113 protein-coding genes, 4 tRNA genes, 1 pseudogene and 1 riboswitch (2 of these 119 cut by a window edge) are annotated in these 111931 nt (G+C 74.2%); of the genes and pseudogenes, 56 read left to right on the top strand and 62 right to left on the bottom strand.

From position 1 onward, the window contains the following. Nucleotides 1-59 carry the 5' end (the start) of a class I SAM-dependent DNA methyltransferase gene (locus BMY04_RS10660; protein WP_232506254.1) on the bottom strand. 700 nt of this gene lie to the left of the window's left edge, so the window shows 59 of its 759 coding nt (coding positions 1-59); it begins with the start codon at nucleotides 57-59; its stop codon lies beyond the left edge, outside the window. Nucleotides 60-78: 19 nt separating this feature from the next. After that, the gene (locus BMY04_RS10655; RefSeq protein ID WP_170854077.1) at nucleotides 79-867 is read right to left on the bottom strand and encodes a dihydrofolate reductase family protein; all 789 of its coding nucleotides are present in this window, start codon (nucleotides 865-867) and stop codon (nucleotides 79-81) included. A 107-nt stretch (nucleotides 868-974) separates the two neighbouring features. Between BMY04_RS10655 and BMY04_RS10650 the strand changes: the two genes are divergently transcribed. The 3 genes from BMY04_RS10650 to BMY04_RS10640 all read left to right on the top strand — a co-directional run bounded on the left by BMY04_RS10650 (nucleotide 975) and on the right by BMY04_RS10640 (nucleotide 2708). Next, nucleotides 975-1811, top strand: coding sequence for a polyphosphate kinase 2 family protein (locus BMY04_RS10650; RefSeq protein ID WP_091179748.1), 837 nt, complete (start codon nucleotides 975-977; stop codon nucleotides 1809-1811). Between the two features lie 86 nt (nucleotides 1812-1897). After that, nucleotides 1898-2482, top strand: coding sequence for a hypothetical protein (locus tag BMY04_RS10645; RefSeq protein WP_091179533.1), 585 nt, complete (start codon nucleotides 1898-1900; stop codon nucleotides 2480-2482). A gap of 1 nt (nucleotide 2483) precedes the next feature. Continuing rightward, nucleotides 2484-2708, top strand: coding sequence for a hypothetical protein (locus tag BMY04_RS10640; protein WP_091179531.1), 225 nt, complete (start codon nucleotides 2484-2486; stop codon nucleotides 2706-2708). An 88-nt stretch (nucleotides 2709-2796) separates the two neighbouring features. Here BMY04_RS10640 and BMY04_RS10635 read toward each other — a convergent pair whose 3' ends face one another. The 12 genes from BMY04_RS10635 to BMY04_RS10590 form a co-directional block, all read right to left on the bottom strand. Then, a complete protein-coding gene (locus BMY04_RS10635) occupies nucleotides 2797-3678 on the bottom strand; it encodes a sirohydrochlorin chelatase (RefSeq protein WP_091179530.1) in 882 nt (293 codons plus the stop codon). Next, nucleotides 3675-5042 (bottom strand): sulfate adenylyltransferase subunit 1, encoded by a 1368-nt coding sequence (locus BMY04_RS10630; RefSeq protein WP_091179528.1) that lies wholly within the window; start codon nucleotides 5040-5042, stop codon nucleotides 3675-3677. The genes BMY04_RS10635 and BMY04_RS10630 overlap by 4 nt, the downstream gene beginning before the upstream one ends. Continuing rightward, nucleotides 5042-5962, bottom strand: a complete 921-nt coding sequence (gene cysD / locus BMY04_RS10625) for a sulfate adenylyltransferase subunit CysD (RefSeq protein WP_091179526.1) — start codon at nucleotides 5960-5962, stop codon at nucleotides 5042-5044. The genes BMY04_RS10630 and cysD overlap by 1 nt, the downstream gene beginning before the upstream one ends. Further along, nucleotides 5959-6510, bottom strand: coding sequence for an adenylyl-sulfate kinase (gene cysC, locus BMY04_RS10620; RefSeq protein ID WP_170854076.1), 552 nt, complete (start codon nucleotides 6508-6510; stop codon nucleotides 5959-5961). The genes cysD and cysC overlap by 4 nt, the downstream gene beginning before the upstream one ends. Further along, entirely contained in the window at nucleotides 6510-7199 is a 690-nt protein-coding gene (locus BMY04_RS10615) for a phosphoadenylyl-sulfate reductase (RefSeq protein WP_091179522.1), read from the bottom strand. The genes cysC and BMY04_RS10615 overlap by 1 nt, the downstream gene beginning before the upstream one ends. After that, the gene (locus tag BMY04_RS22355) at nucleotides 7196-7384 is read right to left on the bottom strand and encodes a hypothetical protein (RefSeq protein ID WP_139209822.1); all 189 of its coding nucleotides are present in this window, start codon (nucleotides 7382-7384) and stop codon (nucleotides 7196-7198) included. Before BMY04_RS22355 ends, BMY04_RS10615 begins: the two co-directional genes overlap by 4 nt. Then, nucleotides 7381-9072: a nitrite/sulfite reductase gene (locus tag BMY04_RS10610; RefSeq protein WP_091179746.1), complete on the bottom strand. Its 1692-nt coding sequence runs from the start codon at nucleotides 9070-9072 to the stop codon at nucleotides 7381-7383. Before BMY04_RS10610 ends, BMY04_RS22355 begins: the two co-directional genes overlap by 4 nt. Nucleotides 9073-9314: 242 nt before the next feature. Then, complete coding sequence (locus BMY04_RS10605) at nucleotides 9315-10268, bottom strand: YihY/virulence factor BrkB family protein (protein ID WP_232506252.1); 954 nt, start codon at nucleotides 10266-10268, stop codon at nucleotides 9315-9317. A gap of 10 nt (nucleotides 10269-10278) precedes the next feature. Beyond that, nucleotides 10279-10707: a hypothetical protein gene (locus BMY04_RS10600; RefSeq protein WP_091179519.1), complete on the bottom strand. Its 429-nt coding sequence runs from the start codon at nucleotides 10705-10707 to the stop codon at nucleotides 10279-10281. Beyond that, on the bottom strand, nucleotides 10704-11312 hold the full coding sequence (locus BMY04_RS23315; protein WP_232506250.1) for a molybdopterin-dependent oxidoreductase: 609 nt from the start codon (nucleotides 11310-11312) through the stop codon (nucleotides 10704-10706). The genes BMY04_RS10600 and BMY04_RS23315 overlap by 4 nt, the downstream gene beginning before the upstream one ends. Then, complete coding sequence (locus BMY04_RS23310) at nucleotides 11309-11884, bottom strand: hypothetical protein (protein ID WP_232506249.1); 576 nt, start codon at nucleotides 11882-11884, stop codon at nucleotides 11309-11311. The genes BMY04_RS23315 and BMY04_RS23310 overlap by 4 nt, the downstream gene beginning before the upstream one ends. 12 nt (nucleotides 11885-11896) lie before the next feature. Next, nucleotides 11897-13285: a hypothetical protein gene (locus tag BMY04_RS10590; protein WP_091179517.1), complete on the bottom strand. Its 1389-nt coding sequence runs from the start codon at nucleotides 13283-13285 to the stop codon at nucleotides 11897-11899. Between the two features lie 112 nt (nucleotides 13286-13397). Here BMY04_RS10590 and BMY04_RS10585 point away from each other — a divergent pair, with 112 nt between their 5' ends. The 4 genes from BMY04_RS10585 to BMY04_RS10570 are packed head-to-tail and all read left to right on the top strand — an operon-like array spanning nucleotide 13398 to nucleotide 16535. Then, on the top strand, nucleotides 13398-14141 hold the full coding sequence (locus BMY04_RS10585) for a glycosyltransferase family 2 protein (protein ID WP_091179515.1): 744 nt from the start codon (nucleotides 13398-13400) through the stop codon (nucleotides 14139-14141). Next, nucleotides 14138-14881 (top strand): TIGR04282 family arsenosugar biosynthesis glycosyltransferase, encoded by a 744-nt coding sequence (locus tag BMY04_RS10580; protein ID WP_232506241.1) that lies wholly within the window; start codon nucleotides 14138-14140, stop codon nucleotides 14879-14881. Before BMY04_RS10585 ends, BMY04_RS10580 begins: the two co-directional genes overlap by 4 nt. Next, the gene (locus BMY04_RS10575) at nucleotides 14878-15546 is read left to right on the top strand and encodes a class I SAM-dependent methyltransferase (protein WP_198410056.1); all 669 of its coding nucleotides are present in this window, start codon (nucleotides 14878-14880) and stop codon (nucleotides 15544-15546) included. Before BMY04_RS10580 ends, BMY04_RS10575 begins: the two co-directional genes overlap by 4 nt. Next, on the top strand, nucleotides 15543-16535 hold the full coding sequence (locus BMY04_RS10570) for an NAD-dependent epimerase/dehydratase family protein (protein ID WP_091179513.1): 993 nt from the start codon (nucleotides 15543-15545) through the stop codon (nucleotides 16533-16535). Before BMY04_RS10575 ends, BMY04_RS10570 begins: the two co-directional genes overlap by 4 nt. 5 nt (nucleotides 16536-16540) lie before the next feature. Here BMY04_RS10570 and BMY04_RS10565 read toward each other — a convergent pair whose 3' ends face one another. Then, nucleotides 16541-16798, bottom strand: a complete 258-nt coding sequence (locus BMY04_RS10565; RefSeq protein ID WP_091179511.1) for a hypothetical protein — start codon at nucleotides 16796-16798, stop codon at nucleotides 16541-16543. A gap of 32 nt (nucleotides 16799-16830) precedes the next feature. Then, nucleotides 16831-17334 carry a VanZ family protein gene (locus tag BMY04_RS10560; RefSeq protein ID WP_091179509.1) on the bottom strand — a complete coding sequence of 168 codons (504 nt, stop codon included), beginning with the start codon at nucleotides 17332-17334 and terminating at the stop codon, nucleotides 16831-16833. A 46-nt stretch (nucleotides 17335-17380) separates the two neighbouring features. Here BMY04_RS10560 and BMY04_RS10555 point away from each other — a divergent pair, with 46 nt between their 5' ends. The 3 genes from BMY04_RS10555 to BMY04_RS10545 all read left to right on the top strand — a co-directional run bounded on the left by BMY04_RS10555 (nucleotide 17381) and on the right by BMY04_RS10545 (nucleotide 21352). Next, nucleotides 17381-18394: a YdcF family protein gene (locus BMY04_RS10555; protein WP_091179507.1), complete on the top strand. Its 1014-nt coding sequence runs from the start codon at nucleotides 17381-17383 to the stop codon at nucleotides 18392-18394. Between the two features lie 86 nt (nucleotides 18395-18480). After that, the gene (locus BMY04_RS10550) at nucleotides 18481-19770 is read left to right on the top strand and encodes an MFS transporter (protein WP_232506239.1); all 1290 of its coding nucleotides are present in this window, start codon (nucleotides 18481-18483) and stop codon (nucleotides 19768-19770) included. A 127-nt stretch (nucleotides 19771-19897) separates the two neighbouring features. After that, complete coding sequence (locus BMY04_RS10545; RefSeq protein WP_139209821.1) at nucleotides 19898-21352, top strand: HNH endonuclease; 1455 nt, start codon at nucleotides 19898-19900, stop codon at nucleotides 21350-21352. A 3-nt stretch (nucleotides 21353-21355) separates the two neighbouring features. Here BMY04_RS10545 and BMY04_RS10540 read toward each other — a convergent pair whose 3' ends face one another. Beyond that, a complete protein-coding gene (locus BMY04_RS10540; protein WP_198410055.1) occupies nucleotides 21356-22552 on the bottom strand; it encodes a glycosyltransferase family 9 protein in 1197 nt (398 codons plus the stop codon). Between the two features lie 178 nt (nucleotides 22553-22730). Here BMY04_RS10540 and BMY04_RS10535 point away from each other — a divergent pair, with 178 nt between their 5' ends. Continuing rightward, a complete protein-coding gene (locus BMY04_RS10535; RefSeq protein WP_170854075.1) occupies nucleotides 22731-23861 on the top strand; it encodes a S1C family serine protease in 1131 nt (376 codons plus the stop codon). On the opposite strand, the gene BMY04_RS10530 is transcribed toward BMY04_RS10535, so the two are convergent. Then, a complete protein-coding gene (locus BMY04_RS10530; RefSeq protein WP_198410054.1) occupies nucleotides 23802-24746 on the bottom strand; it encodes a DMT family transporter in 945 nt (314 codons plus the stop codon). The genes BMY04_RS10535 and BMY04_RS10530 overlap by 60 nt on opposite strands. Before the next feature lie 61 nt (nucleotides 24747-24807). Here BMY04_RS10530 and BMY04_RS10525 point away from each other — a divergent pair, with 61 nt between their 5' ends. Next, nucleotides 24808-25407 carry an HhH-GPD-type base excision DNA repair protein gene (locus BMY04_RS10525; RefSeq protein WP_091179503.1) on the top strand — a complete coding sequence of 200 codons (600 nt, stop codon included), beginning with the start codon at nucleotides 24808-24810 and terminating at the stop codon, nucleotides 25405-25407. Here the strand turns inward: BMY04_RS10525 and BMY04_RS10520 are convergent. From BMY04_RS10520 to BMY04_RS10495, 6 genes are all read right to left on the bottom strand, one after another. After that, complete coding sequence (locus BMY04_RS10520) at nucleotides 25404-26666, bottom strand: MFS transporter (protein WP_198410053.1); 1263 nt, start codon at nucleotides 26664-26666, stop codon at nucleotides 25404-25406. The genes BMY04_RS10525 and BMY04_RS10520 overlap by 4 nt on opposite strands. 81 nt (nucleotides 26667-26747) lie before the next feature. After that, nucleotides 26748-27365 (bottom strand): hypothetical protein, encoded by a 618-nt coding sequence (locus tag BMY04_RS10515; RefSeq protein ID WP_091179501.1) that lies wholly within the window; start codon nucleotides 27363-27365, stop codon nucleotides 26748-26750. A gap of 26 nt (nucleotides 27366-27391) precedes the next feature. Beyond that, nucleotides 27392-28183 carry a PIG-L deacetylase family protein gene (locus BMY04_RS10510; protein ID WP_091179731.1) on the bottom strand — a complete coding sequence of 264 codons (792 nt, stop codon included), beginning with the start codon at nucleotides 28181-28183 and terminating at the stop codon, nucleotides 27392-27394. A 51-nt stretch (nucleotides 28184-28234) separates the two neighbouring features. Beyond that, nucleotides 28235-28966: an SDR family oxidoreductase gene (locus tag BMY04_RS10505; protein ID WP_091179499.1), complete on the bottom strand. Its 732-nt coding sequence runs from the start codon at nucleotides 28964-28966 to the stop codon at nucleotides 28235-28237. Then, nucleotides 28963-29754, bottom strand: a complete 792-nt coding sequence (locus BMY04_RS10500) for an SDR family NAD(P)-dependent oxidoreductase (RefSeq protein ID WP_091179497.1) — start codon at nucleotides 29752-29754, stop codon at nucleotides 28963-28965. The genes BMY04_RS10505 and BMY04_RS10500 overlap by 4 nt, the downstream gene beginning before the upstream one ends. A gap of 35 nt (nucleotides 29755-29789) precedes the next feature. After that, the gene (locus BMY04_RS10495) at nucleotides 29790-30953 is read right to left on the bottom strand and encodes a lycopene cyclase family protein (RefSeq protein WP_091179495.1); all 1164 of its coding nucleotides are present in this window, start codon (nucleotides 30951-30953) and stop codon (nucleotides 29790-29792) included. A 119-nt stretch (nucleotides 30954-31072) separates the two neighbouring features. On the opposite strand from BMY04_RS10495, the gene BMY04_RS10490 reads away from it, so the two are divergent. Together BMY04_RS10490 and BMY04_RS10485 are read left to right on the top strand one after the other, a co-directional pair. Continuing rightward, complete coding sequence (locus BMY04_RS10490) at nucleotides 31073-32200, top strand: CDP-glycerol glycerophosphotransferase family protein (RefSeq protein ID WP_091179494.1); 1128 nt, start codon at nucleotides 31073-31075, stop codon at nucleotides 32198-32200. A gap of 45 nt (nucleotides 32201-32245) precedes the next feature. After that, nucleotides 32246-35737, top strand: coding sequence for a DEAD/DEAH box helicase (locus BMY04_RS10485; RefSeq protein WP_091179492.1), 3492 nt, complete (start codon nucleotides 32246-32248; stop codon nucleotides 35735-35737). 15 nt (nucleotides 35738-35752) lie between these two features. Here BMY04_RS10485 and BMY04_RS10480 read toward each other — a convergent pair whose 3' ends face one another. Then, on the bottom strand, nucleotides 35753-36610 hold the full coding sequence (locus BMY04_RS10480) for an NAD-dependent epimerase/dehydratase family protein (RefSeq protein WP_091179490.1): 858 nt from the start codon (nucleotides 36608-36610) through the stop codon (nucleotides 35753-35755). Nucleotides 36611-36773: 163 nt separating this feature from the next. On the opposite strand from BMY04_RS10480, the gene BMY04_RS10475 reads away from it, so the two are divergent. Then, nucleotides 36774-37919: an alpha/beta hydrolase gene (locus tag BMY04_RS10475; protein ID WP_091179488.1), complete on the top strand. Its 1146-nt coding sequence runs from the start codon at nucleotides 36774-36776 to the stop codon at nucleotides 37917-37919. 115 nt (nucleotides 37920-38034) lie between these two features. Here BMY04_RS10475 and BMY04_RS10470 read toward each other — a convergent pair. The 3 genes from BMY04_RS10470 to BMY04_RS10460 form a co-directional block, all read right to left on the bottom strand. Further along, nucleotides 38035-38109, bottom strand: a tRNA-Val gene (locus BMY04_RS10470). Between the two features lies 1 nt (nucleotide 38110). Further along, nucleotides 38111-38181, bottom strand: a tRNA-Cys gene (locus BMY04_RS10465). Nucleotides 38182-38226: 45 nt separating this feature from the next. Continuing rightward, nucleotides 38227-38299, bottom strand: a tRNA-Gly gene (locus BMY04_RS10460). A 165-nt stretch (nucleotides 38300-38464) separates the two neighbouring features. Here BMY04_RS10460 and BMY04_RS10455 point away from each other — a divergent pair. The 5 genes from BMY04_RS10455 to BMY04_RS10435 all read left to right on the top strand — a co-directional run bounded on the left by BMY04_RS10455 (nucleotide 38465) and on the right by BMY04_RS10435 (nucleotide 42334). Beyond that, the gene (locus BMY04_RS10455) at nucleotides 38465-39331 is read left to right on the top strand and encodes an aminotransferase class IV (RefSeq protein ID WP_091179486.1); all 867 of its coding nucleotides are present in this window, start codon (nucleotides 38465-38467) and stop codon (nucleotides 39329-39331) included. Nucleotides 39332-39394: 63 nt separating this feature from the next. Next, a tRNA-Val gene (locus BMY04_RS10450) sits at nucleotides 39395-39466 on the top strand. Nucleotides 39467-39657: 191 nt separating this feature from the next. Then, nucleotides 39658-40977: a sensor histidine kinase gene (locus BMY04_RS10445; protein ID WP_139209820.1), complete on the top strand. Its 1320-nt coding sequence runs from the start codon at nucleotides 39658-39660 to the stop codon at nucleotides 40975-40977. Nucleotides 40978-41032: 55 nt separating this feature from the next. Further along, the gene (locus tag BMY04_RS10440; protein ID WP_091179483.1) at nucleotides 41033-41668 is read left to right on the top strand and encodes a response regulator transcription factor; all 636 of its coding nucleotides are present in this window, start codon (nucleotides 41033-41035) and stop codon (nucleotides 41666-41668) included. A gap of 3 nt (nucleotides 41669-41671) precedes the next feature. Continuing rightward, the gene (locus BMY04_RS10435; protein ID WP_091179481.1) at nucleotides 41672-42334 is read left to right on the top strand and encodes a response regulator transcription factor; all 663 of its coding nucleotides are present in this window, start codon (nucleotides 41672-41674) and stop codon (nucleotides 42332-42334) included. A 14-nt stretch (nucleotides 42335-42348) separates the two neighbouring features. Here the strand turns inward: BMY04_RS10435 and BMY04_RS10430 are convergent, their stop codons facing one another. Genes BMY04_RS10430 through BMY04_RS10420 form a run of 3 tightly spaced genes read right to left on the bottom strand, consistent with a single transcriptional unit; the run spans nucleotide 42349 to nucleotide 47737 of the window. Continuing rightward, nucleotides 42349-43491 (bottom strand): hypothetical protein, encoded by a 1143-nt coding sequence (locus tag BMY04_RS10430; RefSeq protein ID WP_091179480.1) that lies wholly within the window; start codon nucleotides 43489-43491, stop codon nucleotides 42349-42351. Further along, nucleotides 43488-45746 (bottom strand): multicopper oxidase family protein, encoded by a 2259-nt coding sequence (locus BMY04_RS10425; protein WP_091179478.1) that lies wholly within the window; start codon nucleotides 45744-45746, stop codon nucleotides 43488-43490. Before BMY04_RS10425 ends, BMY04_RS10430 begins: the two co-directional genes overlap by 4 nt. A gap of 26 nt (nucleotides 45747-45772) precedes the next feature. Next, nucleotides 45773-47737: a fibronectin type III domain-containing protein gene (locus tag BMY04_RS10420; protein WP_170854074.1), complete on the bottom strand. Its 1965-nt coding sequence runs from the start codon at nucleotides 47735-47737 to the stop codon at nucleotides 45773-45775. A gap of 297 nt (nucleotides 47738-48034) precedes the next feature. On the opposite strand from BMY04_RS10420, the gene BMY04_RS10415 reads away from it, so the two are divergent. Continuing rightward, nucleotides 48035-48253, top strand: coding sequence for a phosphatase PAP2 family protein (locus tag BMY04_RS10415; RefSeq protein ID WP_091179475.1), 219 nt, complete (start codon nucleotides 48035-48037; stop codon nucleotides 48251-48253). A 19-nt stretch (nucleotides 48254-48272) separates the two neighbouring features. On the opposite strand, the gene BMY04_RS10410 is transcribed toward BMY04_RS10415, so the two are convergent. Continuing rightward, entirely contained in the window at nucleotides 48273-48698 is a 426-nt protein-coding gene (locus BMY04_RS10410; RefSeq protein WP_091179473.1) for a CBS domain-containing protein, read from the bottom strand. A gap of 89 nt (nucleotides 48699-48787) precedes the next feature. Then, nucleotides 48788-49183 carry an MmcQ/YjbR family DNA-binding protein gene (locus BMY04_RS10405; protein ID WP_091179471.1) on the bottom strand — a complete coding sequence of 132 codons (396 nt, stop codon included), beginning with the start codon at nucleotides 49181-49183 and terminating at the stop codon, nucleotides 48788-48790. A gap of 119 nt (nucleotides 49184-49302) precedes the next feature. Between BMY04_RS10405 and thrS the strand changes: the two genes are divergently transcribed. From thrS to gcvP, 14 genes are all read left to right on the top strand, one after another. Next, nucleotides 49303-51306, top strand: a complete 2004-nt coding sequence (gene thrS, locus BMY04_RS10400) for a threonine--tRNA ligase (RefSeq protein ID WP_091179469.1) — start codon at nucleotides 49303-49305, stop codon at nucleotides 51304-51306. A gap of 76 nt (nucleotides 51307-51382) precedes the next feature. Further along, nucleotides 51383-51967 carry an HIT family protein gene (locus tag BMY04_RS10395; protein ID WP_232506287.1) on the top strand — a complete coding sequence of 195 codons (585 nt, stop codon included), beginning with the start codon at nucleotides 51383-51385 and terminating at the stop codon, nucleotides 51965-51967. Further along, nucleotides 51967-52608, top strand: coding sequence for a phosphatidylinositol phosphate synthase (gene pgsA / locus BMY04_RS10390; RefSeq protein ID WP_091179466.1), 642 nt, complete (start codon nucleotides 51967-51969; stop codon nucleotides 52606-52608). Before BMY04_RS10395 ends, pgsA begins: the two co-directional genes overlap by 1 nt. Further along, on the top strand, nucleotides 52592-53530 hold the full coding sequence (locus tag BMY04_RS10385; protein WP_091179465.1) for a phosphatidylinositol mannoside acyltransferase: 939 nt from the start codon (nucleotides 52592-52594) through the stop codon (nucleotides 53528-53530). Before pgsA ends, BMY04_RS10385 begins: the two co-directional genes overlap by 17 nt. Then, a complete protein-coding gene (locus BMY04_RS10380; protein ID WP_232506238.1) occupies nucleotides 53527-54696 on the top strand; it encodes a glycosyltransferase family 4 protein in 1170 nt (389 codons plus the stop codon). Before BMY04_RS10385 ends, BMY04_RS10380 begins: the two co-directional genes overlap by 4 nt. Further along, complete coding sequence (locus BMY04_RS10375; RefSeq protein WP_091179463.1) at nucleotides 54693-55553, top strand: DUF881 domain-containing protein; 861 nt, start codon at nucleotides 54693-54695, stop codon at nucleotides 55551-55553. Before BMY04_RS10380 ends, BMY04_RS10375 begins: the two co-directional genes overlap by 4 nt. Before the next feature lie 37 nt (nucleotides 55554-55590). After that, the gene (locus tag BMY04_RS10370; protein ID WP_091179462.1) at nucleotides 55591-55923 is read left to right on the top strand and encodes a small basic family protein; all 333 of its coding nucleotides are present in this window, start codon (nucleotides 55591-55593) and stop codon (nucleotides 55921-55923) included. A gap of 5 nt (nucleotides 55924-55928) precedes the next feature. After that, nucleotides 55929-56795, top strand: a complete 867-nt coding sequence (locus BMY04_RS10365; protein WP_091179460.1) for a DUF881 domain-containing protein — start codon at nucleotides 55929-55931, stop codon at nucleotides 56793-56795. Nucleotides 56796-56857: 62 nt separating this feature from the next. Further along, a complete protein-coding gene (gene gcvH, locus BMY04_RS10360) occupies nucleotides 56858-57265 on the top strand; it encodes a glycine cleavage system protein GcvH (RefSeq protein ID WP_091179458.1) in 408 nt (135 codons plus the stop codon). A 59-nt stretch (nucleotides 57266-57324) separates the two neighbouring features. Continuing rightward, nucleotides 57325-57852, top strand: coding sequence for a zinc-ribbon and FHA domain-containing protein (locus BMY04_RS10355; protein ID WP_091179456.1), 528 nt, complete (start codon nucleotides 57325-57327; stop codon nucleotides 57850-57852). A gap of 13 nt (nucleotides 57853-57865) precedes the next feature. Beyond that, nucleotides 57866-58603 (top strand): transcriptional regulator FtsR, encoded by a 738-nt coding sequence (gene ftsR, locus BMY04_RS10350; RefSeq protein ID WP_091179453.1) that lies wholly within the window; start codon nucleotides 57866-57868, stop codon nucleotides 58601-58603. A 21-nt stretch (nucleotides 58604-58624) separates the two neighbouring features. Further along, nucleotides 58625-59104, top strand: a complete 480-nt coding sequence (locus BMY04_RS10345) for a bifunctional nuclease family protein (protein WP_091179451.1) — start codon at nucleotides 58625-58627, stop codon at nucleotides 59102-59104. Nucleotides 59105-59379: 275 nt separating this feature from the next. Then, nucleotides 59380-59961 carry a MerR family transcriptional regulator gene (locus tag BMY04_RS10340; RefSeq protein WP_269766215.1) on the top strand — a complete coding sequence of 194 codons (582 nt, stop codon included), beginning with the start codon at nucleotides 59380-59382 and terminating at the stop codon, nucleotides 59959-59961. A 76-nt stretch (nucleotides 59962-60037) separates the two neighbouring features. Beyond that, a riboswitch (glycine riboswitch) is annotated at nucleotides 60038-60136 on the top strand. A gap of 89 nt (nucleotides 60137-60225) precedes the next feature. Continuing rightward, a complete protein-coding gene (gene gcvP / locus BMY04_RS10335) occupies nucleotides 60226-63135 on the top strand; it encodes an aminomethyl-transferring glycine dehydrogenase (protein WP_091179448.1) in 2910 nt (969 codons plus the stop codon). 1 nt (nucleotide 63136) lies between these two features. Here the strand turns inward: gcvP and BMY04_RS10330 are convergent, their stop codons facing one another. Then, nucleotides 63137-63892 (bottom strand): alpha/beta hydrolase family protein, encoded by a 756-nt coding sequence (locus BMY04_RS10330; protein WP_091179446.1) that lies wholly within the window; start codon nucleotides 63890-63892, stop codon nucleotides 63137-63139. Between the two features lie 77 nt (nucleotides 63893-63969). Here BMY04_RS10330 and BMY04_RS10325 point away from each other — a divergent pair. Next, nucleotides 63970-65868, top strand: a pseudogene (locus tag BMY04_RS10325) (transglycosylase domain-containing protein); the annotation flags it as partial. A gap of 157 nt (nucleotides 65869-66025) precedes the next feature. On the opposite strand, the gene BMY04_RS23305 reads toward BMY04_RS10325, so the two are convergent. The 9 genes from BMY04_RS23305 to BMY04_RS10280 all read right to left on the bottom strand — a co-directional run bounded on the left by BMY04_RS23305 (nucleotide 66026) and on the right by BMY04_RS10280 (nucleotide 74266). Then, nucleotides 66026-67225, bottom strand: coding sequence for an MSMEG_0565 family glycosyltransferase (locus BMY04_RS23305; RefSeq protein ID WP_091179444.1), 1200 nt, complete (start codon nucleotides 67223-67225; stop codon nucleotides 66026-66028). Then, nucleotides 67222-68172, bottom strand: a complete 951-nt coding sequence (locus BMY04_RS10315) for a carbon-nitrogen hydrolase family protein (protein ID WP_091179441.1) — start codon at nucleotides 68170-68172, stop codon at nucleotides 67222-67224. The genes BMY04_RS23305 and BMY04_RS10315 overlap by 4 nt, the downstream gene beginning before the upstream one ends. A 25-nt stretch (nucleotides 68173-68197) precedes the next feature. Next, complete coding sequence (locus BMY04_RS10310; RefSeq protein WP_232506237.1) at nucleotides 68198-69463, bottom strand: MSMEG_0569 family flavin-dependent oxidoreductase; 1266 nt, start codon at nucleotides 69461-69463, stop codon at nucleotides 68198-68200. A 23-nt stretch (nucleotides 69464-69486) separates the two neighbouring features. Further along, nucleotides 69487-69780, bottom strand: a complete 294-nt coding sequence (locus tag BMY04_RS10305; RefSeq protein ID WP_091179437.1) for an MSMEG_0570 family nitrogen starvation response protein — start codon at nucleotides 69778-69780, stop codon at nucleotides 69487-69489. Next, the gene (locus tag BMY04_RS10300) at nucleotides 69773-70711 is read right to left on the bottom strand and encodes a carbon-nitrogen hydrolase family protein (RefSeq protein WP_091179435.1); all 939 of its coding nucleotides are present in this window, start codon (nucleotides 70709-70711) and stop codon (nucleotides 69773-69775) included. The genes BMY04_RS10305 and BMY04_RS10300 overlap by 8 nt, the downstream gene beginning before the upstream one ends. Then, complete coding sequence (locus BMY04_RS10295) at nucleotides 70708-72117, bottom strand: MSMEG_0567/sll0787 family protein (protein WP_091179433.1); 1410 nt, start codon at nucleotides 72115-72117, stop codon at nucleotides 70708-70710. Before BMY04_RS10295 ends, BMY04_RS10300 begins: the two co-directional genes overlap by 4 nt. Beyond that, nucleotides 72117-73172: an MSMEG_0568 family radical SAM protein gene (locus tag BMY04_RS10290; protein ID WP_091179431.1), complete on the bottom strand. Its 1056-nt coding sequence runs from the start codon at nucleotides 73170-73172 to the stop codon at nucleotides 72117-72119. Before BMY04_RS10290 ends, BMY04_RS10295 begins: the two co-directional genes overlap by 1 nt. A 13-nt stretch (nucleotides 73173-73185) precedes the next feature. Beyond that, nucleotides 73186-73710 (bottom strand): MSMEG_0572/Sll0783 family nitrogen starvation response protein, encoded by a 525-nt coding sequence (locus tag BMY04_RS10285; RefSeq protein ID WP_091179430.1) that lies wholly within the window; start codon nucleotides 73708-73710, stop codon nucleotides 73186-73188. 265 nt (nucleotides 73711-73975) lie between these two features. After that, complete coding sequence (locus BMY04_RS10280) at nucleotides 73976-74266, bottom strand: 4a-hydroxytetrahydrobiopterin dehydratase (protein ID WP_091179427.1); 291 nt, start codon at nucleotides 74264-74266, stop codon at nucleotides 73976-73978. Between the two features lie 35 nt (nucleotides 74267-74301). Here BMY04_RS10280 and BMY04_RS10275 point away from each other — a divergent pair, with 35 nt between their 5' ends. Then, nucleotides 74302-75381, top strand: coding sequence for an ArsB/NhaD family transporter (locus tag BMY04_RS10275; protein WP_091179425.1), 1080 nt, complete (start codon nucleotides 74302-74304; stop codon nucleotides 75379-75381). Nucleotides 75382-75391: 10 nt separating this feature from the next. Here BMY04_RS10275 and BMY04_RS10270 read toward each other — a convergent pair whose 3' ends face one another. From BMY04_RS10270 to BMY04_RS10260, 3 genes are read right to left on the bottom strand one after another with little or no spacing between them, the layout of a single operon-like run. Beyond that, nucleotides 75392-75949 (bottom strand): GNAT family N-acetyltransferase, encoded by a 558-nt coding sequence (locus BMY04_RS10270; RefSeq protein ID WP_198410052.1) that lies wholly within the window; start codon nucleotides 75947-75949, stop codon nucleotides 75392-75394. 13 nt (nucleotides 75950-75962) lie between these two features. Beyond that, nucleotides 75963-77183 carry a pyrophosphate--fructose-6-phosphate 1-phosphotransferase gene (locus BMY04_RS10265; protein ID WP_091179424.1) on the bottom strand — a complete coding sequence of 407 codons (1221 nt, stop codon included), beginning with the start codon at nucleotides 77181-77183 and terminating at the stop codon, nucleotides 75963-75965. 29 nt (nucleotides 77184-77212) lie between these two features. After that, entirely contained in the window at nucleotides 77213-77410 is a 198-nt protein-coding gene (locus BMY04_RS10260; protein ID WP_091179422.1) for a hypervirulence associated TUDOR domain-containing protein, read from the bottom strand. 163 nt (nucleotides 77411-77573) lie between these two features. Here BMY04_RS10260 and BMY04_RS10255 point away from each other — a divergent pair, with 163 nt between their 5' ends. After that, nucleotides 77574-78191 carry a UdgX family uracil-DNA binding protein gene (locus BMY04_RS10255; protein ID WP_091179421.1) on the top strand — a complete coding sequence of 206 codons (618 nt, stop codon included), beginning with the start codon at nucleotides 77574-77576 and terminating at the stop codon, nucleotides 78189-78191. A 24-nt stretch (nucleotides 78192-78215) separates the two neighbouring features. Here the strand turns inward: BMY04_RS10255 and BMY04_RS10250 are convergent, their stop codons facing one another. Next, a complete protein-coding gene (locus BMY04_RS10250) occupies nucleotides 78216-78518 on the bottom strand; it encodes a hypothetical protein (RefSeq protein WP_198410051.1) in 303 nt (100 codons plus the stop codon). 241 nt (nucleotides 78519-78759) lie between these two features. Between BMY04_RS10250 and BMY04_RS10245 the strand changes: the two genes are divergently transcribed. Continuing rightward, nucleotides 78760-78942 carry a hypothetical protein gene (locus BMY04_RS10245; protein ID WP_091179419.1) on the top strand — a complete coding sequence of 61 codons (183 nt, stop codon included), beginning with the start codon at nucleotides 78760-78762 and terminating at the stop codon, nucleotides 78940-78942. A gap of 14 nt (nucleotides 78943-78956) precedes the next feature. Here BMY04_RS10245 and BMY04_RS10240 read toward each other — a convergent pair whose 3' ends face one another. Beyond that, complete coding sequence (locus BMY04_RS10240) at nucleotides 78957-79928, bottom strand: NAD-dependent epimerase/dehydratase family protein (protein WP_091179720.1); 972 nt, start codon at nucleotides 79926-79928, stop codon at nucleotides 78957-78959. 157 nt (nucleotides 79929-80085) lie between these two features. On the opposite strand from BMY04_RS10240, the gene BMY04_RS10235 reads away from it, so the two are divergent. Further along, complete coding sequence (locus tag BMY04_RS10235) at nucleotides 80086-80955, top strand: aldo/keto reductase (RefSeq protein WP_091179417.1); 870 nt, start codon at nucleotides 80086-80088, stop codon at nucleotides 80953-80955. Between the two features lie 46 nt (nucleotides 80956-81001). Here BMY04_RS10235 and BMY04_RS10230 read toward each other — a convergent pair whose 3' ends face one another. The 4 genes from BMY04_RS10230 to BMY04_RS10215 form a co-directional block, all read right to left on the bottom strand. Next, a complete protein-coding gene (locus tag BMY04_RS10230) occupies nucleotides 81002-82117 on the bottom strand; it encodes a mandelate racemase/muconate lactonizing enzyme family protein (RefSeq protein ID WP_091179415.1) in 1116 nt (371 codons plus the stop codon). A 1-nt stretch (nucleotide 82118) separates the two neighbouring features. Then, a complete protein-coding gene (locus BMY04_RS10225; protein WP_091179413.1) occupies nucleotides 82119-83720 on the bottom strand; it encodes a glycosyltransferase family 39 protein in 1602 nt (533 codons plus the stop codon). 121 nt (nucleotides 83721-83841) lie between these two features. Next, nucleotides 83842-85116 (bottom strand): hypothetical protein, encoded by a 1275-nt coding sequence (locus tag BMY04_RS10220; protein ID WP_139209819.1) that lies wholly within the window; start codon nucleotides 85114-85116, stop codon nucleotides 83842-83844. Next, a complete protein-coding gene (locus BMY04_RS10215; protein WP_091179409.1) occupies nucleotides 85109-87490 on the bottom strand; it encodes an ATP-binding cassette domain-containing protein in 2382 nt (793 codons plus the stop codon). The genes BMY04_RS10220 and BMY04_RS10215 overlap by 8 nt, the downstream gene beginning before the upstream one ends. Before the next feature lie 219 nt (nucleotides 87491-87709). Here BMY04_RS10215 and BMY04_RS23060 point away from each other — a divergent pair, with 219 nt between their 5' ends. After that, nucleotides 87710-88108, top strand: a complete 399-nt coding sequence (locus tag BMY04_RS23060) for an ANTAR domain-containing protein (RefSeq protein ID WP_198410050.1) — start codon at nucleotides 87710-87712, stop codon at nucleotides 88106-88108. A 29-nt stretch (nucleotides 88109-88137) separates the two neighbouring features. Here BMY04_RS23060 and BMY04_RS10205 read toward each other — a convergent pair whose 3' ends face one another. Together BMY04_RS10205 and nicT are read right to left on the bottom strand one after the other, a co-directional pair. Next, entirely contained in the window at nucleotides 88138-88881 is a 744-nt protein-coding gene (locus BMY04_RS10205) for a GAF and ANTAR domain-containing protein (RefSeq protein WP_091179407.1), read from the bottom strand. A gap of 118 nt (nucleotides 88882-88999) precedes the next feature. Next, nucleotides 89000-90157 carry a Nickel transporter NicT gene (gene nicT / locus BMY04_RS10200; RefSeq protein WP_091179405.1) on the bottom strand — a complete coding sequence of 386 codons (1158 nt, stop codon included), beginning with the start codon at nucleotides 90155-90157 and terminating at the stop codon, nucleotides 89000-89002. A gap of 221 nt (nucleotides 90158-90378) precedes the next feature. On the opposite strand from nicT, the gene BMY04_RS10195 reads away from it, so the two are divergent. The 9 genes from BMY04_RS10195 (at nucleotide 90379) to BMY04_RS10155 (ending at nucleotide 99014) form a co-directional block, all read left to right on the top strand. Continuing rightward, the gene (locus BMY04_RS10195) at nucleotides 90379-90915 is read left to right on the top strand and encodes a MarR family winged helix-turn-helix transcriptional regulator (protein WP_091179403.1); all 537 of its coding nucleotides are present in this window, start codon (nucleotides 90379-90381) and stop codon (nucleotides 90913-90915) included. Between the two features lie 98 nt (nucleotides 90916-91013). Then, nucleotides 91014-91616 (top strand): dihydrofolate reductase family protein, encoded by a 603-nt coding sequence (locus BMY04_RS10190; RefSeq protein ID WP_091179401.1) that lies wholly within the window; start codon nucleotides 91014-91016, stop codon nucleotides 91614-91616. 36 nt (nucleotides 91617-91652) lie between these two features. Next, the gene (locus tag BMY04_RS10185; protein WP_091179399.1) at nucleotides 91653-93362 is read left to right on the top strand and encodes a glycoside hydrolase family 13 protein; all 1710 of its coding nucleotides are present in this window, start codon (nucleotides 91653-91655) and stop codon (nucleotides 93360-93362) included. After that, complete coding sequence (locus BMY04_RS10180) at nucleotides 93359-94435, top strand: threonine aldolase family protein (RefSeq protein ID WP_091179396.1); 1077 nt, start codon at nucleotides 93359-93361, stop codon at nucleotides 94433-94435. The genes BMY04_RS10185 and BMY04_RS10180 overlap by 4 nt, the downstream gene beginning before the upstream one ends. A gap of 248 nt (nucleotides 94436-94683) precedes the next feature. Beyond that, nucleotides 94684-96027, top strand: a complete 1344-nt coding sequence (locus BMY04_RS10175; RefSeq protein WP_091179394.1) for an APC family permease — start codon at nucleotides 94684-94686, stop codon at nucleotides 96025-96027. Then, nucleotides 96024-97154: a type III polyketide synthase gene (locus tag BMY04_RS10170; protein ID WP_091179392.1), complete on the top strand. Its 1131-nt coding sequence runs from the start codon at nucleotides 96024-96026 to the stop codon at nucleotides 97152-97154. Before BMY04_RS10175 ends, BMY04_RS10170 begins: the two co-directional genes overlap by 4 nt. Before the next feature lie 30 nt (nucleotides 97155-97184). Next, the gene (locus tag BMY04_RS10165; protein ID WP_091179390.1) at nucleotides 97185-97886 is read left to right on the top strand and encodes a class I SAM-dependent methyltransferase; all 702 of its coding nucleotides are present in this window, start codon (nucleotides 97185-97187) and stop codon (nucleotides 97884-97886) included. Next, nucleotides 97883-98230 (top strand): hypothetical protein, encoded by a 348-nt coding sequence (locus tag BMY04_RS10160; RefSeq protein WP_198410049.1) that lies wholly within the window; start codon nucleotides 97883-97885, stop codon nucleotides 98228-98230. Before BMY04_RS10165 ends, BMY04_RS10160 begins: the two co-directional genes overlap by 4 nt. After that, nucleotides 98217-99014 carry a nitroreductase family protein gene (locus BMY04_RS10155; protein WP_091179388.1) on the top strand — a complete coding sequence of 266 codons (798 nt, stop codon included), beginning with the start codon at nucleotides 98217-98219 and terminating at the stop codon, nucleotides 99012-99014. The genes BMY04_RS10160 and BMY04_RS10155 overlap by 14 nt, the downstream gene beginning before the upstream one ends. Nucleotides 99015-99051: 37 nt before the next feature. Here BMY04_RS10155 and BMY04_RS10150 read toward each other — a convergent pair whose 3' ends face one another. Further along, nucleotides 99052-99903, bottom strand: coding sequence for a hypothetical protein (locus BMY04_RS10150; protein WP_091179386.1), 852 nt, complete (start codon nucleotides 99901-99903; stop codon nucleotides 99052-99054). Nucleotides 99904-100005: 102 nt separating this feature from the next. Then, nucleotides 100006-100497, bottom strand: coding sequence for a DUF6328 family protein (locus BMY04_RS10145; protein ID WP_091179385.1), 492 nt, complete (start codon nucleotides 100495-100497; stop codon nucleotides 100006-100008). Between the two features lie 111 nt (nucleotides 100498-100608). On the opposite strand from BMY04_RS10145, the gene BMY04_RS10140 reads away from it, so the two are divergent. Beyond that, the gene (locus BMY04_RS10140; RefSeq protein WP_198410048.1) at nucleotides 100609-101103 is read left to right on the top strand and encodes a hypothetical protein; all 495 of its coding nucleotides are present in this window, start codon (nucleotides 100609-100611) and stop codon (nucleotides 101101-101103) included. Between the two features lie 508 nt (nucleotides 101104-101611). Here BMY04_RS10140 and BMY04_RS10135 read toward each other — a convergent pair. Further along, complete coding sequence (locus BMY04_RS10135; protein ID WP_232506236.1) at nucleotides 101612-102019, bottom strand: OsmC family protein; 408 nt, start codon at nucleotides 102017-102019, stop codon at nucleotides 101612-101614. A gap of 131 nt (nucleotides 102020-102150) precedes the next feature. Here BMY04_RS10135 and BMY04_RS10130 point away from each other — a divergent pair, with 131 nt between their 5' ends. From BMY04_RS10130 to BMY04_RS10120, 3 genes are all read left to right on the top strand, one after another. Continuing rightward, nucleotides 102151-104091, top strand: coding sequence for a hypothetical protein (locus BMY04_RS10130; RefSeq protein WP_198410047.1), 1941 nt, complete (start codon nucleotides 102151-102153; stop codon nucleotides 104089-104091). A gap of 90 nt (nucleotides 104092-104181) precedes the next feature. Further along, nucleotides 104182-105192 carry an aldo/keto reductase family protein gene (locus tag BMY04_RS10125; protein WP_091179380.1) on the top strand — a complete coding sequence of 337 codons (1011 nt, stop codon included), beginning with the start codon at nucleotides 104182-104184 and terminating at the stop codon, nucleotides 105190-105192. Then, nucleotides 105189-105914, top strand: a complete 726-nt coding sequence (locus tag BMY04_RS10120) for a DUF1028 domain-containing protein (RefSeq protein WP_091179378.1) — start codon at nucleotides 105189-105191, stop codon at nucleotides 105912-105914. The genes BMY04_RS10125 and BMY04_RS10120 overlap by 4 nt, the downstream gene beginning before the upstream one ends. Nucleotides 105915-105926: 12 nt before the next feature. On the opposite strand, the gene BMY04_RS10115 is transcribed toward BMY04_RS10120, so the two are convergent. The 4 genes from BMY04_RS10115 to BMY04_RS10100 all read right to left on the bottom strand — a co-directional run bounded on the left by BMY04_RS10115 (nucleotide 105927) and on the right by BMY04_RS10100 (nucleotide 109820). Next, on the bottom strand, nucleotides 105927-106628 hold the full coding sequence (locus tag BMY04_RS10115; RefSeq protein WP_091179376.1) for a histidine phosphatase family protein: 702 nt from the start codon (nucleotides 106626-106628) through the stop codon (nucleotides 105927-105929). Between the two features lie 58 nt (nucleotides 106629-106686). Then, nucleotides 106687-107745 carry a sugar-binding transcriptional regulator gene (locus tag BMY04_RS10110; protein ID WP_091179374.1) on the bottom strand — a complete coding sequence of 353 codons (1059 nt, stop codon included), beginning with the start codon at nucleotides 107743-107745 and terminating at the stop codon, nucleotides 106687-106689. Further along, the gene (locus BMY04_RS10105; protein ID WP_091179373.1) at nucleotides 107735-108784 is read right to left on the bottom strand and encodes an NAD(P)-dependent alcohol dehydrogenase; all 1050 of its coding nucleotides are present in this window, start codon (nucleotides 108782-108784) and stop codon (nucleotides 107735-107737) included. Before BMY04_RS10105 ends, BMY04_RS10110 begins: the two co-directional genes overlap by 11 nt. Nucleotides 108785-108938: 154 nt before the next feature. Next, nucleotides 108939-109820, bottom strand: coding sequence for an SDR family oxidoreductase (locus tag BMY04_RS10100; RefSeq protein WP_091179371.1), 882 nt, complete (start codon nucleotides 109818-109820; stop codon nucleotides 108939-108941). A gap of 96 nt (nucleotides 109821-109916) precedes the next feature. Here BMY04_RS10100 and BMY04_RS10095 point away from each other — a divergent pair, with 96 nt between their 5' ends. Next, on the top strand, nucleotides 109917-110495 hold the full coding sequence (locus BMY04_RS10095) for a TetR/AcrR family transcriptional regulator (protein ID WP_091179369.1): 579 nt from the start codon (nucleotides 109917-109919) through the stop codon (nucleotides 110493-110495). Nucleotides 110496-110519: 24 nt separating this feature from the next. Here the strand turns inward: BMY04_RS10095 and BMY04_RS10090 are convergent, their stop codons facing one another. After that, a complete protein-coding gene (locus tag BMY04_RS10090; protein ID WP_198410046.1) occupies nucleotides 110520-111644 on the bottom strand; it encodes a YeiH family protein in 1125 nt (374 codons plus the stop codon). Nucleotides 111645-111738: 94 nt separating this feature from the next. Between BMY04_RS10090 and BMY04_RS10085 the strand changes: the two genes are divergently transcribed. After that, a protein-coding gene (locus BMY04_RS10085; protein ID WP_091179367.1) for a LysR substrate-binding domain-containing protein crosses the window boundary here: on the top strand, nucleotides 111739-111931 show its start. The gene runs 698 nt beyond the window's last position; the window shows 193 of its 891 coding nt (coding positions 1-193); it begins with the start codon at nucleotides 111739-111741; its stop codon lies beyond the right edge, outside the window.

Raw genomic sequence — 111931 nt, 5'->3', positions numbered from 1 at the left:
TCGTACGCCTCGGCCGTCCGCGCGTCCCACACGTCCGAGCTGGTGCTGGGGCTGGTCACAGGACCGACCCTGCCACCCCTACTCCAGGCGGCCGACCGGTTTTTCGGGCAGCGTGCGATAGCTGGTGAAGACCGCGTCGTCCTCGCCGCGCAGGACGTAGGCGAGCGAGAGCGCGAGGGGGTCGGGCAGGCCGTCGCCCCGGGTCGTCCGCGGCCCCGGCCCGGCGACCACGGTCGGCGCCAGCGTCAGCAGCACCTCGTCGACGAGCCCGAGCGCGAGCAGCTCGCGGTGCAGGCCGGGGCCGCCCTCGCAGAGCAGCCGCGGGAGCCCCCGGCCGGCGAGGTCGTCGAGCACGGCGGCCAGGTCGACGGAGTCGGTCCCGCGCTGGAGCACCTCGACGCCGGCGTCGCGCAGGGCGTCGAGGCGTCCGGGCGGTGCCGTGGTCGTCGTGGCCACGACCACCGGGCCGCCCTCGCCGGTGGCCGGGGTGGCGATCTGCGGGTCAAGGTCGGCGCTGGCGCTGACGACGACGAGGGTGGGGAAGGGCGCCAGCCCCTCGCGGGCCCGCACGTCGCGCTGCCAGTCGGCGAGGTCGACGGCCCGGTAGCCCTCGGCCCGCGCGGTGCCTGCGGCCACGACGACCGCGTCGCACAGCGCGCGGTGCAGCGCGAAGTGGTGGGCGTCGCTGTCCGGGCTGATGCTGCCCGAGCTGCCGTCGGCGCCGGTGATCGAGCCGTCGACCGTCGAGACGAAGTTCGTCCGCAGCCAGGCGTGCGAGGGCGGGACGGGGAAGCGCAGGAGCTCGACCAGCTCGGCGGGGCCGAGCTCGCCGGCCGGGGTGCCGCGGCGGTCGTGGAGGAGGTGCACGCGGGCATCCTGGCACGGTGCATGATCAGCACGTGTCGAAGCACCGCGGCTCGAACGCCACCAAGTACGACAAGCAGACCGACGCACCCACCGAGGAGCAGCGCCCGCTGAGCGAGCTGCTCCGGCTGCCGGCGGGCGCGGTCGACCTGTCCAGCATCCCGACCGGCTCGACCCTCGGGTTCCCCGGCCGCGGCAAGGCCGATGCCGGGTCGGTCACCGCCGACCTGCGCCCCGAGCTCGACGAGCTGCAGGAACGGTTGTTCGCCACCGGGCGCTCGACGCCGGAGACGGCGCCCAAGGTCCTGCTCGTGCTGCAGGGCATGGACACCTCGGGCAAGGGCGGTGTCGTCCGGCACGCGATCGGGATGGTCGACCCGCAGGGCGTCGACATCACCTCGTTCAAGGCGCCGACGAAGACCGAGCTCGCCCACCCCTTCCTGTGGCGCATCGAGCGGGCGCTGCCGGGGCCCGGGACGATCGGCGTCTTCGACCGCTCGCACTACGAGGACGTGCTCATCGTCCGCGTGCGCAACCTCGTGCCCGAGGCCGAGTGGTCGGCGCGCTACGACGAGATCAACGACTGGGAGGCCCGGCTCGTCGACTCCGGGACGACCGTCGTCAAGTGCTTCCTGCACGTCTCGCACGAGGAGCAGAAGGAGCGCCTGCTGGCGCGGCTGGACGACCCCACCAAGCACTGGAAGTACAACCCGGGCGACGTCGACGAGCGCCAGCTGTGGCCGGCGTACACCGAGGCGTACGAGGCGGCGCTGGAACGCTGCAGCACGCAGCACGCGCCGTGGTTCGTCGTGCCGGCCGACCGCAAGTGGTACCGCAACTGGGCCGTCGCGCAGCTGCTCGTCGAGCACCTGCGCGCGCTCGACCTGCGCTGGCCGGCCGCCGACTACGACGTGAGCACGGAGCAGGCCCGGGTCACTTCCTCCTGAGCGGTTCGGGCTGGGCGGTTTGGGGCCCCGGGTGCACGGGGTAGGGGTACGGGGACGTACGCAGTCCTCGACCGACAAGGAACCCCATGGCAGAGCGCGACACCCTCATCCGTTCCATGCACGACCTCGGCGCAGCCGCCTGGTTCGGCGGCTCGCTCATGGGCGCCGTCGGCGTCAACGGCGCGGCGGACGCGGCGAAGGACCCGACCGAGCGGCTCCGGCTGTCGAGCATCGGCTGGGCGAAGTGGACCCCGTGGCAGGTCGCGGCGGTCGGCGTGCACGCCGTCGGCGGCATCGGCCTCCTCATCACCAACCGTCGCCGCTCGCGCCAGCAGCCGGGCGCGACGGCCAACAACGTGGTCAAGATCATCGTGACCGCGGCCGCCGCCGGCGTCACCGCCTACTCCGGCACCCTCGGCGCCAAGGTCCTCAAGCACGCCGACGAGGGCGCGGAGGGTTCCGTGACGCCGGGGAGCACCAGCAGCGCCGAGCTGGCCAGCGCGCAGCGCCAGCTCAAGGTCTGCCAGTACCTCATCCCGGCCCTCAGCGGCACGCTCATCGTCCTCGGGGCGATCCACGGCGAGCAGCAGCGCGGCGTCGCCGGTCTGCTGGACCTGAGCGGCGACGAGGTGCAGCACGGTCTGCGCCAGGCGGTGCGTAAGGTCCTCTGACGTGGACATCTTCGAACGCATCACCTACGCCCGCGACCAGGCTCTCGAGGCCGAGCGGACCGAGCGCAAGCGCCTCGCCGACGCCGACACGGCTGAGCTCCAGCAGGCCGCGTCGGTCCGCCTGGCCACCCGCCAGGCGGTCCGGGAGGCGTTGGACGACGTGCTCGACGAGAAGTCGGACCCGGAGGCGGAGCTGAGCGGCCCGGCCGCCGGCGCCCAGGGCTGAGCGCGCAGCACCCGGGCACGGCAGTGCCCCGGACCCCCTCAGGGGGCCGGGGCACTCGTGTCTGTGCCGCGCCTGCCGAGCGCTGCGCTCAGGCGCTGACGACCGAGAGGTGCCGGGCCGGGAGCTCCTCGAGCTCGTCGACGGCCTCGTCGTCGAAGGTGTCGTCGTACGGCGCGGGCTCGTAGGAGCCCTCGTCGAAGGCCGCGGCCTCGTAGGGGACCGGCGTGTCGACGTCCACGAGCTCCATGGCCGCCACGACGTAGCGCGTCAGCGCCACCTCGATGATCTCCGGCTCGCCGCCCATCGGCGCGGACACGGCGGTGGCGCCCGCCTCGAGCGCGGCCTCGGCCTCGGCGGTCCAGACCAGGCCGGGCGAGAGGTACCAGCTGCCGACGGCGACGTGGCGCCGCCCCTGCGCGCGCAGCGTGCGCACGGCCTCGGCCGTGCTCGGGCCCGACCCGGTCGCGTACGCGGTGACGCAGGGCAGTCGGTGGTGCGTGGCCCACTGACGCGCGCGGCGCGCGATGATCGCGTTGCTGCGGACGTCGACGCTGCCGGCGGCGGCGAAGACCAGGCCGTCGAGCTCGGCGACGTGGCGGGCGCGCAGCGCGTCGCGCAGCCGCCGGTCGACGACGGACAGCAGCTGGGCCTCGGGACCGATCGGTCGGGAGGCGCCGACGCGCACGCCCTCGTGGGCGGCGTTGAGCTCCGCGACGAGGCCGGGCACCTCCTCCTCGGTGCCGAAGGCGTCCGAGAGCAGCAGCGGGACGAGCACGACCTCCTCGACGCCGTCGGCGGCGAGCCGGCCCACGACGTCGTGCGCGGTCGGGCCGGTCACGTCCAGGTAGGCGGCGTGCACGTCGAGGTTGGGGCGCAGCGCGCGCAGCCCCTTGCTGATCTGCCGGCTGATCTCCGGCGTGCGGGGGTCGTGGCTGCCCGGTCCGAGCAGGACGAGCGTGGGAGCGGTCATGGGGTCACCAATCCTTCGGTACGCAGGCTCGTGGGGCCGGCCATGCCGGCGGCGAGGGTCCAGCCGTCCGTCTCGTCGACGAGGACGAACGAGCCGGTCCCGCGGTGCTCCTTGTAGGGGTCGACGGGCAGCGGCGCGGCCAGCGAGAGCCGGACGCGGCCGATGTCGTTGAGACCGAGCGACTCCGCCGGCACCCAGGTCGGGACCGACCCGGACTCGAAGTCGAGGTCGAGGACGCCCTCGACCCGCTTGACGATCGCCTTGGTGAGCGAGGTGCCGTGCTGCACGAGCACCCGGCTGCCGGGGGCGAGGGTCCGCTCCGCGAGCCAGCAGACGGTGCCGGCCAGGTCGCGGGTGGGAGCGGGCGGCGCCTCGACCGAGGCGAGCACGGCGCCCCGCGAGACGTCGAGGTCGCGGTCGAGCCGGAGGACGACCGATTGCCCGGCGACGGCGAGGTCGAGCGGCCCGTCGGGGGTGTCCACCGCCTCGACCTTCGCGTGACCGCCGCCCGGCAGCACGACGACCTCCTCACCGACCGTGATGCGCCCGGAGGCGACCTTGCCGGCGTAGCCGCGGTAGTCGCCGTCGACCGTGGGCGCCGAGGCGGCCCAGGGCGCGAGGCCGGCCGACTGCGGGCGGACGACGTTCTGGACGGGGAAGCGGAAGTCCTCGCCGACCTCGAGCGAGGTGTCGTCGACGCCCTCGAGGTAGCCGAGCACGGTCGGCCCGTCGTACCAGGCCATCCGCGACGAGCGGGTCACGATGTTGTCGCCCTCGAGCGCCGACACCGGGATGGCGTGGCTGTCGGCCACGCCGAGGCTGCGGGCCAGCAGGGCGAAGTCGGTCGCGATGGACGTGAAGACGTCCTCGGAGTAGTCGACGAGGTCGATCTTGTTGACCGCGAGGACGACGTGCGGGACGCGCAGCAGGGCGGCCACGGCCAGGTGGCGCCGGGTCTGCTCGACGACGCCCTTGCGCGCGTCGACGAGCAGCACGATCACGTGCGCCGTGGAGGCGCCGGTCACGGTGTTGCGCGTGTACTGCACGTGCCCCGGGCAGTCGGCCAGGACGAACTTGCGCCCCGCCGTCGCGAAGTAGCGGTAGGCGACGTCGATCGTGATGCCCTGCTCGCGCTCGGCGCGCAGGCCGTCGGTCAGCAGCGCCAGGTCGGCGTGGTCGAGCCCCTTGCGGCGGCTGGCCGTCTCGATCGAGTCGAGGGTGTCGGTGAGCACCGAGTTCGTGTCGAAGAGCAGCCGCCCGACCAGGGTCGACTTGCCGTCGTCCACCGAGCCCGCCGTGGCGAGCCGGAGCAGCGTACGGCGGCCCTGCAGCGCGGCCTCGCGCTCGGCCTGAAGAGTCGGCATCAGAAGTAGCCCTCCCGCTTGCGGTCTTCCATGGCGGCCTCGCTCAGCCGGTCGTCGGCGCGGGTGGCGCCGCGCTCGGTGAGCGAGCTCAGCCCGACCTCGGTGATCACGTCGGCGACGGTCGTCGCGTCGGACAGCACGGCGGCGGTGCACGACATGTCCCCGACGGTGCGGTAGCGCACCGAGCGGACGCTGGTCTCCTCGCCCTCCTTGACCGGCGTGACCGGCGTGATCGCCACCCACATCCCGTCGCGCAGGGCGACCTCGCGCTCGTGGGCGTAGTAGATCGACGGCAGCGCGATCTTCTCCGCCTCGATGTAGTCCCAGACGTCGAGCTCGGTCCAGTTCGACAGCGGGAAGACGCGGACGTGCTCGCCGGGCAGGTGCCGGCCGTTGTAGAGCGACCAGAGCTCGGGGCGCTGGTTGCGCGGGTCCCACTGGCCGAACTCGTCGCGCAGGCTGAAGATGCGCTCCTTGGCCCGGGCGCGCTCCTCGTCGCGGCGGCCGCCGCCGAAGACCGCGTCGTGCCGGCCCGCGGTGATGGCGTCGAGCAGCGGGACGGTCTGCAGCGGGTTGCGCTGGCCGTCGGGACGCTCGCGCAGGCGGCCGTCGTCGATGTAGTCCTGCACCGACGCGACCTTGACGTCGGCGCCGTAGAAGGCGCTCGCCTGGTCGCGGTAGGTCAGGACCTCGGGGAAGTTGTGGCCCGTGTCGACGTGCAGCAGCTCGAACGGCACCGGCGCCGGCCAGAAGGCCTTCGCCGCCAGGTGCAGCATGACGACCGAGTCCTTGCCGCCGGAGAAGAGCATCACCGGGCGGCGGAAGGTCGCCGCCACCTCGCGGAAGATGTGGATCGACTCCGACTCCAGGGCCTGGAGCTCGCTCAGCGGGCGCAGGGCCCGACCGGTGGTGGGGGTCACGCGGAGGTCCTCTCGAGGGGACGGGCGAGGATCTGGTGGAGCAGCGCGTACGCCCGGTCCACCGAGGTGCCGAGGTCGAGCGCGGCGGTGTCGAGCTCGAGCTCCGCCGTGGCGGGCTGCTCGTACGGGTCGTCGACGCCGGTCATGCCGCTGATCTCGCCGCGGCGGGCCCGGGCGTAGAGCCCCTTGACGTCGCGCTGCTCGGCGACCTCGAGCGAGGTCGACACGAACACCTCGCCGAAGGCCACGCCGTGCGCGGCGTGGTCGTCACGGACGGCCTGGCGGGCCTCGGCGTACGGCGCGATGACGGGCACGAGCACGACGGTGCCGTGGGAGGCGAGCAGGCGGGCGACCCAGCCGATGCGGCGCACGTTCACGTCGCGGTCGGCGCGGGTGAACCCGAGCCCGGCGGACAGGTGCGGGCGCACCTCGTCGCCGTCGAGCACCTCCACGTCGACGCCCTCGGCCCGCAGCCGCTCGGCGAGCGCGTGGGAGACGGTGGACTTGCCGGCGCTGGGGAGACCGGTGAACCACACAGTGCCACCCATCACAGGTGGATCCCGCACTCGGTCTTGCCCAGCCCGGCCCAGCGCCCGGCGCGTGCGTCGGAACCGGTGGCGCGCACGGTGCACGGCTCGCAGCCGATGGACGGGTAGCCGTCCTCGAGCAGCGGGTTGAGCATCAGCGAGTTCTCCTCGACGTAGGCCGTCACGTCCTCGTCCGTCCAGCGGGCGATGGGGGAGACCTTGACCAGGTGGCGGCGCGCGTCCCAGGCCACGACGGGGGTGTTCGCGCGGGCGGGGGAGTCGGCGCGGCGCACGCCCGAGGCCCAGGCCGCGTACGGTTCCAGCGCCCGGCCGAGCGGCGCGACCTTGCGCATGCCGCAGCACGCGTCCGGGTTGGTCCGGAACAGGTCCTTGCCGTACGCCGCGTCCTGCTCGGCGACGCTGAGCTCCGGGGTGACGCTGATGAGGTTGACGTCGTGGACGAGCTTGACGGCGTCACGCGTGCCGATCGTCTCGACGAAGTGGTAGCCGGTGTCGAGGAAGACCACGTCGATGCCGGGCGCCACGCGCTCGGCGAGGCTGATCATCACGGTGTCCGCCAGCGACGACGTGACGACGAGCTCGCGGCCGAACTGCTCGTGGGCCCACGCCATGATCTCGAGCGCCGTGGCGTCCTCGAGCTCGCGGCTGGCCTCCGCGGCCAGGTCGGACAGGTCGAGCATCGTGCTCATGCAACACCTCCGTGACCAGGGGCGACGAGCCCCTTGAACGTCACGGCGAACGCCCGGCGGCACGAGCGGCATTCCCAGCCGCCGCCCTCGAGCGGGAAGAGCGTCTCCTCCGAGCAGTACGGGCAGTAGTTGATCGACTGCCGCTCGGCGCGGGGGGCGTGCGGTACCGGGGTGGAGTCGCTCACACCAGCACCGACTCGTCCGCGCGCGCGACCCACTGCGCGAACCGCTCGCCCTCGTGGCGCTCGGCGGTGAAGGACTTCGCGAGGCGCTCGACGTAGTCGGGCAGCTCGGCCGCGGTGACCTTGTGGCCGCGCAGCTTGCGGCCGAACCCGGCGTCCATGCCGAGGCCGCCGCCCAGGTGGACCTGGAAGCCCTCGACCTGGTCGCCGGCGGGCCCGGGGACCAGCTGGCCCTTGAGCCCGATGTCGGCGGTCTGGATGCGGGCGCAGGAGTTGGGGCAGCCGTTCAGGTGCACGGTGATGGGCGACTCCATCGCCCCGAGGCGGCTGTCGAGCTCGTCGACGAGGCGCGCGGCCTGAGCCTTGGTCTCGACGATCGCCAGCTTGCAGAACTCGATGCCCGTGCACGCCATGACCGAGCGCCGCCAGGCGTCGGGGCGGGCGGACAGGTCCAGCGCCTCGGCGCCGGCGACGAGGGAGTCGACCTGGTCGGCCGCGACGTCGAGCACGAGGATCTTCTGCATCGGCGTCGTCCGCAGCCGCGACGAGCCGTGCGCCTCGGCGAGGTCGGCCAGGGCCACCAGGCGGGCGCCGTCGACCCGGCCGGCCTTCGCGGCCAGCCCGACGAAGAACGTGCCGTCCTTCTGCTCGTTGACGCCGACGTGGTCCCCGGGCCGCTCGGGCGTGGCGGGCGCCGGGCCGTCGAGCATGGGGCGGTGCAGGTACTCGTTCTCGAGCACCTCGCGGAACTTCTCCGGACCCCAGTCGGCGACGAGGAACTTGATGCGGGCGCGCGTGCGCAGGCGGCGGTAGCCGTAGTCGCGGAACACGCCGCACACGCCGGCCCACACCTCGGCGACCTCCTCGCGGGGAACCCAGGCGCCGAGGCGCTGCGCCAGCATCGGGTTCGTCGACAGGCCCCCGCCGACCCAGACGTCGAAGCCCGGCCCGTGCTCGGGGTGCTCGACGCCGACGAAGGCGATGTCGTTGATCTCCGGCACCACGTCCTGCAGCGGGTGGCCGGTGATCGCGGTCTTGAACTTGCGCGGCAGGTTCGCGTACTGCGGGTCGCCGATGAAGCGGTCGCGGATCTCGCGGATCGCGGGCGTCGGGTCGATGATCTCGTCGGCGGCGATGCCGGCCACCGGCGAGCCGAGGACGACGCGCGGGCAGTCGCCGCAGGCCTCGGTCGTGTCGAGGCCGACCGCCTCGAGGCGACGCCAGATCTCGGGGACGTCCTCGATGCGGATCCAGTGCAGCTGGACGTTCTGGCGGTCGGTGATGTCGGCGGTCCCGCGGGCGAAGTCCACCGAGATCTGGCCGATGACGCGCAGCTGCTCACTGGTCAGTGCGCCGCCGTCGATGCGGACGCGGAGCATGAAGTACTCGTCGTCGAGCTCGTGCGGCTCGAGCGTGGCGGTCTTGCCGCCGTCGATGCCGGGCTTGCGCTGGGTGTAGAGGCCGTACCAGCGGAACCGTCCGCGCAGGTCGCCCGGGTCGATCGAGGCGAAGCCGCCGTGGGCGTAGATGTTCTCGATGCGCGCCCGGACGTTGAGCGGGTTGTCGTCCTTCTTGGACTGCTCGTTCGGGTTCAGCGGCTCCCGGTAGCCGAGCGCCCACTGGCCCTCGCCGCGGGGCTTGCGCGGGCGGGGTGTACGCGTGACGGTCGGGGTGGGGTTCTCGCCGGTCATCGGTTCCTTCTTCACTGCAGCCCGCGGCGTCGCGCCGGACGTCGGGGAAGGGGGGTCGGGTGGTCGAGCGGGGCGTCAGTGCCCGGGCGTCATCCACGGCCGACACATCATCGAACCGGTGCGGCCGAGGTCCACGACCCGACGCCGGGTCAAGCCGGCAGGGACCAGCGGCTGGCTGGTCCCTCGGTCGGCACGCACCCTCACACGATCCGGCGCGCGCTGCCGTCGATCAAATCTGAATCTCAGATCTCGGGACGCGTGTCCGCACTCTGGACATCACGGTCCTCCTCGCGGTGGTCGATCCCGGTCAGCCGCGGCCAGACGTCGTCGGCGGCGGCGTTGAACGCGGCACCCACGAGCACGGCGAGGGACATCACGTACAGCCAGATCAGGACGGCGATCGGGGCGGAGAGCGGGCCGTAGATGGTGGTCGAGCCGGAGGAGGCGCCGAGCACGACGCGCAGCAGCACGCTGCCCAGCACCCAGATGAGCAGCGACAGCGCGGCGCCCGGCAGGCCGCTGCGCCACCGGCTGCGCAGCGGGATCGACCGGTTGTAGACGCCTGCCAGGAAGAGCCCGCCGACCAGCAGGACGACCGGCCAGTAGAGCGCGCCCAGGAACTCCAGGCGTGCGGGCAGCACGCGGTTGACTAGGGACGGTCCAGCGAGCACGAGCGGCACGAGGACCACGCTGATGACCATGAGGACGAGGTAGAAGACGAAGGACAGCAGCCGCTGTTGCACGAAGCCGCGCCGGCCGGCGAGCCCGTACATGATCGTGATGGTGTCGACGAAGACGTTGACCGCGCGGGAGCCCGACCACAGCGCGACCAGGAAGCCGATCGACACCACCGCCGCGCTGCCCTGGCTCAGCACGGTCTGCAGCGTCGGGGCGAGGATCCCGTCGACGACGTCGGTGGTGAGCACGCGGCCGGCGACGAGGAGCACCTGCTTCTGGAAGCTCGCCACCTCGCCGACGTCGAAGGCGCTCGCGACGAAGCCGATGAGGCCGGCGAGGCCGAAGATCAGCGGCGGCAGCGACAGGACGGTGAAGAAGGCGGCCTCCGCGGCGAGCCCCGTCACGCGGTAGCGGAAGCAGGCGACCAGCGTCTCCTTGGCCGCCTGCCACCCGCGGGTGCCGGTCAGGCGGGCGCGCCACGGGCGGGCGCGGGCCGTCGACCTCGGGCTCGCGCTCACGGGGTGAAGGCTAGTGCCGCCGACGTCGCGCGCCGCGCACCACGACGACGGCCGGCAGCGCGCCGACCAGGGCGAGGACGAGGACCGAGACCACCAGCCGCAGGCCGTACGCCCCCGGCAGCACGGTCGGGTTGGCGGGGCCGAGGTGCTGGGCCCAGAGCATCGGCGCGACGACGAGCACGAGCAGCCCGCACAGCAGGCCGGCGCCGAGCAGGACGGCCAGCGCCGCCGGGGGAAGCGCCCCGAGGACGCGGTGCGCGACCCACCGCAGGCCGACCAGGACCGGCGCGACCACCAGGTCGTGGAGCACGACCGCACCGAGCAGCCACACGACGAGCCACGCGTACGAGGCGGGCAGCACCGCGTCGGCCAGTGTCCACACCCCGTACAGCAGCACCGCCACGCCGACGCCGCCGAGGACCAGCCGCGCCCGCCTCATACCGCCTCGACCGACGTCAGCCACTTGGTCTGCCGCACCCCGGGCCGGGCGGGGGCGATCAGGCGGGCCGGGAAGCCGTGGTCCAGGTCGAGGTCCTCGCCGTTCAGCCGCAGCGCGACCAGCGTGCGGTCGTCCTGCGCGAACTCCCGCCCCATGTCGCTGGTGCGGTAGACGCCCTGCGGCTCGAGGCTGGTGCACCGCACCGGGGCCCCGCGGTCGCCGTCGACGAGGGCGAGCAGGTCCCGGACCCGGACGCCGGCCCAGTCGGCCGACGTGCTCCAGCCCTCGACGCACGCGATCGGCAGGGTGACGGACGTCTGCGGCAGCGCGAGCAGCTCGTCGCGACCCAGGCGTACGGTCCGCGCCCCGGTGACGGTGAGCCGCCAGCCGGGGTCGGTCGCCAGCGCCTCGACGCCGGCCGCCGCCGCCGTCCGGTTGACCGCGAGCGACTGCGGACCCTGGCGCGGCTCGCGCGGCGCGAAGAGGTTGGTCCCCGACAGCCAGGCGACGCTCTGGCCGGCGGTGACGACGGTGAGCCCGGCCGTGGCGGCGCCGACCGTCACGAAGAAGCCGCGGCGGCTGGTGCGGTCGGGGTCGGTGCTCACAGGCCCTCGTCGGGGGCTCCGCGGCGCCAGTGCCGCGCGATGGTCGGCAGCTGGACGGCGACGTGCAGCGCGACGGACCCGATGGCGACCCACGCCAGCGCGTGGTGCACGTCGCGGAACGCGAACCACGGCGCCCACGGGTACCACTGGTAGGTGTTCAGCAGGCCCATCCCGACCTGCAGCAGGGCGGACGCCACGAGGACGGCCACCGAGAGCCGCTCGAGCAGCTGCCGCACCGAGGAGAAGGGCGGGAAGGCGAAGAGCTTGGGGTAGACGGTCCAGAGCTTGGCCAGCAGCAGCGGGATGCAGGCGATCCCGGTGACGACGTGCAGCCCCTGCGTGAACCGGTAGAGCCCCGCCGGCCGGGTCGGGAACCTCATCCAGGGGTACGGGTCCTGCAGGAAGTGGCTGTACATCCCCGTGGCGAAGCACACGACGAAACCGACGCCGAGCAGCCGGCCGAGCACCACCGCCGTCCGTGCCGAGCGCGCCGGCGTCGCGAGCGACTCCTGGAGCCGTTCCGCCTGCTCCTCCAGCACCTGCGTGTCGAGCCTGCCGAGCCTCGTCGCCATCCGCTCCCGCCCCTACCAGCCGGTGTCCAGCAACGAGTTCACCATGGCCGCCCAGCCCGCGGTCAGCACCAGCGCCAGCGCCGACGTCCAGCGGCGCCGCACCAGGGCGAGGCCGGCGTACGCGACGGCCCCGAACGGCAGCCAGATCCGCTCGGTCTCGGCCTTGGACATCCCCGAGACGTCGGCCGCCAGGGCCGCCGCCGTCCCGGCCGTCGCGAGAAGTGCGACGACGGTGCCCTGCGTCCAGCCGTCGCGTCGGGTGCGGAGCAGGACGCCGACGCCGCGCACCACCCCGTACGCGAGCAGGGGGGACCAGGCGACGAGCCAGGCGGCCAGGTTGGCCCACACGAAGTAGGAGTACGGCCGGTCCGACGCCGTCTGCTGGTAGTAGCGCACCCGCAGCCGGGCCAGCCCGACGAACCAGTCGAAGCCCAGCGCGACGTGCGCGGCCGCGACCAGCGCGACGCCGGCCGCGCTCACCAGCCAGGAGCGGAGCACCGCCCGTAGGCCGACGCGGTGCGCGCCGACCGCGACCGCGGCCAGCACCACGAGCCCGAAGAGCACGAGGCCGTAGTTCAGGAAGACCGCCGCGCCGAGCAGGACCCCGCCGGCCAGGCTCGAGCCGAGGCGCCCACGTCCGGCGTCGGGGCTCGCGCCGCGGCAGGCGAGGGCGAGCCCGGCCACCGCGACGCCGGTGAACAGGCCGTCGGCGGAGACGGCCATCCAGACCGCGCCGGGCATCAGCGCGGCGAAGGGCACCACCCGGCGGGCGGCGTCGGGCGCGCCCAGCTCGCGCAGCGCGACCGGGAGCCCGACGGCCGCGGCCGAGGAGACGAGGACGCAGAGCAGCCCGGCCCAGAAGCCGCCGGGCAGGCCGACCGCGGCCAGCGCCCAGAAGACCAGCGTGGCCAGCGGCGGGTGGGCGGCCACGTGCGTGGTCCAGGCGTTGTCGCCGGTCACGTCGCCGCCGAAGGCGATGAAGTGCGTGAACGTGCGCAGGAACTCCGCCGGCGAGGTGATGCGGGGGAGGTCGTGCAGGTACTCGTTGGGGTTGGTCAGCACGCTCGTCCAACCCTTGACGAACCCGTCGATCATCACGAGCGAACCCATCCAGGCCAGGGCGAGCAGCCAGCCGGCGGCGAGCAGGCGGCGCCAGGGGAGCAGGGCGGCGTGGCGCTGCAGGAGCAGCCCCAGGGCGAGGCAGAGCACCGTGAGCGGAGTACCGACGCCGACGTGCGGGTGCCAGAAGGCGAGCAGCGGCGGGTAGGGCAGCACGATCGGCAGCCCTCGGGCGTTGAGGTCCTGCCCGACGAGCATCGACACGCGGACCAGCACCAGCGCGGCGACGACGGTGACGACCGCCGGGAGGGCTCGCCGGACCACCGACCCCGTCCGCGCCACGCCGTCAGCCTATATTCGGTCGCGGGCGACCGATCTCGGTCGTCCGCGCGGACCAGACCCCCGGAGGCCCGACATCCTTGGCGACCCCGCACCTGCGGCCGGCGCGGCGAACGTGACCGTGGTCCTCCCGTGCCTCGACGAGGCCCTCGCCCTGCCGGGCGTGCTGGCGCGCGTCCCCGAGGGCTGGCAGGCCCTGGTCGTGGACAACGGCTCCACCGACGGCAGCGCCGCGCTGGCCGCACGCCTCGGCGCCCGGGTGGTGCACGAGGGGCGCCGCGGGTACGGCGCGCCGGTGCACACCGGCATCGAGGCGGCCACCACCGAGGTGGTCGCCGTGATCGACTGCGACGGTTCCCTGGACCCGGCCGAGCTCGTCGGGCCGGCGGCGACGATCGCGCGCGGCGAGGCCGACCTCGTCGTCGGGCGCCGCCGGGTCGTCGAGCCGCGGTCGTGGCCGTGGCACGCACGCGCCGGGAACGCGGTGCTCGCCGCCCTGATCCGCTCCTCGACCGGGGTCGCGGTGCACGACATCGCGCCCGTACGGGTGGCCCAGCGCCAGGCGCTGCTCGACCTCGGGGTCGAGGACCGACGGTTCGGCTACCCGCTGGAGACCGTGCTCGCCGCCGCGCAGGCCGGCTGGCGGGTGGTCGAGGTCGACGTCACCTACCGGCGCCGCACCCTCGGCGGGCGTTCGAAGGTCAGCGGCTCGGTGCGCGGGACCCTGCGGGTCCTGCAGGACTTCACCCGCGTCCTGCTGCGCCGCCGCGGCCGGCGGACGGCTCCGCCCCACCACTCGCGCGCTCATCCGAACGGTGCTCATCCAGACCGTGCGACGACTCCGAACCCCCTCACGTGACGCCCCCGCCCGAAGCCCTGCCCACGGTGACCTTCGTCGTCCTGGCCAAGGCCCCCGTGCCCGGCCGGGTGAAGACCCGGTTGACGAGCGGCTACTCCGCGCACGAGGCCGCCGCGCTCGCCGGGGCCGCCCTGCTCGACACGCTCGACGGGGTCCGCGCGGCCGGGGTCCGCCTGGACGCGGGAGGCGCCGCGGGGGAGACCGGGACGCCCGGGCTCGTCTGCGCCCTGACCGGCGACCTCGCCCTCGCCGCGGCGCCGGCGGCGCTGGCCGACGGGCTGTCGACGTTCCGGGTGGTGGCCCAGCGCGGCGAGGGCCTCGGCGAGCGGATCGCGCACGCCCACCTCGACGCCGCCGGGCCCGCCGGCGCCACGGTGCAGGTCGGCATGGACACCCCGCAGGCCGACCCGGCGGTGCTGGCCGCCGCCGCCGCGCGGGTCGTGGCACCCGACGGGCCGGACGCGGTGATCGGGCCGGCCGCCGACGGCGGCTGGTGGCTGCTGGCCCTGCGCCGTGCCGTCGACGCCCGCCTGGTGGCCGCCGTCCCGATGTCGACGCCGCAGACCGGACGCCTGACGCGCGCCGCCCTCGAGGCGGCCGGCCTGCTCGTGGAGACCGCACCCGTGCTCTCCGACGTCGACGTGCCGGCCGACGTCGACCGCGTCGCGGCCGCCTGCCCGGGCAGCCGCTTCGCCGCGCTCGCCGACGTGCTCGGCGTGCGGCCGGCGGTGGCCTCGTGACCCAGCCGGAGGCGTTCTTCGAGCCGGGCTTCGCCGAGGGCCGCGCCCAGCTGCACACCGCCGAGGGCGACGTGTGGGAGCTCCCGCTCCCGCGGTGGGCCGCCGACGCGGGTCCCGGCGACCAGCGGCTGCTCTCCCGCTGCCGGGGGACCACGCTCGACGTCGGCTGCGGCCCGGGCCGGATGACCGCGGCGCTGTCGGGCCGCGGCGTCCGCGCCCTCGGCGTCGACGTGTCCCCGTCCGCGGTCGCCATGGCCCGCTCGCGCGGGGCCGTCGCGCTCAACCGCGACGTCTTCTCCCTCGACCGCGGGGCCCAGCGCTGGCGCCACGTCCTGCTCGTCGACGGCAACGTGGGGATCGGCGGCGACCCCGTACGGCTGCTGTGGCTGTGCCGCCGGCTGCTCGTCCCGGGCGGGACGGTCCTGGTCGACCTGGCCCCGCCCGGCCACGGCCTGCGCGTGACGACCGCGCGCCTTGTCGGCGCGGGCGCGCCCGGGGCCTGGTTCGCCTGGGCGGTGCTCGGCCTCGACGCCCTGGCCGTGGTCGCCGCGGCTGCCGGGCTACGCGTCGCGGAGACCTGGCTGGTCGAGGACGAGAACCGCTGGCAGGCCGAGCTGGTGCACGCCGACTCCTGGCCGGCGCCGGTCGCGGGGGCAGCGGCATGAGGGTGCTGGTCACCGGCGGCGCCGGGTTCATCGGGCGCCGGGTGGTGCTGCGCCTGCAGGAGCTCGGCCACGAGCCGGTCGTCCTCGACCGTGCGCTCGACGCGGCCGACGACGTCACCGACCTCCCGCGCGTCCGGGAGGTCATGGACGGCTGCGACGCCGTCGCTCATCTGGCGGCCAAGGTCGGGCTCGGCCTCGACATCGACGACATCGACGACTACGTCCGCACCAACGACGTCGGCACCGCCGTCGTGCTCCGGGCGGCGGCGAACCTCGGCGTCGGCCCGGTCGCGTACGCGTCGTCGATGGTCGTCTACGGCGAGGGCGCGTACGCCTGCCCGGTGCACGGCCCCACCAGCCCGCCGCCGCGCGCGGTCGCCGACCTCGAGGCCGGACGGTTCGACCCGCTCTGCCCGCGCTGCGGCGCCGACCTCGTTCCCGGGCTCGTTCCCGAGGACGCGGCCATGGACCCCCGGAACGTCTACGCCGCGACCAAGGCGCAGGGCGAGTACCTCGCTGCCGCGTGGGCCCGCGAGACCGGCGGCTCGGTCGCGGCGCTGCGGTTCCACAACGTCTACGGGCCCGGCATGCCGCGCAACACCCCGTACGCCGGCGTCGCCTCGCTGTTCGCGAGCGCGATCGCGCGCGGGGAGGCGCCGCGGGTGTTCGAGGACGGTGGCCAGCGACGCAACTTCGTCCACGTCGACGACGTGGCCGCCGCGGTGGTCACCGCGCTGGAGGCGGCGTCGGCGGGCGGGCTCGCGCCGGGTGTCACCCCGCTCAACATCGGCTCGCCCGACGTCACCACCGTCGGCCGCATGGCGGAGGTCCTCAGCGAGGAGCTGCACGGGCCGGCCCCGGTCGTCACGGGCCAGTTCCGCCTCGGCGACGTCCGCCACATCACCGCCGACTGCTCGGCGGCGGAGCGCGTCCTGGGCTGGCGGGCCGTCCGCCCGCTGTCGAGCATCGCGGAGCTGGCCACGGGCTGAACCGCTCAGGCCTCGCCCCGGGCGTCGGCGAGCCCGGCACCGGCGAGCACGAACGACAGTCCCCGGGACCCCCGGGTGAGCAGCACCGCCAGCGGTGACAGCAGGCCCGGGACGGTGAGGACCAGGGCGAGGACCTGGGACGGACCTTCGGGGTCGACCACCTCGACCAGCGCGATCGCGGCGGCCCACGCCGGGCCGACCCAGCCGAGCAGGAGCCGGCGCCCCGGCCCGGGCTCGACGGACCAGGTCGGCCGCAGCCACACGAGCCGCTGGCCGACGGAGGCCCCCGAGCCCGTCAGCCGTCAGCGACGCGGTAGGCGCAGTCGTAGAGCCCCCACAGCGCGGTGCCCTTGGTGGACTCGATCGCCAGCGAGGCGAGCAGCCCGAGCGCGGTCGTCATGACCAGCGAGCGGCCGCCGAACCGGCGCACCAGCAGGCCGAACGGCACGAACAGCGCCACGTTGAACACGACCTGGAGGGTGACGGTGCTGGTGAGCGTCCCCACGACGCCGAGACCGGCCGTCTCGCGGGCGATGTCGCGCAGGAACTGGAACGGCACCAGCTGGATCCGGGCACCGCCCGACGGCCCGCAGTTGGCCTGGCCGCCGGGCAACGGCAGGAACGTGTACGCCACCAGCGCGACCGCGTACACGCAGACGGCGGACACCGCCAGCACGCGGCGCGGGCTCAGCCGTCCGTAGCGGCGGTACTGGACGACGAGCACCGGCACGAGGAGGACGGCGAAGAGGGCGAGGCCCCCGACCAGCGCCACACGCAGGGGCAGGTCGAACTGGCTCACGCGCTCATGATGGGGGACCTGGTGCGCCGGACGTTACGGTGGCGCCGTGGCGAGCCTGGTGATCGGAGCGGTCTTCGGCGTGCTCTACGTCGTCAGCCGCAACCGCGACCGGCGCCTGCTGCGCAACGGGGTCTTCCTCGTCGCCGCCGCGTGGTTCGTGCTGGTCGGCGCCGTCTCCCTGCTCGCCGAGGTGGTCCCCGGGTTCGCCGTGCTGGTCGTCGTCCTCGTGGCGCTCGCCCCCGCCGCCGTCCTGGTGCTGGCCGTCTTCGCGATCGTCAACGGGGTCACGGTGATCCGGGCGGAGGGGCTCTCACCCGGGACGTCGCTGTCGCTCGCGGCCGGCGTCGCCCTCCTCCTCCTGCCGGTGGCCGGGGTCGCGCTCTTCCTCACGCGCAACCCGCTCGGCATCGGGGCCGCGGCCCTGCTGTTCCTGCTGAGCGGCTACGCCGGGGTGGTCTTCGTCGTGTTCCTCGTCTACTCGGTCGTCTACGGCCGCGTGCAGCAGCATGGCGTACGGCCGGCCGCCCTGGTGGTGCTCGGCTCGCGGATCATCGACGGCCGGGTGCCGCCCCTGCTGGCCAGCCGGCTCGACCGGGCGCTGGCCATCTACCGCCGCGAGGCGGCCAGCGGCACGGCGCCGCTGCTCATCCCCTCCGGCGGCAAGGGCGACGACGAGACCCGTGCGGAGGGCGCGGCCATGGCCGACTACCTGCTCGCGCGCGGCGTGCCGCCCGAGGACGTCCGTCCCGAGACCGAGTCGCGCACGACCCGCGAGAACCTCGTGCTGTCCGCCCGCGTCCAGCAGGCCGCGGGCCGCGACGGGCCGGCCCTCGCGGTGACGAACAACTACCACGTCCTGCGGGCCGCGATCCTGGCCCGGCAGATCGGGACCGACACCCAGGTGGTCGGGGCGCCGACGGCGCGCTACTACGTGCCGAGCGCCTTCCTGCGCGAGTTCGTGGCCGTCGTCGTCGAGCACAAGCGGCTCCACCTGCTCCTCGTCGTGCCGTTCGTCGCCCTCACGGTGCTGGGCATGCTGGCCCTCTACTTCCTGCCCTGAGGCCCCGGCGGCGCCCACCCGCATAGGCGGCGTAAGTTCCTGCTCGGACCCGGGAGCGGTACCGGGTCCGAGGAAGGAGCGACCCCGTGAGCGCGTCCACCACCAGCCGGCCCGGCCGCGTACCCCTGACCGGTGACCAGCGCAGCGCGTTCCTCGCCGCCTTCCTCGGCTGGACGATGGACGCCTTCGACTACTTCATCGTGGTCCTCGTCTACGCCGACATCGCGAAGGAGTTCGGCGTCTCGCTGACGCGGATGGCGTTCCTGACCACGGTCACGCTGCTGATGCGCCCGGTCGGTGCCCTGGTCTTCGGCCTGTGGGCCGACCGCGTGGGCCGGCGCATCCCGCTGATCGTCGACGTCTGCTTCTACAGCGCGGTCGGCTTCGCGTGCGCCTTCGCCCCGAACTTCACCGTCCTGCTCGTGCTGCGCCTGCTGTACGGCATCGGCATGGGCGGCGAGTGGGGGCTGGGGGCGGCGCTGGCGATGGAGAAGATCCCCGCGCAGCGCCGCGGCTTCTTCTCCGGGCTGCTGCAGGAGGGCTACTCGACCGGCTACCTGCTCGCGGCGGCGGTCTACCTGGTGCTGCACCAGGCGTTCGGGCTGGGCTGGCGCTACCTGTTCGCCTTCTCGGTCCTGCCCGCGCTGATCAGCCTCATCGTGCGCAGCCGCGTCAAGGAGTCCGAGGTCTGGGAGGCCGCCAAGGAGCGCAAGACCTCCACGCAGGTGTCCGCCGTGAAGGTGTTCACCAACCCGACGGTCGTGCGGCGGTTCGTCTTCCTGATCCTGCTGATGACCGCCTTCAACTGGATGAGCCACGGCACCCAGGACGTCTACCCGACGTTCCTCAAGGCCACCGACAACGGCGGCGCCGGGCTCTCCGCCGACACCGCGCTGATCATCGCGATCGTCTACAACATCGGCGCGATCGTCGGCGGGCTCGTCTTCGGCGGCCTCTCCGAACGCTTCGGCCGCCGCCGGATCATCGTCTTCTGCGCGGTCCTCGGCCTGCCCGTGATCCCGATCTTCGCCTACTCGCACACCGCGGGCATGCTCGCGCTCGGCTCGTTCGTCATGCAGCTCTTCGTGCAGGGCGCCTGGGGCGTCATCCCCGCGCACCTCACCGAGCTGTCGCCCGACGAGATCCGCGGCTTCTACCCCGGCGTCACCTACCAGCTCGGCAACTGCCTCGCCGCCTTCAACCTGCCGATCCAGGAGGCCGTCGCCTCCACCCACGGCTACCCCTTCGCCCTGGCGGTCACGATCGTCCCGGTGCTGGTCGCCGTCGCCGTCCTCACCGCCCTCGGCCCCGAGAACCGCGGCGTACGGTTCGGCTCGCAGGAGAGCTCCGGGGTGCTGCAGCCCAGCTCCCGCTGAGGCGCTCGAGGCGTTCCCGCGGGAACGCCTTTTCAACGGTCGCGGGCTCCGCGACCTCGTCGGAACTGTCAGACCCCGTCCGTAGCGTCCTGCCCAGGTGCAGGACCGACGAGTGGGGGGCTCGACGATGGACGAGGTCAGGGGCACGGGTCACGAGGGGCTGACGCCGCAGCAGGTCGAGCGGGCGGCCGAACGGGCCGAGGCCGACGCGCTCGCCGGCCGCATCTGCGCCGCCGCCGCGCTGGCGGCGCAGAGCGAGGCGCAGCTGCTCGACCTGGTGGGGGAGTTCGACGCGAGCGGGGCCGTCCGGTACTGGACCGACGTGAAGTCGGTCGCGCACTGGCTGGGCTGGGCGTGCTCGATGACGCCGGGCGTCGCACGGGAGCACGTGCGGGTCGCCCGGGCCCTGCGCCGGATGCCGACCGTGCGCGCCGCCTTCGCCGAGGGTCGCCTCTCCTACTCCAAGGTGCGCGAGCTGACGCGCGTGGTCGACCAGGTCGACGACGCCCAGCTCTGCGTGCTCGCCCTGACCGCGACCGCGTCGCAGCTGGCGAGGACCGTGGCCGGGTTCCGCGCGGCGCAGAGCCTGCGCATGCGGCAGGAGGACAAGCGGGCGGTGTCCTGGCGCACACGCGAGGACGGCATGGTCGAGCTGCGCGGCCTGCTGCCCGCGGAAGAGGGCGCACTGCTCGTCGCCGCCCTCGAGGCAGCGCGGGAGCGACTCCGTGCGCCTGAGCCTGCGCGTGAGACCGCGCCTGAGACCACGGCTGCGAGTGCGGCCGAGGGCTCAACCGAGCGGAGCCAGGCGGACACCACGCCCAGGCCGCGCAACGCGGACGCGCTCCTCGACGTGGCCCGGCTGTACCTCGACGCCGCACCGGAGGACCGTTCGGGTGAGGATCGCACCCTGGTCGTGGTCCACGTCGCCGCCGAGCAGCTCGCCGAGGACGTTCCCGCGGGAACGTCCGTGGACCCGACCTGCCACGTCGAGGGCGTCGGACGGGTGGAGCCCGAGACCGCCCGGCGACTCGCCTGCCACTCGACCTTGCTCGGCGCGGTCGTCGACCGTCACGGGCAGGTGCTGGCCCTCGGTCGTACGCGCCGGCTCGTCTCGAAGGCGCAGCGCCGCGCGCTGATGATCCGTGACCAGGGGATGTGCCAGTTCCCGGGCTGCCACCAGACGCGTCACCTCGACGCCCACCACCGGGTCGCGTGGGCGGCTGGCGGCCGGACGGACCTCGACAACCTCGTCCTGCTCTGCGGGCGCCACCACACCTGCGTGCACGAGGGCGGCCTGCGGCTGCGTCCCCACCTCGGTGCCCGGGGCTTCGACGTGGTGACGCCGGAGGGCACCCGCCTGCCGACGTGGTGGGACGCCGACCAGCTCGCCTACCAGCTGCGCGAGGAGGTGGCGCAGTCGCGGGCCGCCCACGCCGCGACGCTCGCCGCCGTCGACGGGTTCGCGCACCCGGCCGCCCGCCGGGTACGGCCGGGCTGGACGGGGGAGCGCTTCGACCTCCACGAGTGCGTCGACGCGCTGTTCCGGATGGGGCCCGCTCAGGCGGCCGTCCTGGCCGCCTGAGCCTCAGGCGACGCCGCGTTGACTGCCCTTGGCGCGCCGGTCGCGGCCCGTCCGCCCAGCGGCGACGACCTGCGCCCAGAGCTCGCGGGTCTGCGCGAGCAGCTCGGCCTCGGGCACGTCGTGCGTCGCGCTCGCCCCGTGGCCGCACCAGCCGTCGAGGACGCGCATGCCGCAGACCTGGCAGCCGCCGTGCCAGGACACGAGCACCCGGTGCCAGCTGCGCGTGAGCGGGGCGACGTCGGCGAGGTTGGCGTACGTGAAGACCGCGACGGTCGGCGTGCCCACCGCGGCCGCCATGTGGCGTGGGCCCGAGTCGTTGCCGATCATCAGCGAGGCGCGGGCGAGCAGGCCCACGAGGCCGGCCAGGTCGAGCCCGCCGACGACGGTCTCCACGTCGCCGCCGTGGCCCTCGGCCACCAGCGCCACCCGGTCGGCCTCGCCGGGCCCGCCGACCACGACGACCCGGGCGCCCTCGTCGGAGAGCGCGCGGGCGACGCGGCCGAGCCGCTCCTCGGGGTAGCAGCGCCGTGCGTCGGTCGCCCCCGGGTGCACGACGACGAGCGGCCGGTCGTCGGGGGCCACGACCGACTCCGAGGAGGCGAGGTCGGCCGAGGTGACGGCCAGCCGGGGTTCCAGGCGCGTCCCCCACGCCCCGGCAGCCGCGACGACCTCGAGCCAGCGGACGGTGTCGTGCTGAAAGCTCGTGTACGGGACCCAGCGGTCCGGTTTCGGCGCCTCCGGCGTCGCCGCGCCGACGCTGACGCGCGCACCCAGGCGCAGCAGCAACGGGTTGGAGTTGCCCCCGCCGCCGTGCAACTGGACCGACAGGTCGTAGCCGTACGCGCGCTGCTCGGCGCACCAGGCCTCGACCTCCTCGGGGCCGGCGTCGGGCACGTCCGACTTGACCCGCACCCCGTTCACGAGGGGGATCGGCACCACCCGGTCGACCGGCCCGGGTCGCCCGTCCAGGAGGGCGGCGTGGTGGGCCGCGCCGAGCAGGGTGATCTCCGCCTGCGGATAGGCCCGGTGCAGGGCGTCGAGGGCGGGTTCGGAGACGACGTAGTCGCCCAGGCCGTTCGCCCGCAGCACCGCGATCCGACGGACGTCCGGGACGAGCCCGGCCGGTTCGGCGGGCAGGTCGAGGGCGGGACCGGCGGTGGTCGGTCCGGCGACGTCGGAGGCGGGCGTGGAGGACGGCACGAGGAGTTGCTTACCCCGGCCGCGCGGCCCGCACCGCGTCGGACCACGCGCCGGACCACCCACCGCAGGCGTACGGGCGGGCTCCTGCCGTAACGAGGGCCGCGACCGTACCGATGGGCCTCGTGTGCCACGCCCATCGACTCGTCCGCGCGCACTGCTCCTCGCCACCGCCGGCGCCGTGGTGGTGCCGCTCCTCCTCCTGACGGGATGCAGCCCCGCCCAGGTCGAGGAGCCGGCGCCGCCCGCGCCCGCCGGTGGTTCGACGGCCGCGCCCGGGCTGACCCGCCAGCAGACGATCGCGCTCGGCCGCGACCGGACGTTCCGCGTCGAGGCGACGACGTGCACGGGTGACGAGACCGGCAGCGGGTTCGTCGTCGGACGGCGGTTGGTGGTGACCGCCGCGAACGTCGTCGCGGGGGCTCAGACCGTGTCCGTGCGGGGGATGCGCAGCGGCTCGCTCGGCACCGTGATCGGCATCGACCACGAGCGCGACGTGGCGCTCATCAGGACGAAGCGCGACGTGGGCACCGGCGACCCGCTGACCTTCGCCGAGCACGAGCCCCAGCCGGGGGACGACATCGTCGCGGTCGGCTACCCCGGCGGGCGGCCGCAGACGCCGACGAGCGGCACGGTGAGCCGCCTCCACCAGTCGGTCGACGTCGAGGGCCGCCGGCTCCTCGACCTCGTGCAGTTCGACGCGGACGCCAGCCCCGGCACCAGCGGCGGGCCGCTGCTCGACCTGCACGGCGCGGTCGTCGGCCTCACCGAGGGCCAGGACGACAGCGGTGCGGACCTCAGCTTCGCGGTCTCGAGCCGGACGGCCCGACCGCTGGTGGCGGCCTGGGCCGCCTCACCCTCCGAGGTCGACCCGACCCGGTGCCGGCAGAAGGCGAGCACCGTGGACGACCGCAGCGGCAGCGCCGACGGGCCGGGCATCGCGTACGCGATCGGTCAGTACTACGACAACACCAACGCGGCCGTGAAGGCCCGCGACGCCGACCCCGACGAGAGCCTGAGCCACTACTACGCCGGCTACGACATGCTCAGCGGGCGCCTGCGCAAGCACCTCGGATCGTTCGACGACTTTCGCGACGACCGGCTGGACGTGCACTACTCGCGCATCCGGGTGCTGAAGGTCAGCCAGGTCGACGAGGTGACCGACACCGCGGAGGTGACGTTCCGCCGGCTGCAGCCGGCGAAGGGCGGCGACTGCACGGCGTTCCACTACCGCGTGCAGATGCGGGTGGCGTCAGGGCGCTGGACGCTCGACGACCGGACGACCTTCAAGGACAACGGGCGCGACTGCTGAACTGGCACCGCCCAACCGGCTCAGGGCCAGCAGGACGCCCACCGCGCTGATCGCCAGGCCGACGAGCCCGAGCAGGGTCACCGGCTCGCCGAACATCACGAAGACCCACAGCATCGTCGTGGGCGGCGTCAGGTAGAGCAGCGTGCTCACCGCCGTCGCGCCGCGGGTGCGGGTCAGGTAGACGTACAGCCCGTAGCCGCCGAGGCTCGTCAGCACGATCAGCCAGACCACCGCGAACCAGAAGCCGCCGTCCCGCGGCGGTCGCGCCTGGCCGGCCACGGCGGCTGCGGCCATGAGGGCGACCGCGGTGACGACGGCCTGCATGGTCACACTCTGCAGCAGCGTCTCCGGGGGTCGCAGCCGCCGGGTGAGGACGGTCCCCGCGGCGAGGCAGAGCATCCCGGCGGTGGGGAAGAGGTACGCCAGGCCGGGGGCGGAGGCGGCCGCGATGTCGCCGCTGACCACGACGACGACGCCCGCCAGCCCGATCACCATGCCGATCCAGGTGGTGATCGTCGAACGTTCTCCGAGGAACCGTCCGGCCACGGTCGCGACGAGCAGGGGCTGCAGCGCCGCGATGAGCGCGGCGGTCCCGCCGTGCACCCCGCGCGAGACGCCCTCGAAGACCAGGAACAGGTAGGCCACCTGGCACAGGACCGCGAGCAGGCCCTGCCGGGCCCACGCCCGCCAGCCGCGCAGCGACACCCGCTTGACGAGGGCGACGACCAGCAGCGCGGCGGCCAGGAGCACGAACCGCCACCCGAGCAGGGCCAGCGGCGTCCCGCCGGCACGGACCCCGAGCTCGGCGCCCACGAAGCCCGAGCTCCACGTCACCACCAGCGCGACGGCGGCCAGGGCTGAGCTCGAGGGGCGTACGCGGGTCACGGGTGGTTGTCTACCCCACCGCACCGGTCCTCGCCCTGCGTGACCACGGCAGGATGACCCCATGAGCGAGGGCGACGGGCGGCGGGCGCCGCAGGAGCTGTGGATCACCGGGGACCCGGAGGCCGACCACCTGCTGAGCACCAGCGGCAACGCGCTGCTCGTCGGGATGACGCTCGACCAGCAGGTGCCGATGGAGAAGGCGTTCAGCGGGCCGTACGTCATCGCCACCCGGATGGGCGGGACGTTCGACGTGCCGGCGATCGCCGCGCTCGACGTGGACGACTTCGTCGCGGTCTGCGCCGAGAAGCCGGCCGTGCACCGCTTCCCGGGCTCGATGGGCAAGCGGGTGCACGAGGTCGCCCGCCGGCTCGTCGAGGAGTTCGACGGCGACGCCGTGAACCTGTGGTCCTCGGCGCCCGACGGAGCCGCGCTCAAGCGGGCCGTCGCGGGGCTGCCGGGGTTCGCCGACCAGAAGGCGTCGATCATGGTCGCGCTGCTCGGCAAGCGCTGGGGCGTCCGGCCCGACGGCTGGCGCGAGGCTGCCGGGCCGTACGGGAACGAGGGCGAGTTCCGCTCGGTGGCCGACGTGGTGGACGCGGAGTCGCTGCAGAAGGTCCGGGCCTTCAAGAAGCAGGCGAAGGCCGCGGCGAAGGCGGGCTAGGCGCGCTGCAGCGACTCGTCCGCCTGCTCCTCGACGGCAGCGGGGACGCGCTGCGCGGCGAGGTGGCGGTGCACCTGCCAGGCGGCGCCGATCGCCACGGCGCTGATGAGCACGTGCAGCCCGACGAACCCCTCGCCGTGGCCGCCGCTGAGGGCGAGCCCGGCGACGAGCGGCCCGAGCGCGGAGACGCCGGTCTGCAGCCCCGTGAACAGCCCGAGCGTGGCGCCGAGGTGACCCTGCGGGGCGAGGCTCGCGACGAGCGGGTTGAGCACCGGGCCGTACATCGTCTCGCCGAGGGCGAAGACGCCGAACGTCCCGACGAGCACGACGGCGGCGAGCGCCGGGAACGACGCCACGACGCCGAGGGCGACCCAGCAGGCCAGCCAGATCGCGCCGACGGCCATGAGCAGCGGCGCGGCCGGGCGGTGAGCCGTCCAGCGCACGACCGCGAGCTGCAGGGCGATCAGCACGAAGCAGTTCACCGCGGCGGCGAGCCCGACGGTCCGGGCGGGGACGTCGAGGACGGTGAGCGCGTACGCGGGCAGGCCCGTGTCGAACTGGGCGTAGAAGGCCAGCGCGAGGGCGACGGTGAGCACCGCGGTCCAGCGCAGGGCCGGGGCGCGCAGCACCAGGCGCATCGCTGCACCCGCCTCGCCGCGCCCGCGAGCGAGCCCGGCGGAACCCGCCGCCTGCGTCCGCTCGCGCGGCAGGACAGCCATCATCCCGGCGGAGACCAGGTAGCCGACGGCTGCGGCGACGAACCCGACGTCCAGGCCGTCCGGGGCGGCGAGGTCGACGAGGTAGCCGGCGACGAAGGCGCCGACGCCCATGCCGAGCGCCTGCCCGGCGGCGAGCCAGGCGAACATGGTGCGCCGGTCAGCGCCCTCGCTCGCACCGAGCAGCAGGACCGACTGCGCCGGTCCGGCCGCGGCCATGGCGAAGCCGAAGGCGGTCATGCCGAGGACGTACGCGGTCGGGGTGTCGGCCAGCACCAGCGAGCCGACCGCCAGCGCGGCGGCGAGCTTGGCGACGACGGCGACCAGCGCCGGCGCGAAGCGGTCAGCCAGGCGGCCGCCGACCGGGCCGGCCACCAGCGCGGCGACGGAGAACAGGCTGGCGCCGATCGCCGCCACCGCCCCGCCCCAGCCGCGCGTCTCCGCGGCGTACGCGTACTGGTACGGCAGCACCGTGCCCCAGCCGAGCATCGCCACCGTCGAGGCGCCGATGACCCACCGGCTGCCCCGTCCCACGTCCTGCACGTCCTGCTCCTCGTCCTCGTACCCGAGGTTTCGCAACGAAGGCTTCGATGTCGAAATTCCCGGGTTGGAGAACGTACCTGCTCACCCCAACCGGTCGCGGACGCGTGCCACGCGCTCGAGGACCGTCTTGCGAGCCGCGTGCGCGCGCTCGTACGCCTCCACCCGGTCGAGGGTGGCGGCGTCGTCGACGTGGCCGACGGCCTTGACCGCCTCCTTGGCGTCGAGGTCGGCGAAACCCTCGATCCCGGGGTCGTCGTGCTCGCGCGCGTGCCGCCCGGCCCGCTCGGCCGCGTCGGTGTTGGGCACGAACTGCTCGCCGTGGGCGCTGCCCTCCGCCTTGCGAGCGTTCGTCGCCTTCTTCTCCGCGTCGCTCAGCTCGTCCCAGGCCTCCTTGGGCAGGTAGCGCTTCGACGCCCCGCCCTTCTCGTCGGGCGAGCCGGTCCGGGCGTCACCGCTGCCGTCGGAGGTCTGCCAGTCCTCCTTCGACCACTGCGACAGGTGCTGCTGGGTCTCGTCCTTCTCGCCGAGGTAGCCGCCGCCCTCACGCTCGTACGCGGCCTTGAGCAGCTGCGCCTTGCGCGCGCTCCACTGCCCGGGCTTGCCACCCTTGTCGCCGGCCTGGACCTCGTCCTTGAGCCGCGCGCGCAGGTCGGGGTCGGTGTACTTGTCGTCCCAGCTCTTCGGGTGGTTGGCCGCCATGGCCGCACGCTAGGCGAGCGCGGCCCTCAGTTGATGCGCGAAACCGCGAACACCTCGGCCAGGTGCCCCTCGGGCAGGCCGGCGCGCTCGGCGTTGGCGGCGTTCCACCCGCGGAGCATCCCCTCCAGGCCGTCGCCGAGGTGCGCGGTCTGCGAGGCGTGGGCCTGCAGCGCCGCGACCTTGCGGTCGAACCGGTCGGTGATGTCGACGGTGTGCGGGCTGTCGGGGTGGGCCATCAGCCACAGCTCGACGACCTTCCACGGCTCGAGGCCCTCCTCGAGCACCAGCTCCGGCCACGCGAACCGGTTCTCCGAGGCGGGGTAGACGGCCCGGACGGTGGCCTCGCCGGCGGCCAGGTGGTCGGGGTGCGACGCCTGCAGGCGCTGGAGCATCCGGACCGGCGACTGGCACAGCACCCGCTGCGGGCGGACGTCGCGCAGCACCCGGACGATCTCGCGCTGCAGGTCCCAGGTGGGCTCCAGCCAGCCGTCGTTGAACCCGTCGAGGAAGCGCACGTCGGTGACGCCGACCGCGGCGGAGGCGGCACGCTGCTCCCGCTCGCGCAGCAGCGGCATCTCGTCACGGGGCGTGTCGTCGAACCCGCCCTGGTCGCCGCGGGTGCAGAGCAGCAGGGTCACCTCGATGCCCGCCGCGACCCAGCCCGCGACGGTCCCGGCCGCACCGAAGTCGGCATCGTCGGGGTGCGCGGCGACCACGAGGGCCCGCTCCACCTCGGCGTCGGGCAGGGGCTCCGCCCAGCCGAAGGGGCTGCCGCCGGTGGTCTGCTGCGGCGGTCGGGTCCCGCCCTGCTCGGTCACGCGCACAGGTTACGGTCCCGGCGCACCCCGCTCGGGCTTGCGAGACGGGGATCAGGTCTGCGAGACGGGGCTGACCACGAGCTCGTCGATGCGGACGTGCGCGGGGGAGTCGAGCACGAAGAGCACGGTGCGGGCCACGTCGTCGGGCGTCAGCATCACCGCGCGGGCCGCCTCGTCGGGCACCTGCGGTCGGAAGCCGAGGAAGTCGGTGTCCACGTCGCCCGGGCACAGGTGGCAGGCACGCACGCCGTGGCGGGCCTCCTGCGCGTTGAGGGTCTGGCAGACCATGGTCAGCGCCGTCTTGCTCGAGGAGTAGGCGACGCCGGCGCCGGGGGAGAAGCGCCAGCCCGAGTACGACGACACGACGACCACCTGGCCGCCGGAGGCCCGCAGGTCGGGCAGCGCCGCGTCGACCACGGCGACGACCCCCGTGAGGTTGGTCGTGACGACGTCGGAGAAGCCCGCGAGGTCCTGGTCGGCCCACGCCCGCCGCGGCTGGTTCAGCCCGGCGGCCAGCACGAGGTCGTCGACCCGGCCCCAGCGCTCGCGCACGAGCGCCGCCGCACCGGGCACCGCGCCCGCGTCGGCCACGTCGAGCGGCACGACGAGCGTCTCGCCCCCGGCGTCGCGGCCCGCCTCGGCGGCGAGCGACGCGGTCTCCTCCAGCGCCTCGCGGCGGCGGCCGGACAGCGCGACCCGGCGCCCGGTCCGGGCGGCGGCGACGGCGGCCGCCCGTCCCATGCCGCTGCCGGCCCCGGTGACCCAGACGACGCGGCCGCTCACGCGCGCGCCTGCTCGTACGCGCGCTGCGGCAGCTGGGTCGCGAGCTTGCCGCCGCTGACGTCGAGCAGCGTGCCCGTCACGTAGCGCGCGGCGTCGCTGGCCAGGAACAGCACGGCGTCGGCCACCTCCTGCGGGTCGCCCCACCGACGCAGCGTCAGGGTGTCGAGCAGGCGCTCCTGCGCCGCTTCCGGCATGTCGGCGAAGCCGTTCATGGCCGTCGGGACCATGCCCGGCGCGTAGCAGTTCACGGTCACGTCCCACGGCCCGAGCTCGCCGGCCAGAGCGCGGGTCAGCTGGACGACGGCGGACTTGGTGGCGGCGTACGCGCCGGCGCCGATCGCGGGGACGATCGCGGCGAACGACGCCGCGTTGACGATGCGGCCCGAGCGCTGCGCCTTCATGGGCCCGGCGACGGCGCGGCACATCTTGAACGTGCCGCCCACGTTGACCGCGAAGCAGCGGTCCCAGTCCTCGTCGGACAGGTCCTCGATGCGGCCCTCGAGGATGACGCCGGCGTTGTTGACGAGCACGTCGACGCGGCCGAAGCGCTCCACCACCTCCTGGACCAGGGCCGTGGTGCCGGGCCCGTCGGTGACGTCGCAGGGCATCGACGCCCCGTCCACCCCGGCGGCGGCGCGCGCCTCGTCGAGCCAGGCCAGGGAGTCGGCCGCCAGGTCCACGCCCACGACCACGGCGCGCTCGCGCACGAACGTCTCCGCGATCACCCGTCCGATGCCGCGCCCCGCGCCCGTGACGACCACGACGCGCCCGCTCAGGTCCAGCTCCACCCTCGGCTCCTTCGCTCGAGGCGGTCGCCGTTTGTTCAGGACCGCCGCGCCCATCGTGGCAGGGAGGAGGTGACCGCCACTGCGGTGAGGGGGGCCGGGAGCGTCCGGGCCATCTGCGCCATCGCGCTCAGGGTGCCCGCCGGGTCGGTGCGGTCCGACAGGTACGCGCGCTGCCGGGCGGCCGGCAGGGCGAAGAAGGCGGCGAAGAAGCGCTCGACGCCGTCCGGCGGCAGCCGCAGCAGCGTGGTGAGCCCGGTGGCCCGCAGCCGCTGCACCTGACGGGCCCGCGGCGACCAGAGCACCGACCAGACGTCGCGGCCGGAGGCGACGGCCTGGGCGAGGTCCTCGGCGACGCGCAGCGCGAGGGCGACGCTGTAGCCGGTCGCGGGGTGCATGAGCCCGGCCCGTGCGCCGAGAGCGACCGGCCGGTTGCCGTCGCGCCGACGCCCGGGCGGTGGGACGTCCGGGTCGGGCTCGACGCTGAAGCGCACCCGTTCGACGCGCTCGTCGCCGCGCAGGACGACGCCCCGGGCGGCCAGGCGGCGCTCAAGGCGCCGGCGGAGCTCGTCGAGCCCGAGCGCGGGGCGGCCCACGAGGCAGGTCTCCTCCAGCAGCGTCGTGCGGTCGTCGAGCGGGACGGCGTAGAGGAAAGACGGGGGAGCGCCGGGTTCCGTGTCGCCCGGCTCGCGCCAGTCGTCGCGCCAGTCCATGAACCACGGCCCCCCGGCCGGCGCGGCCCGGCCGGTCTCCACGACGACGCCGTACGCGGTCTGCGCCGCCCGGCCCTCCTGCGGGCGGGAGCCGCGGGCGTCGAGCACGAGGTCGGCCTCGAGCACGGTGCCGTCGGCCAGGCCGACGCGGTGGGCGTCGGCGTCGACCACGGTGCCCGGCACCACCGCGACGCCCTCGAGGTCGAGCGCGTCCTGCAGCGCGGGTGTGTCCAGGACGACGTAGGTCCGGTCCACGCGGTGCTCGCCGCCGGCCCAGGCACGCGGGCCCGGCGTCCGGGTGGCCACGACGGCGTCGGGCAGCCAGCCGGGCAGCTCGTCGGCCCACGCCGCGTACGTCGGCGTCCAGCGGCGTGCGGGGTGCGGGTCGACCGCGACGACGTCGACCCCGGTGGCCGCCAGCCGGTGCGCGGCGGCCCGGCCCGCGGGACCGAGGCCGAGCACGACGACCGGCCTGCGGGTGGTCGCCACGGGCCGAGTGTGCCAGCCGTCGTCCGGAGGGCGTGCTGAGCGGGTGCATGCGTAGGCCCTCAGGGGTGCAACCGCTTGAAGGTGCGCGACCTGGGTCGGGAGGCATACTTTCTCGTCCCATGAGCACGCGAAGCACGGAGCCCGGGTCCGCCGACCGACCCACGATCGTCTACGACTCCTTCGCCGGCCGCTTCAGCGACAGCCCCCGCGCGCTCCACCGCTGGCTGCGGGAGAAGGTGCCGGCGCACCACGTCTGGCTGGCCGACCCGGCGCACGCCGACTCCTTCCCCGCCGACGTGACGACGGTCCCGTACGCCTCCGCGGAGGCGGTGGAGGCGTTGGAGCAGGCCGACCTCGTGCTGGCCAACACCCACCTCGAGATCGAGTGGCGCAAGCGCGCCGGCGCGACGTACCTCCAGCTGTGGCACGGCACGCCGCTCAAGACGGTGCACCGCGACGTGCGCTGGGCGCCGCCCGGGCGGCTGGACTGGCTCGACCTGGACATCGCGCGCTGGGACCACCTGCTGTCGCCGAGCCCGGCGAGCACGCCGCGGCTGCGCAGCGCGTTCCGCTGGGAGGGGGACGTGCTCGAGCTGGGCTACCCGCGCAACGACGTGCTCCAGCCGCCGCGCGTGGACGAGGTCCGGGCCCGCACCCGCTCGCTGCTCGGGCTGGCCGACGACGAGACGGTCGTGCTCTACGCGCCCACGTTCCGCGACCGGTTCTTCGCCGACCCGTCCGCGCCGCCCCTGGAGCTGTCGCTCGACCTCCCGAAGCTGGCCGCCGACCTCGGGCCCGGCGTCCGCCTGCTCACCCGCGTCCACTACTTCATGACCGAGAGGCTGGCCCCGTTCGACGTCCCCGGCGTCGTCGACGTGTCGCGTCACCCCGACATCGCCGAGCTCTACGCCGCGGCCGACGTCCTCGTCACCGACTACTCGTCGTCGATGTTCGACTTCGCCGTGACCGGCAAGCCGCTGGTGTTCTACGCCTACGACCTGCCGACCTACCGCGACGTGGACCGCGGCTTCTACTTCGACCTCGAGCCGGTGGCGCCCGGGCCGGTGGTGGCCACGCAGGAGTCGCTGACCGCGGCCCTGCGGGACCTGCCCGGGGTCCGCGCCCGCTTCGCGAAGCGCTACGCGACGTTCCGCACGACGTACTGCGTCCTCGACGACGGTCACGCCACCCGGCGCGTGGGCCGCTTCGTGCGGGAGCGGCTGCTCGCGGGGCACGCGACCCGCTGAGCTCTGCCGGAGGGTTCTGTCGGAGGGCTCGCCTAGGTTGTCGGCGTGGCGGGCGGCGGGAGCACGGTGGGGCTGGGCGACGTCCTGTCCCTGCTGCGCCGTGACGCCGCCTTCGACCCCGGCACCCGGCGGCGCGGGCAGGAGTACGCCTCGACCGGCCGCGTCTCGCACGTCAACCACGAGTGGGACGGCGGCTCGCTCTTCGCGTCCGGGCTCGTGAACGGCACGGTGCCCTACCGCGCCTCGATCGTCGCCGAGCGCGCCGGGCCCGGCCGGGTCGAGCTCCGCACCACGTGCACCTGCCCGGTCGCCTTCGACTGCAAGCACGTCTTCGCCCTCGTCTGCGCGCTGTCGGACTCCCTCGGGCAGAGCCGGCGGCCCGACTGGCGGGCGGTGCTCGACGACGTCCTCGACGAGGTCGCGCCCCGCGCAGCGGAGCAGACCCCGGCCGTCCCCCTCGGCGTGGAGCTGGTGCTGCCCAAGCCGCCGGCGCGCAGCCGCTGGGGCCCCGCCGAGGCGGCGCTGCGGCTGTGGGTGCGCCCGGTGCGCCGCGGGACCAACGGGCGCTGGGTCCGCCGGGGGGCCGAGTGGTCCCGCATCGGCACCGACCCGTACGCGCCCGCCTGGAGCCGCGCGCCCGAGCCGCCGCAGGCGCACCCCGACGACCTGCAGGCGCTGGCCGAGCTCAAGTCCGCGCTCCTCGGGCACCGCGGCTACCTCGGCGCGAGCTCCGACGCCCTCGACCTGCACGGCGCGGGCCCCGGGCTGTGGCGCGCCCTGGGCCGGGTGGTCGAGCGGGGGATGCCGCTCGTCGCGTCCGAGCCGGAGGCCGAGGTCGCCCTGGCCGAGGACCAGGCGACGGTGATGTTCGACGTGCGCCGCGACGACGGCGAGGTGGTGGTCAGCGCCGGGCTCGCGCTCGACGGGGTGGCGTACGGCTCGGCCGACGTCGCGACGATCGGCGAGCCTCCGCACGGGGCCGTGCTCCGTCGACGCGACCCCTCGGGCGCCACGCGGCTCGTGCTCGCGCCGCTCGCCGCCCCGGTTCCCACGTCCGTCCGGACCTGGATCGACTCGGGCACGGACCTGCGGGTCGACGCACCGGCCGCGCCCGAGCTGCTCGGGGAGTACCTGCCGGCGCTCGCGTCGTCGGTCACCGTGACGTCGCGCGACGGTTCCGTGGACATCCCGGGGCCGGCGGTGGTGACCCTGCGCGGGGAGGCGACCTGGGCCGACGACGGCCAGGTCGAGCTGGTGTGGCGCTGGCTCTACCGCCGCGGCGAGCAGGTGCAGCAGTTCCCGGTGGACGAGCGGCCGGACGCCGTGCGCGGCTGGCGCGACCGGGCGGCCGAGGCGGCGCTGGTCGAGCGCGTGCGGGGCGACGAGGAGCTCGACACCCTCCTCGGCCTGGGCCTGCGCGGGCCCGGCACCCTCACGCCCCGGCTGCGGCTGCGCGACGTCGAGGCCATGCGCTTCGCGCAGCAGCACCTGCCGCGGCTGCAGGCCCACCCCGACGTCGAGGTCGTCACCAACGGCGCGCCGCCGCAGTTCCGCGAGGTGACCGGCGTGCCGCAGGTGCAGTTCCACCCGCGCGGCGCGGCCGAGCGCAAGGACCACACCGATTGGCTCGACCTGGAGGTGCTCGTCTCCGTCGAGGACGACGAGCTCGGCACGGTGTGGCTCGGGCTGCCGACGGTGCTGAAGGCGCTCGCGACCGGCCAGACCGTGGTGATGCTCCGGCCCGGCGCGTACGTGAACCTGGACCGCCCCGAGCTCGACCGGCTCGCCCGCCTGGTCGAGGAGGCGCGGGCCTTCGCCGACCGGCGCTCGCCGCTGCGGCGCAAGCAGGACGAGGCCGCCGCCCGGGTCGACGACGAGGACGACGTCGTCCGGATCAACCGGCAGGCCCACGGGCTGCTGGCCGAGGTCGAGGAGATCGGGGCGACGCAGGGCCAGCTCGCCGAGTGGGCAGCCGCCTCGGGGGCGCTGCGCCGGCTCGTCGAGAGCGGCGCCGACCTGCCCACGGAACCGCTGCCCGCCGGGCTGCGGGCGACGCTGCGGCCCTACCAGCACGAGGGCTACCAGTGGCTGAGCTTCCTGCGGCGCCAGGGGCTGGGCGGCGTGCTCGCCGACGACATGGGCCTGGGCAAGACGGTGCAGACGCTCGCCATGATCGCCCGCGCCCGCGAGGAACCGGCGGCGCAGGACGGCGAGGCCGAGCGGACCCCGTTCCTCGTCGTCGTGCCGTCCAGCGTCGTGGCGACCTGGCAGTCGGAGGCGGAACGGTTCACGCCCGGCCTGCGCCTCGAGGCGGTGACGAGCAGCGCGGCCCGGCGGGGACGTTCGGTCGCCGAGCTCGTGGCAGGGGTTCCGCGAGCGCCAGCGAGTGGAACCCAGCGGGGGGTGTGGGGGGTCGTCCCCCCTCAGGACACAGCGCCGGACGTGGTCGTCACCACCTACACGCTGCTGCGCCTGGAGGCCGACGCGTACGCCGCCGTGCGCTGGGCGGGGCTGGTGCTGGACGAGGCGCAGGCGGTCAAGAACCACCGCAGCAAGACCTGGGCGGCGCTGCGCGACGTCGACGCCGGCTGCCGCTTCGCGATCACCGGCACGCCGCTGGAGAACAACCTCATGGAGCTGTGGTCGATCCTCTCGCTCACCGCGCCGGGGATCTTCCCGTACGCGGAGGCGTTCCGGACCACGGTGGCCCAGCCCATCGAGCAGCACGCCGACCCCGACGCCCTCCCGGCGCTGCTGCGCCGGATCCGGCCGGTCGTCCTGCGCCGCACCAAGGACCTGGTCGCGGCCGACCTGCCGCCCAAGCAGGTGCAGCTGGTCGAGGTGACGCTGTCCCCGCAGCACCGCCGGATCTACGACACCCACCTGGCGCGGGAGCGGCAGCGCCTGCTCAAGCTGCTCGACGACCCCGACGGGCTGGAGCAGAACCGCATCACCATCCTCGCCTCGCTGACCCGCCTGCGGCAGCTCGCGCTCGACCCGGCCCTGGTCGACCCGGTGCACGAGGGCACGGGCTCGGCCAAGGTGGACGAGCTCGTTGCGCGGCTGACCGAGCTGGCGGCCGAGGGGCACCGGGCGCTGGTGTTCAGCCAGTTCACCCGGTTCCTCGGCCGGGTGCGGGCGCGGCTCGACGAGCAGGGCATCGCGTACGCGTACCTCGACGGGAGCACGACCCGGCGGGCCGAGGTCGTCGACGCCTTCCGGCGGGGGAGCGCGCCGGTGTTCCTGATCAGCCTCAAGGCGGGCGGTACGGGGCTCAACCTCGTCGAGGCCGACTACGTCTTCGTCCTCGACCCCTGGTGGAACCCGGCCGTCGAGGCGCAGGCCGTCGACCGGACGCACCGCATCGGCCAGACGCGGCCGGTCATGGTCTACCGGCTCGTGTCCGCCGACACCGTCGAGCAGAAGGTGGTCGCGCTGTCGGCGCGCAAGGCCGAGCTGTTCGCCAGCGTCCTCGACGGCGAGGTCGAGCTCGGCGCGGCCCTCACCGCCGGCGACCTCGCGGCGCTGGTCGGCTGAGGGAGGGCCGGTCGCTCAGCCCGCGTCGAGGACGTCGCGCCAGGAGTGGCTCGGCGTCCAGCCGAACAGCGCGCGCATCTTGGTGCAGTCGAAGGCGGAGCGGTGGTCGTCGTGGTCGGGCGCCACGCGGTCGTAGCCGGCGTAGTGCTCGGCCATCAGCTCGCGCAGCCCGCGCACCGCGCGGGTGTCGGCCGCCGCGATGAGGCAGACCTCGTGGCCGGTGCTGGTGCCCTCGAGCGCCGCGCGGTAGGCGGTGCCGACGTCGCGCGCGTCGATGTAGCTCCAGAAGTTCGCGCTGCTCAGGCTCGGGTCCGCCCACTCGTCCCGGAACCGTGCGTAGCCGTCGGGGTCGATCACGTTGTTGATGCGCAGCCCGACCCAGGCCGTCGAGGGGCTGGCCAGCGCGACCGAGTCGGCGACGACCTCGCTGATGTACTTGCTCAGCGCGTACGCGTTCGGCGAGGGGCGGCGCTCGGACTCGTCGAAGGGGATCCGGTCGGGCACGACGCCGTCGGTGAGCAGGCCGGTGGCCATCTCGCTGGAGGCGTAGACGACCCGGGCGACCCCGAGGTCGCCGGCGGCCTGCAGCACGTTGTGCGCGCTGAGCACGTTGTTGTCGAACACCCCGACCCGCGCGTGGCCGCTGGGAGAGGGGTTGGCCGCCAGGTGCGCGACGCCGTCGGGCCGGAACTGCGCGAGCGCGTCGTACACCTGCCCGGCGTCGGTCAGGTCCACGGCGCAGAACTCACCGGGCAGGTCGTGCTGCGGCGCGGGCGCGAGGTCGACGTTCACGACCTCGTGGCCCGCCTCCGCCAGGTCGCGCACCACCCAGCGCCCTGCTCGTCCGTTGCCTCCGGTCACGACGACTCTCATGATCACGGAGCCTGGCACACCGAGGGGCGTGCGTGGTGCGGCGACCGCGCTGTGCGCAACCTGTGCGTGTCCGGAGCCGCCCGGGCACCCGTCGGGCCTGGCCTCGCGTTGCCGGGATGGAACCTGAACGGGCAGGTCCGGGCGGCGAAGGAGTGAGCGGTCGATGGGCCTGATCAGCTGGGAGTTCCCCGTCCTGGTCGGGGTGGTGGCGCTGCTCGTCCTCGCCGGTCTCGTGGTGCTCTGGCCGCGGCTGTCGCGCACGGGCGTGCTGACCGTCCTCGGGCGCACGGGCGGGATCCTGCTCGTCAACGTGCTGGTGGTGCTCCTGGCCGGCGTGCTGCTGAACCGGCAGTTCCTCTTCTACGCCAGCTGGACCGACCTGGCGAACAGCTTCGGAGGTGCCCCGAAGGCGGCCAGCATCACCAAGGGCGGCGACGCCGGCGGCGCTGCGGCGGCGCGGCTGACCGACCGCGCGGGCCGCTCGATCACGGTCGCGCCGCCCCGGAAGCTGCCGGCGCTCCCGGGCTCCGGCTCCCGCTTCACGTACACGGTCAAGGGCCGGGCGAGCGGGATCACGAGCACCGTGGTCGTCCGACTCCCGCCCGGCTACGACCCGGCCTCGGCGCGGCGCTACCCGGTGCTGGAGACGTTCCAGGGCTACCCTGGCCAGCCCACCCAGTGGCTCGACGTCCTCCACCTCGGGCAGGCCGTCGACCAGGCGTCCGCGGCGGGCAAGCTCGTCGCGCCGATCATCGTGTCGCCGCAGACCGAGGTGCCCGTCGGCGTGGACTCCGAGTGCGTCGACGGCGGCGGGAACAACCCCAAGGTCGAGACGTGGCTGACCACCGACGTGCCGAACTGGGTGGTGGACCACTTCGCCGTCCGCACCGACCGCCAGTCGTGGGCGACGATCGGGCTGTCCGCGGGCGGCTGGTGCGCGGCCATGGCCGCGATGCGGCACCCCGGGACCTACTCCGCGGCGGTGGTCATGGCGGGCTACTTCACGCCGTGGTTCGGCCCGTACTACCGCCCCTTCGAGCCGCGGACCCCGCTCGGGCGCGCGTACGACCTGCTCACGCTCGCGCACCGGAACCCGCCGCCGATCGCGATGTGGCTGGAGACCTCGCACGCCGACCGCGACTCCTACCCGACGTCGGCCCGGTTCCTGCGCGACGTCCGGCGCCCCACGGCGGTCAACGCCACCGTCCTGCAGGACGCGGGGCACCGGATGAGCGTCTGGGTCCAGCTGCTGCCGGGCGCGCTCACCTGGCTGGGGACCACCGTGCCGGGGTTCCAGCCGGCCGGCTAGCCGTCCTCGGGTTGGTGGTCCTGGTCGTCGCTCGCTGAGCGAGGTCGACCTGCTCCGTCCGGCCCGGCACCACGAGGAAGAGGCACCCTCGGACTTGTCCGAAGGTGCCTCTTGCTGGTGGGCGATACTGGGATCGAACCAGTGACCTCTTCCGTGTCAGGGAAGCGCGCTACCGCTGCGCCAATCGCCCGAGGTGGAGACGGGATTTGAACCCGTGTACACGGATTTGCAGTCCGTTGCCTCGCCTCTCGGCCACTCCACCAGGGGGAACTACTTCTCCCCAACGGGGTGGGCGAGACTCGCTCCGAGCGGACGACGGGATTCGAACCCGCGACCCTCACCTTGGCAAGGTGATGCTCTACCAACTGAGCCACGTCCGCATGCGCCCTGGCTGGTCTCCCGGCCTGCTCTCCCTGCCGGTTTCCCGTCCGGGGCGCGAGAGAAGACACTAGCCGAGGCCGGGGCGGGAGTCCAAACGTCTCACGTCTGCGCGTGTCCTCGCGTCGTGGCGTCCGCCACACCGGCCCCCTGCCTAGGCTGGCCGGATGCAGCTCGACCGGGACGCGTCCGCCACCGAGGTCGGGACCAGGCCGACCGTCTGGATCGACGGGCACCTGTACGCCGACGCCCGCGACGCGCGGGTCGGCGCCACCGACCACGGGCTCGTGGTCGGCGACGGCGTCTTCGAGGCGCTGAAGGTCACGCCGGAGGGCCCGTTCGCGCTGCGCCGCCACCTCGACCGGCTGGAACGGTCCGCCGTGGCCATGGGTCTGCCCACGCCCGACCGGGACGCGATCCGGGACGGGGTCGACGCCGTCCTGGGCGACCGGACGTTCGCGCACGGCAAGATCCGGATCACCTACACCGGCGGCGACGGCCCGCTGGGCTCGCAGGCCGCGTACGGCGTCCCCACGCTCGTGGTCGCGGCCGCCGCCACCGACCACCCGCCGGCGAGCACCGACGTGGTCACCGCGCCCTGGCGCCGCAACGAGCACGGCGCGCTGACCGGGGTGAAGTCGACCTCGTACGGCGAGAACGTCCGCGGCCTGGCCTTCGCCCGCGCCCACGGCTGCGGCGAGACGATCTTCCTGAACACCGCCGGGGACGTCTGCGAGGGCACCGGCACCAACGTCTTCTGCGTCTTCGGCCGCGAGGTCGTCACCCCGCCGCTCAGCGCCGGGTCGCTCGCGGGGATCACCCGCGAGCTGCTGCTCGAGTGGGTCGACGTCACCGAGCGCGACCTCACGCTGGAGGAGGCGCTGAGCGCGGACGAGGTGTTCCTGACCTCCTCGCTGCGCGACGTCCAGCTCGTCGAGCGCTGGGACTCCCGCGCGTTCACGGGCCTGGGCGCGGTCACGGCTGGGCTGGCCGGCCTGTTCGCGGAACGGTCGGGCGCCGACCTCGACCCCTGATCCCACGGCGACGAGGTGGCCGTCCGGATCAGGTATGGTGATGCCCGCCCTCCGGGGCAGCGGGGGCGATTGGCGCAGTGGTAGCGCGCTTCGTTCACACCGAAGAGGTCACTGGTTCGAACCCAGTATCGCCCACCCGCCCGCAGGTCCGCCTCGCCGCGTGACCGCGCCGTACGACCCGACCGCGTCCCCCTTGGGTGGACTAGCCGGCCGACTTCCACAGGCCTAGCATCGCGCCACGCGATCTCGGGGGAGGCGCGATGGCAGGGCGACGACGCGCCTGGCCGGGGGTCTCCGGCCGCCCTCGTCGCGCGGGTCGACGTGAGGTGACCGTCGTCATCGGCCTCGGTGCGGCCGTCCTGGTCCTCATCGCCCTGTCGGCCGCCGTCGCCAGCCACTCGGTGGCCCGTGAGCAGGCGCTCGACGAGGCGGAGCGGACCACCCGCCGGATGGCCGACCTCGTCGTGGCGCCGCTGCTGGCCGGGTACGTCGCCCACGACCGTGACGACGCCGACGACCTGGTCGAGGCGGTCCGGGTCCGCAAGGCCGACGGCTACCTGGACGACGTGGTGGTCTGGTCCGACGACGGCACGGTCGTCTTCTCCGACCGTCCCGAGGAGGTCGGCCGTCGTCCGCAGCCCACGCCGCGCAACGTCGCCGCCGCACTCGCCGGACGCACCACCTCGATGCTCGAGGACGACGCCCCGGAGCCGCGCCGGGTGGGCGGCACCGAGGACGACCAGGACGGCCCGCCCCGCTACGTCGACGTCGTGGTCCCGCTCCGCGTGGCCGGCCTCACCCCGCTGGCGCTCGAGGCGTACTACGACTACGACCGGGTGGACCGGGTCGCGGACGACCTGCTGCGCCAGTCGCTGCCGCTCGTGGTCGTGCCGCTGCTGACCCTGCAGCTCGTGCAGGTCCCGATCGTCGTCTCGCTCGCCCGCCGGCTCGTGCGGCACGAGGCGGAACGCGCCCGGCTGCTCGAGCGGGCGCTCTCGGCCTCCGACCGGGAGCGGGCGCGCCTCTCGGCCGACCTGCACGACGGCCCGATCCAGGACCTGGCCGGCCTCGGCTACGCCGTCGGCGCGATCGCGCCCGACGTGCCCGAGCGGCACCGGGCGCTGATGGCGCAGGTGCAGCAGACCCTGCGCGAGGCGGTGGAGAACCTCCGTGGGCTGATGGCGGACCTCTACCCGCCGCACCTGGGCGGGGCCGGCCTCGACGAGGCGCTCGCGACCCTCGTCGCCCCTCTGCGGGAGGCCGGGACGGACGTGACGCTGCACGTGGGTGAGCTCGGTCCGCTGGGGGACGACACGACCGTCGCGCTGTACCGGGTCGCCCGGGAGGCCCTGGCCAACGTGACGAAGCACGCCCGCGCCTCCCACGTGGAGGTGAGCGCGGAGCGGGTCCCGCCCGCGCACGGTCGGGGTCTCGTCCGGCTCGAGGTCGGCGACGACGGCGCGGGGATCGACCCGGCCCGGCTCCACCGGCGGCGCGACGAGCACCTGGGCCTGCGCCTCGTCGGGGACCAGGTCGCGGCGCTGGGCGGTCGCCTCAGCGTCGCGCCGCGGCCTGGAGGGGGGACCCGCGTGCACGTCGAGCTGCCCGTCGGCGAGGTGGGTGAAGGCGTACCCAAACCCCCCTGACGAGCCCCTTCGACGGCGCTACCGTGAGGTGGACAGATTTTTCGGGGGGGAAGTCATGTCGACTGGTCCACGTGCCACCGCGACGACGGTGCTCGTCGTCGACGACCACCGCAGCTTCGCCGAGCTCATGCTCGGCGCGCTGGAGGCGGCCGGAGGGTTCCGCTGCCTCGGCAGCGCCACGACGGCCGAGGAGGCCGTGCGTCTGGCCGCCGAGCTCAGACCCGCGGTCCTCGTGACCGACATCGCGATGCCCGGCACCGACGGGCTCGAGGCGTGCCGGCGGGTCCGGGCGTCGAGCCCCGAGACCGCCGTCGCCGTGGTCACCGCCCACCAGGGCGGGGAGTGGGTGGCCCGGGCCGCCCGCGCCGGGGCGTCGGCCTTCATCCCGAAGGGCGGCCCCCTGAGCGAGCTGGTCGCCCTGCTCCGCGAGGCCCGCCCCGGTCCGATGCGCGTGGCCCCGTCGGCGCTGCCGTCGGACCCGCACGCGACCGGCACCCGGTCCGGGCTCACCCCGCGCCAGCTCGAGGTGCTGGGCTACCTGGCCCTCGGCCTCGAGCCCAAGAGCATCGCCGCGGTGATGGGCATCAGCGTGCACACCTGCCGCGGCTACCTCAAGACGGTGTACGCGGCCCTGCACGCCAGCAGCAGGATCACGGCGCTCAACCGGGCCCGGGAGCTGGAGCTGGTCTGACCCATGGCCGGTCAGGTGGGCGGCCAGGCGCACCCGAGGTCGGTGCTCGTGGTCGACGACCACCGCGCGTTCGCGGAGATGCTCGGCGCCGCCCTCGACGGCGTCGACGGGCTCGTCTGCGTCGGCACGGCGTCGACGGCCGACGAGGGCGTCGAGCTGGCCGCCCGCCTGCGGCCCGACGTCGTGGTGATGGACATCGAGATCGGCCACGACGACGGCCTGGCCGCGACGGCCCGGGTCCGGCAGGTCGCCCCGGGCACGCTCGTCGCCGTCTTCACCGCGCACGCGGCACCCGACTGGGTGGCCCGGGCCGCACAGGCGGGCGCCTCCGCCTTCGTCGGCAAGACGGGCTCGCTCGACGAGCTGGTGGGCGTCCTGCGCGGCGTGCGCGGGGGCCAGCTCGTGGTCGCGCCGTCGGCGTACCTGGTCGCGACCGGGCCGCCCTCGGAGCTCCCGGCGCCGGTCGCGCTGAGCGGTCGCGAGCGCGAGGTCCTGGCGCTGCTCGCCGCCGGCACCACGGTCCGCGACCTGGCGGCGGAGCTGGGGATCACGCTGGCGACCGCCCAGGGCTACGTGAAGTCGCTGCGTCGCAAGCTCGGCGCGGGCACCCAGCTCGACGCGGTGGTCAAGGCCCGTGAACGCGGGCTGCTCGACCACGACCGGTGAACCCCCGGACCCGCTCATCCGTGGTGGTGGTCGGCCTCGACCGCCGGGGCGTCCCCGCCGTCGACGCCGTCGAACCAGTCGGGTGCGGCCCCGACGACGCCGAGCGCGCCGACCGCGACGACGACGAGCACCGCCAGGGTCCGCCCGCCGCGGGTCAGGGCCGCCGCGGCGGCCCCGCCGCGCCGGCGCAGCAGCAGGAGCGCCGCGACGAGCGTGGCGAGCTCCAGCAGGCAGGCGACGACGTCGGCGACCCCGACCGCCTCCGGCTCGAAGGCCTCCGGCCCGAACGGCAGCCCCGCGGTCCGCGAGACCGTCCAGACGACCAGCGGCACCGCCGACACCGCGGCGGCGACGGCCGGACCGGCCGTCCCGGGCCGCAGGACGACGGCGGCCGCGACCAGCTCGGCCGCCGTCAGGACGACGAAGAACGTGCCGGCCGCCCACCACTCCTCGAGGTGCTCGGGGACCACCACCGCGTGCACGACGCCGGCACCGAGCAGCGCGGCGACGATCACCACCCGCAGGTCGCGCTCGCGCCCGCCCGCGGCGAGGGCCGGACCGGCGGACGAGGACCACCCCCGCCGGCCACCGGCGACGGCGGCGAGCCACGTCACGAGCACGGCGTTGGTGGCCAGGACGGCGACGCCGGTCCAGGCGACGGCACGGGCGTGCGCGGCGATGGTCATCCACTGCTGCCGCGCCTGGCAGCCCGGGTCGCAGTCGTGCTGCATGCCCTGCATCATCGACAGCCGCCCGCTCTGCAGGTGGTAGTCGTACGCCGAGCCGGTCGCGGCCAGCCCCACGGCCACGAGCGTCGTGGCCAGCACGACGCCCAGCCCGGCGAGGACGGCACCGCGCCGCGCCGACCGCCCGGGCTCCGGCCGCCCGGGCCCCGACCACCGGCGTACGGCGAGCAGCCCGGCGAGCGTTCCGGCCGCGAAGGCCGGGAGCATCGCCGTCGTGGTCCGCCAGTAGCTGGTGGCCGGCTCCTGGACGCGGGAGATGTCCCCGACGGCGGTGCGCAGCGTGGTCAGCCAGAAGCCGTCGGCGTAGCCCAGCAGCACGGCCAGCGTCACGACGACGGCCCAGGGCCGCAGCCGGTCGGAGGTCGAGGCGGCGGCGGGGGCCGCCGCGGCCTCGGTGCGCAGCGCGGTCACGGCGTGATCTCCCAGCCGAACATCATCGAGTGGTCCTCGTGCGCCAGGTTGTGGCAGTGGGCCACGTACTGGCCGGTGAAGTCGCGGAACCCGCGGTAGACGATCACCGACTCGCTCGGGTCGAGAGCGATGAGGTCCTCGCGCGAGACGTCGTCGGGGTGCGCGGTGCCCCCGCCCCCGGTGACGTCCTTGCCGTTGCGCATGACGGTGCGGTGCTCCTCCATGTGGAGGTGGAAGGGGTGGACCCAACCTCCACCGCCGTTGCGGATCTCCCACAGCGCGAAGCTGTTGACCTTCTGCTGCGCCAGCGGCGTCTTGCCGGCCGGGTTCTTCAGGCTCGTGGCCGGCGCGGCCGGGTCGAACGGTCGGCCGTTGACGAGCCACTCGGTCTCGCCGATCGTGCTGCCGCGCTGGACCTCGAAGACGAGCCGGTTGTCGAGCAGCGTCTTCCAGTTCGTGGGCAGCGGCGGCAGTGCGCGGAGCGGCTGGTTCGACGGGGGCACGACGCTGTCGTCCGCGGCGTCGTCCCCGATGACGAACTTGATCACCGGCACCTTGTAGCGCGGGTCCGGGGAGAACCGCTTCGAGGCCGTCCACATCCTCCCGTCGGGCATCTTCATGGTGTTCGTGAGGTAGATGACGTCGCCCTTCTTGGTCGGGCTGCCGTCGACGTAGCGGGTGAAGTCGATGATCATCTCGCGACGCTTGGCGGGCCAGAGCTCGAAGTTGTCGCGCTTGACCGCGAAGGGGAGCAGGCCGCCGTCGGAGGCGATCTGGGTGAACTGCATGCACTGCTGACCGTCCGGGATGCGGTACTGGCCCTGCAGCTCGTCGCCGCCGTAGCCGAGCGACACCGCGCTCTTCGGCCCCTGCGTGGAGCTCATCAGCGTGAAGTCGTAGATGCGCGAGATCGAGGCGTCGAGGAAGCGGAAGCGGTACTTGCGCCGTTTGACCTCCATCACGGGGTACGCGGTGCCGTTGACGGTGAACACGTCGCCCACGAAGCCGTGGTTGGGGAAGTGCTTGTAGAAGGTCTTGCCCCACCACTCGGGGTGCGTCTTCGGGTTGCCGGCGGCGGGGAAGTCGCCCTCGCCGTCGTGGATGTCCTTGTGCGTGGTCACGCCGTCGTCGAAGCGGAAGTCGGAGAACGCCAGCGGGATGTCGTAGTCCACCTCGAACGACCCGTCCGAGTTGTCCTTGCGGACCCCGGGCAGCCGCAGGCCCTGGCGCTCGTCGCCCATGTCGAGCCCGCCCTCGGGGTCGTAGATGGGGTAGAGCCCGACGAGGCCCTTGTAGACGTTCGACCCCGTCTGGTCCATCCGGTGGTCGTGGAACCAGAAGAAGCTCTGCTTCTCCCGGGAGTCGCCGCCCGCCGGCCAGTTCAGGTAGAGGTTGTCGCAGAACATCCCGGGCCGGTAGCCCTCGTGCTTCGGGCCGTTCCGCATCGCGTAGTGCGGGTTGCCGTCGCTCTCCGGCGCGGTGTGGCCGTTGTGGAGGTGGGTCAGGAACGACAGGTCCTTGGTGCCGAAGTCCTGGCGGTCGAGGCCGTACGGGTTCTCGTCGAGGTGGTTCTCGAAACGCACCAGCACCGGCTTGCCGTACTCGGCGTTGATCATCGGGCCGGGGAACGTGCCGTTGAACCCGTAGATCGTGCTCGGCGGCAGCTTGCGCGTCGTCCCCGCCGCGTAGGTCTTGCCGTCGGCGTCGTAGGAGACGATCGGGCGGCCGTTCTTGTCGATGGGTAGCACGTCGGAGGTCGTGAAGGTGTGCGGCGCGACCCGCAGGTCGAACTTGTAGACGACCGGGTCGGCGTAGCCGACGTCGCTGCACCACTTCTGGTGCCTCTCGTTGCCCAGCGAGTTCTGCTGCCCGTCGCCCGGGCCGGGCGGCTTGGCCCAGCCGCTGTACTCCGACCGGCTCTCCGGGCGCGCTGGCTTCGGGACGGGCAGCTCGTCGTTGAACGGCTTGAGCACCAGGGGGCTGGTCGGGAACACCTCCAGGTAGACGAGGTCGGTGAGGCCCGCCGCCGCGGCGGAGAACAGGCCGTCGGAGGACAGCAGCCCCCGGTCGGCCAGTGAGGGCCCGAGCGTCGCACCCGCGCCGGCGAGGGCGACGCCGCCGATCCCGAGGGCGCCGAGCCGGAGCGCGGCGCGCCGGCTCAGCACCCTCGGCGGGGGCGCCTCCTCGGTCGGGGTCGGGTCGAGCTCCGCGAAGCCGGGGTCACCGGGCAGCAGCAGGGTCTTCTCGTCGGTCATGTCCGTGCTCCTCCTCGTCCCGGCGCTCAGCCGTTGGCCACGGTGAAGGGCCCGGCCTGGCCGCCGTTGCTGGAGCGCACGAAGACCTGACCCGGGTTGGTGGTGGGGACGTTCGTGCGGAGCCGGACGTCGTACGTGGTGCCGGTCGCCGGCGGCACGGCGGTGGTCAGCGGCTGGTTGACCATCCCGGTGAAGGCGGTCCCGGGCTCGAGCACCCCCGTGGTGGTGTTGCGCACCGCCCTCAGGACGGTCACCGTGCCGCTGGTCGCGGAGCTGGTGCCGATCACGCGGAAGTCGCCCGCCTTCCACTTCGCCGTGGTGATCGTGACCGACTCCGTGGTGACGACGCGGACCTTGGCCGACTCCGGGCTGGACCCGCCGGCGTTGACCGCCCTGACGCTGAACTGGTAGGCCGTGGAGCCGCCCAGGTTGCCGACCGTCTGGCTGGTCCTCGTCGTCTCGCCGGGCTGCTGCGCCGCCGGGAGCGGGGTCGTCCCGTCGGCGGCGTACGCGGTCACGACGTAGGACGTGGCGTTCGGGGTCGCCGCCCAGGTCAGGGCGACCGACGTGGTGCCGGGGGTGCCGGCCAGCCCGGTCGGCGCGGTCAGCCCGCCCGGCTGCGCGACGACCGGCAGCTTGTACAGCCCCTGGTCGACCGTGAGGTTGCCGGCGCGGTCGAAGGCCACGGCGTGGAGCTCCATGGGGGCCGCCGCCGTCCCGGTGACGGCGATCGGCTTGGTCGGGTCGTAGAGACGCGCCGTGTCGGAGGGCAGGTCACCGACGACGACCGAGCTGCCGTCGGTCGTGTAGTAGAGGTCGGCGCCGGTCTCACTGGTCAGCCGGACCGTCGTGGCCTCCACCGCCGAGCCGTCGGCGGCGGGCGCTGGGGCGAGGGCGAGCTGGGGCACCGTGGTGTCGCCCGGCGCGGGTGGCGGAGTGGTCGACGTGGGCGTGAACGGGTCGCCGAGACGGACCCCGGACAGGGCGCGCACCTCGAGGGCGTAGTCGGTGACGGCCGGGTCCACCGTCAGCGTCGCACTGGTCGTCGATGCGCCCACGCGGGTGCCGGTGGTCGCCCGCGGGCCGCCCGTCGTCGCCGCCGGGGCGAGCGCCTCGACGTCGTAGCCCGTGACGGCCGCGGCGTCCGGCACCGGGGTGGCCGGGGTCCAGGACACCTGCAGCTTCGTCTTGTCCGCCGAGCGGACGGCCGCGAAGCTGCCCGCGGGCGGGGGCTGGTCGGTCGGGCCGGCCGGGCAGCCGCCGAAGCCGGGGCCGCCGAACTCGCCGAACTCGGCGATGGTCAGGCCCTGCCGGTTGGCCGCGGCGTCCTCGACCTGCCAGGACATCAGCCGCTCGATGCCGGTGCCGGCCGTGGTCCGGGCCGCCGCCGGGTCGTCGAAGACGTAGGTGGCGGTGAACGTGGTGCCGTCGACCGCCAGTCCGGAGCGGTAGCCGCCCCGAGGCGCGGGCGTGAGCGGGCCGGGCACCGCCCGGACGTCGCGCCGCCCGACGAGGGCGACCAGGTCGGGGTTGACGATGCGCTGCTCGAGCTGGGCCGGGTTGACGCCCGCGCCGAGGTGGCCGGTGACCGTCACGGTCACCCCGTCGGCGCCGAGCCTCGCGTGGTCGGGGCCGACGGCCGCGTCCGCCACGGTGGTGTCGCCGGCGCCGGTCCCGGCGAACTTGATGGTCACCTTGTCGCCGGCCCGGATGTCCGGCGTGACCTTGAGCGACGTCCCGTTGCCCCAGCAGACGCCGCCCGGGTGGTTGATCTCGAAGGCGACGTCGCCCTCGGCCACGACGCCCTGCGCGGACCCGACGACCGTGGCGCCGCGGGTCACCTCGACCGTGGCGGTCTCGCCGATGTGGTCCTGGTAGCCCTCGATCGTCACGAAGTCGCGGTCGGGGAAGACCACGACGTTGTCCGGGAAGCTCGGCACGGCGGCGGAGGCCGGTCCCCCGAGGACGACGGCCAGCCCTCCCACCACCATCAGGCCGGAGACGCTCAGCGCTCCGACCCGGATCGTTGTCGTACGCCTGTTCCACATGGTGCCCCCCCGAGCACTCGGGCCCCGTCGCCGGAGCCGCAGATCGACCGTCGCCGGTCCCTGAGGGAATCCTGAACGCGGCGGGGCCGGGGGAGCAGCCCCAGACGGGGGGAGCGGCCTCCCCCTGTTTGAGGGGGTGCCGCGCCGGGGCGGCCGAACGAGCCCCGGCCGCCCGTTGCCGCGCGGAGCCGCCCGTCCTGGCGTCGCCCTCAGGTCGTCCGCAGGCACCGCCGCTCCATCGTGCGGCGCGGATTCCGCGTCCCCTTCTCGACGGGGTCGACGACGGCACTGCCCACCGACCCGACCCGGTCGTTCGACACCTTCACCCAGGCGGCCGACGAGAACGCCGACCCGCGGGTGCGCGCGGGCATCCACTTCCGCTTCTCGACCGACCGCGGTCAGGCGCTCGGGCGCGAGGTGGGCGCCTACCTCGTCGAGCACGAGCTGCGGCCGCGCTGAGCGCGGCCGGCCGGGCGGCTCAGCCGGAGACGTAGGTCTGCAGCTGGTCGCGCTCGAAGGCGAGCTCGGCCAGCTGGGACTTCACCACGTCGCCGATGCTGACGATGCCGGCCAGCGTGCCGGTGGGGGACAGCACGGGCACGTGCCGGACCCGCCGCTCCGTCATCAGCGCCATCACGCTCTCCACGCTGTCGGTCGGCGTGCAGGAGCAGACGAGCGACGTCATGATCGCGCTCACCGGCCGGTCGAGGAGGTCGGGCTCGTCGAGGTGGCGCACGACGTCCCGCTCCGACACGATCCCGGCGACCTGCCGGCCGTCGGAGGAGACCACCAGCGCGCCCAGGTCGTGGGCGCGGAGCAGGGCGACGAGCTCGGCCACCGTGGCGCCGGGCGGGGCGTGGACCACGTCGGAACCCTTGTGGGCCAGGACCTCGCGGATCTGCACGGCGCACCCCTGCGCAGGACGTTAGCGACGCCGACGGCCGCGCGCAGGTACGCGAAGACGCACCCCCGACGGCGGAGGACCCCGCCGGCTCAGTGCCGCGTCGGCGGCCGGCGCGAGCGGGGCAGGGAGGCGACGACGACCTCGTACGACCGCTCGACCAGCTCGGCGAGGTCGTCGTCCGGGATCGACCCGTCGAGGCGGAAGGCGTTCCAGCCCCAGCGCCCGACGTAGGGCAGCGCGGTCACCGAGCCGGGGTAGCGCTCGAGGAGCAGGTCGGCGGCCTCGCGGTCGCCGCACTTGAGCCCGATCGTCCGCGGCCCGTCGGCCGTGCTCGGGCGCAGGCCGCCGAGGAACGCGAAGATCTTGGGGCCGACCTTGGCCACGACCTGGCCCTCCCACGGCTCGTCGCGCCAGGCGCCCGGCAGAGCCAGGCAGTGCTCGAGCCAGGGATCGGGTCGCTGCGCGGGCTCCGTGCTCTGGGCCATGCCCCAGCCTCCCAGGACCCGGCACCCCGCGAAACGCAGGCGGCCCCGACCGGTCCCGCGGGCTAGTCTGACCGGGCGCCGCGACCCGCGCGGCGCGCACCCAGGAGGTCAGCCGCACCGTGTCCGAGAGCCCGTCCCCGTCCGCGCCGAGCGACGACCAGGGCAGCGGGACGACGGCTCGCGAGACGGGCCTGGACCGCTTCGGCGACGACCGCCGCGTCGTCGCCATGCGCCTCGACGGCGAGCTCGCCGACCTCAGCCGTGAGATCTCGCCCGACGACGTCGTCGAGCCGGTGCTCATCGACAGCCCCGACGGACTCGCGGTGCTGCGGCACTCGACGGCGCACGTCGCCGCCCAGGCCGTCCAGAGCCTGCACGCCGACGCGAAGCTCGGCATCGGCCCGCCGATCACGGACGGCTTCTACTACGACTTCGACCTGGCCGAGCCCTTCACGCCCGAGGCGCTCAAGGAGGTCGAGAAGGCGATGCAGCGCATCGTCAAGGAGCGTCAGCGCTTCCGCCGCCGCGAGGTCAGCGACGAGCAGGCCGCGATCGAGCTGGCGGACGAGCCGTACAAGCTCGAGCTCATCGCCGACAAGGGGTCGGCCGGCGACGCGGTCGTGCACGTCGGTGACGGCGACGGTTCCGGCGACGCGTCCTCGGTCGAGGTCGGCGCCGGGCAGCTGACGATCTACGACAACCTCAAGCGCGACGGCTCGGTGGCCTGGTTCGACCTGTGCCGCGGGCCGCACGTCCCGCACACGGGCTACATCCCGGCCTTCTCCGTCACGCGGAGCTCGGCCGCGTACTGGCGCGGCGACCAGGCCAACGCCCAGCTGCAGCGCGTCTACGGCACGGCCTGGCCGAGCCGCGACGAGCTCAAGGCGTACGAGTTCCGGCTGGCCGAGGCCGCCCGGCGCGACCACCGCAAGCTCGGCGCGGAGCTCGACCTGTTCTCCTTCCCCGACGAGCTGGGCTCGGGCCTGCCGGTTTTCCACCCCAAGGGCGGCGTGATCAAGCGCGAGATGGAGGACTACGTCCGCCGGCGCCACATCGAGGAGGGCTTCTCCTACGTCGGCACGCCCCACATCAGCAAGGAGGGGCTGTTCCACACCTCCGGGCACCTGCCGTACTACAAGGACACGATGTTCCCGCCGATGGAGCTCGAGGGGTCGAGCTACTACCTCAAGGCGATGAACTGCCCCATGCACAACCTGATCTTCCGGGGCCGGGGCCGGTCCTACCGTGAGCTGCCGCTGCGCTTCTTCGAGTTCGGCAGCGTCTACCGCTACGAACGGTCCGGCGTCGTGCACGGCCTCACGCGGGTGCGCGGGCTGACGCAGGACGACAGCCACTCGTACGTGACGCCGGAGCAGGCGCCGGGCGAGGTCAAGCACCTGCTCGACTTCGTGCTCGGGCTGCTGCGCGACTTCGGCCTCGACGACTACTACCTCGAGCTGTCGACGCGCGGCGACTCCGACAAGTTCATCGGCTCCGAGGAGGAGTGGGCCGTCGCGACGAAGGTGCTCGAGGACGTCGCGCTGGCCTCCGGCGTGCGGCTCGTCCCCGACCCCGGGGGCGCGGCCTTCTACGGCCCCAAGATCTCGGTCCAGGCACGCGACGCCATCGGGCGCACCTGGCAGATGTCGACGATCCAGTACGACTTCAACCAGCCCGCGCGCTTCGGGCTGGAGTACCAGGCCGCCGACGGCACGCGCCAGCAGCCGGTGATGATCCACTCCGCCAAGTTCGGCTCGATCGAGCGGTTCATCGGGGTCCTCACGGAGCACTACGCCGGGGCGTTCCCTCCCTGGCTCGCGCCGGTCCAGGTCGTCGGCATCCCGGTGGCGGGGGAGTACGCGCCCTACCTGCTCGAGGTCGCCGACCGGCTGCGCACGGCGGGCCTGCGCGTCGAGGTCGACGACAGCGACGACCGGATGCAGAAGAAGATCCGCAACGCCCAGAAGGAGAAGGTGCCCTTCATGCTCATCGCGGGCGCCGACGATGTCGCCGCGGGGGCGGTGTCCTTCCGCTACCGCGACGGCACGCAGAAGAACGGTGTGGGAGTCGAGGAGGCCGTCCGGGAGATCACCGACGCCGTCGCGGCGCGCGTCCAGGTCTGACGACACCCGTTTCCGAGAGAGGATGGGGGTGCACGCCGGGGAGCGTGCGGCAGGCGAGCAGGAAAGAGCAGACGTGGTGCAGGGCGAGCCGGAGGTCGAGGCGGCGGGCACGCGGCCGGGCGACCCCGACGGGTTCCAGCGGCTGTGGACCCCGCACCGGATGGTCTACATCGGCGGGCAGGACAAGCCGAGGACGTCCGAGGCGGCCGACTGCCCGTTCTGCACCATCCCGCTGCGCGGCGACGACCGCGAGGCGCTCATCGTGCACCGCGACGAGGTCGCCTACGTCGTCCTCAACCTCTACCCGTACTCCCCGGGGCACCTGCTGGTCTGCCCCTACCGCCACGTCGCCGACTACACCGACCTGACCGAGGCCGAGACGCACGCGGTCGCCCGCCTCACCCAGCAGTGCATGCGCGTGGTTCGGGCGGCGAGCGCGCCCGACGGGTTCAACCTCGGGCTCAACCAGGGGGCCATCGCGGGCGCAGGCATCGCCGCGCACCTGCACCAGCACGTCGTTCCGCGGTGGTCCGGCGACGCGAACTTCCTCCCGGTGATCGGGCAGACCAAGGCGCTGCCGCAGCTGCTCGACCAGACCTGGCAGGTCGTCACCGACGCCTGGGCCCGCGTCGCGGCGGCGTCGAGCGAGGAGGGCGCCTGATGCTCGAACGCTTCCGCTCGCTCTCGGGGCTCGTGCTCGGCCCGGTCGTCCGCTTCCTCATCGCGCGCGGCGTCTCGCCCGACGTCGTGACCGTCGCCGGGACGATCGGCGTCGTCCTCGGCGCACTGGTCTGCTTCCCGCAGGGCTGGCTGTGGCAGGGCGTGCTCGTCGTCACCGTGTTCGTCGTCTCCGACATGATCGACGGGCTGATGGCCAAGACCACCGGCACGGCGTCGCCGTGGGGCGCGTTCCTCGACTCGACGTCGGACCGGCTCGGCGACGCGGCGGTGTTCGGCGGGATCCTGCTGTTCTTCGCCTACCAACAGGACTCGACGCTGTGGGCGGCGGTCGCGCTCGCCGGGCTCGTCTTCGGCCAGTGGACCTCCTACGTCAAGGCGCGCGCCGAGAGCCTGGGCTTCACCTGCGGCGGCGGGCTCGCCGCACGGGCCGACCGGCTGGTGATCGTGCTCGTCGGCGCCTTCCTCGCCGGGCTCGACGTCCCGTACGTCCTCGAGGCGGCGATGGCGCTGCTCGCGGTCACGAGCATGATCACCGTGTTCCAGCGCATCGAGCAGGTCCGTCGCCAGGCCAAGGGGCTGCCGGGACGCCGCGACCCGGCGACGCATGGCCAGCCGGCCTGAGGCGGCGCGCCGCCGCCGTCGGGTCCTGCCGGACCGGGCCCGGGTGGTCCGCGCCGCGTACCGGCTCGGCTGGCGCCACGGCGGCCGGCTGCCCGAGCCGGTCGTCCGCGCGCTCTCCCTCGTCGCCGCGCGCGTGGTCGTCGCCCGCGACGGCGTCCACGTCGCCCGCCTGCGCGAGAACCTCACCGTCCTCTCCGGCCGCCCGGCCGACGCCGCCCTGCTGCGCGCCGGCATCGCCTCCTACCTGCGGACCTTCTGGGAGGTCCTCGCGCTGCCGCGCTGGAGCCCGCAGCAGGTGCTCGACCGCGTCGACCTCGTCAACGGCCCCGTGGTGCACGAGGCGTTCGCGACGACCGGCGCCGTCATCGCGCTGCCGCACAGCGGCAACTGGGACCTCGCCGGAGCCTGGGCCTGCCTCAGCGGCATGCCGGTGACGAGCGTGGCCGAGCAGCTGGGCGCCGCCGAGTTCGCCGCGTTCCTCGCGTTCCGCGAGGGGCTGGGGATGGAGATCCTCTCCCACCGCGCGCCCGGTCTGGTCGACACGCTCGTCGAGCACGTGCACCGCCGCCGGCTCGTGTGCCTGATGGCCGACCGGAACTTCAGCGGCCGCGGCGTCGAGGTCGACCTCGCGGGGCGCCGCGTGACGATGCCGGCCGGCCCCGCCGAGGTCGCGCGCCGCAGCGGCGCCGCGCTCATCCCGACGGTCGCCCACTACGGGGGCCGCCCGCTGCGGCGCGGCGCGCAGATGCGCCTGGTCCTGGGGCCGGTCGTGCCCGCGCAGCCGGGGGACGACGGCCTGGTCGCCATGGTCCAGGCCTGCGCCGACTTCTTCACCGCCGTGCTGAGCGACCACCCCGAGGACTGGCACGTGCTGCAGCCCTTCTTCGACGTCCCGGCCCGCCGGCCGACGGCGGTCGCGTGAACCGCCATCCCGTCGCCCCGCGCCTGCGGCCGCTGCGCGTCGGCCTCGTGTGCCCGTACGCGCTGGACGCCCCCGGCGGGGTCCAGCAGCAGGTGCTCGGGCTCGGCGCGTGGCTGCGCGGCGCCGGCCACGACGTGCGCGTCCTCGCGCCCGGCGGGCTGCCCGAGGAGGCGTACGGCCTGGAGGAGTCCCGGTTCACCTCGGCGGGGGCCGCGCTCGGGGTGCGCTACAACGGTTCCGTGGCGCCCGTCGCGCCGGGACCGCTGGCCGCGGCACGCACCCGGCGCTGGGTCGCCGCACAGGCCGTCGACCTGCTGCACGTCCACGAGCCGCTCGCGCCGAGCACGTCGCTGCACGCGCTCGCCGCCGCCCGCTCGCCCGTGGTCGCCACGTTCCACACGGCCACCCCGCGCTCGCGCGCCCTGCGGATCGCGCGCAACGCCCTCGGCGGCGCGGTCGACCGCATCGACGCCGGCGTCGCCGTGTCGCCGACCGCCCGCGAGGTCGTGACCCGCCACCTCGACCGGGACACCGTCGTCGTCCCGAACGGGCTAGATGTGGCCGCGTACGCCGCGGGTCCCGGCCGGCCGGAGAGCGCGCCCTGGGGCCCGGGCCCCCGGCTGCTGTTCCTCGGGCGCAGCGGCGAGCCCCGCAAGGGCCTCGACGTCCTGCTGGCCGCGCTGCCCGCGCTGCGGCGCGCGCACCCCGGCCTCGAGGTCCTGGTGGCCGGGCCCGGCCGCCAGCACCTGCCCGCCGGCTGCCGCAGCCTCGGCCTGGTCGGCGAGGACGACAAGCGGGCGCTGCTGCGCGGCGCGGACGTCTTCGTCGCCCCGCACACGGCGCGGGAGAGCTTCGGCATCGTCGTGCTCGAGGCCATGGCGGCCGGGGTGCCGGTCGTGGCGTCGGACCTGCCGCCGTTCGTCGACCTGCTGGGCGGCCCCGGCCACCAGGGCGAGCCGGACGGCCCGGGCGGGTGGGTCTTCCCGCGCCGCAGCGCCGACGGGCTCGCCGCCGCGGTGTCGGCCGCGCTGGCGCAGGGCCGCGGCGCCCGCACGCGCCGGGCGCAGCAGCTCGCGCAGCGCTTCGACTGGTCGGTCGTCGGGCCGCAGGTCGTCGAGGTCTACGACCGCGTGCTGGCCGCCCGGTCGGCCGAGGGGGCCTCGTGAGCACCGCGACGCCTCGGACGCCGGGCTCGCCGCGGCCCCCGCGGGCGGTCGACGCGAGCATGGACCTGCTCAACGCGATCCTGCGGGAGCCGGTCGACCCGGACTACGCCCGCCTCGCCGCCGCCGCTCCCGTGGACGGCGGCGCCCGGCCCGGCCGGTCGCCGGGCCGGTGGGCCGCCGGGGTCGTCCTCGTGCTGGCCGGCGCGCTCTTCGCCGTCGCGGCGCTGCAGACGAACCGTTCTGCGCCGGTCGCGGCGACCGAGCGGACCGAGCTGGTCGCGCGGATCCAGGACGCGGAGGCGCAGCAGGACCGGCTCCGCCTGCAGGTCGAGGACCTCGACGCCCAGATCGAGCAGCTGCGCTCGGGGGCGCTCGGCGACGACAGCACGAGCCGGGCGCTGGAGGCCCAGATCGACCGCCTCGGGCCGGCGGTCGGGCAGACGCCGGTCAGCGGGCCCGGCGTGGTGGTGGTCGTCGACGACGCCCCGACCAGCGCCGACGACGCCCGCGACCAGGTCCTGGACCTCGACCTGCAGGTCCTCGCCAACGGGTTGTGGGCCTCCGGCGCCGAGGCGGTGGCCATCAACGGGCACCGGCTCTCGGCCCTCACCGCCATCCGCGGCGCCGGTGACGCCATCACCGTCGACTACCGCTCGCTCACCCGTCCGTACCGGGTCGAGGCGGTCGGCGACCCACGTACGCTGCAGGCGCGGCTCGCCGAGTCGGCCGCCGGGGCCTGGTGGAACGACCTGTCGCAGAACCGGGGGATGGCCTACTCGACCTCCGACGCCGAGAAGCTGGTGCTCGACTCCGACCCCGGCATCACGCTGCGCTACGCGCGGGCGGTCGGGCGATGAGCCAGGTGACGACGACGGGGACGGGGGTGGGGCAGCGGTGATCCCGCTCATCGGGCTGGTCGTCGGCATCGTGCTGGGCCTGCTGCTCGAGCCGACCCTGCCGACGGTGCTGCAGCCCTACCTGCCGATCGCCATCGTCGCGGCCCTCGACGCCCTGTTCGGCGCGTTCCGCGCCTACCTCGAGGGCACGTTCACCGACCGCGTCTTCGTCGTGTCCTTCATCTCCAACGTCCTCATCGCCGCCCTCATCGTGTGGGTCGGCGACCAGATCGGCGTCGGCTCGCAGCTGTCGACCGGGGTCGTCGTCGTGCTCGGCATCCGCATCTTCACCAACGTCGCGGCGATCCGGCGGGTCCTCTTCCATGCCTGAGACCCATGCCTGAGCGCCGCGTCACGTCCCGCCGGCTCGCGGCCCTCGCCCGCAGCCGCGCCCGGCTGACCGACCAGCCCGAGCCGGAGCAGGCCGGCCCTGCCACCGCGGCCCCGGCCTCCGCACCGCCGCGCACCGGTGTCTGGCGGCGGATCGGCAGGGCCGCGCTGCGTCCTGGCCGCAGCCAGGTCGTCGCCGCGGTCGTGCTCTGCCTGATCGGCATGGCCGGCGTGATGCAGATCCGCACCAACGAGTCCGGCGACGCCTACCGCAACGCGCGGCGCGAGGACCTCGTGCAGATCCTCGACGGCCTCGGCACCGAGTCGCGCCGCCTCGAGGCGGAGGTCTCCGAGCTGCAGGGCACCAAGGCGCGCCTGCAGTCCGGCGCCGACACCCAGCGCGTCGCCCGCGACGACGCCCAGCGCCGCGTGGAGGAGCTGGCGATCCTGGCCGGCACCGCCCCCGCGCACGGGCCGGGCATCCGCATCCGCATCAGCGACCCGCAGGCCAAGGTCGACGCGAACGTGCTGCTCGACGCCGTCGAGGAGCTGCGCGACGCCGGGGCCGAGGTGATCGAGGTCGACGGCACGGCGCGGGTGGTCGCCTCGACCTGGTTCGGCACGGACGGGACCACCCTCGTGGTCGACGGCCAGCCCGTCGACCGGCCGCTCACCATCGCCGCGATCGGCGACCCGCACAGCCTCGAGGAGGCCGCGCGGTTCCGCGGCGGGATCGTCTCCGAGATCACCGGGCCCAAGATCGGGGGCGACGTGCAGATCGACCAGCTGGACGACGTCGTGGTGACGTCCTTGCACGCGCCGCCCGCCTCTCAGTACGCTCGGCCAGCCACAGCCGGGCCGACGCCGCGCTGACCACCGCCGTCCGCCGCGCCGCACGCCCGACCTGCACGCCCTCGACCACCCACCCCCGTCCCATGAGCCAGGAGTCCCGCCGCGTGCCCGACTACCCCGAAGACCTCAAGTACTCCGTCGACCACGAGTGGGTCCGCGAGGGCAACGAGACGACCGTCCGCGTCGGCGTGACCGCGTACGCGGCCGAGCAGCTCGGCGACATCGTCTACGTCTCGCTGCCGTCGGTGGGCGACACCGTCGCGGCCGGCGACGCCTGCGGCGAGCTCGAGTCGACCAAGAGCGTCTCCGACGTCCTCACCCCCGTCGCCGGGACCGTCAGCGCGGTCAACCCGCTGCTCGAGGGCAGCCCGGAGACCGTGAACAGCGACCCGTACGGCGACGGCTGGCTCTTCGAGCTCGAGATCGACGAGGACTCCGACCTCGACGACCTGCTCGACGCGGACGGCTACGCCGAGCACGTCGGGAGCTGAGCACCTAAACTCTCGATCACGTCTCGAGCCTGGCCGGGACCGAGTGAAAAGCGAGCACGATGCCCTTCTGCACCAACTGCGGTCACGACAACCCCGAGGGGGCGAACTTCTGCGCGCAGTGCGGGGCGCCCCTGACCGCAGCACCGCCCGCGGCCGGCGCCTCGGTACGCGGCCTCTCCGGTGACACGACCAAGACGATCCCGCCCGTCGTCGTCGAGGACACGCCCGGCGACGGGCTCAGCCCCGTCGACGAGGCGGCCGTCCAGGCGCTGCCGCAGGGGTCAGGGATGCTCGTCGTGCAGCGCGGGCCCAACGCGGGCAGCCGCTTCCTGCTCGACCACGACGTCACGACGGCGGGGCGCCACACCGACTCCGACATCTTCCTCGACGACATCTCGGTCTCGCGGCGCCACGTGCAGTTCCTGCGCACGGCCGACGGCATCGTGGTGAAGGACCTCGGCAGCCTCAACGGCACCTACGTCAACCGCGAGCTCGTGGACGAGGCGCTGCTGCAGCCCGAGGACGAGGTCCAGGTCGGCAAGTTCCGCCTCGTCTACTACACGAGCGCGAGAGAGCTGGACCGGTGAGGCGGGACCGCTGATGACGGCCGAGGCCCGCAGGCCGGGCAGCGGGCGCGAGGTCACCCGCAGCATCGGCCAGGTGCTCACCGCGCTCAGCGGCGACTTCCCCGACATCTCGATCTCGAAGATCCGCTTCCTCGAGTCGGAGGGGCTCATCACGCCCCAGCGAGCGCCGTCGGGCTACCGGCGCTACGCCGAGCACGACGTCGAGCGGCTGCGCTACGTGCTGTCGGTGCAGCGCGAGCACTACCTGCCGCTCAAGGTGATCCGCGAGCACCTCGAGATGATGGACCGGGGCCAGACCCCGCCCGAGCCCAAGACCCTCGACGCGGCCTCCTCGGCGGCTCCGGCCGCCACGACCGCCGCCGCGCCGCCGGTGCCCGCCGCCCCGCCGGCCGCGCCGAAGAAGGCGCTGCGGCTGTCGCGCGCCGACCTGCTCGAGGCGAGCGGGCTGAGCGAGGCCGGTCTGGTCGAGCTCGAGCGCACCGGCATCGTGACGCCGCGGCGCGGCGGCAGCTTCTACGGCCGTGACGCCCTCACCCTGGCCATCGCCGCGCGCCGGCTGGGGGAGTACGGCATCGACGGCCGCCACCTGCGCGCGTTCAAGATGTCGGCCGACCGCGAGGTCGGGCTGGTCGAGCAGGCCATCGCGCCGTACGTGCGCCGGGCGGGCGGCAACAAGGACGTCTCCGGCGAGGTGACGCAGCTGGTGATCAGCTTCCACGCCGCCCTCGTCCGCACCGCGATGGAGCGCTGAGCCGGACGTAGGGTTGTGCCCATGCGAGAGCTCGATGTGGTCGGCGTCCGCGTGGAGATGCCGTCCAACGCACCGATGGTGCTGCTGCGCGAGGTGGGCGGGAGCCGGTTCCTGCCGATCTGGATCGGGGCCAACGAGGCGTCGGCGATCGCGAACGCCCAGGAGGGCGTCGTGCCGCCGCGCCCCCTGACCCACGACCTCATGGTCGACGTGCTGGCCGGTCTCCAGCACCGCCTCAAGGCGGTGCGCATCACCGAGCTCGAGGGCGGCACGTTCTACGCCGTCCTCGTGATCGACGACACCGAGATCAGCGCCCGCCCGTCGGACGCGATCGCCCTCGCGCTGCGCGTGGGGTCCGACATCTACTGCGCCGAGGACGTCCTCGACGTCGCCGGAATCGAGATGCCGGAGGCGGAGGAGGACGAGGTCGAGAAGTTCCGCGAGTTCCTCGACAACGTCGACCCCGACGACTTCGTGACCGGCGACGAGCCGAAGTCCTGACCCGGGGCCGGGCCAGTCTCGACCCGGCCTTCAGACTTGAGGCTCGTCCGTCCCGGATCCGCCCCGGATGCGGCGTGTCGGTGGCCGGGGCCGTGGTAGGGCCCTAGGTTCGAGCACGAAGTACCGCAGGGGAATTACAACGCCCGTGCGCGAGGCAGCAGGACCGTCAGCGAAGGATGACTCGGGGGACGAGTCCTCCGCCCGCCCATCCCCGCCTGAGGACCAGGCGCGGATCACCACCGGAGGTGTCCGTGAGCAGCACCGATCATCCCGCCGTGACGCGGCCCGAGGGGAGCACCAGCCCCGAGGTCGCCGACGCGGCGCAGGAGCTGCTCTTCGAGGGCGACTTCTCCCCGGTCCCGCGCGACCTGGGCTTCCGCGGCCCGGTGGCCTGCAGCGCCGCCGGGATCACCTACCGCCAGCTCGACTACTGGGCCCGCACGGGGCTCGTCGTCCCGGAGATCCGCGGCGCCAGCGGCTCGGGCTCGCAGCGGCTCTACAGCTTCCGCGACATCCTCATCCTCAAGGTCATCAAGAAGCTCATCGACGCCGGCATCTCGCTGCAGCAGATCCGCACCGCGATCGACCACCTCCGCGCCCGCGGGGTCGACGACCTCACGCAGGTCACGCTGATGAGCGACGGCATCTCGGTCTACGAGTGCACCAGCGACGACGAGGTCATCGACCTGCTCAGCGGTGGCCAGGGGGTGTTCGGCATCGCCCTCGGCGGCGTCTGGCGCTCGATCGAGGGCACGCTGTCCGAGCTCCCGGCCGAGCGCGCGGCCGCTGAGCCCGAGCCGGCTCGCACGGCCGACGACGAGCTCGCCCAGCGCCGCCGGGCCCGCGCCGCCGGCTAGCACCCACCCGTACGACGCGTCGGACGCCCACCACTGCCGAGTGGTGGGCGTTCCTGCGCTAGATTGGGCTGCAGCAAGCGACCGCGCGGGAGAGCGCAGCGGCTCAGCGATGAGCGCTGCCGCCGAAGGGGCAACATCCCCGGAACCTCTCAGGCACCCAGACCGCGCGGCCATGACGACTCTGGAGCCGACCGGTGACAGAGGGGGAACGGTGCCCGCTGTGCGCGGTCGCCGGCGCAGCCGCCGTCCCCGGGAGCCGTCCTCATGGCCCGTCCTGCAGCCACCGACGCTGGAGCAGTCGTCGCTGGAACCACCGTCTTCGCCGACCGGCACATCGGCCCGCGTGCCGACGAGCGCGACAAGATGCTCGCCGCCCTCGGCCTGTCCTCGCTCGACGAGCTCGTCGAGCAGGCCCTGCCCGCCGGCATCCGCTCCAGCGAGCCCCTGAACCTTCCCCCCGCGCTCTCCGAGACCGAGGCGCTGGCCGCGCTGCGCGGCCTGGCGGCCCGCAACGCGCCCCGCCGCGCGATGATCGGGCTCGGCTACCACGGCACGGTCACACCGTCGGTGATCCGGCGCAACGTCCTCGAGGACCCGGCCTGGTACACCGCCTACACGCCGTACCAGCCCGAGATCAGCCAGGGCCGCCTCGAGGCCCTCCTGAACTTCCAGACGATGATCAGCGACCTCACCGGGCTGCCGACCGCCGGGGCGAGCCTGCTCGACGAGGCGACCGCGGTCGCCGAGGCGATGACCGTCGCCCGCCGCTCGACCAAGCAGGGCCAGGTCCTGCTGCTCGACGCGGCCACGCTGCCGCAGACCGTCGCCGTCGTCCGTACGCGGGCGGTGCCGCTCGGCATCGAGGTCCGCCTCGCCGACGACCTGTCCGCCGCGCTGAGCGAGACCGACGCCTTCGCCGTGGTCGTCCAGACCCCGGCCGCCGACGGCCGCGTCGCCCCCACGAGCGAGCTCGAGGCCCTCGCCGCGCAGGCCCACGCGCAGGGCGCCCTCGTCATCGCCGCGTGCGACCTGCTGGCCCTCACCCTGGTCACGCCGCCCGGGGAGTGGGGCGCGGACATCGCCGTCGGATCGAGCCAGCGCTTCGGGGTCCCGCTCTTCTACGGCGGCCCGCACGCCGCGTTCATGGCCGTCCGGGCCGGGCTGGAGCGCACGCTGCCCGGCCGCCTGGTCGGCGTCAGCCGCGACGTCCACGGAACCGCCGCCTTCCGGCTCGCCCTGCAGACGCGCGAGCAGCACATCCGCCGCGAGAAGGCGACCTCCAACATCTGCACCGCCCAGGTGCTGCTCGCGGTCGCCGCGAGCATGTACGCGGTCTACCACGGCCCCGAGGGCCTGCGCGCGATCGCGGAGCGCGTCCACGCGGACGCGACGAAGCTCGCCGCCGACCTGGCCGCAGCGGGCATGGCTCCCGACCACACGTCGTTCTTCGACACGCTGACCGTCGCCGTGCCCGGGGAGGCCGCCGCGGTGGTCGAGCGGGCCCGCCGCTCCGGCGTCCACCTGCGCCTGGTCGACGCCGGCCGGGTCGGGATCTCGGTCGGGGAGGACACGACGACCGCCGACCTCGACGCGGTGCGCGCCGCCTTCGGCAGCGACCACGGCGGCGACCGGGCGACGACGACGTTCGGCGACCTGTCGGCCAGCGAGCGCACCAGCGCCTACCTGCAGCACCCCGTGTTCCGCACCCACCACAGCGAGACGGCGATGCTGCGCTACCTGCGGGCGCTGTCCGACCGCGACTTCGCGCTCGACCGCGGGATGATCCCGCTCGGCTCCTGCACCATGAAGCTCAACGCGACGACGGAGATGGAGCCGATCTCCTACGACGGCTTCGCGAACCTGCATCCGCTGGCCCCGGCCGAGGACGCGCAGGGCTACGCCGAGCTCGTCTCCACCCTCGAGGGCTGGCTGGCCGAGGTCACCGGCTACGCCCGCGTCTCGGTGCAGCCGAACGCCGGCAGCCAGGGCGAGCTCGCCGGACTGCTGGCCATTCGCGGCTACCACGAGGCGCGCGGCGACCACGAGCGCCGGGTCTGCCTCATCCCCTCGTCGGCGCACGGCACCAACGCCGCCTCCGCGGTCATGGCCGGGATGAAGGTCGTCGTCGTCAAGGCCACCGACGACGGTTCGGTGGACCTCGACGACCTGCGGGCCAAGATCGCCACGCACGCCGACCAGCTCGCCGCGATCATGGTCACCTACCCCTCGACCCACGGCGTCTTCGAGGAGACCATCACCGAGCTGTGCGCGCTGGTGCACGACGCGGGCGGCCAGGTCTACGTCGACGGGGCCAACCTCAACGCCCTGCTGGGCCTCGCCCGGCCCGGACGGTTCGGGGCGGACGTGAGCCACCTCAACCTCCACAAGACGTTCTGCATCCCGCACGGCGGCGGCGGGCCAGGCGTCGGCCCGGTCGCGGTCGGGGAGCACCTCGTGGCGTTCCTGCCCGGCGACCCCCGCCGCGGCGCCCGGAACATCGACGACGGCGCGGTCGGGCCGGTATCGGCCGCCCCGCACGGCTCGGCGGGCATCTTGCCGATCAGCTGGGCCTACATCGCCATGATGGGCGCCGACGGCCTCACCGCCGCGACCCAGCACGCGCTGCTCGCCGCCAACTACGTCGCCGAGCGGCTCGGCGCGGCGTACCCGGTCCTGTACGCGGGCCGCGGCGGCCGCGTCGCGCACGAGTGCATCCTCGACCTGCGCCCGATCACCAAGGCCAGCGGCGTGACCGTCGACGACGTGGCCAAGCGGCTCGTCGACTACGGCTTCCACGCCCCGACGATGAGCTTCCCGGTCGCGGGCACGCTCATGGTCGAGCCGACCGAGTCGGAGGACCTCGCCGAGCTGGACCGCTTCTGCGACGCGATGCTCGCCATCCGCGACGAGATCGCCCGGGTCGAGGCCGGGGAGTGGCCGGCCGAGGACAACCCGCTGGCCAACGCCCCGCACACGCAGGGCGCGGTCACCGCCGACGAGTGGGACCACCCCTACTCCCGGCGCACGGGGGCCTACCCGGCCGGCTTGCACGCCGGCCCGATCTACGCCACCGGCAGCGACAAGTACTGGCCGCCGGTCGGCCGCATCGACGGCGGCTTCGGCGACCGGCACCTGGTCTGCACCTGCCCGCCGCCGGAGTCGTTCGAGGAGTAGCTCAGGTCAGGTAAGGGTCGGCCCACGCGCTGATGATCCTCGCGGCCCGCGCGGCCTGACCCTTGCCGGTGAGCAGGTGGTCGGCGCCCTCGAGGGCCACGAAGCTGCGCGGGTGGCGCGCGGCCTGGAAGATCTGGCTGGCGTTGCGCACCCCCACGGTGTTGTCCGTGGGGGAGTGCAGGACCAGCAGCGCGCGCCGCAGGGTCCGGATGCGCTCCCGCAGGTCGCTGCCGCGGACGTCGTCGATGAAGTGGCGGCGCAGCGTCAGTGCCTTGCCGCCGACGAGGAACGGCGCCTCGCCCTCGGCCTCGATGCGCTCCAGGAGCGCGTCGTAGTTGTGCTCGACGTGCTTGGGCTCGTACGGGGCGCCGATGCTGGCGACGGCCCGCACGCTGTCGGACAGGTGCGCGGCGGCGATGACCGCGGCGCCGCCGAAGGAGTGGCCGACCAGCAGCCGCACGGTTCGACCGGCGTCGTTCATGAACTCGACCGCGCGGGCGGTGTCGGCGACCTTGCGGGAGAACGAGCCGTCGCCCCAGTCGCCCTCGGAGTCGCCCAGCCCCAGGTTGTCGAAACGCAGCACCCCGACGCCCTCGCGGGCCAGCTGCTTGGCGATCCGGCTGGCCGCCGGGGAGTCCTTGCCGAGGGTGAAGCCGTGCGACAGCACCGCCCACCCGCGGGCCTCGCCCTCGGGCAGGTCGACGAGCCCCGCGAGCAGCGGTCCGGTGGTGCTCGCGAACCTCACCTTCTCGGCCATGCCCCGATCCTCTCAGGCGAGCAGGATCACAGCGAGGACGGGAAACCTTCGACGGCTCCGGAGCGTTGAACCTGCCGATGCCCACTCCTGACCGGCCCTCCGCCCGCCGTCCACGCTCGCTGCTGTGGACCGGTGGTCTCTTCGTCGTCGTCAGCGTGGTCTGCGGCCTGCTCGTGACGGGCCTGACGCTGCCCCTGGTGGGCGGTGCCGCGTGGGGGGCCAAGGCCGCGCGCGACGGCATGTCGAGCCTGCCGCTGGAGTTCGACGCGCCGGCCCAGAGCCAGCGCACCCGCGTGCTCGACGCCGACGGCCGCACGCTGGCGTACTTCTACGACCAGAACCGCGACTACGTCAGCCTCGACGACATCGCCCCGGTGATGCGCACGGCCCTGATCTCCATCGAGGACCACCGCTTCTACGAGCACGGCCCGCTCGACGCCCAGGGCACGCTGCGCGCCTTCGTCACGAACTTCTTCGCCGGCGGCGTCACGCAGGGCGGCTCGACCCTGACCCAGCAGTACGTCAAGCAGGTCCAGGTCAACACCGCCGCGCTCAAGGGCGACGAGAACGGCGTCGAGGCGGCGACGGACAGCAGCTACCAGCGCAAGCTGCGCGAGCTGCGCTACGCGGTGTCGGTCGAGGACACGATGAGCAAGGACCAGATCCTCGAGCGCTACCTGAACATCGCCTACTTCGGCGGCGGCGCGTACGGCGTCGAGGCCGCGGCCGAGCACTACTTCGGCACCAGCGCCAAGAAGCTGACGCTGCCGCAGGCCGCGATGCTCGCCGGCCTCGTGCAGAACCCCAACGGCTACGACCCGGTTGCCCACCCGGACGCGGGCCTGGCCCGGCGCAACGTGGTGCTCGACCGGATGGCCGAGCTCGGCACCGCGAGCCAGTCGGCCGTGACGAAGGCCAAGAAGGCCAAGTTCGACCGCAAGGGCACCGAGGACTTCGTCAGCGGCTGCCAGAGCACCGACTACCCGTTCATCTGCGACTACGTGAAGCGCTCGCTGCTGACCATGCCGAGCCTCGGCAAGACGCCGGCCGAGCGCGAGCAGACGCTGATGCGCGGCGGCCTCACCATCCGCACCGCGATCGACCCGGACACCCAGGACGAGGTGCAGAAGGAGGTCAGCGCGGCCGTCGGCCCCAAGGACCCGGTCATCGCGGCCATGGACATGATCGAGCCGGGCACCGGACGCATCGTGGCGATGGCGCAGAGCCGGCCCGTGATGGGCTCGAACGCCAAGAAGGGCCAGACCTACTGGAACTACTCGGTGTCGCGCGAGATGGGCGGCGCGCAGGGCTTCCAGGCCGGGTCGACCTTCAAGGCGTTCACCGCCGCCGCGGCGCTCGAGCAGGGCATCCCGCTGTCGCAGCGCTTCGACGCCCGCGCCCGGATGGACTTCACCGGTGCGCGCTTCGACTCCTGCGACGGGCCGATGCAGCTCGCGGGCCGGTTCCCGGTCTCGAACTCCACGGGCGTCAACGGGACGATGGACATGTACCGCGCGGCCCAGTTCTCGGTGAACACCTACTTCGTCCAGCTGGCCCTCGACGTCGGCATGTGCGACATCACCAAGATGGCGTCCAAGCTGGGCGTGGAGTCCAACACCCCGGACCAGCCGATCAGCTCCTACGACACGCTGCCCTCGTTCACCCTCGGCACCGCGGAGACGAACCCGCTGTCGGTGGCCAACGCGTACGCGACCTTCGCCTCGGGCGGCATCCACTGCGACCCGGTGATCGTCACCAAGATCACCGACAGCGCCGGCAAGTCGCGCGACGTCCCCGACGGCGACTGCAAGCGCGTCATCTCCACCGACGTCGCGAGCGCCATGGACTCGCTGCTGTCGAGCGTCGTCACCAAGGGCACCGGTGCACGGGCCCGGACCGACGACGGGCGGCCCCAGGCGGGCAAGACGGGCACCATCGACTCCAACGCGGCCGTCTGGTACGCGGGCTACACCCCGCAGATCTCCGGCGCCGCGATGATCAGCATCGACAAGGAGCGCGGCTCGCGGACCAGCCTCAAGGGCTACACGGTGCCGTCCACGGGGCTGTACCTCGAGGGCTCGGGCTCCGGCGACGCGGGCCGGCGGATCTGGAAGCCGGCCATGGAGGAGTACCTCAAGGGCAAGCCGGCCGAGTCGTTCCCGTCCCCGCCGGCCGACCTGGTCCGCGGGCCGCAGCAGGGCGGTCCGGACCGCTTCGGTCCCGGCGGCGGGCCGCAGCCCCCGGGCGGGCGCTGAGGCTCGCGTAGAGGTCGAGGTGGCTCCGCGCCGCACGTTCCCAGGTGTGGTGCAGGGCCAGCCCGGCCCCGCCCGGCAGGGGTCCGCGCTCGACGCACTCAAGGAGCGCCGCCGCCATCGACCGCTTTTCGTCGGCGTAGCGCACGTGGTCGCCGAAGACCTCGCGCAGCACCGGTAGCGGCCGCGCGAGCACCGGCACGCCCGCCGCCAGGGCCTCCATCGCCGCGAGCCCGAAGCCCTCCTTCGTCGACACGAAGCCGAATGCGGCGCAGCCGGCCACGAGGCCGGGCAGCGCGGCGTGGTCGACCGGCCCCAGCACGTGGGGCACGACACCGAGCTCGACGGCCCGGGCGTCGAAGGCCTCCCGGTAGCCGCGGTAGTCGAACAGCGTCTCACCGCCGGCGAGGACCAGCTCCAGCTCGGGACGGGTGCGCCGGGCCAGGGCGAAGGCCTCGAGCAGGTCGAGCGTGCCCTTGCGCGGCTCGATGCCGCCGACGGCCAGGACGTAGCGACCGAAGCGCCGACGCCAGGGCTCCGAGGCGCCCGGGTCGGCCGCCGCCTCGACGAACCGCTGCGCCTCGACCCCGTTCGGGATCACCGTCGGCCGCAGGCCCCAGCCGGCCTCCACCTCGACCGCGACGGCGGCGGAGACGCAGACGTGGGCGTACGGCCGGACGATCGCCCGCTCGTGGCAGGCGACCAGCTCGGGCGTCGTGAACTGGTCGAGGTGGTGGACCGTCCGGACGCAGCGCGGCACGGCGTTGGCGCTGATGCAGTCCTGCGCGTGGACGACGTCGTACGCGACCCCCGCCGCGGTCCGGTCGGCGAAGGCGGTCCCGAGGACCCGGATGGAGCGCTGGATGCGCGCGCCGACGGTCTCACCCTCGAGGTGAGGCAGAGGGGCGACCTCGACCTCCACCTGAGGGTCCACCGGCCGGAAGAACCCGTCGTCCCCGCCCCGCCCCACGGTCCAGACGGTGACGTCGGCGCCGAGGCGGGCCAGAGCCTCCGCCAGGGCGAGCGTGTGGACCACCCCGCCCCGGGGCTTGGTCGAGTAGGTGAGGAGCGCGACCCTCACCGCCGGGCCCCGTCCACCCGGTCGGCCCCAGCACGGGCGGCCTCGGCACGGTCGGCCTCGGCACGGTCGGCGTCAGCACGGTCGGCGTCGGTGACGGGGCCGTACGCGGCGGGTCGGCGCTCGACGAGGTGGTGCAGCAGGCGGCGGGCCCGCGCGACCTCGGCGGCCACGTCGAGCTCGACCGCGGCGAGGCCGCCCTTGGTGCCGGTGCGGGCCAGCGCCCGTCCGGCCGGGTCGACGACCTTGGCCTGGCCGAGGAACCGCAGGTCGCCGAACACGCCGGTCTGGTTCGAGGAGACCCAGACGACCTGGTTCTCCGCCGCGCGGGCGGCGTCGTAGAGGTCGAAGAGCCGGGCCTGCCGGTCGTCGCCGAGGCGCTCGGCCCGGTTGGTCACGCTGGCCGGCCAGGCCGAGAGGGCGGCGACGACCTGGGCGCCGTCCAGGGCGAGCGAGCGGGCCGACTCGGGGAACGTCTTGTCGTAGTCGATGAGCATGCCCATCCGCCCGACCGGGGTGTCGAAGGCGGCGAACCGGTCACCCGCCGCGTACGCCGCGACCTCGCCGAGCGGCTGGTGCACCTTGCGGTGCCGGCCCAGGACCCCGTCGCCGCTGACGGCGAGCGCGGTGTTGTAGCGCAGGCCGTCCTCGAGCTCGCAGAAGCCGAAGCAGATGACCATCGGCCCCGCCAGGCGGCGGACCTGGTCGACGATCGCGTCGTCCAGGGCGAACGCCGGCGGCAGGTCCTGCGCGCCCGGGGTGCGCGAGTGGCCGGCCGCCCAGGGGTGCTGGAGGTCGGGGACGTAGCCGCCGATCGTCGCGCCCGGCAGGACGAGCAGGTCGGTCCCGTCGCGTCGCGCCCCCGCGAGCATCGCCTCCAGCTTGGCCAACGTGCGGCCCACGTCGCGCCCGAAGTGCGCCGCGACCGCCCCGATGCGGACGGGGGTCACGGCGTCCGGGGGCGACGGGCGGCGCTCACGAGGTCAGCCGCAGGTGGCGCTGGGGCCGCAGCCCCGCCACGACGTGGTCGACGACGTGCTCGGCGTCGCGGGTGAGCCCGGCGAACCGGCCGGAGCCCCAGGTGTGCAGCCACGGCAGCCCGAGGAAGTGCAGCCCCTCGACCGCGGTGACGCCGCGGTGGTGACCGACCGCGCCGCGGCCGTCGAAGACCGGCACCCGGACCCAGCGGAAGTCGCTGGAGAAGCCCGTGGCCCAGACGACCGCGCTGATGCCCGCCGCCTCCAGGTCGAGCTCCGTCGGCTCCACCTCGGGTCGCCACACGGGCACGTAGCGCGCCTCGGTCGGTGCCGCGACGCCCGTGGCCGCGACGTGCCGGTCGATCGCGTCCTTGATGTCCTCCGCGACCCGGTCCGCCCGGTCCAGCGACGCCTCGAGGGTGGGGGCGAAGGCGAGCCGCGCCCCGTCGACCTCGACGAGCCGGCCGTACAGAGCCATCCCCTCGAGCGCGAAGCGGCGCAGGTCGATGTCGTGGCCGCCGTCGCGGCCGGTCATGTAGTGGTTCGTCTTCTCCCGCTCGCGCAGGCCGCCGGGCGTGTCCTCGACGGGGACGTCGTAGAGCCCCATCTCCTCCAGCCAGTCGATGCAGTCGCGACCGCGGTAGCGCCGGGCGCAGCGGGGTGCCGACCCGACGACGAGGTGGACCTGACGCCCGGCCAGGTGGAGGTCCTCGGCGATCTGCGCACCCGACTGGCCGGTGCCGACGACGAGGACGGCGCCCTCCGGCAGCGCGTGCGGGCTCTGGTACGCCGCCGAGTGCACCTGCACGACGTCAGCCGGCAGCCGTTCGGCCAGGCGCGGGACGCGGGGGACGTGGTAGCCGCCGGTGGCGACGACGACCTGCTCGGCGCGCAGCACCTCCGGTCCGTCGGCCGTGTCCAGGTCGAGGACGAACCCGCCCCCGGCGTCCTGGCGCAGCTCGCGAACGGCTGTCCGCTCGCGCAGCGGCGGGGCGGTGCGCCGGACGTACTCGGCGAGGTAGGCGACGGTCTGCGCCCGCGTCATGAAGCCGTACGGGTCGTCGCCCGGGTAGGCGAAGCCGGGCAGGCGGCACTGCACGTTGGGGGTGACCAGGGTGAAGGACTCCCAGCGCCGGTCCCGCCAGTCGTGGCCTGCGGTGTCGCGTTCCAGCACGACGTGCTCCACGCCGGCCCGCGCGAGGAACCAGCTCGCGCTCAGCCCCGCCTGCCCGCCGCCGACGACCGCGACGGGCACCTGCCCCACGTTCCCTGAGCCTGTCGGAGGGGTCATGACTCCACCGCCGGCGGGTCCATCGACTCGACGACGACGAGGCCCTCGCGCTGCTGCTCGGCGACGAGGTGAATGGTCTCCAGCGACGCACGGGCGGCGGTGCAGGGGCGGCCCCAGCGGGCGCGGACCCGTTCGCTGGCCTCGGTGAGCGCCGCCTCGGCCCGCTCGACGAACTCGGCGACCGCGTACGAGCGGCCGACCTCGAGGTGGTCGTGGACCACGAGCGAGGGCGAGTAGGTCTCGAGGGTGTGGCCGTCGGGCCAGCGGGTGGTGAACCTCAGCTCAGGCATACGCGGGCTCCGGACGCTCGGCGGGGTAGTCGGGCAGGACGGCGTCGAGGCGGTACGCCTCCGGGCGGCGGTCGCGCAGCGCGTACATGCCCTGACGGACCGCGGCGAGCTCGGCGTGGACGTCGAGGGTCACGGTGGCCAGGCCGCCGGCGACGCCGGTCTCGGCGCGCACGTCGCCACCGGGGCCGACGATCTTGGCGTTGCCGACGAAGCGCAGCGAGCCGAACGTCCCGGTCTGGTTGGACGCGGCCCACACGACCTGGTTGTCGAGCGCGCGGGCGGCGTCGTAGAGGTCGAAGCGCTTCTTCCAGCGGTCGTCCTCGATGCGGTCGGCCGCCGCCGTCCGCGCGGTCGGCCAGGCCGAGAGCGCCGCGATGATCTCCGCCCCGTCGAGGGCGAGCGTGCGCGACGCCTCGGGGAAGGCCTTGTCGTAGCAGATGAGCATCCCGATCCGCCCCACGGGCGAGTCGAACGCCTCGAAGGCCGACGCCGCGGCGTAGCTGAGGTTCTCCCCGAGCGGCTGGTGGACCTTGCGGTGCGCGGCGAGCACGCCGTCGCCGGTGAGCGCGACCGCGGTGTTGTAGCGGACCTCCGCACCGGCCTCCTGCGTGGCCTCGCACAGGCCGAGCAGCACGGTCATGCCCCCGGCGAGGGCGGCGACCCGCGCGATCTCGGGCCCGTCCAGCGCGAAGGCGGGGGGCAGGTTCCGGCGGCGGCGGGCGAGCGTCTCCTCGTCATCGTGCACGCTGCCGAGGCTCGGCAGGTAGCCGCCGAGGCAGGCCTCGGGCAGCACGAGCAGGTCGGTGCCGCGGGCTCTGGCCTCGGCGACGATGCGGGCGATGGTCGCGTACGCGGCCTTAAGGTCGCGGCCGAAGGCGTCGGCGACGACGGTGATCGTGGTCTCGTGGGAGCGCGTGGGGGAGGCGGTCATGCGGGTCCTAGTCCGGTGACGGTGGTGAGGGCGGGGGTCGTACGGCCGTCGGGCCAGCGCAGCCCGACGCCGTCGCCGGGGGTGAGCGCGCCGCAGGCCGCAGTGGTGGCCGGACCGGCGGGAGCGGGCGCGCGGCCGGGCTCGTCGGCGGTGACCATGGCGAAGCCGGGGAAGCAGGTGAGCCAGTCGCCGGTCGTCGCCCCGGCCGGGGTCGGGACGTCGGCGACGTCGAGCACGGCGCCGCAGCCGCTGGCCTCGGCCAGCATCCCGAGGGTGCCGACCAGTCCGGCCATGCTCACGTCCTTCGCGGCGGCCGGTCGGGTCCGGGCGACGAGGGAGCCCATCGCCCGCAGGTCCTCGGTCGACCGTGCGCTGGTGGAGTCCCACTGGGCGCCGCGGTAGCCGGGGCGCCAGCCGCCGGCGAGGTCGGCCGTGACGGTGACGGCCTGGCCAGGCCGGCCCCCGCCGCCCGGGACCGGGTCGGCCGTCCGGCCCAGGGCGGTCACCGACAGGGAGCCGGGGACCCCGAGCTGGGTGTGGCCCCCGACGACGGGCACGTCCCACGCCTGCGCGGCCGCCGCGACGCCCCGCACCACGCGGGTCGCGAAGCTCGCGTCGCGGGCCCCGAGCGCGTCGAGCAGGGCGACAGGGGTGGCACCCATGGCGGCGAGGTCGTTGAGGTTCACCAGGACGGCGCACCAGCCCGCCCAGGTCGGGTCGCGCTCGACCATCGAGGGCAGGATCGCGTCGGTCGCGGCCACGAGGTCGGAGCCGGGGACCGGCGCCGCGTCGTCGCCGCGGAACCCGTCGCCGCCCAGCCCGGACGGGCCCCCGGCGAGCGGGGTCAGCAGCGGGCCCAGCGGCGCCTTGGTGCGGGCGGCGAGCCGGGTGACGCGGTCGACGGCCCAGGTCATGAGGACGTGCGGGCGGCCGTACGCGACCTCGTCGGCCAGCGCGCGCCAGCCGAGCCGGCGGAAGAGGGGGACGTTCGCGGTCTGCACGTGGGCGTCGAAGCGCAGGGCCCCGAGCCGTTCGGCGTGGGCGCAGGCCGCGCGCACGAGGGCCTGGCCGATCCCGGCGGCGTGCCCGCGCGCCGGGCGGGCGACCGCGAGCCGGCTGCCGACCCACCACCCGAGGTCGCGCCCCGGCGTGGCTGGCGCGAGCCGGACGGTGCCGACGACGTGACCGGTCGGGTCGAGCGCCACGAGCGTGAGGGCCCGCGCGTCGTCGTCGACGTCGTCGCGGTCGGTGGCGCCGAAGAGGCTCTGCTCGACCACGAACGTCTCGTGCCGGAGCCGACGCGCCGCGGCCAGCGTCGCGCCGTCCTCGGCCACGGCCACCGTCGCGGTCCGGTCCCGGGGACCGACGGTGTCGCGGGTCAGCAGCTCCACGTCGAAGACGCTCATCAGGCGCCCTGCTGCTGGAGGGTGCTGCAGGCGCCGCACGCCGCGCACCCCGCGGACTGGCCGTCGGAGGTCATGCCGGCGGCGACCAGGTCCCGGGCGACCCGGCGGGTCACGTCCTCGAGCACGAGGGGGTCGGGCGCGGTGGCCCCGTCGGCCTGGGCGAGCGTCCCGGCGAGCGGGCGGAACGGCACCACGAACGGGTAGACGCCCATGGCGATCAGCTCGCGCGCGCCGGCCACCAGCTCGTCGGGGTCCTCGCCGAGGCCGACCAGGAGGTAGGTCGACACCTGGTTGCGCCCGAAGACGCGGACCGCCTCGGCCCAGGCGGCCCGGTACTCGGACAGGCTCACCCGGGACTTGCCCGGCATCCAGCGGCGGCGCACGGCGTCGTCGAGCGACTCCACGTGGATCCCGATCGCGTCCGCACCGGCCTCGCGCAGCTCGGTGATCGTGCCCAGGTCACCGGGCGGCTCGCACTGGACCTGGACCGGCAGGTCGGGCACGCGTGCCTTGACCGCCCGCACGCAGCGGGCCAGGTGGGTGGCGCCGCGGTCGCGACCGGCCGACGTCCCGGTCGTCATGACCATCTGGCGCACGCCGTCGAGCCGGACGGCGGCCTCGGCGACCTCGGCCAGCTCGTGCGGGCGCTTGACCGCGACGGTGGAGCCGGCCGTGAGCGACGCCTCGATCGCGCAGAACCGGCACCGTTCCGCCTCGTCGTAGCGGATGCAGGTCTGGACGACGGTGGTCGCGAGGACGTCACGCCCGTGGAGGCGGGCGAGCATCTCGTACGAGGTGCCCTCCGCGGTGCGGAGGTCGTAGAACCGCGGCCGGCGCACCGGCTCCACGGCCACGTCCTCGACGACCACGCCGTCCTTGAGGAGCGTGTCGCCGTCGAGCCAGTAGGGGCTGGCGTCGTTCAGCGGCACGGCGACGCCCCGGCCGTCGAGCAGCAGGTGCCCGTCGTCGCTGGGTCCCGCGCCGGAGCGGCGGCTCACCGGCGCCCCGCCGCGGATCCCCAGGATCGCGAGGTCGACCCTCGTCGTCACGCTCATGGTCGGTACGGCCTCAGACCATGTAGGTCGAGTTGATGATCGCGCCCTTGTTGGCGAAGTAGATGAGGGCGTCCTGCACGTCGAGCGGGTGGCAGGGGATGGTTCCCGGCATCAGGTCCTCCTCGCGCAGGCCGTGCAGCGAGAGACCGAAGCGGCAGACGAAGACGGTGCCGCCCTCGTCCATGAAGGTCTGCAGCGTGTTGTTGATGTTCTGCTCACCGGGGAAGGCCGAGTCGCCGGTGGTGGGGAAGCCGCGGGTGGCGATCGCGTTCATCGAGCCCGGGCCGTAGAAGTAGACGACCGAGTCGAAGCCCTTGCGCAGCGCGCGGAGGGCCTGCAGGCAGGCGACGAAGCTGACGCTGGACTCGTGGGCGATGCCGTGGACGAGCGTCAGGTACGACTGGCCGGGCTCGGCCTGGATGTCGGGGAAGATCTTGGTCGAGCCGTAGATCGAGCTGCCCTTCTCCAGCGAGGGGTGCGGGATCTCGTTGCGGGAGGTCTCGATCTTGGCGAGGATCTCGTCGTCGAACAGCGGCACAGGGGACTCCTGGTGATCGGTGGTGTCCGCGGGCGACCCGTGCGCCGCGGCCTGGTTCGATCTTGGGCCGGGAGCGGTTCCGGACGGGTTACGTGCGGAACAAGCCGCGATGACGGTCGTAACAGTCGTGTCGCGCGCGACTCACCTCGTGGTCCTTCGCCGCGTGAGGCTGCGAGAGCGCTCCCTGAGCCCGTCGGAGGGCCTCGAGCGCTCCCTGAGCCTGTCGAAGGGCCTCGAAGAGGTCGGCGCCCCCAGACCGACAGCGCTACCCGGCTGGCAGCAGCGCGCTGATCCGGTGCGCGAGCTCGACGTCGTACTGGGTGACCCCACCGGCGACGTGGGTCCAGAGCGCGAACCGCACCTGGTCGTAACGGAGGTCGACGTCGGGGTGGTGGTTCATGGCCTCGGCCTCGTCGCCCACGGCGACCACGAGGTCGAGCGCGGCGCGGAAGCTCTCGAGCCGGACCGTCCGGACGAGCCGGCCGTCCTCGAGCTGCCAGCCGGGCAGGTCGCGCAGCTGCGCCGCGAGGTCGGCGGGCATCAGCAGCCGGGGCACGGAACCACGCTAACGTTCCTCGCCGTGGCGGAACCGTGGACCTGACCGAGCTGGCGGACCGGGTCCTGCCCATCCTCGGCTTCGTCGTCTGCATCACGGTGGTGGCCGAGATCGCGGACGGGCTCGGGGTCTTCACGCTCCTGGCCCGCGGCACGGCCCGGCTTGCCCGGGGCTCGGTGCTGCGGCTGTGGCTGCTCGTCGTGCTCGTGGCGGTGCTCGCGACCGCGGTGCTGTCGCTCGATACGACCGCGGTGCTGCTCACGCCCGTCGTGCTGGCGCTCGCCGCGCAGCTGCGCCTGGACCGCCTGCTGTTCGCCTACACGGCGGTCTGGCTCGCGAACACGGCCTCGCTGTTCCTGCCGGTCTCGAACCTGACCAACCTCCTCGCTTTCACCCGGCTCCCCAGCTCCGGCGTGCCGGCCTTCCTGCGCCTCACCTGGCCCGCGGCCGTCGTCTGCACGGTCGTCACCGTCGTCGCCCTGGCCCTGTTCTTCCGCCGGTCGCTGCGCGGGACGTACGTGCTGGGCGAGGCGCCGACCTGGCAGCACCCCCGGCTGCTGCGGCTCGGAGTGGTCGTCTGCGCGCTGCTCGGGCCCGCGTTCGTGCTCGTCGGGAACGTGCTGGTGGTGTCGGCCGTCGGAGCGGCGGTCCTCGTGGTGGCCTGCGCGTTCGGGGCCCGGCACCTGCTGCACTGGCGGATGCTGCCCTGGCAGCTCGTGCTGGGCGTGTCCGTCCTCTTCGTCCTCGTCCAGCTGGCGCACGACCACGGGCTCGGCGACGTGCTCGGCCGGCTCGCCGGCTCGGGTTCGGCCTGGGTCCCGCTGCTGCGCGTGGCGGGGCTGGGAGCGCTGGGCGCGAACCTGCTGGACAACCTGCCCGCCTACCTGGCCATGGAACCGGCGGTCCTCGACCACCCCGTACGCCTCGTGGCCCTGCTCGTCGGCGTCAACGCCGGGCCGCTGATCACGCCATGGGCCAGCCTGGCGACGCTGCTGTGGGCGGCCCGCTGCCGCTCGGCCGACCTCTCGGTGTCGTGGGGCGGGTTCGCCCTGCGTGGACTGGTGCTCGTCCCGGTCCTGCTGGTGACGGCGACGCTGGCCCTCGCGTTCGTCTAGCCGCCCGCGGTCAGCGTGCGCGCCACTCGCTCTCCAGCAGGGCGAAGTCGACCTCGGTCGTCCAGGCGCCCTTGAACCACTCGTTCTCCACGAGCACGGCCTCCTGCCGCATCCCGATCCTGCGCAGCACCGCCGCCGAGGCGGGGTTGCGCTCGTCGATCCGGGCCACGACGCGGTGCATCCCGAGGTCGTCGAACGCCACCCCGAGCAGGGCGCGGGCCGCCTCGCTCGCGTAGCCGTGGCCGGCGTGGTCGGGATGGATCACGTAGCCGATCTCGGCCGTCCGGTGCGCGGCGCTGCGCCAGATGAGGATCACGTCCCCGACCAGCTCGCCGCTCGTGCGCAGCGTGACGGCGAGGCTCGCGCCCGCACCCTCCTGGCGGATGGTCGTGGCCGTCCGGCGGGGGAGCCAGGCGACCACGTCCTCGCGCGTCTTCGGCGTCCAGGGGATGTAGCGGCACACGTCCTCGCGCGACGCGTACGCGTGGATCGCGTCGACGTCGGCGGTCGCGTCGATCGGGCGCAGCACCAGCCGCTCGGTGACGAGCGGGTGGGGCAGCGTCAGCACGAGCGGGACCCGGTCAGTGCTCGGCGGCCGCGCGGGCCGGGGGCTGGCCGATGCCCTCGAGCAGCTCGCCGTACCAGGGCGTGGTGATGTCGAACGGCTTGCCGCCCTTGATCCGCGAGAACTCGATCGCCCGCAGCTCGTCGCCGCGCTCCTCGTCGTGCCCGATCACGCCGGACTCACCGCGCAGGGCGCAGTCGACGGCCAGGTCGGTCATGGAGCGGATGAGCTGGAGGTCGGCGTCGTTCGCGGCGGCCGAGCGGGAGAAGTAGCCCGACTTCTGCACGAGGACCTTCTCCGCGCCGAGGCGCTCGGCGAACTGGCTCGCGAACCACTGGCCCGGGTTGACCTTGTCGATCTTGACGTGGCCGAACGGGTCGCGGGCGACCTCCTGGCCGGAGCTCTCGAGGTCGGCGACGATCGTGCTGAGCCCGGCGCCCTCGGAGAGGAACAGGTTCACCGAACCGACGCGGTCCATGACCTCGCGCAGGCGCTCGCCCTCGGTCTCGAGGTCGAACTCGGCCTCGGGCAGGTAGACGCCGTGGATGTCCCAGGCCTCGCGGCTCAGGCCGATCTCGGGCAGCCAGGCGCGGGTGTCGAGCCAGTCGCGGTACGCCTTCGCGGTCGCGGCGGTGAGCCAGCCGCAGTGGCGGCCCATGACCTCGTGCACGATCAGGTTCCGGGCGCCGGAGTTGTGCTCGGCGACCACGTTCTCGGCGAACCGCGCGCCCTGCTCCGCGGCGGTCCAGGCGCCGAGCGACTGCCGGATCGGGATCACGTCGTTGTCGATCGTCTTGGGCAGTCCGACGACCGTCAGGCCGTAGTCGTTGTCGGCCAGGAACGCGGCCAGGTCGGCGGCGGTGGTGTTGGTGTCGTCGCCGCCGATCGTGTGCAGCACGTCGATGCCGTCGGCGGTGAGCCGGTCGGCGGCCGCGCGCACCGGGTCGGTGCCCTCGGGCACGAGGCCCCGCTTGACGAGGTCGGCGGCGTTGGTCAGCTTGACGCGGGAGTTGCCGATCGGCGAGCCGCCGAAGGCGTGCAGCCGGTCGGCGTGCTTGCGCACCTCGTCGCCGACCACGATCGAGTCGCCCTGCAGCAGGCCCTGGTAGCCGTAGCGGTACGCGATGATCTCGATCTCCGGCGCGATCTCGGTGTAGCGCTCGACCAGCCCGCCGATCGCGGAGGAGAGGCAGGGGGCGAAACCGCCCGCGGTCAGGAGGGCAACCTTCTTCACCATGGGCTCGAACCTACCGAACCCTGCGCGGCTCAGGAGAGCGACGACTCCTTGTGAGCAGCCTTGCTGCCGCTCTTGCTCGACTCGACGATCCAGTACGGCTCGTCCTCCGAGGCGTTGAACTTCTGCCCGTCGTGGGTGAACTCCTTGGTCTTCTTCTCGACGGCCTTGCCCTCGGTCTTGCCCTGCGGGGTGTTCCAGTGGACCGTGTCGCCCTTGCTGATCGCCATGGGCGTGACGCTAGCGCGGGCCACCACGAAGTCCGTCGAGCGGTAGGTTGCCGCGACAGTTCTGGGGGAGATCGCGCGGCAACCTACCGCTCGTGAGGTCCGGGGCAACCCGAGATGCGCTTCTCCGACGGTGGCTCGCGCCCAGCCGGGATAAGAAGGGCGCATGAGCGCGGCGGAGTACGTCCCCGAGGGTGCCGGCATCGCGGAGCTGCGGGAGGCGGCGCAGGGCTGCCACGGCTGCGAGCTGTGGGAACCGGCCACCCAGACCGTCTTCGGCGCCGGCAGCCCGAAGGCGTCGATGCTGCTCGTCGGCGAGCAGCCGGGCGACGTCGAGGACCAGCGCGGGCTGCCCTTCGTGGGGCCCGCGGGCAAGGTGCTGCAGAAGGCGCTCGACGAGGCGGGCGCGGACCGCTCGACGCTCTACGTGACGAACGCGGTCAAGCACTTCCGCTTCGAGTGGCGGGGCAAGCGGCGCATCCACCAGACACCGGACACCAGCAACGTCGTGGCCTGCCGGCCGTGGCTCGAGGCCGAGATCCGCCGCGTCGACCCGCAGCTCGTCGTCGTGCTGGGGGCCACCGCCGCCAAGTCGCTGCTGGGCAGCGGCTTTCGCGTCACGAAGGAGCGCGGGGTGGTCTTCGAGCGCGACACGCCCGCCGGGACGCGACGGTTCCTCGCGACGATCCACCCGTCGGCGATCCTGCGGATGGACGCCGAGCTGCGCGACCAGGGCTACGCCGATTTCGTGGCCGACCTGCGGACCGCGGTCGCCGCCGTCTGAGGTCGGCGGCCGCGGTCGGCAGGACTAGCTGAGCTCCTCGAGCCGGAGGGCGACGCCGAGCGCGAAGAAGGTCGGCGCCCAGTGCCCGACGAAGATGCCCCAGCGGTCGGCCTGCGCCTTGTTGCCGCTGCTGGCCCGGCTCGCGTAGTGCGAGACGAAGCTGAGGCCGATGGAGGCGAAGCCGGCGGCGTACGCCCACTCGCTGCGGAAGCCCGCGCTGCTGAGGGCGGCGACCACGCCGCCGCTCTTCGTCACGCTGGCGACGGCGCCGCCCGCGGCGGACTTGACGGTGCTGCCGAGGTCACCGGCGGTGTCGGTCAGGCTCATGGGTGGTCCTTCCGGGGCTCCAGCGGCGGGATGTGCCGCTGCTGCGCTTCATCCGACCACACGCGTGGGCGGCGTCCTCTCCCTACCCTGCCGCGCCGGTGCCGACACCGGCCGCGCCCCGAGCGACGCGCGGGCGGACCGCTCCGGTCGACCGTCAGGCCTTCTGGCATGATCAGCGTTCTCGGGGGGCTGCGGGGGCAGCTCATCGGGTCCACTGGTCGACGACGATCGGAAGGACGACATGGCGACCACGACCCTGCTGGTCTTCGCGTTGGGAGCCGCGCTGGCGATGATCGCCGGCGTGGTCTGGATCCTCTGGGAGGACGCCTCCACGCACCGCCGCGCGCACAACGACCTCGAGACGTGCGAGGCGATCTGGGCGTTGACCCCGACCCGCCGCCCGTACGCCGCCGGCGAGAGCTGATTTCGCCGCCGGCCTCAGGCCGGCGCGGGGAGGTCGTGCTCCTCGTCGTGCGCCGCGAGCCACGCGACGGCCTCGTGCGCTGCCGCGTCCGACGTCCAGCCGGGCTCGTAGCCGAGCCGGCTCTGCGGCTTGGAGATCGAGCACACCTGGCTGCGGTGCAGGTGCTCCCAGCTCGTGCCCGCGTGCTCGTCGCCGGCCTCGGCGCGGAACTGCTCCCACGTCACCGGGCGCAGCCGGGCCTCGTGGCCCCACCACGCGTACGCCGCCTCCGCGAAGCCGCGCACGGTGAGCGCCCGTGCGCTGACCGCGTGGAACGCCTCGCCCACCGACGCCTCCGGTCGCTGCAGCGCCAGCTCGAAGACCTGCGCCACGTCGTCGGCGTGCACGTGGTGCATCGTCGCGGAGGCGTCGCCCGGCACCGTGAGCTCCTCGCCCCGGGCGATGGTCGCCCACACCCGGGGGTCGACGTTGCCGACGGGGTTGATCACGCGCCAGCCCGGCCCGCTGATGTGGCCGGGGTGGACGACGGTGCAGGGCAGGCCGCCCGAGGACGCGGACTCTGCCAGCAGCAGGTCCTCGATCGCCTGCTTGCCGACGCCGTACTCGCCGAACGGGTGCTTGGGGTCGTCCTCCTCCATGGGCAGGCTGGTGCTCAGCCCGTGCGACCAGATCGACCCGCAGTGGGCCAGCAGCCCGACCTCCCCGCGCAGGCCCTCGACCAGCTGGCGGGCGGAGTCCGGGGTGAAGCAGACCAGGTCGACGACCGCGTCCGGACGCTCGGCCAGCACCTGCGCCGCCGTCGTCCCCTCCGCGTCGCTCGCGTCGCGGTCCAGCACCACCCGCCGGGCGTCGTCCCAGGCCGGGTCGGGGTGGTAGGCCTCGCGGGTGCCGCGGCTCGCTGCCACCACCTCGTGTCCCGCCCGGACGAGCCGGGGGACGAGGTAGGAGCCGATGTGCCCGGTCGCTCCGAGGACGTAGATGCGCATGCCCTTCACCGTACGGAGGTGGTCCGACGGTTCGCGGTGCGCAGCGTCCTGCTCCGCTCCACGGCCCCGTCGTGGTGCGGGCGCCCGGGGCGGCGCGGGAGTGTCGTCCTAGGCTCGTCGGCGGTAGTCAGACGACGGCGAGCAGGGGAGTGGGCACGTGGCAGTGGCGGACGCAGGGACGATCGAGCTCGGGGGCAGGACGGTCAACCGGCTGGGGTTCGGGGCGATGCGGATCACCGGAGACGGGATCTGGGGCCCGCCGAAGGACCACGACGAGGCTCTCGCCGTGCTGCGGCGTGCCGTCGAGCTGGGCGTGACGCTCATCGACACCGCCGACTCGTACGGGCCGTACGTGTCGGAGGACCTCATCCACGAGGCCCTGCACTGGCAGGTGGGCGGCGAGCACTACGGCGACGTGGTCATCGCCACGAAGGGCGGGCTCACCCGGCACGGGCCGAACGTCTGGCCGCCGCTGGGGCGCCCGGAGTACCTGCGGCAGTGCATCCTCATGTCGCTGCGGCGCCTCGACGTCGAGCAGATCGACCTGTGGCAGCTGCACCGCATCGACGAGAAGACGCCGCGCGAGGACCAGTTCGCGACGGTGAAGTCGTTCGTCGACGACGGCCTGGCCAAGCAGGTCGGCCTGTCGGAGGTCGGCGTCGACGAGATCAAGGCGGCGCAGGACGCCGGCCTGCCGGTCGCGTCGGTGCAGAACCGCTACAACCTCGTCGACCGCGCGGCCGAGGACGTCCTCGACTTCTGCGAGGCCAACGGCATCGCCTTCATCCCGTGGGCGCCGGTCGCCTCGGGTGACCTGGCCAAGCCGGGCGGCGCGCTCGACAAGGTCAAGCAGGACCACCCGGGCGTGACGACCTCGCAGCTGGCCATCGCCTGGCTGCTGCGCCGCTCGCCGGTCATGGTCCCGATCCCCGGGACGGGTTCGGTGGCGCACCTCGAGGAGAACCTCGGCGCGGCCGACGTGCAGCTGAGCGACGAGGAGTTCCAGGCGCTGTCCGACGCGGCCTGAGGCTCGGGCCGGAGGGTCGACCCGGTCCCTCCGGACCGGCAGCAGCTCAGGCCGAGAGCGAGAAGACGGGCGCGCCCAGGCGCTCGGCGTCCACCGTGACGCCGAGCCCCGGGCCGTCCGGCAGGGAGCCGTGGCCGTCGACCGAGCGGGGCCGGTGGCCGGCGACGTGGCCGTCGGTCCAGTCGTTGAAGAACGACGTCATGAACAGCGACCCGGACGCGGTGCTCGCGGCCAGGTGGCTGACGGCGGCGGTGACGACGTCGCCGCCCCACATGTCCTCGACGGAGACGCGCAGCCCGAGCTCCTGCATCGCGTCGCGCAGCAGCGCGGTGCGGGTGAGGCCGCCGACCCGGCTGATCTTGAGGTTGACCGACACGGCCCCGGCCTCGTGCTTGGCCGCGACGAGGTCGGCGAGGGTGGAGACCGACTCGTCGAGCACGAGGGGGAGTGCGGAGCCGCGCAGGGCGAGGGCGCAGTCGGCCGTGCTCCGGCAGGGCTGCTCGACGTAGACCGGGGCGCCCGGCAGCTCGCCCAGCCCGCGCACCGCGCTGCGGGCCGACGCGAGGTCCCAGCCGCCGTTGGCGTCGGCCACGACGACCGTGGACGGCCCGCCCGCCTCGACGCAGGCCCGCGTCCGCGCCACGTCGGTGCCGGGCTCGTTGCCCACCTTGAGCTGGAACCGTTCGATGCCGGCCGCCCGGCGCGAGGTGACGAAGTCGGCCATGGCCGCGGGTTCCCCCAGGGGCACGGCCTCGTAGAGGGGCCACCGCTCCGTGAGCACGCCACCCAGCAGGTCGGCGACCGGCCGGTCGACGGCGCGCCCGAACAGGTCCCAGCACGCCATGTCGACGGCGCTCTTCGCGTACGGCTGGCCGAGCAGCGTGGCGTCCATGACCTGGTTCAGCCGGCGCGGGTTCGTCGGGTCGAGCCCGAGCAGCGCGGGCGCCAGCTCGGCGAGGGCCGCGCGGATCGTGCCCGGCGAGGTCGGCAGGTAGGTCCGCCCGAGCGTGGTCACCTCGCCCCAGCCGACGAGGCCCTCGTCGGTGCGCAGCGAGACGAGCGTGCCGTCCTCGTGCGTCGCCGCCCGCCCGCCGGACATCACGTAGGTGCCGTGGACGTAGCCGACCGCGTACGCGTGGACGTCGATCCCCGTGATGCGCACGTCAGGGGGTGCCGGAGCGCCGGACGTAGAGGGTGATGCCGACGCCGTGCGGGTCGGGCGTCTCGACGGGCACGAAGTCGTGGTCGAGCACGGCGAGCTCGCTGCGGGCGACGGTCTCCGACGGCAGCACGGCGAGGCCGGGGCGCCCGACGACCCACACCCGCGGGCTGCCCGCGAGGTTCGCCTCGACGGAGGCCAGGGGAAGGGGGCGGCCGGTGAGGTTGTGCGCCTGGACCGGTCCCTCCGACAGCGCCACGTCGTGGGTGCGGGCGAACGAGGCGGGGTAGACGAGCGCGACGAGGCGGCGGTTGTCGGGCAGGAAGAGCACCGCGTCGCCCGACCGGGCCCCGGCCGCGACCACCGCGGCCGCGCCGGCGAGGTCGTCGGGGCGGGAGGACGGCGTGCGTTCCGCCCGCTGGGTGCCGAGGCCGCCGAGGGCGACCAGCGCGACGGCGAGCGCGGCGACCAGGGCCGGCGCACCGGTCGCCAGCCGCCTGCCGGACGCCCGCCCGTCCGGGCGTGCGGCCAGCCGACCCGCCAGCCAGGTTCCCACGCGGTCGACGCCGGCGGCGGCGAGCAGGGCGGCGGCGGGCACGGACGGGAACACGTAGCGCGCCACGAAGATCGGCTGCACGAAGGAGGCGGCCACGAGCGCGACGAAGGGCGCCACGAGCAGCGGCAGCGCGACGGCCGTCAGCCTCGAGCGCGCCGCCGCCACCGGCAGGACGCCCAGCAGCACCAGGACGGCGACGAGCGCCATCAGCGGGACCGTCGGGCCGAGGACGAGGTGGACGAAGTCCCGCACCGTGGCGGGGCCCGGAGCCGGGATCCAGCCGACCTGGAAGGGCTGGCTGCGGGTCATCAGCGCGAGCGTGCCGGCCACGGCGAGCGCCGGCAGCACGGCCAGCCCCCAGGACAGGAGCGCGCTCCGCGGCCGGCGCCACCACAGCAGCGTGAGGAGGTGGGTGAGCGGCACGAGCACCGCGAGCAGGTTGAGGGCGACGAGCACCGCGCCGGCGACCGCGTACCCGACCCACCAGCCCGCCGCGCGTCGTCCGGCGCGTGCCTCGGCGCGCAGCAGGAGCCAGGTGGCGAGCAGGGCGACCGCGACGATCATCGCCGTCGAGCGGGCCTCCTGCGCGTAGAAGGAGGTCGACGGGTTCGCGACGAACAGCAGGCCGGCGACGAGCCCGACCCGCACCGAGGCCAGCCGGGCGCCGAGGACGCCGACCAGCCCGGCGGCGACGGCCATCGCGAGCACCGAGGGCACCCGGGCCCAGACGACGCCGGAGCCGAGCTGCATCCAGGCGTGCAGGAACGTGTAGTAAAGGGCGTGCACGGTCTCGAGCTGCGCGAGCATCGCCCAGAGCTCGGCCAGGCTGCGGTCGGCCGCCACCAGCGAGGCCGCCTCGTCGCGCCACATGGAGCGGCGGTCCAACCCGACCAGCCCGACGACGAGCATCGCCCCGACCGGCAGCAGCAGCACGAGCTGCCGCCAGGACGCACCGGCACCCCGGGCCCGTGCGCCGTCGACGACCTCGTCCGGGAGCGACCGCCTGGGCGACGCCGCCCTCGACGTCGCATCCGACACCATGCTCGACACGGGGCAGACCGTAGCCGCTCCGGACGGCGCGCGCACGGCTCTTGGGCCAGGACGCGGGGAACCGACGCGGGGCTGCGACCGACGTCACGCGGCTCCCGAGGCCTTCCGCCTCAGCCGGTCCTCACATCGTCGAGGTGCCCGGGACCGTCAGGTGGAGCAGGTCCGCGGGCGTCCCGGCGACGGTGACGACCTTCTCCGTCGTGGCGTCGAACGCGCGCAGCCGGCCGTCGGTGAGGGCGAGCAGGTAGCGGCCGTTCGGCGTCCAGGCGGCCTGGTCGGTCCCGTCCGTGCGCGCCATCGCGCCCGGCACCTCGACGCGGTGGCCGGAGCTCAGGTCGACGAGCACGAGGGTGGCCCCGGACCGGGTCGGCTTCGGCAGCTGGAGGGCCACCCAGCGACGGTCGGGGCTGAGCACGCCCCCGTGCCCGGCGGCGGACCCGACGTCCTTGCCGTAGAGCCCGGTGAGCGAGATCCGCACCGCCGGGAGGTACTGCGGCTCCTGGCCGTTCCGGTTGTAGCGCGCGTCGCACTTGCCGGCCTTGTCGCAGTCCCAGGTGAGGACCGTGTCGGTGCCGGTCGCGAGGAGGACGCCACGCGAGATCCGCCGGCCGCCGTCGGGTCGCGCCTCGTACGCGCCCTGGGCGTCGCCGACGACGAGCGCGTCGCTCAGGTGGGCGGTGGGCACCCCGAGGCCGGCGGGGACGCGGATCGTCGTCGCCCCGACCCGGGAGCCCTGGAGGTCGACCTGCACGGCGTTCCGGATCCCCTGCACCGGGGGCTGGAGCGCCCAGAGGGCCCCCGCCCCGGCGGGGTAGAGGCGGACGGCCTCCTGCAGCGCGACCGGCAGCACCTGCGGCCCGCCGCCGTCGCGCAGCACGAAGCCGGACGGAGCCCCGGTCGTCTTCGACACCACGAAGCCCTGGCCCGCCACGAGGCTGGAGACCCCGCCCGGCGCCGGCGTCGCGGTGAGCGCCGTCGCGCCGGTGGCCAGGTCGGCCCGCTGCACCGCGGTGGTGGTCTGCAGGTACACCACGGCGTCCCCGGCCCCCTCGAGCGCGAGGCCGTCGTGCTCGCCCGCCACGGCCGGCGGGATGCTCGGCAGCCCGCCGTTCCCTCCGCCGGCGTCGGCGGCCGGGGCTCCGGCCGCCGTGGACGCCGCGCGCTGCAGCACGATCGCCGTCACCAGGCCCGCGACGACGAGCACCGCGACGACGACCAGCAGCACGACGGGCCAGCGGCGGCGGCGCTGGACGTACTCCATCGGCCCCACCTCCGGGGTCGTACGGGTGTCCGGCCCCCCGGAGGGTTCGGGCTGGACGGGCGGTTCGGGCTGCACGGGGGGCTCCTCCTGCACGGCGGCGGGTTCCACGGCGGGCCGCTCCTCGGGCTCAGGCACCGACGTACGCCGCGAGGTGCTGGCCGGTCAGGGTGGACCGGGTGCGGACGAGCTCGGCCGGGGTGCCCTCGAAGACGACCCGGCCGCCGTCGTGGCCCGCGCCGGGACCGAGGTCGACGACCCAGTCGGCGTGCGCCATGACGGCCTGGTGGTGCTCGATGACGACCAGGGACTTGCCGGCGTCCACCAGCCGGTCGAGGAGGGCGAGCAGCTGCTCCACGTCGGCGAGGTGGAGCCCGGTCGTCGGCTCGTCGAGGACGACGACGCCACCGCGCTCGCCGAGGTGGGTGGCGAGCTTGAGTCGCTGGCACTCGCCGCCGGACAGGGTGGTGAGCGGCTGCCCCAGCCCGACGTAGCCGAGCCCGACGTCGACGAGGTGGCCGAGCACGGCCTGCGCGGCCGGGAGCCGGGCCTCGCCGGTGGAGAAGAACGCGGCGGCCTCGGCCACCGGCATGGCCAGGACCTCGCTGATGTCCCTGCCGCCGAAGGTGTAGGCGAGGACGTCGTCGGAGAAGCGCCGGCCCTCGCAGAGCTCGCAGGTCGTGGCCACGCCGGCCATCATCGCGAGGTCGGTGTAGACGACGCCGGCCCCGTTGCAGCTCGGGCAGGCGCCCTCCGAGTTCGCGCTGAACAGGGCGGGCTTGACCCCGTTCGCCTTGGCGAACGCCTTGCGGATCGGCTCGAGCACACCGGTGTACGTCGCCGGGTTGCTGCGGCGCGACCCGCGCACGGGGGTCTGGTCGACGACGACCACGCCCTCGCGGCCGCGCAGCGAGCCGTGGACGAGCGAGCTCTTGCCCGAGCCCGCGACGCCGGTGACGACGACGAGGACACCGAGGGGCAGGTCGACGTCCACGTCGCGCAGGTTGTGCTCCGACGCCCCCCGGATCTCGAGGCCGCCGCGAGCCGTCCGGACCGATTCCTTGAGCCGCGCCCGGTCCTCCAGGTGGCGTCCGGTGACCGTGCCGCTGGTGCGCAGGCCGTCGACGTCGCCCTCGAAGCAGACCCGGCCCCCGCCGGTCCCGGCGCCCGGGCCGAGGTCGACCACGTGGTCGGCGACGACGATCGTCTCCGGCTTGTGCTCGACGACCAGCACCGTGTTGCCCTTGTCACGAAGCCGCAGCAGCAGCGCGTTCATGCGCTGGATGTCGTGCGGGTGCAGCCCGGTGGTGGGCTCGTCGAACACGTAGGTCACGTCGGTCAGCGCGGAGCCGAGGTGGCGCACCATCTTGGTGCGCTGGGCCTCGCCGCCCGACAGCGTGCCCGCGGCCCGGTCGAGGCTGAGGTAGCCGAGCCCGATCTCGCCGAACGACTCGAGCGTGCCGCGCAGCGAGGCGAGCAGGGGAGCGACCGAGGGCTCGTCGAGGCCTGCGACCCAGGTCGCGAGGTCGCTGATCTGCATCGCGCACGCGTCGGCGATGCTGACACCGCCGATCGTGGAGGACCGCGCGGCCGCGGTCAGCCGGGTGCCGTCGCACTCGGGGCAGGTCGAGAAGCGCACCGCCCGCTCGACGAACGCCCGCACGTGCGGCTGGAGCGCGTCGACGTCCTTCGACAGCACCGACTTGCGCAGCCGCGGGATGACGCCCTCGAAGGTGAGGTTGATGCCCTCCACCTTGATCTTGCGCGCCTCGCCGTGCAGCAGGTCGGTCAGCTTCGCCTTCGAGAACTTCCCGACCGGGAGGTCCATGTCGAAGCCGGCGCCGGCGAAGATGCGGCCGTACCAGCCGTCCATCGAGTAGCCCGGGACGGTCAGCGCGCCCTCGGCCAGGGACTTCTCCGCGTCGTAGAGCTGGGTCAGGTCGATGTCGTTGACCGCACCGCGGCCCTCGCAGCGGGGGCACATGCCGCCGGTGATGCTGAAGGTCTTGCGCTCCTTGACCGTCTGCCCGCCCTTGGTCGAGGTGACCGCGCCCGCGCCGCTCACCGAGGCGACGTTGAACGAGAACGCCTGGGCCGAGCCGATGTGCGGGCGCCCGAGACGGCTGAAGAGGATGCGCAGCATCGCGTTGGCGTCGGTGGCGGTGCCGACCGTCGAGCGGGGGTCGGCCCCCATCCGCTTCTGGTCGACGATGATCGCCGTCGTCAGGCCCTCGAGGACGTCGACGTCGGGCCGCGCGAGGGTGGGCATGAAGCCCTGGAGGAAGGCGCTGTACGTCTCGTTGATCAGGCGCTGCGACTCGGCCGCGACGGTGTCGAAGACCAGCGAGCTCTTGCCGGAGCCCGATACGCCCGTGAACACCGTGAGGCGGCGCTTCGGGATCTCCACGTCCACGTCGCGCAGGTTGTTCACCCGCGCGCCGACCACGCGGATCACGTCTGGCCGGGCGGGCTCGTCGGTCGAGCGCCCGGGTGCGGTCGTCGTGGTGGTCATCGGGGCTCCTCCTCGGGGCTGCTCCGGGTGCCGAGTATCCCGCAGGCGGCGGCGGGACGAGACCGGTGCGGGTCCCGAGGTCCGTCGTCGGGGACGCGCAGCACCCGTCGAGCGTCGACCAGTGCGACGCCGAAGCCTTCTTGACCAAGATGAGCGACGGCTAGGAAGCAGCCGGGGGCGTCAGCGTGCCCTCGTGACCCTGATGCCCGATGGAGTGCCGTGGACCACCACACCTGCGACCCGACCTCGAACGAAGACCCGGTCTCCGGCGTGACCGGCGGCCCCGTGGCCCGTGACGTGGCCGGCCCGGCCCGCGACGGGGCGGACCGTGACGTGGACAGCGATGTGCGTGCCGACGGCCACGACCTCGGCTCGATGCGCCGGGCGCTGGAGACGCAGCCGGCGATCGAGCAGGCCAAGGGGATGCTGATGGCCTACTACGGCATCGACGCCGACCGCGCGTTCGCCGTGCTCAGCCGGTGGTCCTCGATGCGCCACGTCAAGGTGCGTGACCTGTGCCGCGACATCGTGGAGGCTGCGGCGCTGCCGGACGCGTCGCGGTTCGGGACGCTCGAGCGCTTCCTGGAACAGGCGCGGGGGGATACGCGGGGGGATTGAGCGGGCGACGACCGGTCGAGGTGCCCGACTCAGGTGCGTCCGAACCCGCGTCCAGGAGCCGGGTCCTCTCCGGTGGTCCCCCGCACCAGGTCGGTGGCGACCTCGCTGACGCGGCGGTGGCTCGTCTGCGACTCACGGCGGAGCAGCTCGAAGGCCGTCGCCGCCGTGCAGCGCTGCTGGCCCATGATGATGCCCATCGCCTGGTCGATCACGGTCCGCGACCTGAGCGCCTCCTCCATCTGGTCGATCAGCCGCGTGTCGCGCGTCAGGCGCCGGATGATGCGCAGGGTCCCCGACGCCTGGGCGGCGAAGAGCTCGAGCTGGTGGCGCAGCGGGTCGTCGAACAGCCGCGGACGGGCGAAGCCGTAGACGTTCATCGCCCCGAACGTCTCGTCCGCGGTCCCCAGGGGCAGGCTGAGCGAGCAGCGCAGCCCGAGCGCGCGGGCCGTCGGCACGTACTCGGGCCAGCGGCTCTCACCGGCGGTGTCGGGGACGTCCACCACGAGCCCCGTGCGCAGGGTCTCGATGCAGGGCCCACCCCGCACGCGGTACTGGGTCTCGTCGAGCCGCACCGCACGGTCGGCGCTGGACCCGACCGTCAGCACGTCGCCCTCGACCCGCAGCGTGATCCCGCACTCGACGCCCGCGTCGGGCACGAGCGAGGCCGCCAGCTGGGTCAGCTCGTTGATCGTCGAGCCCAGGTCGCGCGGGTCGAGGAGCAGGGACTGGAGCCGGTGGAGGAGAGGGTTCTCCGGGGGCGTGCCGTCGGTCACGAGGAACCTGTCCGGCCCCGGGAGGCCTCGTCGTCGTGCGGTCGCCGACGCTCCGGCTCAGCTCGGTGGTGCTGCTGACCGTAGGGCACCCGGCAGGGGCAGGCCGGGGCCCGGCGTCCTAGGAGGCGCCGCCGTCGGGCAGCCGGGCCGACCACCGCTCCTCGATCCGCCCGAGGCGCCACACGAGCAGCGCGGCCAGCCAGGCCAGGCCGAAGAGGCCGACGATGGCGTAGCCGGCGCCGTCCAGCGGTATGGCTCCGAGAGCGGCCAGCGGCCCGCGGACCGCGCCCGTCTGCTCGGCGAGGACGCCCGCGAGCTCGATGGTGCCGATCCCCAGCGCGACCGCCACGGAGATCGCGGTGATGGTGAGGTTGTAGTAGACCTTGCGGACCGGCCGACGGAACGCCCACCCGTACGCGCCCGTCATCATCACCCCGTCGACGGTGTCCATCAGGCACATGCCGGCCGCGAACAGCACGGGGAGCACGAGGATCGCGTAGAACGGCAGGTCGAAGGCCGCCGCGCCGCCGGCGAGGACCAGCAGGCCGACCTCCGTGGCGGTGTCGAAGCCGAGGCCGAAGAGGACGCCGACGGGGTAGATGTGCCACGGCCTGCGGACGGCGCGGGTCAGCCCGCCCAGCAGGCGGTTCATGAAGCCGCGGCGGTCGAGCTGCGCCTCGAGCTCGGCCTCGTCGAAGTCCCCGTGCCGCATCCGGCGGAAGACCCGCACGATCCCGACGAGGACCACCAGGTTCGCGATCCCCAGCACCCACAGGAACACGCCCGACACGGACGCGCCGATCACGCCGGTGAGGCGGTGCAGCGTCGACGCGTCGTCCGCCACCTGACCGGCCAGCGCCTTCACGCCGCCGGCGATGGCCAGGGCGAGGGCGAAGACGACCGTCGAGTGGCCCAGCGAGAACCAGAAGCCGACCGACAGCGGCCGGCGGCCCCCGCCACCGGCGACGCGGTCGGCCAGCAGCTTGCGCGTGGTGTTGTCGACCGCGGCTATGTGGTCGGCGTCGAACGCGTGGCGCAGGCCGAAGGTGTACGCGAGCAGCCCGACGCCGGCGCCGAAGACCGGCGTCGACCCGCCCAACGGGTGGTGGGCGGGGACGACCAGGCCGAAGAGCACGGCGAGGCCCACGACGTGCAGCACCACGATGACCAGGGCCATGCCGACCAGGGAGCGGCGGTCCGCGGGCTCCAGCCGCCGCACGAGACCCCGGAGCCGCCCGCCGGCGAGGGGCGCGGCGGGTGCCGCGGACGGGCGCATGGGACCTCCTGGGCGACGAGCCGGACGTTCGGGCTGGCGTCCCGACGCTAGCCGACGTGGACCCCAGGAGCCGGTCGCGTGCGGGCTCCACGGACGACGCCCGTCGTCAAACGACTCGAAGCAAAGAGATTCCTGGTAAATTCCTGAGAAGCAGGACCTCGGGCGGGCCCTCCGTCCGCGAACCCCCGCGGCCCCGGCGGCACTGAGGAGAGGAGCTTGTCATGCTGCGCACGTTCGACGGCGACCCCGCCGACGAGGGCGCCGAGCTGCCGGTGGAGGCGCTCGCCGCCGAAGCCCGGTCCATCTCCGACGACCCTGCTCACGCCGCCGACGCGGGTCTCGACGACGCCGTGATCACCCTGCGCTCCCTGGTCCGCGCGGTCGAGCGCTACCGGACCTCGGTCTCCTCCTCGACCGGTGTCGGTACCACCGAGAGCCAGGCCCTCTCCTACCTCCTCGTCCACGGGGACCGCGGCCAGTCCGAGCTCGCCCGCGAGCTCACCCTCACCAGCAGCGCCGCCACCGCCCTCGTCGACCGCCTCGAGCGCCACGGCGTGGCCGAGCGCGTCCGGCACCCGAGCGACCGGCGCCGCACGATCATCCGCCTCACCCACCAGGGCGAGCAGCTCGCCGACCGCGTCCACCAGCCGCTCTACGCCAGCCTCGGCCGCGTCGACGCCGCCGACCTGCCGGCCGTGTCGCGCTGGATGGGCGTCATCGCCGACGGGCTCCTGGGCGTCCGCGCCGGTCTCGCCTGACCTCCGCCCCGCACGACGGGCGCTCTGCGGCCGCCGGCCGATGAGTGCGCCGGCTCCCTCCGGTCTGACCTCCTGACCGCACCACCGGGAGGAGACCCATGGGCACCGTGGTCGCCAACGCCTCGACCTCGCTCGACGGCTACATCGCGAAGGCGGACAACAGCATCGGCGCGCTGTTCGACTGGCTGCAGGCGGGCGACGAGGAGGTCGCGACCGTCACGTCCGGCCTCACGTTCCACCTGACGCCGCCGAGCGCCGCGTACTGGCGGGCGTGGACGTCCGGCCTCGGGGCCCTGGTCTGCGGGCGCACCCTCTTCGACGTCACCGACGGCTGGGCCGGTCGCCACACCCTGGACGTGCCGGTGGTGGTCGTGACGCACGCGGTCCCGACCGGTTGGGTCGAGCGGCACCCGGACGCCCCGTTCACCTTCGTCACCGACGGCGTCGAGGCGGCGGTGGCTCGCGCGCAGGTGCTGGCGGGGGAGGGCACCGTCGCCGTCACGGCCGGCACGATCGCCGCGCAGTGCCTGCGGCTCGGCCTCCTCGACGCCGTGGCGATCGACCTGGTGCCCGTGGTCATGGGCGCCGGGCGGCCCTTCTTCCCGGGCCTGCCGCCGGAGGACGTCCTGCTCGGCGACCCGGACGTCTGCGTGCGCGCCGAGCGCGTCACGCACCTGCGGATGCCTGTGCGGCGGGCATGAGACGGGCGTGAGACGCCGACCTCCTACGGTGGGCCGGTGCCCGACGACGCCGTCCCGACCGCCGCTGCTCCGACCGCCTCTGCTTCGACGGGAGACGCGGCCCGCGACGACTGGTGGCGTGACGCCGTCGTCTACCAGGTCTATCCCCGCAGCTTCGCCGACAGCGACGGCAACGGCATCGGCGACCTCCGCGGCGTCACCGACCACGTCGAGCACCTCGCCGCGCTCGGCGTCGACGCGGTCTGGCTGAGCCCCTTCTACCCCTCGGCGCTGGCCGACGGCGGCTACGACATCGACGACCACCGCGACGTCGCCCCCGAGCTCGGCACGCTGGCCGACTTCGACGCGATGGCCGCCGCGCTGCACGGGCGGGGCATCCGGGTCGTGGTCGACATCGTCCCCAACCACACCTCGGACCGGCACCGGTGGTTCGTCGCCGCGCTGGCCGCCGCACCGGGCTCGGACGAGCGGGACCGCTACGTCTTCCGCGAGGGACGCGGCCCCGACGGCGCCGAGCCGCCGACGGACTGGGAGAGCGACTTCGGCGGTCCGGCGTGGACGCGGGTGCCGGACGGCCAGTGGTACCTGCACCTGTTCGCCCCCGAGCAGCCCGACCTCAACTGGGACCGCCGCGACGTGCGCGAGGAGTTCCTCACCACGCTGCGCTTCTGGGCCGACCGCGGTGTCGACGGCTTCCGGGTCGACGTGGCCAACCTCCTGGTCAAGGACCTCACCGAACCGCTGCCGAGCCTCGCCGAGCTGGCCGCGCTGACCGACGGGGAGCACCCGTACGAGGACCGCGACGCCGTGCAGGAGGTCTACGCGGAGTGGCGCACCCTCTTCGACTCCTACGACCCGCCCCGCATGGCGGTCGCCGAGGCCTGGGTGCCGGCGCACCGCCGCGCCCGCTACGCCAGCCCGCAGAGCCTCGGGCAGGCGTTCAACTTCGACCTGCTGACCGCGCCCTGGGACGCGGGCGCCTGGCGCGGCGTCATCACCGAGAACCTCGACCTCGCCGCGCAGAGCGGCTCGACCTCGACCTGGGTGCTGTCGAACCACGACGTCATCCGCCACCCCACCCGCTACGGCATCACCGCGGCCGCCGGGCAGCCGAACGCGATCGGCTACATCCCGGCGTTCGGGGTCGACCCGACGATCACCGTCGACGAGGAGCTCGGCGCGCGCCGGGCCCGCGCGGCGACGCTGCTGATGCTGGCGCTGCCCGGCTCGGCGTACCTCTACCAGGGTGAGGAGCTCGGCCTGCTCGAGGTCGCCGACATCCCCGCCGACCAGCGCCAGGACCCGACCTTCTTCCGCACCGGCGGACAGCGCCTCGGGCGTGACGGCTGCCGGGTGCCGCTGCCGTGGACCAGCGAGCCGCCGTCGTACGGGTTCAGCCCGGCCGACGCCTCCGCCCCGCCCCACCTGCCGCAGCCGGCCTGGTTCGCGCGGTTCAGCGTCGCGTCCGAGGCGGGCGACCCGGCCTCGAGCCTCGCGCTCTACCGCGCCGCGCTGGCGCTGCGCCGCGAGCTCGGCGGGCTCGGACGCGGCGAGGGGCTCGCCTGGGAACCGTCGTCCCCGGCGGTCGTCCACGTCATTCGCCCCGGCGGCTGGCACTGCCTGACGAACTTCGGCCCGGCCCCGGTGGACGTCCCGGCCGGCCAGGTCGTGCTGGCCAGCGCGCCGCTGGTCGGGGGCCGGGTGCCGACCGACGTCACCGTCTGGGTGCGGGCGGGGCAGCGGTGACCGCCCGGCTGCACGACCCGGGCTGGCGCGGCTTCGCCAGCGACAACTACGCCGGCGTGCACCCCGAGGTGCTGGAGGCGCTCGCCGCGGCGAACGGCGGCCACCAGGTGTCGTACGGCGAGGACGCCTACACCGCCCGGCTGCAGGAGGTCGTCCGCGAGCACCTCGGGGAGCGGGCGGAGACGTACCCCGTGCTCAACGGCACCGGCGGCAACGTGCTCGCGCTGACCAGCGTGCTGCCGCGCTGGGGTGCGGTGGTCTGCACGACGAACGCGCACATCCACACCGACGAGGCCGGCGCGCCCGAGCGGGTCACCGGTCTCAAGCTGCTGCCGGTCGCGACCCCCGACGGCAAGCTCACGCCCGCGCTGGTCGACGCCGAGGCGTGGGGCTGGGGCGACGAGCACCGCGCCCAGCCGCTCGCCGTGAGCATCACGCAGACCACCGAGGTGGGCACGCTCTACACCCCCGACGAGGTCGCGGCCCTGGCCGAGCACGCCCACGCCCGCGGCATGGCCCTCCACCTCGACGGGGCCCGCATCTGGAACGCGGCGGCCGCCCTCGGGACGGACCTGCGGACGTTCACCGCGGACACCGGTGTCGACGTGCTCACGCTCGGCGGCACCAAGAACGGCCTGCTCGGCGTGGAGGCCGTCGTCGTCCTCGACCCCGAGCGCGCGACCGGGCTGACCTACCTGCGCAAGCTGACCATGCAGCTGACCAGCAAGATGCGCTTCGCCTCCGCGCAGCTGCTGACCCTCTTCGACGGCGACCTGGGGCTGCGCAGCGCGGCGCACGCGAACGCGATGGCGTCCCGCCTGCGCGCCGCGCTCGAGCCCGGCGTGGCGGACGGGTCGCTGCCCGGGCTCACGTTCGTGCAGCCGACGCAGGCCAACGCGGTCTTCGTCGCGCTGCCGCCCGGCGTGGCCGACCGCATCCGCGAGCGCGTGCGCTTCTACGACTGGGACACCCCGCGCGGCGTGGTGCGCTGGATGACCTCCTGGGACACGACCGAGGCCGACGTCGACGCGTTCGTCGCCGTGGTCCGCCAGGAGCTCAGCCGCACCACCTGACAGCCCCGCCACCTCACCTCACCTCACCTCCGCCCCTCCCAGACCGTCGAGCGGTAGGTTGCAGCGCGATCTACCCGAGTAGATCCCCGGCAACCTACCGCTCGGCGGGGGAACGTGAGGTCGGGGAAGATCTACGGGGTGGGCAGGACGCGTGGCGGCGGGGACCTGGTTGGACCCGCCGACGGCGGGTAGGGCTCGAGGGTCGTCCGCCGTCCCGGGGGGCGTTCCGACGACCCTGGAGGACCACGATGGCGACCGCGCAGGACGTGCGTCCCGAGCAGCAGGGCTCCAAGCTGCGCCAGAGCATCACCGGCCCGCTGCTCTACCTCTTCATCCTCGGCGACGTCCTCGGCGCCGGCGTCTACGCGCTCATGGGCGTGCTGGCCCAGGAGGTCGGCGGCGCGCTGTGGGCGCCGCTGGCGGTCGCGCTGCTGCTCGCGCTGCTGACGGCCGGCTCGTACGCCGAGCTCGTCACGAAGTACCCGCGGGCCGGCGGCGCCGCGATCTTCGCGGAGCGTGCCTTCCGCAACGACCTCATCGCCTTCCTCGTCGGCTTCAGCATGCTGGCCGCCGGCGTCACGAGCGCCGCCGGCCTGGCGCTCGCCTTCGCCGGGGACTACCTCGGCACGTTCGTCGACGTCCCCGCCGTCCCGGCCGCCGTCGTCTTCCTCGCCCTCGTCGCCGCGCTCAACGCCCGCGGCATCAGCGAGTCGCTCAAGAGCAACGTCGTCATGACCGTGGTCGAGGTCAGCGGCCTCGTGATCGTCATCGTCACCGTGGCGATCCTGCTGGGCCGGGGCGGGGGCGAGGTGTCCCGGGTGACCGAGCTGCCCGCGGGGGTGAGCCCGGGCGCTGCGGTCCTCGGGGCCGCCGTCATCGCCTACTACTCCTTCGTCGGTTTCGAGACCTCCGCGAACGTCGCCGAGGAGGTCCGCGAACCCAGCCGCGTCTACCCCCGCGCGCTGTTCGGCGCCCTGCTCACCGCCGGCGTCGTCTACGTGCTCGTCGGGCTCGCCAGCGCGATCGCGCTGCCGACGCAGGACCTGTCGGCCTCCAGCGGCCCCCTGCTCGCCGTCGTCGCTGCGACCGGCGTGGGCGTGCCGGGCTGGGTCTTCAGCCTCATCGCGCTCGTCGCCGTCGCCAACGGGGCGCTGCTGACCATGATCATGGCCAGCCGGGTGACGTACGGGATGGCCGAGCAGGGCCTCCTGCCCCGGGTCCTCGGCCGCGTCCTGCCGGGCCGCAGGACGCCGTGGGTCGCGATCGTCGCGACCACCGTGGTCGCGATGCTGCTGACCCTGGTCGGCGACCTGTCCACCCTGGCGTCGACGGTCGTGCTGCTGCTGCTCTTCGTCTTCATCAGCACCAACCTGGCCGTCCTGGTGCTGCGCCGCGACCGGGTGGAGCACCGGCACTTCCGGGTGCCGGCCTTCGTTCCCGTGCTAGGACTGGCGTCCTGCGTGCTGCTGCTGACGCAGCAGGAGGGACGGGTGTGGGTGTACGGGCTGGGTCTGCTGCTGGTCGGCGTGGTGCTGTACGCGCTGGCCCGCCTCACGCGTCGCCGCTCGTCCGCCGGGACGACCGCCCCGTGAGCCCTGCCCGCTCGGACGCGCCGGTCCACCTGCGCGCGCTCGGCACGGCCGTCCCGGTGACGGTGCTGCGCCAGCCCGACCTGCGCGACCTCCTCGCCGAGCAGCCGGGGCTGAGCCGGCTGGGCCTGCGGCGGCTGCACGCGACGTTCGACGCGTCCGGCATCGAGACCCGCCACACCGTGGTCGACGAGTTCGCGCAGCGTCCTGCCGCCTCCGAGCCGGTGCTCGTGGACGCCACCGCGCGACGCGTGCTGTCGCCCTCGACCGGGACGCGCAACGGCCTGTACGTGCGCCACGCGCCGGGGCTGTTCCTCGACGCGGCCAAGCAGGCGCTGGCCTCCACCGACCTCACGCCTGACGACGTCACCCACGTCGTCACGGTCTCCTGCACCGGCTTCTTCGCCCCCGGCCCGGACCACGTGCTGGTGCGCCAGCTCGGCCTGGCGCCCACGACGCAGCGCTTCCACCTCGGGTTCATGGGCTGCTACGGGGCGTTCCCCGCGCTGCGCCTGGCCGACGCCGTCTGCCGGGCCGACCCGGAGGCCGTCGTCCTCGTCGTGTGCGCCGAGCTCTGCTCGCTGCACCTGCACCTCGGCGACGACCTCGACACGGTCCTGGCCTCGTCGCTGTTCGCGGACGGCGCCGCGGCCGCGGTGCTGAGCGGCCGGCCGCCGGGCCCCGGTGAGGACGTCGTCACCCTCGACGCGCTGGGCACGACGCTCAGCGACGAGGGCGAGGCCGACATGACCTGGTCGATCGGCGACCAGGGCTTCGACATGGTGCTGACCCGCTACGTCCCGCGCATCCTCGGGTCGTCGCTGCCCGCCGCCGTCCCCGCGCTGCTCGGCGACGTCGACCCCGCCGACGTCGACCGGTGGGCGGTCCACCCCGGCGGTCGCAGCGTCCTCGACCACGTCCAGACCGCGCTCGGGCTCGATGACGAGGCGATGGCGGCCTCCCGCGCGGTGCTGCGCCGCTACGGGAACATGTCGAGCGCCACCGTCCTCTTCGTGCTCGCCGACCTCCTCGCGCAGCCGGCAGGCGCGACCGAGCGGCTGGCCGCCATGGCCTTCGGCCCGGGCCTGACCGTGGAGAGCGCGCTCCTCACGCGCAGGATGGGGGCGTGAGCCCACGCAGGAGCGGAGCGTGAGCGCCGCATGAGCCGCTTCGCCCACCGCGACACCGAGGTCGTCGAGCTGATGGACGACCCGGCCTGCGACCTGGCGCTGCTCGAGCGGACGTACGCGCAGTTCCGCGTGGTCAACCGGCTCGTGTCGGGCTGGCGCCGGCTCTGGGCCCGCGAGCTGGCACCCGTGCTCGCGACCAGCCCGCGCCCGAGCCTGCTGGACGTCGGCTTCGGCGGCGGCGACGTCGCCGTGGACCTGGCCGCCTGGGCCCGGCGCGACGGCATCCCCCTCGAGGTGACCGCGGTCGACCCCGACCCGCGGGCGACGGCGTACGTCGCCCGACGGCCGCGGCCCGACGGCGTGACGTTCCGGCAGGCCACCAGCCACGACCTGGTCGAGGAGGGCCGGCGCTTCGACGTGGTCGTCTCCAACCACGTGCTGCACCACCTCGACGACGACGCGCTGCAGCAGCTGCTCGCCGACGGCGAGCGGCTCGCGACCCGGCTCGCCCTCCACAACGACCTGCGCCGCTCGCGGCTGGCGCACGGCGCGTACGGGGTGGCGACCGCGCCGCTCGCGCGGACCTCGTTCCTGCGCACCGACGGGTTGCGCTCGATCCGCCGCAGCCACGCACCGGCCGAGCTCGCCGGCGTGCGACCCGGCTGGCGGGCGGAGCCGTTCCCACCGTTCCGGCTGCTGCTGCGCCACGACGCCCCCGGGGAGGCGGGGTGACGCCGCGGCCCGTCGTGCTGTTCACAGCGGCCACCACCGCCTACGCGGCCAACGTCGCGCTCGGGTCCGCCGTCGCGCTGCGCCTCGTCGACACCCGACGGTTCCGCTGGGTGCACCACGCGCTCTACGTCAGCACCTGCGTGCTGGCGGGCGGCGCCGCCAGCAGCCTGCTGTGGAGCCGCAGCCGGGCGGGCCTGGCCCTGCTGCCCGCCGCCCTGCCGCTGACCGCCGTGGCCCACGTCAGCGCCCGGTCCCGCCGCCACCCCCTGGTCGCCCTCAGCGCGGCGCCCTTCTTCGCCGCCAGCCTCCGCCGAGCCCTGCAGGAGCAGCATGGAGTTCCTTGACGTCGTCCGCCGCCGCAAGACCACGAACGGGCCGTTCCGTCCCGACCCGGTCAGCGAGGAGCACCAGCGGCTGCTCATGGAGGTGGCCGGCCGGGCGCCCTCGCAGCTGAACAGCCAGCCCTGGCGCTTCGTCCTGGTCGACGACCGGTCGGTGATCGACCAGGTCGCCGAGATCAGCGGGTCGAGCATGACCACGGCCATGTCGAACGGCACCTTCTTCGAGCGCTACAAGCCCTACTTCCGCTTCTCCGCCGCCGAGATGGCGCAGAAGCGCAGCGGAATGCTCTTCGACAAGCTGCCGGCGCCGCTGCGACCGTTCACCAAGCAGGTCTTCACCGCCCGCGGGCAGAAGATCATGAACCAGCTGCGGGTCCCGCAGACCCTCGGCTCGGAGAACCGCAAGCTGGTCGCCGGCTCGCCGCTGCTGCTCGGCGTGATGCTCGACCGGGCCGAGTACCGCCCGGGCCAGCTGTCGAGCTTCTACTCGCTGTTCAGCATGGGCGCGGCGATGGAGAACGTCTGGCTGACCACCGTCGAGATCGGGATGGGCATCCAGTTCGTCTCGTTCCCCATGGAGGTCGAGGGGCAGTGGGACCGCCTCGTCGAGCTGTTCGCCGTGCCCGACGACCTGGAGCTGATGGCGGTCTACCGGCTCGGATACCTGCCCGAGCAGTCGTCGCGCCCGGCGATCGACTGGTCCAGCCACGAGCGCCGGCTGCCGTCGCAGTACGTGTTCCGCAACTCGTGCCGCACGCCGCAGGCCGGCTGGGACGGCGAGGGCTGAGCTCCCACCGGTCGCAGCCGGTCCACCGCTCCGGGCGTCAGGGGGTTCCCGACACCACCCACTGCGTGGTCTTCGACCCGCTGCCCGCGAAACCGAACCCGCTGAAGTCCGGTCCGTCGAACGTGCCGGAGATCCCCATCGACGTCTTGTCGACCTTGGCGACCGTGTAGAAGTAGCTGGTGCCGAAGTAGCCGCTGTTCTTGAGCGCGTTCGTCACGTTCTTGCCCTTGCGGCCGGTGACGGTGACCTGGCCGCCGGAGATGCGGTTGTTGGCGTCGTAGGCGATGGTCAGCGAGCCGCTGTACTCGAAGGGGCGGTTGACCGGGCCCGAGCGTTCCGTCAGCACGATGCTGTACGTGGCCGTCTTCACGGAGTGCTTGGCCGCCGCGAGGTAGACGTCCTTGGCCTTGATCCCGAGCTTCGAGGAGACCTTGGTGGCGGTCGCGCTGTAGGAGTCGCCGCCGAAGTAGGTGTCGCCCTTGAAGGTGAACGAGCCGTTCTTGCCCTTCAGGCTGATCGTCGGGGCCGCCGGGTCCGACGCGTCGGCGGCGGCCTTGCTTGGCGACCCGCCGACGTAGTCGACGAACGACCCGCTGTACTTCGTCGTGCTGCCGGGCTTCAGGGACAGCGTGAGGTGGCCGGCGGCGACGAAGTAGGTGCGGAACGTCGGGCTGATCGCGTACGCGTACACGTCGGAGTCGATGGAGGCAGGCGCCTTCCGGGACGCGACGGACGAGCGGGGCGCCGGCCCCTGCGCCACCACGAGACGTTCCGGGTCCGGGCTGCGCGGCGCGGCCTGCGCCGCCGGCGGCACCAGCAGCAGGCTCAGCAGCGCGGCCGGCAAGACGGTCGCCGCGGCCGCGAGGCTCGAGCGGTTTCGGTGGTGCATGGGAGGGCTCCTCGTCGTCGTGGCCCGCGGAGTGCGGACGGCTCGTAGGAGCGGTGCTCGACCCTGCTGATACCGCTGCGCCAGAAATGCTGAGAAGTTTCCTCAGGAACGCAGCCCTCGGCGGGCCACGAACGTCGGCCCGAGGGTCAGCCCGACGAGCACCACGACCACGGCCGCGGCCGCCCACGTCGCGCCGCTCAGGCCCTCGGCGACGTCGAAGATCAGCAGCACGGTGCCGGTCATCACCAGGCCCAGGCCGGTGAGCGCGCAGAGGATCAGCCGGTGCCCGACCTGCACCACCTGGTGCTTGGCGTGCCGGCGGAACAGCCGCCGGTGCAGCACCACGGGGGACAGGGCCAGCGCCGTCGTCAGGGTCGAGAGCAGCACGAGCGCGAGGTAGACGTCGTGCTGGAAGGTCGACAGCGTGGCGAAGCGCGGCTGGAAGGCGATCGTCAGCAGGAAGCCGCTGAGGATCTGCGTCCCGGTCTGCACGATCCGGGTCTCCTGGAGCAGCTCGTTCCAGTTCCGGTCGCTGCGCTCGTTGTCGCTCTCGTCGCGCCCGTCCAGCGCGTCGACGTCGTCGTCGCTCGGCACCTCGCCGTCGTCCTCCCTGCGTCCGTGGCGGTCCGCCCCCGCCCGCCGTGCGCTCCCAGACCTATCAGGTCCGAGCGCCGTACGGTGGCCGCTCGGTCGACGGGGAGGTGCGTGGTGCGAGGACGTGCGGGGCTGCTGGCGAGGGCCTGGGCGCAGGGAGCGGTCTCCGGGCTCGCCGGCGTCGCCGTGATGACCGTGGGGGAGAAGCTCGAGCAGGCGCTGACCCACCGCCCCGACTCCTACGTCCCGGCCCGGGCGCTGCTGACCCTGCTGGGGCGTCACCCCGGCGACGCCGACCAGCCACCGGTCTGGAACCACCTCATGCACTGGGGCACGGGCGCGGCCGTCGGCGGCCTGCGCGGCGTCTGGGCGGTCACCGGCATCCGCGGGCCGGTGGCGAGCGCGTGGCACACGGTCGTCCGGCTGGCCGTCGACCAGACGGTCGAGAACACCACCGGCGTCGGCGCGCCGCCCATGACCTGGCCGGCGCGGGAGCAGGCGGTCGACGTGCTCCACAAGGCGGTGTACGCGACCGTGACCGGCCTGGTCGCCGACCGCTGGATCTCGCCCGCGCTGCGCCCGACCCGGGGCCGTACGAGCCACTGAGGGTTCCCGAGCCGGCCGACCTCGGCCGCCGTACTCGCCCGCCGTCCGCCGTCCGCCGCCTCGGGTTTTTCAGGATCACGGGAAATGCCGATGCTCCGCCCAGCAGATCTGCTCCGGGGAAGCCGCAGGTTCCTGGGTGCACCGCGGAGCTCCACGTGGATGTGAGCGACCTGGGCGAAGCCGCTCGTCGGGAGGACCTGCGCTCGACGCGAGCCCGGCGGGCGCGGAGCAGGAGCAAGAAGAAGCGGGACGAGGGGATGCTCGGGGGTTCATCTCCTCGTCCCGCACCGCACACGCTAGAGGACGGCGAGGCCCCCGTCGCGTCGTGGCCGTGTCAGGTTCCGGACGTGTCCTGTTGCTGACATCCGGCCGTCGAACCCTGGCCCCGCGTCCGGTTCCCGCCGTAACGTCAAGGCACAGACCAGTCCGGCTCGTCCGACGATCGGGGGATCGCCGAGCCTGCTGGCCGGAGCCGGTCGACCCATGGTCGGCCGGCTCCAACCACGTCTCAGGCCTTGAAGCCCTCCGGCGACCGCGACACGTCGGCGCCCTGGCGCAGCGCCTGCGGGATCTCGGCCACGGCATCGACCGCGGCGAGCAGCGCGGCCCGCTGGTCCGGCCCGGCGGGGATGTCGAGGTCGACCGCGTACGTGATCCCCGTCGAGCGCCAGCTCCCGGGATCGAAGCCGCCGTTCGCCCGCACCCGCACCCCGTCGACGACGACACCCAGCCTCGCCGCCTCGCGGTAGACGTCGTTGAGCACGCAGCCCGCGACCGCGAGGTGGAGCAGGTGCGCCCCCGTGAACGGGGCCTCGACCGTCACGCCCTCGTCGGTCCAGCGGTGCGGCACGTGCACCGCGGTTCCGCTCTCGCTGCGCCACGAACCGGCCGCCGCCACCACCGAGAAGTCGTCCACCCGCCGATCCTCCCGCCGGTCCCCCGGGTGGGTCGAGCGAGATCGCCCGCGGAACCTGCACATGGCGGGCCGCCGTACGGGTAAAGCGCTCCTGCTGTCACCCCACCACCACCCCCCGAGGAGCGGCGACGATGCCCACCACACCCCCACAGCGCGACCTCAGCGCCGACCCACGACCCCGTACAGGCCGCGTCCGTCGCCGTGCCGCCGCGCTGGTCGGCGCCCTGGCCCTCAGCGCCCTGGTCACCTCGAGCCTGGTCGCGCCGGCCGACGCCACGCCCGTGCAGCCGGCCGCACCCGTGCGGCCCAGCGGGCCGGCGCACCCGAGCGCACCAGCCGGCCCGAGCCCGGCCGCGAAGGGCCCCGACCTCGGCGCGAACGTCACCCTCGTGACGCCCGACCAGCCGCAGGACGAGGTCCAGGCGCGGCTCGACGCCATCGCCGCCCGCCAGATCGGCAACCAGTTCGGTCCCGAGCGCGACGCGATCCTCTTCGCGCCCGGGACGTACGGCTCGGCGGACAAGCCGCTGGCCTTCCAGGTCGGCTACTACACCGAGGTGGCCGGGCTGGGGCGAGACCCCGGCGACGTGGTCATCAACGGCACGATCAACGTCGCCAACCAGTGCGACGCGGCCAGCGGCTGCATCGCGCTGAACAACTTCTGGCGCTCGCTGTCCAACCTCACGATCAACCCGGCCGGCGGCACGAGCTGCACCCCGGGCACCGAGTTCTGGGCCGTGTCCCAGGCCGCGCCCATGCGGCGCGTGGACGTCACCGGCGCCACGACCCTCATGGACTACTGCACCGGCCCCTCGTACGCCAGCGGCGGGTTCATTGCCGACTCCCGGCTCGGCGCGGTGACCAACGGGTCGCAGCAGCAGTGGCTGACCCGGAACAGCACCGTCGGCACCTGGTCGAACGCCGTGTGGAACCAGACGTTCGCGGGCGTGCAGGGCGCGCCGGCGCAGTCGTTCCCCGACCCGCAGTACACGACGCTGCCGACCACGCCGGTCAGCAAGGAGAAGCCCTACCTCTACCTCGACGCGCGCGGTCGCTACCGCGTGTTCGTCCCGAAGGTGCAGCGCGACAGCACGGGCATCACGTGGGCGAACGGCTCGACGCCCGGCACCTCGCTGCCGATCTCGCGGTTCTTCGTCGCGCGGCCGGGTGACTCGGCCAAGAAGATCGAGCGCCAGCTGGCCAAGGGCAGGAACCTGCTCTTCACCCCGGGCGTCTACGGCATCGACCGCACCCTGCACGTGCGCCGCGCCGGCACCGTCGTGCTCGGCCTCGGCCTGGCGACGCTGACCGCCGAGAAGGGCGTGACCCCGCTCGAGGTCGCCGACGTGGCCGGCGTCGACGTCGCCGGCCTGACCATCGACGCGGGCGCCAAGAGCTCCAAGGCGCTCCTCGTGCTCGGCCAGGGCCACCGCAAGGGCCCGAAGGGGTCGACGAAGCGCAACCCCACCGCCGTGCAGGACGTCTTCTTCCGCATCGGCGGGCCGCACGTCGGCAGGGCGCGGACCAGCCTGGTCGTGAACAGCGACCACGTCGTCCTCGACGACATCTGGGCCTGGCGGGCCGACCACGGCGAGGGCGTCGGCTGGACGGTGAACACCGCGGCCACCGGTGTGGTGGTGAAGGGCGACGACGTCACCGCGACCGGTCTGTTCGTCGAGCACTACCAGCGCTACAACGTGGTCTGGACCGGCGAGCGCGGGCGGACGATCTTCTTCCAGAACGAGCTGCCGTACGACGCGCCCGACCAGGCGGCGTGGCGCCACGGGAGCACGCTCGGCTGGGCGGCGTACAAGGTCGGCGACAAGGTCAGGCACCACGACCTGTGGGCGGGCGGCTCCTACATCTACACCAACGTCGACCCGACGCTGCACCTCACGCAGTCCTTCGAGGTGCCCGAGAACGGCGGCGTGCGGCTGCGCGACCTCGTCATCGTCAGCCTCAACCAGGCCGGCACCATCGACCACGTGGTCAACGGCGTCGGCCCGTCGGTGGCGCCCAACCCCTTGGGTGGCAGCAGCATCGCCTACCTGAGGTGCTTCCCGGTCTGCTGACGACCGGTCCGCCGACGTTGCTCACGTCCGCCCGGCGTCCCGCACGAGGGCGCGCCGGGTCGGTCCCGGCCGACATGGTTGGGTGGGGCTATGGATTTCCGCTACCTGGGCAACTCCGGCCTCAAGATCTCCGAGGTCACCTACGGCAACTGGCTGACCCACGGTTCGCAGGTGGAGAACGAGCAGGCGCAGGCCTGCGTCCGCGCCGCGCTCGACAACGGCATCACCACGTTCGACACCGCGGACGTCTACGCCAACACCAAGGCCGAGACCGTGCTCGGCGAGGCGCTGAAGGGCGAGCGGCGCGAGTCGTTGGAGATCTTCACCAAGGTGTTCGGCCCGATCGGGCCCAAGGGCCACAACGACCTCGGCCTGTCGCGCAAGCACATCATGGAGGCCGCGAACGGCTCGCTGCAGCGCCTCCAGACCGACTACATCGACCTCTACCAGGCGCACCGCTACGACGTGGAGACGCCGCTGGAGGAGACGATGCAGGCGTTCGCCGACCTCGTCCGGGCCGGCAAGGTCCTCTACGTCGGCGTCAGCGAGTGGACGGCGCAGCAGCTGCGCGACGGCGCGGCGCTGGCTCGTGAGCTGGGGTTCCAGCTGATCAGCAACCAGCCGCAGTACTCGATGCTGTGGCGCGTGATCGAGGGCGAGGTCGTGCCGACCTCGAAGGAGCTGGGCATCTCCCAGGTCGTCTGGTCGCCGATCGCGCAGGGCGTCCTGACCGGCAAGTACAAGCCCGGCCAGCCGCTGCCCGAGGGCTCGCGCGCCACCGACGAGAAGGGCGGCGCGAACATGATCGCCCGCTGGATGCGCGACGACGTCCTCGAGCGCGTCCAGCAGCTCGTCCCGCTGGCGCAGGAGGCCGGCCTGTCCATGGCCGCGCTCGCCGTCGCCTGGACCCTGCAGAACGACAACGTCGCCACCGCGATCATCGGTGCCTCGCGCCCCGAGCAGGTCACCGACAACGCCGCGGCCGCCGGCGTCACCCTCGACGCCGACCTGCTCGCCAAGGTCGACGAGATCCTCGACCCGGTCATCGAGCGCGACCCGGCGAAGACGGCCGAGAGCTCGCCGAAGACGCGCGAGGCGTGACCTTCACGATCGTCGCCGCCGACCCCGGCACGGGCCTCGTCGGCCTCTGCCAGGGCACGAGCGCGATGGGGGTGGCCTCGCGCTGCACCCACGTCCGCTCGGGGGTGGCGGCCGTCGCCTCGCAGAGCCACAGCGACTGGCGCATCGGCCGGCGCGCGCTCGACCTCGTCGGCAGCTGGCTCGAGCCGGACGCCACCCTCCGCGCGCTCGCGACCACGGACGCGCACTTCGGCCACCGCCAGGTGGGCGTCGTCACGCCCGACGGCCGGGTCGGCGCCCACACCGGGCCGAGCTGCGGGCCGTACGCCGCCCACCGGACCGGGGACGCGTACGCCGTGCTGGGCAACCTGCTCGTCGGCCAGGGCGTGCTCGACGCGATGGCCGAGCGCTACGAGGCCAGCCGGGCGAGCGGGGCGGAGGGCGTGACGGCCGAGATCTTCGCCGACCGCCTGCTGGGCGCCGTCGAGGCCGGCCTGGCCGCGGGTGGTGAGGGCGTGACGCACCTGTCCTCCACCGTCGTCGTCGCCGGTCCGGCGTCCCCGCGTCCGCTGCTCGACCTGCGGGTCGACGTCGCACCGGTGGGCGGTGACGCGATCCCCGAGCTGCGGCGCATCGTCGAGCAGTTCGCGCCGTTCGTGGACTACTACGCCGACTACTGGCTCGACCACCCCGACGTCACTCCGGAGCAGTGGCGCGAGCAGGGGAGCCCCACGACCCGCTGAGCGGGCGGGCCGTCAGCGCGACGGGCGACCCTCGGCCTGCGTCGCGGCCTCCACGTCGTCGACGCTGTCGCCGGTGACGTCCCGGGCGCGGGTGTCGAGCAGGTGGGCACCCCCGACCGGGTCGGTCGACCACCGTTCGAGGTCCCACCCGCGGCCCGGCCGGTGCTCCAGGACGGCCATGCCGGTGTTCGCGACGTGCAGCTGCTCGGCCCGTTCGAGCGCCATCCGGGTCGCCAGCGCCGTCCAGACGCGGATCGCGGCGCCGTGGCTGAAGACGGCGACCGTACGACCGCTGTGCCGCTCGGCGATCGCGGTGAGCGCGCCGTCGTAGCGCGCCCAGAACGCGTGCCCGTCCGCGCCGCCGGGCATGCGCCGGTCGAGGTCGCCCCCCATCCAGGCGACGAGGCAGTCGACGTAGCCGCGGACGGCCACCTCGTCGGCGCGCAGCTCGAGGTCGCCGGCGCGGACCTCGGCCAGCCCGGGCCGGATGCCGACGCGAAGCCCGCGGGCGGCGCGGAGCGGTTCCGCGGTCCGGCGGGTCCGGGTCAGGTTGGAGGCGTAGACGGCGGTGACGTCCTCGTCCTCGAGCGCCGCGGGGACGGCGGCGGCCTGCGCCCGTCCGAGGTCGGTCAGGGGTTCGCCCGGGAACGCGGTGTCGAGCGCCCCGCGCACGTTCGCCGTGGTCTGGCCGTGGCGGATCAGGAGCAGGCGCACGAGGGTCCTCGTTCGGTCGGGGTCGCGGGGCGGCCCGGGGTCGGTTGGGTCGTGGGGTTCAGGCGCGGTGCGGGCGACGGCGGACGGCGGGCTGCAGGGTGGCGTCCCCGGCGAGCAGCTCGCGGGCCGCGTCGGCGTCGGTCACCACGCTGGTGACCACCCGTCCGCGCAGGACGCTGCGCAGCGCGGCCGCCTTCGTCGGGCCACCGGCGACGGCGACGACCTCGGGCACCCGGACCAGCTCGGCGTGGGAGATGCCGATGCGGCGCTGGTCGAGGGCGGTGGTCAGCGGACGGCCGTCGGGGTCGTAGAGCACCGCGCACATCTCGGCGGCGACGCTGTGGCGCCGCAGCGCGGCGTGGTCGCGCGGCTCGAGCACGGGGTAGAGCTGGGAGCCGTCGGCGTCCCAGCTGCCGACCGCCACGACGGCGACGCTGACGCGACGCCACTGCGCCATCGTCGCCTTGATCGAGGGCTGCCGGGCCAGGCCAGCGGCCGTCTGGGCGTCCGGGACGACGAGCGGGGCGTAGAGGGGGTGGTGCGCCCCGTGGGAGGCGGAGAGCAGCTGGCGCACCAGGTCGGCGTTGTTGGTGGCGACGGACCCGGCGATGCCCGTGAGCTGGACGATCTCGCAGGCGGGGAGGTCGTGCACCGCGTCGACCATGGCCGACAGGGTCCGGCCCCAGCCGACGCCGAGGACGTCGTCGGCCGTCACGAGCTCGGCGAGCAGGTCGGCGGCGGCGCTCCCGAGGGCGGGCCGCAGGGCCTCGGGGCCGCGGAAGGGCCCGTTGACCACGACGGCCCGGTGCAGCTGGTAGCGCTCCCGGAGCTGCTCGGCGAGCTCGGTGTCGCTGGAGCCCACGTCAGCGATCTCGATGCGCACCAGGCCGCTGGCCAGCGACTCCTCGAGGATCCGGGCGACCTTGAAGCGCGACAGGTCGTGCTGCTTGGCGATCTCGACCTTGGAACGGCCCTCGAGGTAGTACGCGCGGGCGATCGCCACGGCGAGCCGGGTCGACGACGGTCCCGCCGTGGCGCGTCCTGCCCCCTCGGCCGGGCTGGCGTCCCCGGAGGCCGCGGCACGGCCGCCGGGGACGCCGGTCACGCTACTTCCCACCCGCCCGCGGGTAGACGATCGACTTGAGGCTCTGCGGGTCGAGGTCGGACTCGAGGGCGTCCCCGGCGTGCTCGAGGTCGAACTTGCCCGTGACGAGCGAGTCGAGCTCGATCTGCCCGGTCGAGACGAGGTGGATGGCGGCCGGCCAGGTGTCGGTGTAGCGGAAGATGCCGGTCACGCTCACCTCCTTGTTCTGGATGTGCTCGACGGGCAGGACCATCTCGGCGTTGCCGAGCCCGACGAGCACGGCGGTCCCGGCCGGGCGGACGGCCTGGATGCCGGAGAACACCGCACGGGCCGCGCCGCTGGCGTCGACGAACGCGTTCACGTCGAGCCCTGCGGTCGCGACGTCGGTCTCGGTCGGGTCGATGACGCGGGTGGCGCCGTAGCGCAGCGCACGCTCGCGGCGCTCCGGGACGAGGTCGGTGACGATGATCTCGGCCGCGCCGAAGGCCTTCGCGGTCTGGGCGCAGATGATGCCGATCGGCCCCGCCCCGGCGATCAGGATGCTCGAGCCGGGGACGACGCCCGCCTTGCGCATGGTGGTGATGGCCACCGACAGCGGCTCCAGGAGCGCCGCCGCCTCGTCCGACATGGAGTCGGGGACCTTGTGGGCGAACTCGGTGCGGATGACGGCGTACTCGGCGAACGAGCCGTCGATCGGCGGCGTCGCGTAGAACTCCATGTACGGGCAGAGGTTGTAGCGCCCGGCCATGCACTCGCGGCAGCGGCGGCAGTTGCGCTGCGGCTCGATCGCCACGCGCTCCCCGATGCGCGAGTCCGGCACGTCGGCGCCGACCGCGACGATCGTCCCCGAGCACTCGTGGCCGAGGATCATGGGCGCCTTGACGACGAACCCGCCGGCCTCGCCGTGGCGGTAGTAGTGCGTGTCGGACCCGCACACCCCGACGGCGGAGATCTTGATGAGGACCTCGTCGGCCTCGAAGGAGGGGACGGGGACCTGCTCCACGGTGAGGGCCTTGGCGCCGGTGAGGACGCTCGCGGTCATCTCCCGGGGGAGCTCGGTGGTGACGGTCATGCGGATCGCCTTTCGGTCGCGGGTCGTGCGGGCCGCGCCCCGGGTCCGGGCGCCGCCTCTCACATGAGACGACCCAGTGTCTCAGGTGAGCAACGGCGCGCGCCACCCGGTGCGTACGGCCCGTACGCCGGGGCGGCGTCGGCGCCCAGGGACGTCAGGGCTGCAGCAGCTCGAGGTCCTCGAGCTGGCCCGGGTGCACGGGCGTCCAGCCGAGCGCCTGGCGGGTGTGCGCGCTCGACGACGGCTGGTCCATCGCGAAGATCGGCCCGAAGGTCCCGAAGTGCTCGACCGGCCGGGGCTCGACGGGCAGGCCCAGGCGCCGGCCGATGACGGCGGCGATGTCGCGCACGGCGTCCCCCTCGTCGCCGACCGCGTGCCAGGCCGTGCCCGCCGGAGCGGACTCCAGCGCGAGGCGGAACAGCGACGCGGCGTCCGCGGCGTGCACCGCCGGCCAGCGCTGGGTGCCGTCGCCGGGGTAGGCGGACACGCCGGTCCGCCGGGCGAGGTCGGTGAGCAGCCCTGCGAACCCGCCCTCGCCGTGGTCGTGCACGGTGCGCGGCATGCGCACGGCGCTCGACCGGACGCCGCGCTCGGCGAGGGCGAGCGCCGCCCCGACGGAGCGGGCCCGGTCGTCCAGCCCGGAGCCGGTCGGCAGCGGGTCCGCCTCGGTGGAGAGCCGGCCCGGGATCCACGGCGTCCCCGACACCACGACGTACGGGCGGTCCGACCCGACGAGCGCCTCACCGAGCGCGGCCATGGCCGCGCCCTCCTCGGCCATGGAACGGGCCACGGCCTCCGGGCTGCCGTAGTCGCGCCCGAACGCGAGGCTCACGACGCCCTCCGAGCCCGCCGCCCCGCGCGCCAGCAGGTCGGTGTCGGCGAGGTCGCCGCGGAGCACCTCGGCCCCCGCGGCCTCGAGGGTCGCCGCCGACCGGTCGGACCGGGCGAGGGCGAGGACGGTGTGGTCGTGGTCGAGCAGCTCGCGGACGACGGCCGAGCCGATGGTCCCCGTGCCGCCGGTGACGAAGACGTGCATGATGCTCCTGGTGTAGTGAAGGGACTGATGTCCCATCACCGTAGCACCGTCATGCGACAGGTGTCGCATCACACTCGAGGCCCCTAGGATCGACGCATGGGGCGGTGGGAGCCGGGCGCACGCGAGCGCCTCGTGGTGGCGGCCGTCGACCTGTTCACCGAGCAGGGCTACGACGAGACCACGGTGGCGCAGATCGCCGAGCGCGCCGGGCTGACCCGGAGCACGTTCTTCCGCCACTTCGGCGACAAGCGCGAGCTCCTGGTGGCGGGGCAGCAGACCTTGAGCACCCTGCTGGCCGAGGGCGTGGCCGAGGCACCCGGGGGCGCGACCCCCCTCGAGGCGGTCGCCGCCGGGCTGGAGCGGGCCTCGACCGCGATGGGTCCGGCGAACCGTGAGCTGGGGCCCCGGATCAAGGCCGCGGTCGACGCCAGCACCGAGCTGCAGGAGCGCGACGCGCTCAAGAGCGTCGGCATGGCCGCGGCTATGACCGACGCCCTGGTGGGCCGGGGTGTGCCGGCCCCCACCGCGCGGGTCGCGGCCGAGCTGGGCGTGCTCGCGTTCAAGCAGGGCTTCGCCGACTGGTCGGAGGACGGTTCGGCGGACGGGCCCGGCCTGGCCGCGCGGTCGCTGGCCGCGCTGGACGACCTCCGCTCGGCGACCGCCACGCTGCGCTGACGCCGACCGCGTCCCGGCCGGGCCTCACCGCGTCAGCCGCACCCCGGCGTACGCGGTGCCCAGCACCAGCACCCACGAGACCAGCCCCAGCAGCAGCGCCCGGCCGCCGGTGCGGCGCAGGGTGGCGAACCGGATCGTGGTGCCCAGCCCGAACAGCGCCGCGACGAGCAGCACCTGCTGCACCTGCGACGCCGCCTGGAGCACGGAGGCCGGCAGCACCCCGGTGCTGCGCAGCGCCACCGCGAGCAGGAAGGCGACGACGAAGGCCGGGACCAGCGGGGGGCGCACGCCGCTCGGGGCGCCCGGCGTCGCGCCGCCCCGGCGCGCCCCTCGCCGCCGCAGCACCACGGCGGTGCCGGCGACCAGCGGGGCCAGCAGGACCACCCGGGTCAGCTTGACCAGCACCGCGTCGGGCAGGGCCCCGGGCACCCGGCTCGCGGTGGCCACGGTCTGGCCGACGTCGTGCACGCTGGCGCCGACCCAGGCGCCGAACCCGGACGGGTCCAGCCCGAGCGGACCGCGCAGCGGGGGCAGCAGCAGGATCGCCAGGCTGCCGCACAGGGTCACCAGCGCCACGGCCACCGCGGTGTCGTCCTCGTCGGCGTCGACCGTCTCGCGCATGGCCGCCACCGCGGAGGCGCCGCAGATCGAGAACCCCGTCGCCACCAGCAGCGCCCGCGTGGCGGGGACGCGCAGCAGCCGGCCGAGCAGCAGCGTCCCGCTGAACGTGACCGCCACCGTGGTGAGGACCACCAGCAGGCCCGACCACCCCAGGCCCACCAGGGTGGGCAGCGCGAGGTCGAGGCCGAGGAGCACGACGGCGAGGCGGAGCAGCCGGTGGGACGCGAGGTGGGTGCCGTGGTAGAGCACCGGGCGGTGCAGGCCCAGGTTGGTCACGAGCACGCCGAGCACCACGGCCACCGTCGAGGCGTTCACGGCCGGGACGAGGTGCGCCACCAGGAGGGCGAGGGCCGTGGCGCCGGCGACGACCGCGAGCCCCGGCCAAGCCGGCGTGCCCGGGCGGCGGCGCAGGTGCCGCGGGTCGAGCGGTGCGAGGTCGCAGTCCGGACGGCACCGGCTGCGCCACGCCCGGTGCGCGCTGCCGCCGGGAGCCGTGGCCGGACCGTCGGGCAGGAGGTGCGTCGTCACGTCCTCCAGCGTGGTCGCCGCGAGATCCGCCCGGTAGCCGCGGAGCGGCTATCGAACCATAGGCTCACCTGATGGCTGCCCATAGGAGGTACCGATGGACGTGAGCGTGGACTCGCTCCGGCTGCTCCTGCGCGTGGAGGCGACGGGGAGCCTCGGCCGCGCCGCGGCCGACCACGGGATCAGCCAGCCGGCGGCCTCCGCCCGCGTGCGCGGGCTCGAGGCGTCGCTCGGCGTTCCGCTGCTCACACGGGGGAGCCGCGGCTCGTCGCTCACCGCCGAGGGGATGC

The organism is Microlunatus flavus (assembly GCF_900110855.1).
In the GTDB taxonomy this organism is placed as follows: Bacteria; Actinomycetota; Actinomycetes; order Propionibacteriales; family Propionibacteriaceae; genus Microlunatus; species Microlunatus flavus.
The sequence above is the reverse complement of the archived record's forward strand: the minus strand, read 5'-3'. Positions and strand labels throughout refer to the sequence as shown.

Excerpts from the sequence above, each read along its gene's own strand:
- BMY04_RS10645 (WP_091179533.1), top strand. The coding sequence starts at position 1,898 with ATGGCAGAGCGCGACACCCTCATCCGTTCCATGCACGACCTCGGCGCA.
- BMY04_RS10635 (WP_091179530.1), bottom strand. The coding sequence starts at position 3,678 with ATGACCGCTCCCACGCTCGTCCTGCTCGGACCGGGCAGCCACGACCCC.
- BMY04_RS10630 (WP_091179528.1), bottom strand. The coding sequence starts at position 5,042 with ATGCCGACTCTTCAGGCCGAGCGCGAGGCCGCGCTGCAGGGCCGCCGT.
- cysC (WP_170854076.1), bottom strand. The coding sequence starts at position 6,510 with ATGGGTGGCACTGTGTGGTTCACCGGTCTCCCCAGCGCCGGCAAGTCC.
- BMY04_RS10615 (WP_091179522.1), bottom strand. The coding sequence starts at position 7,199 with ATGAGCACGATGCTCGACCTGTCCGACCTGGCCGCGGAGGCCAGCCGC.
- BMY04_RS10610 (WP_091179746.1), bottom strand. The coding sequence starts at position 9,072 with ATGACCGGCGAGAACCCCACCCCGACCGTCACGCGTACACCCCGCCCG.
- BMY04_RS10600 (WP_091179519.1), bottom strand. The coding sequence starts at position 10,707 with ATGAGGCGGGCGCGGCTGGTCCTCGGCGGCGTCGGCGTGGCGGTGCTG.
- BMY04_RS23310 (WP_232506249.1), bottom strand. The coding sequence starts at position 11,884 with ATGGCGACGAGGCTCGGCAGGCTCGACACGCAGGTGCTGGAGGAGCAG.
- BMY04_RS10570 (WP_091179513.1), top strand. The coding sequence starts at position 15,543 with ATGAGGGTGCTGGTCACCGGCGGCGCCGGGTTCATCGGGCGCCGGGTG.
- BMY04_RS10545 (WP_139209821.1), top strand. The coding sequence starts at position 19,898 with ATGGACGAGGTCAGGGGCACGGGTCACGAGGGGCTGACGCCGCAGCAG.
- BMY04_RS10525 (WP_091179503.1), top strand. The coding sequence starts at position 24,808 with ATGAGCGAGGGCGACGGGCGGCGGGCGCCGCAGGAGCTGTGGATCACC.
- BMY04_RS10515 (WP_091179501.1), bottom strand. The coding sequence starts at position 27,365 with ATGGCGGCCAACCACCCGAAGAGCTGGGACGACAAGTACACCGACCCC.
- BMY04_RS10490 (WP_091179494.1), top strand. The coding sequence starts at position 31,073 with ATGAGCACGCGAAGCACGGAGCCCGGGTCCGCCGACCGACCCACGATC.
- BMY04_RS10480 (WP_091179490.1), bottom strand. The coding sequence starts at position 36,610 with ATGAGAGTCGTCGTGACCGGAGGCAACGGACGAGCAGGGCGCTGGGTG.
- BMY04_RS10475 (WP_091179488.1), top strand. The coding sequence starts at position 36,774 with ATGGGCCTGATCAGCTGGGAGTTCCCCGTCCTGGTCGGGGTGGTGGCG.
- BMY04_RS10455 (WP_091179486.1), top strand. The coding sequence starts at position 38,465 with ATGCAGCTCGACCGGGACGCGTCCGCCACCGAGGTCGGGACCAGGCCG.
- BMY04_RS10440 (WP_091179483.1), top strand. The coding sequence starts at position 41,033 with ATGTCGACTGGTCCACGTGCCACCGCGACGACGGTGCTCGTCGTCGAC.
- BMY04_RS10435 (WP_091179481.1), top strand. The coding sequence starts at position 41,672 with ATGGCCGGTCAGGTGGGCGGCCAGGCGCACCCGAGGTCGGTGCTCGTG.
- BMY04_RS10425 (WP_091179478.1), bottom strand. The coding sequence starts at position 45,746 with ATGACCGACGAGAAGACCCTGCTGCTGCCCGGTGACCCCGGCTTCGCG.
- BMY04_RS10420 (WP_170854074.1), bottom strand. The coding sequence starts at position 47,737 with ATGGTGGTGGGAGGGCTGGCCGTCGTCCTCGGGGGACCGGCCTCCGCC.
- BMY04_RS10405 (WP_091179471.1), bottom strand. The coding sequence starts at position 49,183 with ATGGCCCAGAGCACGGAGCCCGCGCAGCGACCCGATCCCTGGCTCGAG.
- pgsA (WP_091179466.1), top strand. The coding sequence starts at position 51,967 with ATGCTCGAACGCTTCCGCTCGCTCTCGGGGCTCGTGCTCGGCCCGGTC.
- BMY04_RS10385 (WP_091179465.1), top strand. The coding sequence starts at position 52,592 with ATGGCCAGCCGGCCTGAGGCGGCGCGCCGCCGCCGTCGGGTCCTGCCG.
- BMY04_RS10365 (WP_091179460.1), top strand. The coding sequence starts at position 55,929 with ATGCCTGAGCGCCGCGTCACGTCCCGCCGGCTCGCGGCCCTCGCCCGC.
- gcvH (WP_091179458.1), top strand. The coding sequence starts at position 56,858 with ATGAGCCAGGAGTCCCGCCGCGTGCCCGACTACCCCGAAGACCTCAAG.
- BMY04_RS10355 (WP_091179456.1), top strand. The coding sequence starts at position 57,325 with ATGCCCTTCTGCACCAACTGCGGTCACGACAACCCCGAGGGGGCGAAC.
- ftsR (WP_091179453.1), top strand. The coding sequence starts at position 57,866 with ATGACGGCCGAGGCCCGCAGGCCGGGCAGCGGGCGCGAGGTCACCCGC.
- BMY04_RS10345 (WP_091179451.1), top strand. The coding sequence starts at position 58,625 with ATGCGAGAGCTCGATGTGGTCGGCGTCCGCGTGGAGATGCCGTCCAAC.
- gcvP (WP_091179448.1), top strand. The coding sequence starts at position 60,226 with ATGGCCCGTCCTGCAGCCACCGACGCTGGAGCAGTCGTCGCTGGAACC.
- BMY04_RS10330 (WP_091179446.1), bottom strand. The coding sequence starts at position 63,892 with ATGGCCGAGAAGGTGAGGTTCGCGAGCACCACCGGACCGCTGCTCGCG.
- BMY04_RS10305 (WP_091179437.1), bottom strand. The coding sequence starts at position 69,780 with ATGCCTGAGCTGAGGTTCACCACCCGCTGGCCCGACGGCCACACCCTC.
- BMY04_RS10300 (WP_091179435.1), bottom strand. The coding sequence starts at position 70,711 with ATGACCGCCTCCCCCACGCGCTCCCACGAGACCACGATCACCGTCGTC.
- BMY04_RS10295 (WP_091179433.1), bottom strand. The coding sequence starts at position 72,117 with ATGAGCGTCTTCGACGTGGAGCTGCTGACCCGCGACACCGTCGGTCCC.
- BMY04_RS10290 (WP_091179431.1), bottom strand. The coding sequence starts at position 73,172 with ATGAGCGTGACGACGAGGGTCGACCTCGCGATCCTGGGGATCCGCGGC.
- BMY04_RS10265 (WP_091179424.1), bottom strand. The coding sequence starts at position 77,183 with ATGGTGAAGAAGGTTGCCCTCCTGACCGCGGGCGGTTTCGCCCCCTGC.
- BMY04_RS10260 (WP_091179422.1), bottom strand. The coding sequence starts at position 77,410 with ATGGCGATCAGCAAGGGCGACACGGTCCACTGGAACACCCCGCAGGGC.
- BMY04_RS10255 (WP_091179421.1), top strand. The coding sequence starts at position 77,574 with ATGAGCGCGGCGGAGTACGTCCCCGAGGGTGCCGGCATCGCGGAGCTG.
- BMY04_RS10250 (WP_198410051.1), bottom strand. The coding sequence starts at position 78,518 with ATGAGCCTGACCGACACCGCCGGTGACCTCGGCAGCACCGTCAAGTCC.
- BMY04_RS10245 (WP_091179419.1), top strand. The coding sequence starts at position 78,760 with ATGGCGACCACGACCCTGCTGGTCTTCGCGTTGGGAGCCGCGCTGGCG.
- BMY04_RS10240 (WP_091179720.1), bottom strand. The coding sequence starts at position 79,928 with ATGCGCATCTACGTCCTCGGAGCGACCGGGCACATCGGCTCCTACCTC.
- BMY04_RS10215 (WP_091179409.1), bottom strand. The coding sequence starts at position 87,490 with ATGACCACCACGACGACCGCACCCGGGCGCTCGACCGACGAGCCCGCC.
- nicT (WP_091179405.1), bottom strand. The coding sequence starts at position 90,157 with ATGCGCCCGTCCGCGGCACCCGCCGCGCCCCTCGCCGGCGGGCGGCTC.
- BMY04_RS10195 (WP_091179403.1), top strand. The coding sequence starts at position 90,379 with ATGCTGCGCACGTTCGACGGCGACCCCGCCGACGAGGGCGCCGAGCTG.
- BMY04_RS10190 (WP_091179401.1), top strand. The coding sequence starts at position 91,014 with ATGGGCACCGTGGTCGCCAACGCCTCGACCTCGCTCGACGGCTACATC.
- BMY04_RS10175 (WP_091179394.1), top strand. The coding sequence starts at position 94,684 with ATGGCGACCGCGCAGGACGTGCGTCCCGAGCAGCAGGGCTCCAAGCTG.
- BMY04_RS10165 (WP_091179390.1), top strand. The coding sequence starts at position 97,185 with ATGAGCCGCTTCGCCCACCGCGACACCGAGGTCGTCGAGCTGATGGAC.
- BMY04_RS10155 (WP_091179388.1), top strand. The coding sequence starts at position 98,217 with ATGGAGTTCCTTGACGTCGTCCGCCGCCGCAAGACCACGAACGGGCCG.
- BMY04_RS10150 (WP_091179386.1), bottom strand. The coding sequence starts at position 99,903 with ATGCACCACCGAAACCGCTCGAGCCTCGCGGCCGCGGCGACCGTCTTG.
- BMY04_RS10130 (WP_198410047.1), top strand. The coding sequence starts at position 102,151 with ATGCCCACCACACCCCCACAGCGCGACCTCAGCGCCGACCCACGACCC.
- BMY04_RS10125 (WP_091179380.1), top strand. The coding sequence starts at position 104,182 with ATGGATTTCCGCTACCTGGGCAACTCCGGCCTCAAGATCTCCGAGGTC.
- BMY04_RS10105 (WP_091179373.1), bottom strand. The coding sequence starts at position 108,784 with ATGACCGTCACCACCGAGCTCCCCCGGGAGATGACCGCGAGCGTCCTC.
- BMY04_RS10100 (WP_091179371.1), bottom strand. The coding sequence starts at position 109,820 with ATGCACGTCTTCGTCACCGGCGGCACGGGGACCATCGGCTCGGCCGTC.
- BMY04_RS10095 (WP_091179369.1), top strand. The coding sequence starts at position 109,917 with ATGGGGCGGTGGGAGCCGGGCGCACGCGAGCGCCTCGTGGTGGCGGCC.